This window comes from Cryomorphaceae bacterium 1068, from assembly GCA_027214385.1.
In the GTDB taxonomy this organism is placed as follows: Bacteria; Bacteroidota; Bacteroidia; order Flavobacteriales_D; family Cryomorphaceae; genus JAKVAV01.
Genome location: JAPVXR010000009.1, coordinates 56,761 through 172,103, shown reverse-complemented (window position 1 = coordinate 172,103; position 115,343 = coordinate 56,761). Strand labels below are relative to the sequence as shown.

93 protein-coding genes, 2 tRNA genes and 1 pseudogene (2 of these 96 only partly in view) are annotated in these 115,343 nt (G+C 43.3%); 45 read left to right on the top strand and 51 right to left on the bottom strand.

Annotated features, from left to right (window positions below; genetic code table 11):
* Positions 1 to 3,309: the 3' portion of a choice-of-anchor J domain-containing protein gene (locus tag O3Q51_12420; GenBank protein MCZ4409618.1), read on the top strand. Its footprint begins 750 nt before the window's first position; 3,309 of the gene's 4,059 nt are visible here — the last part of the coding sequence; its start codon lies off the left edge, out of view; the stop codon is at positions 3,307 to 3,309.
* A gap of 554 nt (positions 3,310 to 3,863) precedes the next feature.
* On the opposite strand, the gene O3Q51_12415 is transcribed toward O3Q51_12420, so the two are convergent.
* Together O3Q51_12415 and O3Q51_12410 are read right to left on the bottom strand one after the other, a co-directional pair.
* Positions 3,864 to 3,936 (bottom strand) — tRNA-Lys (locus O3Q51_12415).
* 78 nt (positions 3,937 to 4,014) lie between these two features.
* Positions 4,015 to 5,181, bottom strand: a complete 1,167-nt coding sequence (locus O3Q51_12410) for a hypothetical protein (protein MCZ4409617.1) — start codon at positions 5,179 to 5,181, stop codon at positions 4,015 to 4,017.
* Between the two features lie 42 nt (positions 5,182 to 5,223).
* Here O3Q51_12410 and O3Q51_12405 point away from each other — a divergent pair, with 42 nt between their 5' ends.
* Positions 5,224 to 5,739 (top strand): AAA family ATPase, encoded by a 516-nt coding sequence (locus tag O3Q51_12405; GenBank protein MCZ4409616.1) that lies wholly within the window; start codon positions 5,224 to 5,226, stop codon positions 5,737 to 5,739.
* Here the strand turns inward: O3Q51_12405 and O3Q51_12400 are convergent.
* The gene (locus O3Q51_12400; protein ID MCZ4409615.1) at positions 5,727 to 6,230 is read right to left on the bottom strand and encodes a phosphoribosyltransferase family protein; all 504 of its coding nucleotides are present in this window, start codon (positions 6,228 to 6,230) and stop codon (positions 5,727 to 5,729) included. The two genes, O3Q51_12405 and O3Q51_12400, sit on opposite strands and share 13 nt — an antisense overlap.
* Before the next feature lie 150 nt (positions 6,231 to 6,380).
* Here O3Q51_12400 and O3Q51_12395 point away from each other — a divergent pair, with 150 nt between their 5' ends.
* Entirely contained in the window at positions 6,381 to 6,827 is a 447-nt protein-coding gene (locus O3Q51_12395) for a hypothetical protein (protein ID MCZ4409614.1), read from the top strand.
* Here O3Q51_12395 and O3Q51_12390 read toward each other — a convergent pair.
* Together O3Q51_12390 and rlmD are read right to left on the bottom strand one after the other, a co-directional pair.
* Positions 6,824 to 7,411, bottom strand: coding sequence for a methyltransferase domain-containing protein (locus tag O3Q51_12390; protein MCZ4409613.1), 588 nt, complete (start codon positions 7,409 to 7,411; stop codon positions 6,824 to 6,826). The genes O3Q51_12395 and O3Q51_12390 overlap by 4 nt on opposite strands.
* Entirely contained in the window at positions 7,411 to 8,850 is a 1,440-nt protein-coding gene (rlmD, locus tag O3Q51_12385) for a 23S rRNA (uracil(1939)-C(5))-methyltransferase RlmD (protein MCZ4409612.1), read from the bottom strand. Before rlmD ends, O3Q51_12390 begins: the two co-directional genes overlap by 1 nt.
* A gap of 88 nt (positions 8,851 to 8,938) precedes the next feature.
* On the opposite strand from rlmD, the gene rocD reads away from it, so the two are divergent.
* On the top strand, positions 8,939 to 10,228 hold the full coding sequence (rocD, locus tag O3Q51_12380; GenBank protein ID MCZ4409611.1) for an ornithine--oxo-acid transaminase: 1,290 nt from the start codon (positions 8,939 to 8,941) through the stop codon (positions 10,226 to 10,228).
* 410 nt (positions 10,229 to 10,638) lie between these two features.
* Here rocD and O3Q51_12375 read toward each other — a convergent pair whose 3' ends face one another.
* A complete protein-coding gene (locus O3Q51_12375) occupies positions 10,639 to 13,158 on the bottom strand; it encodes a carboxypeptidase-like regulatory domain-containing protein (protein ID MCZ4409610.1) in 2,520 nt (839 codons plus the stop codon).
* 52 nt (positions 13,159 to 13,210) lie between these two features.
* Positions 13,211 to 13,870, bottom strand: coding sequence for a carboxypeptidase-like regulatory domain-containing protein (locus tag O3Q51_12370; GenBank protein ID MCZ4409609.1), 660 nt, complete (start codon positions 13,868 to 13,870; stop codon positions 13,211 to 13,213).
* Positions 13,871 to 14,050: 180 nt separating this feature from the next.
* On the opposite strand from O3Q51_12370, the gene O3Q51_12365 reads away from it, so the two are divergent.
* Positions 14,051 to 15,127: a T9SS type A sorting domain-containing protein gene (locus tag O3Q51_12365; GenBank protein MCZ4409608.1), complete on the top strand. Its 1,077-nt coding sequence runs from the start codon at positions 14,051 to 14,053 to the stop codon at positions 15,125 to 15,127.
* Here the strand turns inward: O3Q51_12365 and O3Q51_12360 are convergent.
* Positions 15,124 to 17,742 carry a S8 family peptidase gene (locus tag O3Q51_12360; GenBank protein ID MCZ4409607.1) on the bottom strand — a complete coding sequence of 873 codons (2,619 nt, stop codon included), beginning with the start codon at positions 17,740 to 17,742 and terminating at the stop codon, positions 15,124 to 15,126. The two genes, O3Q51_12365 and O3Q51_12360, sit on opposite strands and share 4 nt — an antisense overlap.
* 135 nt (positions 17,743 to 17,877) lie before the next feature.
* Here O3Q51_12360 and O3Q51_12355 point away from each other — a divergent pair, with 135 nt between their 5' ends.
* From O3Q51_12355 to O3Q51_12335, 5 genes are read left to right on the top strand one after another with little or no spacing between them, the layout of a single operon-like run.
* Entirely contained in the window at positions 17,878 to 19,224 is a 1,347-nt protein-coding gene (locus tag O3Q51_12355; GenBank protein ID MCZ4409606.1) for an FAD/NAD(P)-binding oxidoreductase, read from the top strand.
* Positions 19,221 to 20,984, top strand: a complete 1,764-nt coding sequence (locus O3Q51_12350) for a 4Fe-4S binding protein (protein MCZ4409605.1) — start codon at positions 19,221 to 19,223, stop codon at positions 20,982 to 20,984. Before O3Q51_12355 ends, O3Q51_12350 begins: the two co-directional genes overlap by 4 nt.
* 6 nt (positions 20,985 to 20,990) lie before the next feature.
* Entirely contained in the window at positions 20,991 to 21,680 is a 690-nt protein-coding gene (locus O3Q51_12345; protein ID MCZ4409604.1) for a glycosyltransferase family 2 protein, read from the top strand.
* Between the two features lie 37 nt (positions 21,681 to 21,717).
* The gene (locus O3Q51_12340; GenBank protein ID MCZ4409603.1) at positions 21,718 to 23,133 is read left to right on the top strand and encodes a glycosyltransferase family 2 protein; all 1,416 of its coding nucleotides are present in this window, start codon (positions 21,718 to 21,720) and stop codon (positions 23,131 to 23,133) included.
* Positions 23,134 to 24,384 carry a hypothetical protein gene (locus tag O3Q51_12335; GenBank protein MCZ4409602.1) on the top strand — a complete coding sequence of 417 codons (1,251 nt, stop codon included), beginning with the start codon at positions 23,134 to 23,136 and terminating at the stop codon, positions 24,382 to 24,384. It begins immediately after the preceding gene.
* Here O3Q51_12335 and xerD read toward each other — a convergent pair.
* Positions 24,366 to 25,265: a site-specific tyrosine recombinase XerD gene (xerD, locus tag O3Q51_12330; protein MCZ4409601.1), complete on the bottom strand. Its 900-nt coding sequence runs from the start codon at positions 25,263 to 25,265 to the stop codon at positions 24,366 to 24,368. The genes O3Q51_12335 and xerD overlap by 19 nt on opposite strands.
* A 47-nt stretch (positions 25,266 to 25,312) precedes the next feature.
* Here xerD and O3Q51_12325 point away from each other — a divergent pair, with 47 nt between their 5' ends.
* Entirely contained in the window at positions 25,313 to 25,732 is a 420-nt protein-coding gene (locus O3Q51_12325) for a 3-dehydroquinate dehydratase (protein MCZ4409600.1), read from the top strand.
* Here the strand turns inward: O3Q51_12325 and O3Q51_12320 are convergent.
* Positions 25,714 to 26,760, bottom strand: a complete 1,047-nt coding sequence (locus O3Q51_12320; GenBank protein ID MCZ4409599.1) for a glycosyltransferase family 2 protein — start codon at positions 26,758 to 26,760, stop codon at positions 25,714 to 25,716. The two genes, O3Q51_12325 and O3Q51_12320, sit on opposite strands and share 19 nt — an antisense overlap.
* An 18-nt stretch (positions 26,761 to 26,778) precedes the next feature.
* Entirely contained in the window at positions 26,779 to 28,263 is a 1,485-nt protein-coding gene (locus tag O3Q51_12315) for a GWxTD domain-containing protein (protein ID MCZ4409598.1), read from the bottom strand.
* 120 nt (positions 28,264 to 28,383) lie between these two features.
* Here O3Q51_12315 and O3Q51_12310 point away from each other — a divergent pair.
* Together O3Q51_12310 and O3Q51_12305 are read left to right on the top strand one after the other, a co-directional pair.
* A tRNA-Ser gene (locus O3Q51_12310) sits at positions 28,384 to 28,468 on the top strand.
* Between the two features lie 517 nt (positions 28,469 to 28,985).
* On the top strand, positions 28,986 to 29,441 hold the full coding sequence (locus tag O3Q51_12305; protein MCZ4409597.1) for a hypothetical protein: 456 nt from the start codon (positions 28,986 to 28,988) through the stop codon (positions 29,439 to 29,441).
* 28 nt (positions 29,442 to 29,469) lie between these two features.
* Here the strand turns inward: O3Q51_12305 and O3Q51_12300 are convergent, their stop codons facing one another.
* Both O3Q51_12300 and O3Q51_12295 read right to left on the bottom strand, forming a co-directional pair.
* A complete protein-coding gene (locus O3Q51_12300) occupies positions 29,470 to 29,700 on the bottom strand; it encodes a hypothetical protein (protein MCZ4409596.1) in 231 nt (76 codons plus the stop codon).
* A 536-nt stretch (positions 29,701 to 30,236) separates the two neighbouring features.
* Positions 30,237 to 31,487, bottom strand: a complete 1,251-nt coding sequence (locus tag O3Q51_12295; protein ID MCZ4409595.1) for a DNA/RNA non-specific endonuclease — start codon at positions 31,485 to 31,487, stop codon at positions 30,237 to 30,239.
* Positions 31,488 to 31,621: 134 nt separating this feature from the next.
* Here O3Q51_12295 and O3Q51_12290 point away from each other — a divergent pair, with 134 nt between their 5' ends.
* Positions 31,622 to 34,000 (top strand): TonB-dependent receptor, encoded by a 2,379-nt coding sequence (locus O3Q51_12290; protein ID MCZ4409594.1) that lies wholly within the window; start codon positions 31,622 to 31,624, stop codon positions 33,998 to 34,000.
* A gap of 27 nt (positions 34,001 to 34,027) precedes the next feature.
* Here the strand turns inward: O3Q51_12290 and O3Q51_12285 are convergent, their stop codons facing one another.
* From O3Q51_12285 to recR, 17 genes and pseudogenes are all read right to left on the bottom strand, one after another.
* On the bottom strand, positions 34,028 to 35,371 hold the full coding sequence (locus O3Q51_12285; protein ID MCZ4409593.1) for a hypothetical protein: 1,344 nt from the start codon (positions 35,369 to 35,371) through the stop codon (positions 34,028 to 34,030).
* A 57-nt stretch (positions 35,372 to 35,428) separates the two neighbouring features.
* Complete coding sequence (gene pbpC, locus O3Q51_12280; GenBank protein ID MCZ4409592.1) at positions 35,429 to 37,723, bottom strand: penicillin-binding protein 1C; 2,295 nt, start codon at positions 37,721 to 37,723, stop codon at positions 35,429 to 35,431.
* Entirely contained in the window at positions 37,723 to 43,212 is a 5,490-nt protein-coding gene (locus tag O3Q51_12275) for an MG2 domain-containing protein (protein ID MCZ4409591.1), read from the bottom strand. Before O3Q51_12275 ends, pbpC begins: the two co-directional genes overlap by 1 nt.
* 151 nt (positions 43,213 to 43,363) lie before the next feature.
* A complete protein-coding gene (locus O3Q51_12270; GenBank protein MCZ4409590.1) occupies positions 43,364 to 44,122 on the bottom strand; it encodes a sulfite exporter TauE/SafE family protein in 759 nt (252 codons plus the stop codon).
* Between the two features lie 28 nt (positions 44,123 to 44,150).
* Positions 44,151 to 44,519 (bottom strand): HIRAN domain-containing protein, encoded by a 369-nt coding sequence (locus tag O3Q51_12265; GenBank protein MCZ4409589.1) that lies wholly within the window; start codon positions 44,517 to 44,519, stop codon positions 44,151 to 44,153.
* A 50-nt stretch (positions 44,520 to 44,569) separates the two neighbouring features.
* Positions 44,570 to 46,969, bottom strand: coding sequence for a transglycosylase domain-containing protein (locus O3Q51_12260; protein ID MCZ4409588.1), 2,400 nt, complete (start codon positions 46,967 to 46,969; stop codon positions 44,570 to 44,572).
* 6 nt (positions 46,970 to 46,975) lie between these two features.
* Positions 46,976 to 47,161, bottom strand: coding sequence for a LysM domain-containing protein (locus tag O3Q51_12255; GenBank protein ID MCZ4409587.1), 186 nt, complete (start codon positions 47,159 to 47,161; stop codon positions 46,976 to 46,978).
* 63 nt (positions 47,162 to 47,224) lie between these two features.
* Positions 47,225 to 47,599: pseudogene (locus O3Q51_12250) on the bottom strand (M23 family metallopeptidase).
* 381 nt (positions 47,600 to 47,980) lie between these two features.
* Entirely contained in the window at positions 47,981 to 49,216 is a 1,236-nt protein-coding gene (locus O3Q51_12245; GenBank protein ID MCZ4409586.1) for a succinylglutamate desuccinylase/aspartoacylase family protein, read from the bottom strand.
* Positions 49,179 to 51,098, bottom strand: a complete 1,920-nt coding sequence (locus tag O3Q51_12240; GenBank protein ID MCZ4409585.1) for a glutamate-cysteine ligase family protein — start codon at positions 51,096 to 51,098, stop codon at positions 49,179 to 49,181. The genes O3Q51_12245 and O3Q51_12240 overlap by 38 nt, the downstream gene beginning before the upstream one ends.
* Before the next feature lie 85 nt (positions 51,099 to 51,183).
* Positions 51,184 to 51,798, bottom strand: coding sequence for a fumarylacetoacetate hydrolase family protein (locus O3Q51_12235; protein MCZ4409584.1), 615 nt, complete (start codon positions 51,796 to 51,798; stop codon positions 51,184 to 51,186).
* Positions 51,799 to 51,800: 2 nt separating this feature from the next.
* Positions 51,801 to 52,616 carry a 3'-5' exonuclease gene (locus O3Q51_12230; protein MCZ4409583.1) on the bottom strand — a complete coding sequence of 272 codons (816 nt, stop codon included), beginning with the start codon at positions 52,614 to 52,616 and terminating at the stop codon, positions 51,801 to 51,803.
* Positions 52,613 to 54,169: a hypothetical protein gene (locus O3Q51_12225; protein MCZ4409582.1), complete on the bottom strand. Its 1,557-nt coding sequence runs from the start codon at positions 54,167 to 54,169 to the stop codon at positions 52,613 to 52,615. The genes O3Q51_12230 and O3Q51_12225 overlap by 4 nt, the downstream gene beginning before the upstream one ends.
* A 69-nt stretch (positions 54,170 to 54,238) precedes the next feature.
* Positions 54,239 to 56,269: a hypothetical protein gene (locus O3Q51_12220; protein MCZ4409581.1), complete on the bottom strand. Its 2,031-nt coding sequence runs from the start codon at positions 56,267 to 56,269 to the stop codon at positions 54,239 to 54,241.
* Between the two features lie 64 nt (positions 56,270 to 56,333).
* A complete protein-coding gene (locus O3Q51_12215; GenBank protein MCZ4409580.1) occupies positions 56,334 to 57,677 on the bottom strand; it encodes a dihydrolipoamide acetyltransferase family protein in 1,344 nt (447 codons plus the stop codon).
* 66 nt (positions 57,678 to 57,743) lie between these two features.
* Complete coding sequence (locus tag O3Q51_12210) at positions 57,744 to 59,687, bottom strand: glycosyltransferase (protein ID MCZ4409579.1); 1,944 nt, start codon at positions 59,685 to 59,687, stop codon at positions 57,744 to 57,746.
* A gap of 2 nt (positions 59,688 to 59,689) precedes the next feature.
* Entirely contained in the window at positions 59,690 to 60,304 is a 615-nt protein-coding gene (recR, locus tag O3Q51_12205) for a recombination mediator RecR (GenBank protein ID MCZ4409578.1), read from the bottom strand.
* Positions 60,305 to 60,560: 256 nt separating this feature from the next.
* On the opposite strand from recR, the gene O3Q51_12200 reads away from it, so the two are divergent.
* Complete coding sequence (locus O3Q51_12200; protein ID MCZ4409577.1) at positions 60,561 to 60,842, top strand: hypothetical protein; 282 nt, start codon at positions 60,561 to 60,563, stop codon at positions 60,840 to 60,842.
* A 360-nt stretch (positions 60,843 to 61,202) separates the two neighbouring features.
* The gene (locus O3Q51_12195) at positions 61,203 to 61,481 is read left to right on the top strand and encodes a hypothetical protein (GenBank protein ID MCZ4409576.1); all 279 of its coding nucleotides are present in this window, start codon (positions 61,203 to 61,205) and stop codon (positions 61,479 to 61,481) included.
* Between the two features lie 102 nt (positions 61,482 to 61,583).
* On the opposite strand, the gene O3Q51_12190 is transcribed toward O3Q51_12195, so the two are convergent.
* The gene (locus O3Q51_12190; GenBank protein MCZ4409575.1) at positions 61,584 to 62,444 is read right to left on the bottom strand and encodes an MBL fold metallo-hydrolase; all 861 of its coding nucleotides are present in this window, start codon (positions 62,442 to 62,444) and stop codon (positions 61,584 to 61,586) included.
* A gap of 92 nt (positions 62,445 to 62,536) precedes the next feature.
* On the opposite strand from O3Q51_12190, the gene O3Q51_12185 reads away from it, so the two are divergent.
* Entirely contained in the window at positions 62,537 to 63,892 is a 1,356-nt protein-coding gene (locus O3Q51_12185; protein MCZ4409574.1) for a Mur ligase family protein, read from the top strand.
* Here the strand turns inward: O3Q51_12185 and O3Q51_12180 are convergent.
* Together O3Q51_12180 and rho are read right to left on the bottom strand one after the other, a co-directional pair.
* Complete coding sequence (locus O3Q51_12180) at positions 63,885 to 64,367, bottom strand: hypothetical protein (GenBank protein ID MCZ4409573.1); 483 nt, start codon at positions 64,365 to 64,367, stop codon at positions 63,885 to 63,887. The two genes, O3Q51_12185 and O3Q51_12180, sit on opposite strands and share 8 nt — an antisense overlap.
* On the bottom strand, positions 64,367 to 66,127 hold the full coding sequence (gene rho, locus O3Q51_12175) for a transcription termination factor Rho (GenBank protein ID MCZ4409572.1): 1,761 nt from the start codon (positions 66,125 to 66,127) through the stop codon (positions 64,367 to 64,369). Before rho ends, O3Q51_12180 begins: the two co-directional genes overlap by 1 nt.
* 208 nt (positions 66,128 to 66,335) lie before the next feature.
* On the opposite strand from rho, the gene O3Q51_12170 reads away from it, so the two are divergent.
* Positions 66,336 to 66,812 (top strand): DUF4293 domain-containing protein, encoded by a 477-nt coding sequence (locus O3Q51_12170; GenBank protein ID MCZ4409571.1) that lies wholly within the window; start codon positions 66,336 to 66,338, stop codon positions 66,810 to 66,812.
* Here the strand turns inward: O3Q51_12170 and O3Q51_12165 are convergent.
* Entirely contained in the window at positions 66,809 to 67,309 is a 501-nt protein-coding gene (locus tag O3Q51_12165; protein MCZ4409570.1) for a metallophosphoesterase family protein, read from the bottom strand. The two genes, O3Q51_12170 and O3Q51_12165, sit on opposite strands and share 4 nt — an antisense overlap.
* Between O3Q51_12165 and truA the strand changes: the two genes are divergently transcribed.
* The 3 genes from truA (at position 67,308) to O3Q51_12150 (ending at position 73,703) form a co-directional block, all read left to right on the top strand.
* A complete protein-coding gene (gene truA / locus O3Q51_12160; protein MCZ4409569.1) occupies positions 67,308 to 68,063 on the top strand; it encodes a tRNA pseudouridine(38-40) synthase TruA in 756 nt (251 codons plus the stop codon). The two genes, O3Q51_12165 and truA, sit on opposite strands and share 2 nt — an antisense overlap.
* Positions 68,064 to 69,815 carry an ABC transporter ATP-binding protein gene (locus O3Q51_12155; GenBank protein MCZ4409568.1) on the top strand — a complete coding sequence of 584 codons (1,752 nt, stop codon included), beginning with the start codon at positions 68,064 to 68,066 and terminating at the stop codon, positions 69,813 to 69,815.
* Between the two features lie 225 nt (positions 69,816 to 70,040).
* On the top strand, positions 70,041 to 73,703 hold the full coding sequence (locus tag O3Q51_12150; GenBank protein MCZ4409567.1) for a PKD domain-containing protein: 3,663 nt from the start codon (positions 70,041 to 70,043) through the stop codon (positions 73,701 to 73,703).
* Here O3Q51_12150 and uvrA read toward each other — a convergent pair.
* Entirely contained in the window at positions 73,700 to 76,510 is a 2,811-nt protein-coding gene (gene uvrA, locus O3Q51_12145) for an excinuclease ABC subunit UvrA (protein ID MCZ4409566.1), read from the bottom strand. The genes O3Q51_12150 and uvrA overlap by 4 nt on opposite strands.
* 206 nt (positions 76,511 to 76,716) lie before the next feature.
* Between uvrA and O3Q51_12140 the strand changes: the two genes are divergently transcribed.
* Entirely contained in the window at positions 76,717 to 77,301 is a 585-nt protein-coding gene (locus tag O3Q51_12140) for a sigma-70 family RNA polymerase sigma factor (GenBank protein MCZ4409565.1), read from the top strand.
* Positions 77,302 to 77,624: 323 nt separating this feature from the next.
* Positions 77,625 to 77,978, top strand: a complete 354-nt coding sequence (locus O3Q51_12135) for a phage holin family protein (protein ID MCZ4409564.1) — start codon at positions 77,625 to 77,627, stop codon at positions 77,976 to 77,978.
* Here O3Q51_12135 and O3Q51_12130 read toward each other — a convergent pair.
* Entirely contained in the window at positions 77,975 to 78,412 is a 438-nt protein-coding gene (locus O3Q51_12130; protein ID MCZ4409563.1) for a hypothetical protein, read from the bottom strand. The two genes, O3Q51_12135 and O3Q51_12130, sit on opposite strands and share 4 nt — an antisense overlap.
* A 125-nt stretch (positions 78,413 to 78,537) precedes the next feature.
* Here O3Q51_12130 and O3Q51_12125 point away from each other — a divergent pair, with 125 nt between their 5' ends.
* The 5 genes from O3Q51_12125 to O3Q51_12105 all read left to right on the top strand — a co-directional run bounded on the left by O3Q51_12125 (position 78,538) and on the right by O3Q51_12105 (position 82,723).
* Entirely contained in the window at positions 78,538 to 79,077 is a 540-nt protein-coding gene (locus O3Q51_12125; protein ID MCZ4409562.1) for a glutathione peroxidase, read from the top strand.
* A 35-nt stretch (positions 79,078 to 79,112) separates the two neighbouring features.
* Positions 79,113 to 80,690 (top strand): hypothetical protein, encoded by a 1,578-nt coding sequence (locus O3Q51_12120; GenBank protein ID MCZ4409561.1) that lies wholly within the window; start codon positions 79,113 to 79,115, stop codon positions 80,688 to 80,690.
* A 74-nt stretch (positions 80,691 to 80,764) separates the two neighbouring features.
* Entirely contained in the window at positions 80,765 to 81,274 is a 510-nt protein-coding gene (locus O3Q51_12115) for a sigma-70 family RNA polymerase sigma factor (GenBank protein ID MCZ4409560.1), read from the top strand.
* Positions 81,264 to 82,082 carry an anti-sigma factor gene (locus O3Q51_12110; protein MCZ4409559.1) on the top strand — a complete coding sequence of 273 codons (819 nt, stop codon included), beginning with the start codon at positions 81,264 to 81,266 and terminating at the stop codon, positions 82,080 to 82,082. The genes O3Q51_12115 and O3Q51_12110 overlap by 11 nt, the downstream gene beginning before the upstream one ends.
* A 92-nt stretch (positions 82,083 to 82,174) precedes the next feature.
* Complete coding sequence (locus O3Q51_12105; GenBank protein MCZ4409558.1) at positions 82,175 to 82,723, top strand: fasciclin domain-containing protein; 549 nt, start codon at positions 82,175 to 82,177, stop codon at positions 82,721 to 82,723.
* Between the two features lie 80 nt (positions 82,724 to 82,803).
* Here O3Q51_12105 and O3Q51_12100 read toward each other — a convergent pair whose 3' ends face one another.
* Positions 82,804 to 84,216 (bottom strand): MBL fold metallo-hydrolase, encoded by a 1,413-nt coding sequence (locus O3Q51_12100; GenBank protein ID MCZ4409557.1) that lies wholly within the window; start codon positions 84,214 to 84,216, stop codon positions 82,804 to 82,806.
* A gap of 115 nt (positions 84,217 to 84,331) precedes the next feature.
* Between O3Q51_12100 and O3Q51_12095 the strand changes: the two genes are divergently transcribed.
* Positions 84,332 to 84,814, top strand: coding sequence for a hypothetical protein (locus O3Q51_12095; protein MCZ4409556.1), 483 nt, complete (start codon positions 84,332 to 84,334; stop codon positions 84,812 to 84,814).
* A gap of 295 nt (positions 84,815 to 85,109) precedes the next feature.
* Positions 85,110 to 85,742, top strand: a complete 633-nt coding sequence (locus O3Q51_12090; GenBank protein ID MCZ4409555.1) for a 2OG-Fe(II) oxygenase — start codon at positions 85,110 to 85,112, stop codon at positions 85,740 to 85,742.
* A 59-nt stretch (positions 85,743 to 85,801) separates the two neighbouring features.
* Here the strand turns inward: O3Q51_12090 and O3Q51_12085 are convergent, their stop codons facing one another.
* The 3 genes from O3Q51_12085 to O3Q51_12075 form a co-directional block, all read right to left on the bottom strand.
* Positions 85,802 to 86,443 carry a hypothetical protein gene (locus O3Q51_12085; GenBank protein ID MCZ4409554.1) on the bottom strand — a complete coding sequence of 214 codons (642 nt, stop codon included), beginning with the start codon at positions 86,441 to 86,443 and terminating at the stop codon, positions 85,802 to 85,804.
* Positions 86,427 to 86,921, bottom strand: coding sequence for a sigma-70 family RNA polymerase sigma factor (locus tag O3Q51_12080; protein MCZ4409553.1), 495 nt, complete (start codon positions 86,919 to 86,921; stop codon positions 86,427 to 86,429). The genes O3Q51_12085 and O3Q51_12080 overlap by 17 nt, the downstream gene beginning before the upstream one ends.
* Before the next feature lie 210 nt (positions 86,922 to 87,131).
* Entirely contained in the window at positions 87,132 to 88,382 is a 1,251-nt protein-coding gene (locus O3Q51_12075; protein ID MCZ4409552.1) for an aminotransferase class I/II-fold pyridoxal phosphate-dependent enzyme, read from the bottom strand.
* 164 nt (positions 88,383 to 88,546) lie between these two features.
* On the opposite strand from O3Q51_12075, the gene bamD reads away from it, so the two are divergent.
* Genes bamD through O3Q51_12045 form a run of 6 tightly spaced genes read left to right on the top strand, consistent with a single transcriptional unit; the run spans position 88,547 to position 94,354 of the window.
* Positions 88,547 to 89,335 (top strand): outer membrane protein assembly factor BamD, encoded by a 789-nt coding sequence (gene bamD / locus O3Q51_12070; GenBank protein MCZ4409551.1) that lies wholly within the window; start codon positions 88,547 to 88,549, stop codon positions 89,333 to 89,335.
* Positions 89,336 to 89,344: 9 nt separating this feature from the next.
* On the top strand, positions 89,345 to 89,680 hold the full coding sequence (locus tag O3Q51_12065; protein ID MCZ4409550.1) for a DNA-directed RNA polymerase subunit omega: 336 nt from the start codon (positions 89,345 to 89,347) through the stop codon (positions 89,678 to 89,680).
* A gap of 15 nt (positions 89,681 to 89,695) precedes the next feature.
* Positions 89,696 to 90,892 carry a bifunctional phosphopantothenoylcysteine decarboxylase/phosphopantothenate--cysteine ligase CoaBC gene (coaBC, locus tag O3Q51_12060; protein ID MCZ4409549.1) on the top strand — a complete coding sequence of 399 codons (1,197 nt, stop codon included), beginning with the start codon at positions 89,696 to 89,698 and terminating at the stop codon, positions 90,890 to 90,892.
* A complete protein-coding gene (locus tag O3Q51_12055; GenBank protein MCZ4409548.1) occupies positions 90,889 to 91,794 on the top strand; it encodes a DUF4835 family protein in 906 nt (301 codons plus the stop codon). Before coaBC ends, O3Q51_12055 begins: the two co-directional genes overlap by 4 nt.
* A 38-nt stretch (positions 91,795 to 91,832) precedes the next feature.
* Positions 91,833 to 93,485 (top strand): DNA repair protein RecN, encoded by a 1,653-nt coding sequence (gene recN / locus O3Q51_12050; protein MCZ4409547.1) that lies wholly within the window; start codon positions 91,833 to 91,835, stop codon positions 93,483 to 93,485.
* Positions 93,486 to 93,538: 53 nt separating this feature from the next.
* Entirely contained in the window at positions 93,539 to 94,354 is an 816-nt protein-coding gene (locus O3Q51_12045; GenBank protein MCZ4409546.1) for an SDR family oxidoreductase, read from the top strand.
* A gap of 17 nt (positions 94,355 to 94,371) precedes the next feature.
* Here the strand turns inward: O3Q51_12045 and O3Q51_12040 are convergent, their stop codons facing one another.
* On the bottom strand, positions 94,372 to 95,466 hold the full coding sequence (locus O3Q51_12040; GenBank protein ID MCZ4409545.1) for a transporter substrate-binding domain-containing protein: 1,095 nt from the start codon (positions 95,464 to 95,466) through the stop codon (positions 94,372 to 94,374).
* Positions 95,467 to 95,478: 12 nt separating this feature from the next.
* Positions 95,479 to 96,072, bottom strand: a complete 594-nt coding sequence (locus tag O3Q51_12035) for a CoA pyrophosphatase (GenBank protein ID MCZ4409544.1) — start codon at positions 96,070 to 96,072, stop codon at positions 95,479 to 95,481.
* 96 nt (positions 96,073 to 96,168) lie between these two features.
* On the opposite strand from O3Q51_12035, the gene aat reads away from it, so the two are divergent.
* Positions 96,169 to 96,852, top strand: coding sequence for a leucyl/phenylalanyl-tRNA--protein transferase (aat, locus tag O3Q51_12030; GenBank protein MCZ4409543.1), 684 nt, complete (start codon positions 96,169 to 96,171; stop codon positions 96,850 to 96,852).
* Here the strand turns inward: aat and O3Q51_12025 are convergent.
* The 4 genes from O3Q51_12025 to O3Q51_12010 all read right to left on the bottom strand — a co-directional run bounded on the left by O3Q51_12025 (position 96,849) and on the right by O3Q51_12010 (position 100,956).
* A complete protein-coding gene (locus O3Q51_12025) occupies positions 96,849 to 97,292 on the bottom strand; it encodes a response regulator (protein MCZ4409542.1) in 444 nt (147 codons plus the stop codon). The genes aat and O3Q51_12025 overlap by 4 nt on opposite strands.
* A gap of 15 nt (positions 97,293 to 97,307) precedes the next feature.
* Positions 97,308 to 99,209, bottom strand: a complete 1,902-nt coding sequence (locus O3Q51_12020) for an ATP-binding protein (protein ID MCZ4409541.1) — start codon at positions 99,207 to 99,209, stop codon at positions 97,308 to 97,310.
* Between the two features lie 205 nt (positions 99,210 to 99,414).
* Positions 99,415 to 100,137, bottom strand: a complete 723-nt coding sequence (locus O3Q51_12015) for a T9SS type A sorting domain-containing protein (GenBank protein ID MCZ4409540.1) — start codon at positions 100,135 to 100,137, stop codon at positions 99,415 to 99,417.
* 78 nt (positions 100,138 to 100,215) lie between these two features.
* Positions 100,216 to 100,956: a phenylalanine 4-monooxygenase gene (locus tag O3Q51_12010; protein ID MCZ4409539.1), complete on the bottom strand. Its 741-nt coding sequence runs from the start codon at positions 100,954 to 100,956 to the stop codon at positions 100,216 to 100,218.
* Between the two features lie 249 nt (positions 100,957 to 101,205).
* Between O3Q51_12010 and O3Q51_12005 the strand changes: the two genes are divergently transcribed.
* The 7 genes from O3Q51_12005 to O3Q51_11975 all read left to right on the top strand — a co-directional run bounded on the left by O3Q51_12005 (position 101,206) and on the right by O3Q51_11975 (position 111,416).
* A complete protein-coding gene (locus O3Q51_12005; protein ID MCZ4409538.1) occupies positions 101,206 to 102,516 on the top strand; it encodes a T9SS type A sorting domain-containing protein in 1,311 nt (436 codons plus the stop codon).
* 122 nt (positions 102,517 to 102,638) lie between these two features.
* Positions 102,639 to 104,318: a dihydroxy-acid dehydratase gene (ilvD, locus tag O3Q51_12000; GenBank protein ID MCZ4409537.1), complete on the top strand. Its 1,680-nt coding sequence runs from the start codon at positions 102,639 to 102,641 to the stop codon at positions 104,316 to 104,318.
* A gap of 39 nt (positions 104,319 to 104,357) precedes the next feature.
* Positions 104,358 to 106,118, top strand: a complete 1,761-nt coding sequence (gene ilvB / locus O3Q51_11995) for a biosynthetic-type acetolactate synthase large subunit (GenBank protein ID MCZ4409536.1) — start codon at positions 104,358 to 104,360, stop codon at positions 106,116 to 106,118.
* Position 106,119: 1 nt separating this feature from the next.
* A complete protein-coding gene (gene ilvN / locus O3Q51_11990) occupies positions 106,120 to 106,647 on the top strand; it encodes an acetolactate synthase small subunit (protein ID MCZ4409535.1) in 528 nt (175 codons plus the stop codon).
* Between the two features lie 11 nt (positions 106,648 to 106,658).
* Positions 106,659 to 108,140 carry a ketol-acid reductoisomerase gene (gene ilvC / locus O3Q51_11985; protein ID MCZ4409534.1) on the top strand — a complete coding sequence of 494 codons (1,482 nt, stop codon included), beginning with the start codon at positions 106,659 to 106,661 and terminating at the stop codon, positions 108,138 to 108,140.
* Positions 108,141 to 108,220: 80 nt separating this feature from the next.
* Positions 108,221 to 108,871, top strand: coding sequence for a hypothetical protein (locus O3Q51_11980; protein ID MCZ4409533.1), 651 nt, complete (start codon positions 108,221 to 108,223; stop codon positions 108,869 to 108,871).
* 40 nt (positions 108,872 to 108,911) lie between these two features.
* Positions 108,912 to 111,416, top strand: coding sequence for an agmatine deiminase family protein (locus O3Q51_11975; protein ID MCZ4409532.1), 2,505 nt, complete (start codon positions 108,912 to 108,914; stop codon positions 111,414 to 111,416).
* On the opposite strand, the gene O3Q51_11970 is transcribed toward O3Q51_11975, so the two are convergent.
* The gene (locus O3Q51_11970; GenBank protein ID MCZ4409531.1) at positions 111,413 to 112,012 is read right to left on the bottom strand and encodes a CAP domain-containing protein; all 600 of its coding nucleotides are present in this window, start codon (positions 112,010 to 112,012) and stop codon (positions 111,413 to 111,415) included. The genes O3Q51_11975 and O3Q51_11970 overlap by 4 nt on opposite strands.
* A gap of 120 nt (positions 112,013 to 112,132) precedes the next feature.
* On the opposite strand from O3Q51_11970, the gene O3Q51_11965 reads away from it, so the two are divergent.
* Positions 112,133 to 112,771 (top strand): DsbA family protein, encoded by a 639-nt coding sequence (locus O3Q51_11965; protein ID MCZ4409530.1) that lies wholly within the window; start codon positions 112,133 to 112,135, stop codon positions 112,769 to 112,771.
* Positions 112,772 to 112,792: 21 nt separating this feature from the next.
* On the opposite strand, the gene O3Q51_11960 is transcribed toward O3Q51_11965, so the two are convergent.
* The 4 genes in view from O3Q51_11960 to O3Q51_11945 are tightly spaced (at most 56 nt apart) and all read right to left on the bottom strand, a layout consistent with a single transcriptional unit that may run on beyond the window.
* The gene (locus tag O3Q51_11960) at positions 112,793 to 113,806 is read right to left on the bottom strand and encodes a potassium channel family protein (GenBank protein ID MCZ4409529.1); all 1,014 of its coding nucleotides are present in this window, start codon (positions 113,804 to 113,806) and stop codon (positions 112,793 to 112,795) included.
* Between the two features lie 29 nt (positions 113,807 to 113,835).
* Complete coding sequence (locus O3Q51_11955; GenBank protein MCZ4409528.1) at positions 113,836 to 114,387, bottom strand: DUF2911 domain-containing protein; 552 nt, start codon at positions 114,385 to 114,387, stop codon at positions 113,836 to 113,838.
* Positions 114,388 to 114,443: 56 nt separating this feature from the next.
* Positions 114,444 to 114,884 carry a very short patch repair endonuclease gene (locus O3Q51_11950; GenBank protein ID MCZ4409527.1) on the bottom strand — a complete coding sequence of 147 codons (441 nt, stop codon included), beginning with the start codon at positions 114,882 to 114,884 and terminating at the stop codon, positions 114,444 to 114,446.
* Positions 114,885 to 114,895: 11 nt separating this feature from the next.
* A protein-coding gene (locus O3Q51_11945; GenBank protein ID MCZ4409526.1) for a TolC family protein crosses the window boundary here: on the bottom strand, positions 114,896 to 115,343 show its 3' portion. It continues 1,013 nt past the right edge of the window; 448 of the gene's 1,461 nt are visible here — the last part of the coding sequence; the start codon falls outside the window, past its right edge; it ends in the stop codon at positions 114,896 to 114,898.

The following is a 115,343-nucleotide window of genomic DNA, read 5'->3' as shown; positions in this document are numbered from 1 at the left end:
GCTTCTAACAATTATGTTCTTGAATTTAACATGATTGCCAACGGCGACGAGGTACCTGCCAATGATGTGTTTACATCTAACTATGAGATTTCCAATCCCAAAGACCTAAGCGTAGAGCAAGTTAGACCAGAAGGTATCGTTCCGTTTCCGGGAGAGAATGACGTAAGAATTAAGATTACCAATACAGGTGCTAACCTTATTGATACGCTCACCATTGATTGGGCCGTGAATGATGCTTCACAGGCTCCCTTTAGCACGGAAAGCCTTGGGCTACCTGCAGGTCAAAGCACAGAGTTGGTTATAGGCTCTTTTGATTTTCCGCAAGGAGTGAATACCGTTTTTGCTACTGCCAATGCACTTGGCGACATCAACCCGGTAAATGATAGCTACTTAGCCTATGCGGCGGTAGATACCTTGTGGGAGAGCTTCGAAGGCGCCGATTTCCCTCCTCCCGGATGGTCAATAGAGTTTGGGGTGAGAGATAATCTTAACTTCGGTAGCTCGGCTCAAGGGTTTTACTACTACTCAGCACTGCCTGATAGCAATTTCTTCGGTATCGCGACTGATACTTTGTACACACCCTACTTAGATGTTGAAGATGGAGACGTCTTTAAGTTTTTCATAGAAACAGCAGGTTTTCTGGCTACGGACAATTTTTTTGTGGCCAAAGATTTAGATGGAAACGTAACGGTCGTTGACCAGATTGTGATTGATTTCGGCAGTTGGCAGGAGCTGACTTATGATATTTCAGAGTTTGCAGGGATTTATCGTTTCGGTATTGCATCATATGCTGAGGCACCGGGCCAAGCGAAATTTGATCTTTTTACTTCCAGCGCGAGCATTTATGTACCTGAGAATGATCTCGCCATTGCTGAAGGTGACATTTATTTTCTCGCCAGACAAAACCAAGATGAATCGTTTCAGTGCACGGTTAGGAATACGGGATCTACCCTCGTTATTGGAAGCCAATACACCGTTAATCTTGTCGATAGTGAGGGTTTGGTTGTAGGTTCACAGCCCGGCACCATTCTTTCGCCATTTCAGGAAGAAGTTTTTACGTTGACGGCCAATTTTGAAAACATTGGTCAGAATAGGCTTCACTTTGAGATTGATTTTGAAGCTGATGACAGACTAGATAATAATTCTTCAAGAGCAAGAGATGTGTATGTGGTTCCGAATACGGTGGAGTTAAACACCATCGGCGAGTTTGATTTGGCTGCTCTCAATTTCCCATTTAATGCGAATGGAAGCACTTTTACCCTTGGCGAAGACGATATTTCTCAGTCCATGTTTTACGCTGAAGAGTTTGCCAACTCAGGTGATGTATATGGAATGATTTATCCTTACCATAACTTATTGGGAACGGAGGAGCCTAAGCTTTTGCCTCTCCAGGTATGGGTAAAACAAAGTGAGTTGGAAGATCTTTCAGAGGGCTTCATCCCGACTTCGGAAATGACTTTAGTATTTAGCGATACGGTGGAGATACTTCCAGGAATGGAAGAATTGTATATTCCTTTTGATATGCCGATTGCCTACAACGGGATTGAGAATCTGGTTATTCAACATTACCAATTCGATCCGGAATGGCCACCCGCCATTTTAAGATTTGAAATGGAACTTGTTCCCAACGGTCCAATAAGAACATTGAGCGCATTTGACGTCTTCGGTCTTGACCCCAATGAGGAGATTGAGTTTTACAATGAGTTTACTGACCATAATGTTGTAACATTTGTAATAGATCCAACTGTGGAATTCAGTGTCGTTTCAGGTACGGTTTCTGATTTTGATAGTCAGCCTATTGAAGGAGTGGAAATTAGTATTACGGGTTCTTCCCTCATTGCCATAACAGACGCTTCGGGTTTTTATGAATTTCCCGAATTACCCTATGGCGAGTATGAACTCACAGCCGAAATTCTTGGTTACGACGAAGAGGTTGTCAACATCGACGTCAATCAGCCTGAAATAACGCAGGACTTCACTCTTGAAGAGCTTATAGAAGTAGAAGTTACAGGAGTGGTTTTCGGTAGTAATGCTCCGGCAATCGGTATTGAAAATGTTACGATTTCTCTCGGTGGATACACTAGCTCAGAATCAACGAGTGGGGGAGACGGTTCGTTCAACCTGCCAAACGTTTTCAGTAACTCAGACTATGAAGTTACTTTTAGCTTTTACGGCTATGAGTCTCAAACGGTGACGTTTACTACAGGAAATGAGCCTATTGATTTAGGAGAAATCATTTTGACCCAATTGTGGATTAGTCCATACAATGTAGTTGTAAACGAAGGATTCGAGACGAATGAAGTGATCTGGGAAAACCCCCAGGAAAGCGATGTATTCCTGATCAGAAATGACTTGGAAACCTGCTCTTTCAGTTATACTAACGAGCCGAATGAAAACGTTTGGCTAGGAAATATCTTTGAAATAGATGAATTGACTACCATTACTGATGTAGAGTTTAGAACAGACATCTATGAGAATGCTACCAGTTTGGTGACCTTGGATCTGTTTGATGCTGATGGCGAAGTTATTGCGACCTCAGAGCCATTCCTGATTTTTGCTGATTCTGTTCATGTCATAGATATGCCTAATGTGGTAGTCGATGATGATGTGTTTGCGGCTATTCATTGGCAAAACAATCCCCTAAGTACAAATGCACTTTGTATTGATTTTTCAGAGCCTGATATCGCAAATACCGCTGCGATTAAATATCCCGGGCAGGATTTTGTCTTGCTATCTGAGTTCTTCGGAGAAGGAGCGCCTAACTTTTCTTTCTTGGTAAGGCTAAACACACTGAACGACGGTGATAACCCTTCGAATGGTGAGGTGCTGTCATACAATGTCTACCGCGGATTGCAATCAGAGTTTCCTGATATTACAAACTGGGTTCAACTGAATGACGTGCCATTGACGGAATTGAGTCTGGAAGACGGAAATTGGGAAGGATTTGACCCAAGTGAAGTGTATCGCTACGCTGTGGAGACCATTTATTCTGAAGGCTTATCCGAAGTCACCTTTTCCAATACGGTCAATGGTATTGCATTGAGCACTTCAGATTTGGAGTCTAGCATATCTCTGTCTGTTTTCCCTAATCCTACTCAAGATTTCGTTCGTATATCGTTCGGTTCTGACATGGTTGGAATGGGAAGTCTTACGGTTATGGACATAGAAGGAAGAGTCATTAATCAGAATATTCAGATACCGGCAGGAGAGATCATTGAATTGGGATTGGGAGATTATGCCTCGGGCATATATTTCTTGAACTTCAATTTTGAAGGATTCAGAATGACTAAGAAACTAGTCGTAGAGTAATAGTCGTGTTTTTCGCTCTTAACAGAGCCATACAAAGCCGAGCAATAGCTCGGCTTTTTGTTTTGGAATAATTCCTTCATGAATTACTTCTAGAGCCATAAACGACACTTCAAGGCCATAATTAAGAAAGGGCAGGATCAGACTTTGCCAAGGCTGTAGCCTTCGCGGTTGAAAAGCCGAACAACCATCTTGTTTTCAGTCGGCCTGTCTTAATACTAAAAGAGCCCTGATCAAAGTCAGGGCTTTTTCTGTTATTCCACTGGGGCTTCCCGATACTTCCTCACGCTATTCATTCCCTACATCGGGATAAACTTTTCATGCTGAGCGGAGCCAAAGTGCTCGCCCCGGGATGTCTTAACAAGTCAATCTGTCGCAATACTCAATACCAAATACTGAATACTAAAAAACCCGAGCATTAGCTCGGGTTTTTCTTGTGATCCCGCTGGGGCTCCCCTCGACTGCGCTCGGGATAAACTTCTCGCCCCTGCTACTTTTCGTTACTCACAAAACTTTCATGTATAAAAAAACCTGCTCTAAAAGAACAGGTTTTCTTGTGATCCCGCTGGGGCTCGAACCCAGGACCCACGCCTTAAAAGGGCGTTGCTCTACCAACTGAGCTACGGAATCTTTTGCTAAAAGCGGGTGCAAATATAAGTGCTTACTTTTAACTCACAAAGCTCTTTTTGAACTTCATTTTGTGGGTATCTATTCTACGATAGGACAGCGCTCAAATTCTGCCTCACGATCAAATAGATAGCGGTATGTTTTCATCTCTCGATATCGCGTTGCATTGAGGTTTTCTGCCACTTTTAGCATCTTAGGATTAAAGTCGCCGATCCACTGCATCACTATCTTATCGTAAAGTTGATTATCGGTGAGATACTTCCCTGACCAATGAATCATAGCACTTTCTGCGCCCTTTCCATGCCATTCGCGAACCACGCCAAACACAATACCTACCATCGTGGTGGGCGTTCCCTTCCACTTGTGGTATAAAAACTTTAATTTTCCGAAAAGGTTTAGATTTCCATTGACGTAACGGAAGATCTCATTAAGCTCGGGCAGATTAATGAAGAACGCAATGGGCTCTTTCTCTTTATCGAAAGTGAATATCAAAATTCGCTTGTCCATCACGGGCTTCATGGATTTCATGATTTTGAGCGCCTGCTTTCTCTCCATCATCTTGAAGTTGTCGTGACCACCCCAAGCTCCATTGTAGACTTTCAAGAAATTATCGGCGATTTCTTCCAAAGACATGCCTACTGCGTTCTTTACGGTGATTTGTTCCCTCTCCATCAAGCGTTCCAGTTTTCTCACGAAAACATCCTCTACCGGCTGGTAGACAGGCCGAGTGTACAAGTATTGATTGAAGTAAGTTCGGAAGCCATAGTTTTCGAATAGTTCGGGATAGTAAGCAGGGTTGTAGTTCATGGCGTAGCTATTCATATCGGTGAAGTTCATGGTGAGGCAGCCCCAAAACTGATTGCGTTCACCAAAATTTACCGGGCCATCCATCGCCTCCATGCCTTGCTCTGCCAGCCAAGTTTTCCCCGAATTAAAAATGAAATTTGCTACTTCTTGGTCATTGATTGACTCAAAAAAACCAACACCTCCCGTAGGTTGCTTTTCAGTGAAGGCCGTTTTTGGGTTGACAAAAGCTGCAAGCCTTCCGATTTTTTGTCCGTCCTCATTGTAAAAAACCCACCGAATGGCTTTTCCGTCCTTGAGTAGCTTATTTTTTTCAGGATCGAAAATCTTTTCGATATCCTGTCGGATATGGGCAATGTAGTTTGAATCATTCGCGTAGATGATATCGGGGACGCGATGAAACTCATCGACCATTTTCTTATTTTCTACGGATACGGCTCGCATAGTCGGGAAATTTCTGCGAAATTAGCTTTAAGAAATCAAAGCATGAAAAAGGTTTTTCTAATCGGCTATATGGGAGTTGGTAAAACCACACTTGGCAAGCGTATCGCTAATTCAATGCGCCTGCCGTTTTACGATTTAGACAAGGAGATTGTAAGGATGGATTCCCGCCTGATCAAAGAAATATTCGTTCAAAGCGGGGAATTGCACTTTCGTGAAGTGGAGACTCGAATTTTAAAGGATTTCTGCAATAGAAAAGAATCTTTCGTTTTATCGACTGGGGGAGGAGCTGCTACTTCCATCGGAAATATGGAAAGCATGAAAGATTCAGGAGTCGTAGTATGGTTGGATATGTCTGTCGATAAAATTCTCAGCCGACTTGCTCAGGGTGAGGATCGTCCTTTATTGGAAGGTTTCCCTGAGGAAAAACGACAGGATTTTATTAAGACGCATCTCGCCGAAAGGGTGCCGCATTACAGAAAAGCACATATTCGCTTTGACTCAACCAATGTGAACGCTGAAAAGCTCGAACACTTGGTGAAAGAGATTCACTCCAAATAGACCTTGTCGTTTCCTTCTTGAAATTCTACCGCAATGTGGTCTTGAAGAGTAGTACTCAATGTGAGTCCTACAAAGTCGGCTTTTATAGGGAAGAGTCTGTGGCGACGGTCAACGAGCACTACAGTAGTAAGCTTCTTTACATTGTAATCCAATACGTGTCTCGCCGCGTATATGAGTGTTCGGCCCGAGTTGAGTACATCGTCAATCAAAATCACTGACTTACCGTTCAAGACGGAAGCATCCTCATTCCAAGTCGGTTCTTCTTTGGGATTTTCTTTATTGATGCTCAACGTAACAAGGTTGATTTTAAACCCTGAGATATCTTTGAGTATCGGAATAATGCGCTCAGCCAAAAAAACTCCTTTTTTTTCAATGGCCACAATGGTCAATTCCTCCTCGCGGTAGTTGAACTCATAGATCTGATAGGCGATCCGTCGCAACTTTTGGAGAATTCTGATATGATCGAGTACTAAGGTCTTCTCTTGTGGCATTTTCAAACTTTGTTCAAAAATAGTTTTTCGGAGCAATTGTATTTAGACAAATGTATAAAGTATTCCATGCGGCATTTGAGTCAAATTCCAATTGCCTTTTTTCGAGTCCTTTCTTAATACTTCGTACTTTCGTCTTAATACCTACTCAAAATGAAACAACTTACCATCCTTCTCACTATTCTCGTCTTTATTTGGTCTTGTTCTGAGGTATCCGAGGAAACAGCCCAAGCACCTGTGGAGCAGGTAGCAATTATGACACCTGAATTCAGCGAGCTGGCTAATTTGATGAAGCAGATTCACAAAGACGCAAAAAACTGGCGAAAACAAATCGTCAATGGCGAAATGGTAATTGATTCCGTTTCTATTTATGACGCATTGATAGAATCAACCCCAACAAAGCCTGAAGTAAAAGGCCCTGTATTCGAAGGAATGGCGGCAAACTACCAATCTCAATTGGATGCTTTTCTCGCTGCAGAAGACATCGATATAGCAAAGTCAGCTTACAACAATTTAGTAGGTGCTTGTATTTCTTGCCACCAATCGTATTGCCCGGGTCCAGTGAAGACGATTAAGAAGCTTTACGTTCCCGAGTCTTAATTCGGCTTTTTCAATTGAATAAAAAACTCTCTCTCTTTCCTTGGAGCAATGGAGTTTCTGGCTGCCTCAAACGTTTTGATTTCAAAGATGTCTTCGAAATAGGTGAGGTACTCTTCCTTCGTACCACCGAATGGTGGATGATCGGCAAAAAGGATATCGTCAAAAAGAACGCCTGCTAGAGTTCCGCCCGGTACGAGTAGTTCGCTCATCTTTTTGGCGTAAGCCGAACGCAATGATGGATCGAGGGCACAAAAAAAGGTTTGTTCCAAAATCAAGTCATACGTTCCGTCCAATGAGAAGAAATCTCCGAGAATCATCTGGCTCTCGGGAAATTCGGGAAAGCGTTTTTTGAAGCTTTCAAAGGCCCCGTGGGCCAGGTCAATCACGAAGGTGTTCTTGTATCCTGCTTTATAAAGCTCTTCCGCTTCGTAGCCGTTCCCACAACCAGGAATAAGAATGTGGATGTTTTTGTCATCGTAGCCTTTGGCAAATTCCGTGAGGGCAGGGGAGGCATAACCAATGTCCCATCCCGTTTGCCCTTCTTCCCAGCGCTCTTGCCAGTAATTTTCGTCCCAGTTGTTCATCAATCCGTCTTTTTAAACAGAGCAACTGCTTCAACATGTCCCGTATGCGGAAACTGGTCGACCAAGGCAAATTTCTTCAAGTGGTAGTTCGAAGATTGCAGCGTTTCGGTATCACGAGCCAGCGTCGCGGGATTGCAAGAGATGTACACAATGGTATTGGCATCGAGTTCAATCGTTCTCTTCAGTGCTTTGGGCGCTATTCCTCCGCGTGGCGGGTCGAGAATCACTGCATCAATTTTTCCGCGATACTCGGGGTGGTGGAGCAAGAATTTGCCTACATCTGCAGCTTTAAAGTCCACGTTGGAAACGCCGTTTTCGACAGCGGATCGCTTGGCGTCTTCAATCGCCTTTTCGACAATGTCTACTCCCAAAATCTTCGCTTCCGCGAGTTTTGATCCGACCAGTTGCCCGATCGTTCCCGTTCCACAGAACAAGTCGAGGATTAATCCCTTTCCCTCTGATTCTTCGGATAGATAGTCTATAGCTTTGGCGTAAAGCCGTTCTGCCGAGCGCGGATTGGTTTGGAAGAAGCTCTCCATCTGGATTTTAAACTTCAATCCGCTCAACTCTTCTTCAATGTAGTCTCTGCCGAAGATCAGTTTGCTTTCGCCTTCCAAAGGCTGCACCCGATCGCCGATATCGTCGTTGACGGTATGTAAGAATCCTTGGATACGGTCACCCAATAAATCCTTGAGGAATGTGCTGAATTTATCGAGGTCAAATGTTTCTAAACCTTTGGAGGAAGTCACCAAGTTCAGTAAAAGTCCTTGATCCGTATGACTTTTCCGCACTGTAAGGAATCGAAAGAAGCCCTCTTTCCTCGGGTGGTGCCAAGGCGGAAGACCAGTGTCTTCGCAGTATTGACGAATCTTTTTCAGCGAGTTTTCGAACTCCTCGTCGAAGAGTCCGCTGTCTTTGTCCAAGTTCTCAGCCATCCACCAGGTGCCGCGGTGCTTGAACCCAAGGGCAAAGTCGTCCACATCTGTTTTCTCTCTCAGGTCGAAGCGAATCGCTGCGAAGCTATACTCCATCTTATTTCGGTAATGCCAATGAAGAGGAGAGGAGATAAACTCGTCGAAGAGGTCTTGGGTATTTTCCACCTTCCCGATTCGCTGCAGCAGATCGATGGATGTTTCTTTTTTTGTATTCTCTTGAATTTCGATGGGTAAGGTGGCGAAAGGAGCTCCCGAGATCGCTTGGTAGGGAATCTCGATTTCAGCTGGTGATCGCTCCAAAATTTCCATGAGACTGGTTTCCAAATGGCGCTTTCGAACCTTAACGATTCTGCACTTTACTTTTTGGCCGGTTATTGCGTTCGGTACAAAGGCAACGATGTCGCCTTTTTCCGTTTCTATCTTCGCTATTCCTCGACCGCCGAAGGCCATCTTGGTGATGGTGACCTCAATGTCGTCACCTCTTCTGAAGGGGTATGCTTTCATTTCGTGGGCAAATGAACGGATTATTTGGCGGATTTGTCTTTTTAATTGACCTTTGCGAAATCAACTTGAACACTTAAAAACAGCGGATATGCAAACGGTAGACAACAAAACAAAAAGCCAAGTTTCCATCGACATGGAAAACAAGTATGGAGCCCATAACTACCATCCGTTGCCCGTTGTTTTGGAAAGTGGAGAAGGTGTTTTCCTTACGGACGTCGAAGGAAAGAAATACTACGACTTTTTATCTGCTTATTCGGCAGTGAATCAAGGCCACTGCCATCCGCACATTATCGGAGCATTAAAAGAACAGGCTGAGAAGTTGACCCTCACATCTCGTGCTTTTCATAGTGACAAGTTGGGAGAGTACGCCAAATATGTGACGGAATATTTCGGTTTCGAAAAAGTACTTCCGATGAACTCGGGTGCTGAGGCAGTAGAGACAGCTATTAAGCTTGCACGGAAGTGGGCGCATGAGGTGAAAAACCTCGATGAGAATACTGCCAAGATCATCGTTTGCGATGGAAACTTCCACGGAAGAACGACAACAATTATATCTTTTAGTAATGATCCCGTGGCTAGAGGAAACTTTGGACCTTTTGTAGTTGAAGGCTTTATCAACGTTCCTTACAACGATATTGATGCGCTTGAAGAAGCACTTAAAGACGATAAGAACATCGCAGGATTCTTGGTAGAGCCAATTCAAGGTGAAGCAGGAGTTTTCACTCCTGATCATGACTACCTCATGAAGGCAGCTGAGCTTTGCCGCGACCACAATGTGCTCTTCATTGCTGATGAAGTTCAAACGGGTATTGCCCGTACAGGTAGCCTTTTGGCCGTTTGTGGAAACTGCACTTGCCAAGGAAATTGTGAGCGTCAACCTGAGACCTTCGTTCGTCCTGATATTCTTATTTTGGGTAAAGCCCTCTCGGGTGGAGTATATCCCGTTTCGGCTGTTTTGGCAAATGATGATATCATGCATGTATTCACACCTGGTTCTCATGGATCTACTTATGGTGGAAACCCTCTTTCTTGCGCCGTAGCTATCGCTGCACTTGAAGTGGTAGATGATGAGCGACTCGCTCAAAATGCCCGCCGATTGGGTGAAATCTTCCGCAAAGAAATGGCCAAGCTTGCCAATGAGTCTGACTTGATCAACTCCGTAAGGGGAAAGGGACTGCTTAATGCTGTTTTAGTAAATGACACTGAAGACAGTGATACTGCTTGGCGTATATGCCTCGGCTTAGCTGAAAACGGCTTGTTGGCAAAACCAACCCACGGAAACATCATTCGTTTTGCTCCACCGCTCGTTATGACCGAAGAGCAATTAATGGATTGTGTGGGGATTATTCGAAAGACAGTCCTGGAGTTTGTGAAGTAGTTTTTAGCTTCAAGCTGAAGGCTGAAAGTTCTTGACTCGTTGCCCCGTGTTTTTTTGAGACAAGCTCAGGCAATCAACTAGTTACTGCTAAGGAAGCAAATATTCTGATCATAAATTTCCCTCGATGTTAAGGCTTCTGCCTGAATCTCTGGTTTATAAGGACCCAAATACTGAACTAAAAAATCTTGTACCGAGAACTAACTTTTAAGGCGTGCTATTTTTTCTGTGAGAACATTTAGTTCGATAAAGCTCAGAGGAGATCACAGAGAGAAAAGCCAGTCAATAAGCAAATCAAACTTCGATGATCTTTGAGTTTTCTAAAGTTTGTTTTGAGGAGGTTTTTGTGACATAGCTTGCAACCAGAGCTGCGAATGACGAACTACTAGTTACGAAAAACGAGCTACGCACTACTAAAAAGAAAACGCCAACTTCAAATTGACCCGTCTTTGAGTCAGGAAGTTCGGCACTCCATATTGCCTTCCGCTCGATTCTTGAATCCAGCTATAACTGATGGTATTGTTAATACCCAGCAGGTTCCATACTTCAAGTGATACCACGGCACTCTTGAAATTCTTGAACAACCCTTTGCTTGGGTCTTTGGGCATCAAGTCTTTTGAGAAACCAATGTCTACACGGCGGTAAGCTCGGTAGCGCTCAGTGTCTTTGTAGCGCTCATTGTCGGGCGGCCCGAAGGGAAGTCCCGAACCGAAGAGAACGCTCAAGTGAACTTTAAAGCTTGGAATACTCGGCATCTCATCTTGAAAAAACATGCTGAAGAATACCAACTGATCAGTAGGGCGGGGGATATAACCCGGAAATCTAGTAATGGTATCAACGGGAATATCGTTCTCTGTAAAGCCAGGTGAGATGATCTCACCGTCGCTGTTGTAAATTTCGTAGTAGAAATCGTTGAGTAAGTCTTCTTCCGTGCGCAAGAAACTCAAACTAGCCCAAGACTCTATTCCAGGGATAAATTCTCCGTGAATCTTCGTATCCAAACCTACAGCATATCCCACAGCATCGTTTGTTCCGTAATAGCGTAGCCTGATGTTGTCAATTTCGTAAGGAACCAAGAAGTCGTAATCCTTGAAATAGGCTTCTGCGATGAACTTAAACGGTCGATTCCAGAGCTGGAAGTTAACATCCGCTCCGAGGACATAGTGGATGGCGCGCTGAGCGCGAATGTCCGGGTTAAGCGTTCCGTCCAACTCTCGCAACTCTCGATAGAAAGCTGGCTGATAGTAGTATCCATAACTGAACCTGAAAACCACATCACGCGTCAGGGTCGTGCTGTCGTTGATTTGCTTGTTCCATTTTGGCTTCCAAGCTATTGTACCACGTGGACTAAATACTGTTTCGTTATTAAAGTCCCAGTAATTCACTCTCACCCCCGCAGTGGCTGTCAATTGACTTTCGTTATCAAGCAACCAATCCCAGCTGTTTTGAACGTATCCCATCAATCGATTGGAAGTGATCTGACTGTTTCCTTTAATTACATCGTTAAGCACAATCTGATTGGTCGGGTTAATGGGAGTGGAGTATCCCGAAGAGTCGATGTAGCTCCATTCGCTCAGCCTGTCGCTGATATCTTCTCCACGCCAAGTGAATCCCCATTGCAGGTATTTGTTTTCTATGGTTTTAAAACCTCGATGCTGGAAGCTGTATACCTTTGCGTCCAGTCGGTTTCGAGCGTGTTCGAGGTAAGAGCCGATTCCGCGGTTCCTTACTACATCGCCAAATTCATCGTCGCCTAAGTCTCTTTCCAATTCATCCAAGAAGTATTGACCTAAAATATCGAAGGTCTCATTCTCAAAAGTTCGAAAAGCTGATGCAGTGAATTTTAAACGAGTCGAATTATCGGGTTTGTACTCTGTAGAAAGCGCTCCGAAGAACGTTTCGAACGAAGTGACCTCTTGTCCCTCGAAGAATACGGTGAACCGCAAGGCTTCATTGAAACTACCGAACTGAGTTTCTCTGGTAGAGGGAACAAATTTGAAATTGTTATTAGAGTAGTTTCCTAAGAATTGGACTTCCCATTTTTCATTGAGATCGTAAGTCCAGTAGGTTTGTATGTCGGTAAAGTCGGGTTGATAATCACCTTGAGTGTCGAGACTTCCCAAAACGTATTGATTCGTATAATAGCGTATACCTGACACTTGGGTGAAGCGGCTATCTTTTGACGAGCTTTCCAGTGAAAGCGAACCTCCGAGTAAACTGGCACTAGCGCTTCCTCCAAAACGTTTTGGTTTTTTGTACTGTATATCAAGTACGGAACTCATCTTGTCGCCATAGCGAGCATCAAATCCTCCGGCGCTGAAATTGATCGTTCCCACCATGTCGGGATTGGGAAAACTCAAACCTTCTTGCTCTCCTGATCGCGCTAAGAAGGGACGGTAGACTTCAATGTCGTTCACATAAACCAGATTTTCGGCGTAGCTTCCGCCACGAACGCTATAGTTTGAGCTGAGCTCATTGTTCATGCGCACACCAAGTTGAGACGTCAAGACACTCTCAATTCCTTGTTGAACTGTCGGGGAAATCTTTATGTCTTTTATGGGAACCCTGTCCATAGGCGAAGTCCGAGTGCGGTCATCGATGATTACGACACCTTCTATCTCTCGGTATTCCAGCCTGAAGTTTATGAGGAGCGTTTGTCCCGCAGTCAGGTCGAGTGTTTCTTCTTTACCTAAAAAAGAAGTGTGCGTTGTTTCGAGCAAAATCCCTTCTCCGGGCTCCAGTTCGATTTTGAATCTTCCATATCGATCGGTGAAAGTTCCTTCGCCTTGACTACGCACATAGACATTGGCAAATTCAATGGCATTGCCTTCTCTATCTGTTATTTTTCCTTTTACCGTCGCTTTCTCCTGCGCCGAGGAGGCTAGGGTAAAAAGACAGAGTAAGATGGTTCCTATAAGAAATCGGGTATTCAAAGCCGTAAATAGATTCAATCAATTCGCAAACATAACTGAATTGATCGAAGTTTTATTGCCCTCCGCGTTTTCTGTCTGAACTAAAGTCGCCGCGTTTCCATGCTTTGACAAATTGTGCCCAAGCAACGGGATTCAAAACGTTAATGGGCGGCGCTTGACCTGCGTAGTAGATTTGCTGCTGATACTGCTGCATACTGTACTTAAATGTCTCGCCACCGCTAGGCATGGCAGCATCCATTCGAGCTATCATATCGGCTTGATAAAGATTGCGTTGAGCACGGTCAAAATCGGTTTCTGGAATTTCCATAGCCAGAAAGGCTTGTTTGAACTGCTCTCTGGTTGGCCATGGATAAATCACTGTCTCCCTCAGTGTAATCGTATCTTTGTCGAGGATTTGGATCAATGAATACCTGTTGATAGTTAAGGTGTCGGGAATAATAAACCGACGTCGTTCGTAACCGATGGATGAGAATAGAATCGAATCTCCTTTTTGTGCAACGAAAGAAAAGTACCCGTAATAATCAGTCATGGTTCCCTTGTCCGTATTTTCAATAAGGACATTGGTAAATGGTACAGGGCTCAAGCTGTCTCCAGTGATGACAACTCCCGAAAACTGAATTAGGTCGTCATCTCCACCTTGGGCAAACAGAGAAGTGGTGCCCGTGAGGATTGATAGAATCAAAAAGACTAGAATCAGATGACTTTTATGCATATGCATCAAAAATAACGGTTTTTACTGCGACTTAGTTGAAAAGAAGGACATTTAACGGATATTCTCAAAATCCCATCCGTGCAATAAGCACACCAACTATGCATTGACGAGTTGATGAGATGTTCTGTTGGCGATTTAGCTCAATTCGCAGTATTTTAGGCGTCAGTTAAAATATAAGCTATGAGATCATTCTACTCAATTATTCTTTTCTTCTCTTTATCAGCTGGTCTTGTAGCCCAACCGATAATAGATCAGAGCAATTTCATCTCCGTTGGAGATGTTTTTGAATACACACAGATTCTGGATTTAACTCCCGATCAGATCGATGTCTTGCCTGAGGGAGGAGAAGATCTCACTTGGGACTTTAGTACCCTTCCACCTGTTGGTATTGAACTCACAGATTCTTATTACCCATTAGATTCAACGCCTGAACTGTTTGGGCTCTTCTTTGGTAATCCGTTTTTGGCTGGTCAGAATCTCTCGACATTTGCCTTAGAATTGGCAGTTCTTGTTTTTGAGCTGCCATTACCTTTGGAGGTGGAAGAGGCTTATCAATTCTATCGTTCTGACGCCGAAGGCTACTTTATAACGGGTAATGCAGCCGAAGTAGAGGGGCTGCCGCTTATTTCGGCTTATGATACCCTCGATAGAGTGTTCAGCTTTCCTTTGTCGTTTGGAGATATGGACACCAACTCGTTCTATTTCTTCACTGATGTTCCGAGTATTGGTGCAGTAGGTCAGTCGGGTTTGCGCTCAACCAATGCAGATGCCTGGGGTGAGTTGATTCTTCCGGGATCTTCATATAACTGTTTGCGAGTCAGAACGGAGCTTGATGTTACTGACACCATCTATATTGCGTTTACGGAAACAGGGACACAAATCGAAAGACCACAGCAGATCAATTACACTTGGATCTCCCCTGAAGTAGGTGGGATAGTGGCGGAGGCTATCGTTCTTCAAGACGCCCTTGTTTCTTTTCGCTATTTGACCAATGAGACTGCTCTCAGCTCAACGGAGATCACCGACGCTGATTTCAAGATATACCCTAATCCGGGTTCGACGACAATGGAAATTTCGGTTCCATCTGGATTTGAAGGTCATTTCAGAATTTTGGATCTTACGGGCAGAGAGGTAAAGGGAGGTCGATTGGCCTCATCCAATTCTGTAGATATAGCGACTCTTCCAGAAGGGATTTACCTCGTAAGCGTATATAATGCCAAAACCGTTTTAACCAAGCGCTTGGTCGTGAGTCGTTAGTTTACGATGAGCTTCTGTGACGATCTGTTTTCACTAACGGAAACCTCAACGATGTAAGCGCCCTTGCTCAGATTGAGGTTCTCGATCAGCGCACCGCTTTCCAGGTTTTGTTTAAAACTAATCACCCTTCCTGATAGATCGTAGATTCGTACATCGGCCCTTTCTGTTTCATTCCATTCCAGCCTGAACCCTGCGTTTGTCGGATTAGGGTAGATTCGAGCTTCTAGACTTGGTGCTGCATTGGAAGTGCTCAAGTTTACACCCATTCTGACATTGTCTATCAGGAGGTTATTTCCTCTGCGGTTTAGTGTAACGAAGCTGAAGAAGAATGGATCAGTATTCTCCAGACCCATATCCAGGTTAACCGTTCGCCATTCATCAGCCGAATCAGGTAATGCATCTTGCTCTGAATCATCATTTGTCCAGAGTTCAGTACCACCCAATCGAAGCAATTCTTCGCTCATGTACTCGTCGCCGCAAGTACGGTTAATGAAGACCACAAGTGTATCCATTGTAAAGGATTGGCTACTTCGTTTTCTGTAGTAGTAATCAAAGGCCATAGAATTGGTCGTTTCAGGTCGATTTTCGATCAATGGGGTGATGAGGTGGTCGTCTTGACTCAAGACGGTCAGGTATTCAGGATGGTTCATATGTGCAGCCAGTCCTTCTGTTCCATCTATTTGGAGGACGCGTAGTGTGTCCCAAGTAATGGATGCATCGGGATTGTATATCGTCCAAACTTCCGAATCAATACCGTTGCTAAAGTCATCCGCAAAGGCTCCTTCTACTTCCCAGTCGTATTTAGGTATTTCTGTAAAACGGTGGATCCCGTGGTTGTTGAGTACATCGTATTCTCCCTCAATCGGTACAATTCGCACATGCAGCTCTTTAAACCCAACGCCTTCGTAAGTAATTTCGGGTAGTTCTATTTCTACTATCTCACCAGGCTCAAGCGAAGTTTCTGTGGCAAAAGGCACTTCAGCAGTCTCACCAATGACGGAAACGAATAGATCAAAGCCATTTATGGTTTCGTTGCCGTTGTTGCGCACTTCTATTACAGGAGTTACACCTGCGCTTGCATCTGAGCAAATGATGTCATCAGATGGGCTTACTATTCTGACCAGTTCAATATCAGTGCTCAAAACAGCAGGTGGAGTGGGAGTGTGACTTTCCGATAAAAGATCATAAGCAGCCTTTACATTGACGAAGCCCATACCGTAAGTATTGTCTTCTCCTTCTTCACCAAGATCGATAGCGCTATTGTAAATCGCCAAGAGAATCTCCTCACCGGTCAAATCAGGGAAAGCTTCACGTAAAAGCAGCACGGCACCACTCACATGTGGAGCAGCCATCGAAGTTCCGCTAAAGAAGTCATACTCTCCGTTTTCGATGGAAGAACGCACGTTTACCCCTGGCGCAGATACTTCAGGTTTTATCAAAAGACTTCCTTCTCCTCCGCAAAAACTCGGTCCGCGGCTGGAAAAGCTGGCAATCGGAAAGCTTCCTCCCGATGACGTGGCACCTACGGTAAAAGAATTCACCAAACCGATATTTGTATTGTGAGGGACACTCATTGTCATATCGCCCGGTCCTTCATTTCCTGCTGAGAAAACATTGGCAATACCTGCTGCTTCCACCGCCGTGAACACGGGCACGACAAATTCAGGACACGGAGCTTCATCTAAGTCTGGACCAAAGCCCCAGGAGTTATTGATCACATCAGGAATGTCGTTGGTTGTTTCAGGATCGCCATCAGGGTCTATTGACCATTCGTAGCCAAACATGAAATCGGTTAGCGGTTTAACGTCCGCTAAGTTGGACACTACAGGATCGGTTGCGATGTAGTAAGCACGTGGAGCCATGCCAATGGTGTCGCTGGTAGCCGTATCGAGTCCAAGCATTGTGCCTGTAACGTGGGTACCATGACTGCTGGATTTATCAACCGGCAATGGGCTGTCGTAGCCATACCAAGTGCTCAGCAATGGCATTCTATTGGCAAGAAATCTTTTTTGATGGCTCGGGTGATCATCCCAAACTCCTGTATCGTATGTCATTGCTATTCGGCCGTGACCGGTATACCCCAAAGCCCACATCTCTGGTGCGCCGATAGCTTCTAATCCGGGCTCAATTCCTCCGACACTCTTTTCGTCTCCTTCACCTTTTATCTCTTTAGGAATGTACCCAAAGGCATTTCTATTCAAATACATGTAAGCGATATCATCTCTGTTAGATAAAGCTTCAACCAACTCCGGCTCTGCTTTTAAGGCAATGGAGTTTGAAACCCAGAAGGTTTTGACATCAGCGAATTCCAATCCGGAGTTATGTATGAAACTCAGGATGATGGGTTGTGTGGCTGCTGCTTTTTCTTTGAGTGCTTGCTCTACCAGTGGTGCTCTGTCTTTTGCGGGCAGCTTCTTCTTATTGAAATCTTCCTTTAATGTCAAGAGGTCGACTTCATCTTCCAGCATGATGGCGATGGAGATCAATTGATTCGATCCAACTTCATCCAGTACCTCAATCAGCGGCTGGTCGAGAAAGGCGTGTTGAGCATTTATGCCGATATGGACAGTAAGCAGGGCGAATGTGAGAATGGCAGCACGTAAAGTCTTCATCATATTTTTGAATTTCGAACCCCCGAATATAGCCAAAACTTGATGATCAGGGTGTTCCAAATATTTTAGCTTCTTGGACTCTGCGAATGTCGTTGCACCGACAGCCGCTCTTCAAATTAATATGTTTTCTTTGGGGTAATGTCAACCAACCGTAAAGTGGTCATCATCGGAAATGGCATATCGGGAATCTCTACGGCCCGACATCTCCGAAAGAATGACTCAGAAGTGGAAATCACTGTGATTTCTGCTGAATCGAAGCACTTTTTCTCGAGAACGGCTTTAATGTATGTCTACATGGGGCATATGAAGTTTAACAACATCAAGCCTTATGAAGACTGGTTTTGGGAAAAGAACCGCATCGACTTGGTCTTTGATTTTGTCAATGAAGTTGATGCAAGTCAAAGGCTTCTCACAATGAAGTCGGGAGCGACCATTTCATATGATGAGCTCGTAATTGCCACTGGTTCGAGGCCGCGATTTTTTGGCTGGCCAGGGCAGGACTTAGATGGAGTGCAGGGACTAGTTAGTCTCCAAGACTTAGAAAATCTGGAGAAACGAACACCGCCACCTCTCGAAGGAAATAAGAGAGGAATGAAAGCGGTGATAGCCGGTGGAGGTCTGATCGGGGTGGAGATGGCAGAAATGCTCCTCACTAGAAATATTTCTGTTACCATGTTGGTAAGAGAAAAGGTTTTCTGGGGTGGAATTCTTACCAAGAATGAAGGAGAACGAATCAGTAAGCACCTTTTAGACCACGGAGTGGATTTGCATCATGGCGCTGAGATTGATACGATCAATGGTCCGAGTGGAAAGGTTGAATCTGTTACTACGAAGTCAGGAGATGAGCTAAAATGTGAGTTGGTCGGTATTACGACTGGTGTGACCCCGAATATTGAATTCCTGAGTAATACGGGTATAGAAATCGATCGAGCTATTTTGGTCAATGAAAACCTTGAAACCAGCTTAGACTCTATATACGCTGTGGGTGATTGTGCTCAGATTCGCAACCCACGTTCTGGTCGCCGTGGCTTGGAGCCGGTGTGGTATGTAGGCCGTATGATGGGCGAGGTACTCGGGCAGCGGCTGGCAGGGAAGAACACTTCTTACCATCCCGGACCATGGTTCAACTCGGCCAAGTTCTTCGATATCGAGTACCAAGTATATGGTAACCCTAAGCCTAAGCCCGATGATAATCAGGCCCACTTCTTTTGGGAAGGCGGTCACAACAAGTTTATTACAGTGGCTTACCATCCCGTAACAAAGCAGTTTCAAGGAATCAACTCATTTGGTATTCGGCTCCGCCACGAGTACTTCGATAAAGTTCTCAGAGAAGGCCGCGGAGTAGGAGAGGTGATTGCGCATATCGATAAGGCCAATTTTGATCCTGAGTTCTATAAGAAGTGGCCAAAGGTTTTTAAGGCGGCTTTCGAAATAGAAGCGGGTATAGCGCTGCCCAAATCACTACTTAAAAAATTGATGTCATGAGGAGAGAGAAGATTTTAAAGTCGATTGGGATGGCTCTCTTCACGTTGAGTGCATTTTTGTTTATTGGGTTGTCATTTTTGGTTGATATAAACTTTAATGACAGTAGTTTATCGTGTTTAATTGATTCAAAGAATAAAGAGCTTGCTAATAGTATTAGCACACTTGATCCCGCGCCTCCCGTGTTAATGGTTTCTTCCTTGAGTAATGCATTTGATGAGTATGCACAAAATGTTGTTAATCAGAATGGAATAAATAAATCAAGTGTCGCAAAAATTGAGCAAAAACTAGAGTCTGATCCCTCAAAATACAATGAGACCTTTATTGAAGAGAATTTCGATGACGAATTTGTTCAAGAGCGCTTAAAAGAGAATACAGGTTGGATGATCGGAAGGAGTTGGGAGAGCTATGCCGATTTTGAGAAAAACTTGAAAGAGAAAGTGACGGAAGTCAATCGATCTGTGGTGAATGAATATGGAATTAGTTCAGATCAGGCCACTTATCTATTGCCTCAGATTATGCAAGAAGGCTCTCCTGAATGGTTGAAGACAGGCCTGATGGCTTGGTTTATCTTCGGCCTCGGTGTTTTGGGTGGGTTCCTTTACGCACTTCCATTGGCATACAAACACAAGGGAATTCACAACGATCACGTTTTTCACAATAAGTCGCAAACACGTCACTACCCCGCAATCATTGTATTCATCTGCTTAGTAGTCTTTTACATCGTTCTTTATCAATTGCCCGCTTACCTCGCCAATCAGGTGGTGCTCCTAAAGCCTTTGGCAGAAAAGCTGGCAGGTACTGCGTCCGATCGCTGGTTCTTGTATGGTTTCCTCTATACAATCGCCATGACTACAATGGGCTTTAAGATGATGCTTAAGTATAGAGGTAATCAATATCAGCAAGTTAGGACGCTTTCGGTTCTCTTTTTTCAAATCGCTTTTGCCTTCACACTTCCGCAAATATTGACCAGTTTTCAGCTTCCTGCCTATGATTTTAAAAGCGCTTGGCCGTTGGAATACACCTTCTTTTTCGACTATCGAGTAGATCAATACCTTAGTGAAGGAACCCTGGGAATCTTCTTGTTTGGTTGGGGTATAGCGCTCTTTGCAATCGGAGTTCCGCTCTTCACTTATTTCTTTGGAAAGCGCTGGTATTGCTCTTGGGTCTGTGGTTGCGGCGGTTTGGCCGAGACTGTCGGAGATCCTTATCGCCATTTGAGTGATAAGCGCCTCGGGGCTTGGAAAATAGAAAGAGTCCTGGTTCATTCGGTTCTTGTTTTTGCAGTCTTTATGACGGTTTGGGTGGCCTACACCACCTTTTCAGGAACATCGGTGCTTCTGGGAATTAACTCCTATGATGTGCGAAGCGTTTATGGTTTTTCGATAGGTTTTGTTTTTGCGGGTGCTGTTGGTACGGGTTTCTATCCCGTAATGGGGAATAGAGTGTGGTGTCGATTTGGTTGCCCTCTTGCAGCTTATCTGGGCCTGGTCCAAAGATTTAAGTCTCGCTTCAGGATCACGACCAACGGAGGGCAATGCATCTCGTGCGGAAACTGTAGCACCTATTGTGAGATGGGGATTGATGTCCGCTGGTACGCTCAGCGTGGTCAGAATATCGTGCGATCCAGTTGTGTAGGATGTGGTGTCTGCAGCGCTGTTTGTCCTCGTGGAGTTTTGAAGCTGGAGAACAAAGATGAAGAGGGTCGAATCAATGATAACCCCATTTTAATTGGCCGTGAAGGCGTATCATTGAATCTTTAAGTTGATTTGAAGAAAATAATAGATGTGATTATTCCTGCTTTTAATGAGGAGGAATCAATAGGTTTAGTCTTGAACGACATCCCTAAGGGTTTGGTCAGGCAAGTGGTGGTAGCCAATAATAACAGCACCGATCATACTTCGGTGAAAGCTACAGAGGCTGGAGCTGTGGTGGTGGACCAGCCCGAGCAAGGCTATGGGGCAGCTTGCCTCCGAGCAATAGAGCATTCGCTAAAAACCAGTCCTCCACCTGATGTCTTGGTTTTTCTGGATGCTGATTATTCAGATCATCCCGAGGAGATGCCACTTTTGCTTGAACCCATTTTAAGTGGAAAAGCTGAACTGGTGATTGGGAGCAGGTCCAGCGGTGTGCGGGAAAAAGGATCGATGATGCCTCAACAGGTCTTTGGAAATTGGTTGGCGACTTTTTTGATGAAAATCATGTACGGTTCTAAATTTACCGATTTGGGGCCGTTCAGGGCAATAACCCGTAGAGCGTATGAGGAGATCGGAATGGTGGATCGAAATTTTGGGTGGACCGTTGAAATGCAAGTGAAAGCCTTAAAAAAGAAGATCGCCCATACTGAAATTCCTGTTACTTATCGCAGGCGAAAAGGGGTGTCGAAAGTTTCCGGTACCGTGAAAGGAAGTATTTTAGCGGGCTATAAGATCATTTATACCATTTTTAAGTATGCCTGATTGGGGTTGGTTTGTTATCGTAATATATGGTGTAGGGATGTTTTTCATCTTTGCATACAGCCTGGTCCAGCTGTCACTTCTGTTGAATTACCGCAAGAAGAGCAAAGAGGGGATTGTCAAGGAATGGGAAGGGGACTGGCCTGCGGTGCTGGTGCAGTTACCGGTTTTTAACGAGAGATATGTCGTGGAGCGACTTATCGACGCTACATGTCAATTGGATTACCCTAAGGATAAATTATTCATTCAGCTTCTGGATGATAGTACGGACGAGTCGTTTGAAATCGCCTCGACCGTAGTGAATGCGAGAAGGGGAGAAGGGACTAACATAGAGCAGGTCAAGCGCCCTGAGCGAAAAGGGTTTAAAGCAGGGGCTTTGCAATATGGACTTGATCAAACGAGTGCAGAGTTTATCGCGATCTTCGATGCAGACTTCGTTCCTGAAAAAGACTTTCTGCACAAGGCAATTCCACAATTTGTTGATGAAAACATTGGGATGGTTCAGTCCCGTTGGGGGCATCTCAACAGAGATTACAGTCTTCTGACTCGTGTTCAGGCTTTTGCCCTAGATGCGCATTTTACGGTAGAGCAGTCCGGAAGAAATATTGGGAATCACTTCATCAACTTCAATGGGACGGCAGGTATTTGGCGTCGTAAGTGCATTTTGGATGCGGGTGGCTGGAGCGCCGATACACTCACGGAGGATCTGGACCTGAGTTACCGAGCACAGCTCAAGGGTTGGAAGTTTAAGTTTATCGAGAATGTAGTTTCTCCAGCGGAATTGCCCGCCGAGATGAATGCCTTAAAAAACCAGCAATACCGCTGGAATAAAGGAGCAGCTGAGTGCGCTAAGAAGCATGTTGGCAATGTTTTTCGATCAAAATCGCTATCAGGAGCCACAAAGATTCACGCCTTTTTCCATTTACTAAATTCTTCCATATTCATCTGGATTGTGATATGCGCGATTGCTTCATTGCCATTGATACTATTGAAAAATGAAGTGGTCGGTTATGAGCTGCTTTTTGCATCTGGTGGAGTATTGTTGTTCAGCTTTTTTGTGTTGGCCTTTTTCTACTATACCGCATTTGTGAAGCTCAAGACGGCTCCCAAAAGAACTTTCATCTGGCTTTATCCAGCCTTTCTCAGCCTTTCTATGGGTATGAGCTTGCACAATGCCAGAGCGGTTATTTTGGGCTATATCGGAAAGAAAACTCCATTTGTCCGCACCCCCAAATGGAATCTGGTTGGGCAGAAGGGAAGTTTTAAGCAGAAGAAGTATATCGACCGAAAGATTCCTTTCATCTCATGGGTTGAGGGTTTGTTGGGGGTCTATTTCCTTTTGGCCTTAGGGGTAGGGATCAAACTCGGTGAGTGGGGATTTATTCCGCTGCATCTCATGTTGGTTTTCGGCTTCTTTGCTGTTTTCCACTATTCCGTAAAACACGCTCGTCAGTAAATGCCTGGGAAGACGGCATACCTTGGGCTTGCTGCAATCTATCTATTTGCTTTTATTTTTGTCTCTTTTACTCCAAGGCAAGAGTTTGAGCTCCTTCTAATTGGGGTTTTTATTGCTTTCTCAGTTTGGTATGTTTTTCTAACGAGCCAGCCTAAGCTGTCATTCCTGCTTCTTCTTGCTTTGTTGGCTCGCCTGGTCTTTGTAATGCAGCTTCCGTTGCTTAGTGATGATTTCTATCGATTTATTTGGGATGGGGAGCTTATGCTGGAAGGGGTGAACCCAATTGGGAAAATTCCCACAGAGATCGATGTTGATCTTCGAAACAGCGGGAGGTTGCTGGATCAAATGAATTCCCGCGATTATCCTTCCGTGTACCCGCCGCTGCATCAGCTTGGAATGGCTTTCGGAGCCATATTTGAAGCTTTTTTAAATCAAGTCAATGGAATGCGCTTCTTTATCATCTTTTGCGAAGCTATTGGGTTAATTTATTTCCAGAGGTACTCAAAGGAGTTTTTTAGTTTGTATGTCCTTTATCTTCTCAATCCTTTGGTGATCGTAGAGGGAGTTGGAAACGTTCATTTTGAAGCAGCTCTGTTGCCATTTCTGGCAATAGCCATTGATCAAGCCAGGTTGCATAGGGGGAACGTGGCCGCTGTCTCGCTTGGCTTTGCCATACTTTTAAAGCTAAACCCTCTGATACTTGCCCCTGCTTTTTTTAAAGAGAAAAAGGGGTGGCAGATTGTCGGTCTTACCGTATTGGTAGTCACTATTGGATTTGTTCCTTTTGTGGGTGGTGTGATCAGGTCCTTCTCAGGAATTGACTTATTCTTCAGGAGTTTTGAGTTTAATGCTTCCATCTACTATACCTTCTCAGAAATAGGGGGAGCTATTCTTGGGTACAATCCAGTTTCCATACTTGGCCCCGCTCTAGGTGTCGCCAGTGCCATTTTAATGCTCGCAGTCGGATTCAGTCAGGCTAAATTGAAAGAGAAAGCCTTGTTGGTCTATCTGATTTTCCTACTTTTCTCAAGTACGGTTCATCCATGGTACATCATTCCGGTAGTTTATTTATCACTCTTAACTGATCGTAAGGCCATCTTAATTTGGTCATTTACAGCATTCTTTTCCTACTCTCATTATCTTGGTGAATTGGAGCCTAAATACGAATGGTTACTAGTTGAGTACGTGTTGTTACTTGTAGCGATGATTTATGAATACCGTAGGCATCCCATTCAGTTATTTCGGGGGTGATAAAGCAGGACGGTATCGCGCAAATAAGTCCGATCTAAGTGGGTGTATATCTCAGTAGTAGTGATGCTCTCGTGCCCAAGCATTTCTTGAACGGCTCTTAAGTCCGCTCCATTTTCTACGAGATGAGTCGCGAAACTGTGACGAAAGGTGTGTGGACTGATGTTTTTATCGATTCCAGCTTTCAATGCTGAATCTTTAACGATAGTGAAAACACTGACTCTGCTCAGTCCTGATCCACGCCTATTTAGGAAGAGCGTGTCAGAGTGAGCTTTCACAATCTCAATGTGGTTGCGGACTTCGTCGCGGTAAATGGCGATGAACTTTAGTGCCTCTTTGCCAATAGGTACAAGTCTTTCCTTGTTTCCTTTTCCAATCACTCTGAGAAACCCTTCATCGGGATAGATCCCCGAAAGCTTCAAATTCACTAATTCGCTGACGCGTAGTCCTGACGCGTAGAGTGTCTCTAGCATCGCGCGGTTTCTGGTACCTTGCGGGTCGCTAAGGTCAATGGCTTCAAGAATTCGGTTGATCTCCTCTCGACTCAAAGTGTCGGGTAGTTTTTGAGGTAATCGAGGAGTTTCGAGTAATTCGGCAGGATTGTCTTCACGCAGATCTTCCATGATGAGGTAGCGAAAAAAAGCCTTTACCCCCGAAATCAGCCGAGCACGGCTCCTCGGGTTTGGGGTGATTTTAGCTGAGTGATGAACAAATTCGACTAATTCGGGGTAGCCGACGGATAAAGCATTGACCGTTCTGTCTTCGGTGAAGTAGTCTCTTAACCTCGCCACATCGTGGTTATAAGCCTCAATACTATTCTTGCTCAGGCCTTTTTCAAGCCTCAGATATGCTTCAAATCCTTTTGATAGGGAATACCAATCCATGATCGTTCGAACTTCCGTAAATTTGGTTCAATTCAAACGACAATAGATTGAAAAGAATTTTAATTATCAACGGTCCCAATTTGAATCTCTTGGGAAAACGTGAGCCTGTGCTTTACGGATCAGTCTCATTTGAAGAGTTTCTCAAGGTTTTACGGTCAGAATGTCATGGAGTTGAAATCGATTACATTCAAGAAAACGGTGAGGAAGAATTGATTGGTGCCATCCAAAAAGGGGATGGATATGATGCCGTGGTCCTAAATCCTGCTGCTTATTCACATACCTCCATTGCTGTTGGAGATGCCGTTGCCGCTGTTGAATCACCTGTTATTGAGGTTCATATTTCAAATATTTTCGCCAGAGATCCCAAACGTCATCATTCATATGTGAGTAAGTACGCCGCAGCTGTAGTGGTGGGAGCTGGTTTGGATGGATATCGAATGGCTATTGGTCAGGCGTTGCGATTCTGACGAACGAATAAGTTTGTCGCCAATGAGCCAAAAACCTTTTTCTTGTCTTTAAAATAGTCTTGAACTATGCTGCCTTTGTATAAGCCTGTCCGATTAATATCGTGAGACTTTTCACGCCAATATTTTCTCTCTTTTAACAGTCGGCTTAAGTTCGAATAGAAGAAACTGTGCGCTCTTAACACGGCAAAGCTATGTTTGGGCCCTGAAGTGATGAGCATGTATCCTGCCGCTGCGCCATCAAAAATCATCCGTTTCAGAAGCTTTTGAAAAAGTGAACCCTTGTAGTCGTTCTTTACGATAATACTCAGGTTGTTCCTGAAATTTAGATAGGTTTTTCTCGGATTTGTTGATGATAGGGTGCCACCACCAAGATGGTAGACCGTTGATTGCGGAAAGCAATAAATACGGTGACCTTGATTTTTAAGGCGCCAACAGAGATCGATTTCCTCCATATGAGCAAACAGTGTTTCATCAAAACCTTCGGCTTCGTGAAAAGATTCGGATCGGATAAGAATGCAGGCTCCTGAAGCCCAAAAAACTTCCCGTTCATCATCATGCTGTCCTATGTCCCTTTCTGTATTATCAAAGATGCGTCCTCGGCAAAAGGGATAGCCATTTTTATCTAGGAATCCACCTGAAGCTCCTGCATATTCAAAATACTTGCGATTCTCTACGGCCCTTATTTTAGGCTGACAGGCGGTAACCTCAGGCCTGTCCTTCATTTCGGTCAACAGTGGATGTAGCCATCCGCTTGTGACTTCTACATCACTGTTAAGTAACACATATATGTCAGCGCTTACTTGTTTTAGCGCTTCATTGTAGCCTCCTGCAAAGCCATAATTCGTTGGTAATTGAATGAGTTGTATGGTGGGGTATTCTGAACGAAGAAAATCAGCGGAACCGTCAGTACTGGCATTGTCGGCTACGACTATCTCAACATCCTTGGGGTTGTGCTCAACCACAGAAGGCAAAAAACGGCGAAGATGGGCCTCGCCGTTGTAATTCAAAATAACAATTGCTGTTTTCAAGGACTTAGATCCACAAATCTAACGCGGATTATCGAAAAAGTCGTCTACTCGACCACCAAAATGATCGCGGCCCGTTTGATCATCGATGTTGTTCATCGGAGTGTTTCGCTGTTCGAGGAGCAATCGCCATTGAGGATTGTTGATCTCTCCTCGAATTCCTTCGGCATGCAAAAGCTGATAATCCACTCCCATAAGTGTAGGGTCGTAAAAAACAAATCGAACATTATTATACTGACCTGTCTTGTAATACCTCCAAATCTGGTAAGGGTAGGAGGAGGGTTCGTTAGCTCGATCAGTTAAGTCGTTAGGCGGTCCATATTGCAAATAAACGCGTCCACGATCTGTTTCAAACCCTTGCTTGTTCTTGGTGCCAAACTCTTCATTTACAAAGTCAACTTTCTCCTTATACATGAGCCAGGCGGTTTCTCCCTCTCCTGGATTGCGGCTTTCCCAGAAAGCGTACATAAAACTGCGTAAGTATTTGAGCTCACTCTTTTCGAATTCTCTGAAGCTGTTGGAGAGCATGGCTTTCTCTTGTCCTGTGGCTATGGGCCTCACAGAATGCACATAGTCATATATGGAGGCTTTTGTTTCAAACTTGGAAACCCATGTAGCATCTATGTCTTCGCTTTCCATTAGGCTCAATACATCAACGGCTTGTTTCTTATCCCTTTTGATTTGGTGTTCCACTTTTGCAAAAAGTTCGTTTTCTCTGGTTCTGGCCTCAAGGATGATTAAGTATTCTCCTTGGTTTACGTTCTCAAGTAGAAGGGTTGTGAGGATAGGTATGACCGAACCTGAGTTGCGCCGCATGTATTTTCTAGTACTCTCAATAGGTTTTAAGCTATCTGCGTCAGCTATATAGGCAGTCAACAGAAACATTTCTTCCTTTTCAAATTCTTCGTCTGTGCCATAAAGCTCGGTGTATACCACCACCTCTTTCATTTCAGGCTTGAGAATGGAATCCGAAACCATCGGGAGTAAGTCATATCCTGATTTGGAAAGAAGGCCTGGTTCACTGGTTTTCTTATAGGCCGAAACGAGCTCAATGTCAGAAAAGAAGGTTCCAACCGGTACCATTGGAACATCCAAGCTTATACTTGCTTTTGTAACAGCTGATTCTTCTACGGCATTGAGGTCTTTTAATTCAACCTCAACCTCATACTCGCCTGAAGGTATTGCGAAGCGCTGCACATCAATGAAGTCTACAATATTCCCTTGAGACATGATTGGCGTCTTCAGGTTTTTTTTGTCATAGGTAATAATCTGTCCATCCTTTTTGAAAATTATTGTCAATTCGACTTCTCCTTGAAAAGCATCTTCTTCTTCCTCAATTTTCAAAAGAGTGATGGATTTTCCATAAATGTCAAAGTATGTTTCAACAACAGGTCCTTTGCCAGGCACATAGAAAGTCTTGTGATTAAACACGGCATATGGGACCGAAATAGCTTGAATAGAAAAAAAGATTAGTGGAATTACAAAAAGTTTTAGGACTCCTTTCATGTGTGTTGTTGATTGTAACTCGTGAAGTTACGAAAATGTGTAGGAGATGTCTGCGTAAAATATCTTGATAAATTGACATCTCATCCTTGCTTGATTTAACAAAAGAATTACTTTTGCCGCGGAGAATTGGCAGAGTGGTCGATTGCACTGGTCTTGAAAACCAGCGTACCGCAAGGTACCGGGGGTTCGAATCCCTCATTCTCCGCATCGACAAAAAACCCTCACTGACAGCGTCAGTGAGGGTTTTTTTATTCACAGCCACTTGAGCTCGCTCGTAAGTGGCGGTGAATAAAAAACCAAACTTCGCGGCACGCGACGTGGGTTAGAGGTGATGCTGGCCCTCCGCCTAAGGCGTAGTCACTCCGACGTCAAGAGGAGTGAATCCCTTCATGCGTAATGTTTAAAACGAGTAATGCTAGCAGCCACTCGACCCTCCTCGAAAGTGCTTGTGAAAAAAAGCTAAAGTCTTTATTGCGAGGAGGAGCTTCATGTTTATATAGGAGTTCCCCTCTTCCCGAAATACCTCCGACTATATGAGGAGTAAGTCTCATTATCTGATTGAACTCAAAAAGACTCGAAAGACTAATAAAATATCTCATCCTATTTTTTCTTTTTAAGCGGTCTTTTCAGAAGATGGTATTATTGACATAATAATCAGTAACTTAACCAATCAATCCTTTTTTGCGTATATGACAATTGGGTAAAATCCATTATCAACTGCAATGACTCAAACTTCTACAGCATCCAAAACGGCAATACAGACGTCAATTTCCTCTGCGCAAGCATTCATAAATACTTTGGTAGCTGTTTCATTTAGCGATGGAGATGTCTCAGCTCTTGCTCTGGCATTGATAAATCAGAAGTTGGCTTGCAAAGATTTTCTACTTGATCAAAACTTGCCATACGGTCTGAGAAAAGCCGTTGACTTATCCAAGGAACTTGGCCCTGAGGGTGCTATTCTTGCCAGTGCTACGAGTGTAAGCAAAGATGTGACGCTATGTTGCTTCGCCAATGCAGTACACTTGTCTTTTCTGATTACCGGGATAGATTCAGAAAAAGGAAAGCTTATCAATTGTCTCATGGAGGCATGGACGATAGACTATGAAAGTTATCGTATGATCTTGGAAACGATTAAACTAATGGACGGCAAAGATTTTAAAATTGCCATTAAGTTCTAAACACTGTTAGTGTTCTTTTTTTTGAAGGTCAGACCAGGTATACTCCGTAATCCTTAACGCTTACATTGTACCCCATTTCTTCCAAGCTTTGCTTAAGCTCCGCTCCCAATTCTCGGTGAGCATCCAAAACAAAATAGAAATTGTCATTTTCGTCATCTCTATTTGCCTTGCCGATATTCTCAAAGAGTGTCATAACGTCTTCTGTCGCTTGACGCATTGAAGTGTTAGTGGGCGGAGTATGAAATATCAGGTGAATCATAAGTTTCTTTTAGGCGGTTTAAACACTACCACAGCTCACTTACTATAAAACTCAGGAAAATAGGAATATGTTGTTTCAAACAAGATGAATCTCTCTAGAATCTTGTCTGAGAGTGTGCATCATCATTTTATCATTACTCATTTCCGAAAAAACCTTCCGGAGATCTGCAAGAGTCAAATTGGAGCAGAATGTGATGGTCAGATGAGGCGAAATCCTATTGGACTTTGTTCTAATCTGCCAAACTTTATCTCCTGCGCTTTCAAAGAATGCTCTGGCTTCTGCCAGTGATTTGGAACGAACTCGGAAGTTGGCCATAATTTTCAGTGTAGTAGTGGATGGTAAGGGCAAATTAGTTCATTTCAATCGGTAAGTCAAGTTTGATTTTTTCTCAGGAAAAACCACATGATCATACGTGGACAGCCATAAACTGTTTACAAGACGGGAGCTACACTATGCGGTTGTTGTTTCAAGGATAGAAATTTTCAAGAAAGAAAGAAAAGCCTTGCATTCAAAAGGCCCTCATGGAATGTATTCAGCTAAAAACCTTCACCAGGAAATACAACTTGCTTTTCATTGATCAAGTTCATTTGCATTACACCGTCACGTCTGGTTACTTCTCCTTTTACGCAGACTTTTTTTCCCATAAATTCATTTTCAGGTGCGTAGCTGAAGTTGGCTTGATTTCTTGTCCAAATGGTGAGTGTAAATACTGTATTTGGAAATTTCTTATCCAGGTTTACAAAGACGTTGTTGTTTTTAGACTTGAAGGTGCTCACGACAGTTCCGCATACCTCCACTTTCTTTTTGGTGTCGATAAACTCATAAGCCTGTAGAGTATTGTATCGACCTTTCCCGAGCTTATTTGGTGGAATCACCGCTACATCACCTCTTTGCTCTGAAGGAAGCCAAGCTATGTAGTCTGAGTTATTCTCCATTTCTTCCTCCACTTCATCGGGAAGACCGCTAAAGAAGTTTAATCCCGTCGTTTCTTCTATTTCATTAATGCTTAAGGCATATGCTTCTATCGGTTTTTCGCAGGCTTCATTTGGCATGAGGAAGCCGATAGTTTTGCCATTTTTCATATCAAGAGCCACTTTGTAATGGTGTGTGGGCAGGCTCATCCCGTTTACACTGCGTTCAACTTTTGGCAGGTGCTCATTTAAAACGGGGCCGGTAACAATGTAGAGATCTACCTTATTTTCGATAGCATAGTCGCGAATGTATGATTCTAGTTGGGCCCAAGCGCCACGATTGAAATCTGGATGTTGCGGCGTCATATTGGAGTAGAAGTAAGATTCTGATAAGGCTTGCTGATTCCAGCGAAAATCAGCAGAAGGAGCCAAGTGGCCGCGATCGAAACCGTAGCCATCATAATCCCACTCACCATCAGCCTTTTTTGTTTTCAAAAAGTAGTCAGCCTCTTCAGATGAGCCCGTGCTAACCATCTCATCAATTCTGAAGTCATTGGTTCTTGTTGTTCTTCCATCCGCTACATCATCGAGAATGATATGAGCCACCCAACTTGCCATTTCGTGCTCTTCAGAGTAGCTCAAAGCAAATGCGTTGTGTACGACTAATTCTCCGTCCTCACTTGGCCAGCCCATCGCTTCCAGTTTTTCGGTGATGTCGAGCAACTTCAATGAGTCGACTTTTGCTCTAAGCTCTGTAATCTCAGCTTGTTTATTCGAAATTGAAGATTCAAAATATTTAATTTTTTCTTCAATTCCTTCTTGCGCAAATGGTGATAGCCAGAGTATTAGGCTAGTCAGCATTAGGAATATCTTCATGGTCCAAAGATAATTCTAACGAGTCTTGCTGATTCTGCTGTCGCAATAAGTTATCAATAGTGAGAGTAACATTGTTTGTTTATTATTCGAGTTAGAGTAATCTAACAATTATATTTGCATCCTCTAAAGATCGTATGCGGGCAATTCTCTTCTTTGTAAACACTTGTTTGACCTCCTTATCGCTTTTTGCACATGGTGGCTCTATTTCAGGTGTAGTCTCAGATAGTAATGGGCCATTGGCATTTGCCACTGTCGGTATTTCAGCTTTGAATGCTGGAGCAGTTACAGATGTTCAAGGGAAATTTACTATCGATCATCTCGAAGTTGGTTCATACCAGCTTGTGGCCAGAGCCATGGGGTATACCTCCAAGGCGATAGAAGTTGTGATTGAAGAGGGGAAGGAGTTGAAGCTTGAAATGATTCTGGTGAAAAGCGACGTCAACTTGGATCAAGTAGTGGTTACTGGAACCGGTTCGGAGATTCCTCTGTTTGAAGCTCCCATAATTGTGAGTCGAATAGGCCAAAAAGCTTTTGACAATACGCAGTCTTTAACTCTCGCTGAGGGACTGTCATTCTCACCAGGGCTTAGGCTGGAGAACAACTGCCAGAACTGTGGTTTTACCCAACTACGCATGAATGGGTTAGATGGAGCTTATTCCCAAATCCTGATCAATAGCCGCCCAATCTTCTCTGCATTGATGGGGGTTTATGGTTTAGATCTGATTCCTGCCAATATGATTGATCGAGTAGAAGTGGTGCGTGGAGGTGGTTCTGCGCTTTATGGCGGAAACGCGATAGCGGGAACGGTGAATATCATCACAAAGGATCCACTAGACAATTCTTTTCAAGTGGGATTAAACCAGGCTTTGATAAATGGCGAGGCCTCCGACAGAAGCCTGACATTGAATGGATCCATTGTGAGCGACGATTTAAAAATGGGTCTCAATCTATATGGCTTTGACCGCAGTCGCGACCACTGGGACGCCAACGGTGATGGCTTTTCTGAAATCACCTTATTGGAAAATTCGACCTTTGGTTTTGATGCTTTTTTTAAGCCAGGTCAAAATAGTCGATTGGATGTCAATGCCTTTGCCATCAGTGAATATAGAAGAGGTGGAAATAAGTTTGATCTTGAGCCGCATCAAACCGATATTACAGAAGAGATTGACCATCGAATTTTAGGTGGTGCGCTCTCTTATGAGCTCTTCTTTGACAACTATCGTCAAAAAATAGCTCTCTACTCCTCCGTTCAAACTACCGATCGGGATAGCTATTATGGTGGCGGTGGAAGGGTATTGACCTTTGGCGATAGCCTCACCGAAGCTGATGTTCTAGCCATTAATGCGTATGGTACTTCAGAAGATTTATCAGCAGTAGGAGGCGCACGTTACACCTCTGAGATCAGTTCTCAGCTAGACTTGTTTGCCGGAACCGAATTTCAATACAACTCAGTTTCTGACCGTATGCCAGGCTATGGTCGTTCTATCGTTCAGGAGGTTGGTGTATGGGGTTCGTTTGCCCAATTTGAGTATAAACCAATTGAAAGGTTGAGTATTCTTGCCGGTGGTCGATATGACTTGGTAAGTATCAATGGCGATTACAATTTTGGAGATGAAGATTTTGTGAATGATCAAACTTTGGGCGTGTTTGTCCCTCGCGTCTCGTTGATGTACGATCTTTCTGAGAATTTGAAATTCCGAGGTTCGTACGCTCAAGGCTATCGAGCGCCACAGGCTTTTGACGAAGACTTGCATATCGAGACAGTGGGAGGAGCAGCCGTGTTTACTCAGTTGGATCCTGAGCTGACATCTGAGCGTTCGAATAGTTTTACCGCTTCTTTAAACCACACAAAAACAACGGAGAATTTTCAAACGAGCTTTGTGATAGAGGGATTTCTAACTGATTTAATCGATCCTTTTATTACCACAAATCAAATGGAACTACCCAGTGGTGTGGCCGTTGTCACAAAAAGAAATGGATCAGGAGCACGAGTATCAGGAGTGAATCTTGAAGCCAACGCAGCGATTCAAGAAAAATGGCTGATCAATGGCGGATTAACCATCCAATCTGCTCAATACGATGAGGAGGAAGTCATCTGGTCTCCTGACGCGGTGACAGATGCCAATGCCGATAGCATCGTATCGACAGATCAAATGCTTAGAACGCCGGATATTTACGGATATCTTTCGCTGACTTATCGGCCTACCAAAAGTTGGTCCTTCACGTATTCAGGTGTCTACACGGGTTCGATGGAAATCGCACATGTGATAGATCCCGATACCGAATACACCATTATCGAAGAGACTCTGCAGTTTTTTGAAAGCAATATCAAAGCAGGATACACACTGCAAGCAGGTAGTAAATCACGGATCGAAATTTTTGCGGGTGTCCAGAATATATTTAACGCCTACCAAAACGATTTTGACATTGGCGTCAATCGAGATGCAGGATACATCTACGGACCAAATCGACCGAGGACGATTTTCTTTGGGGTGAAGTGGGGGATGGAGTAGTTTTTTTTGGCGAACAGCTAACAGGTTTCAAATCATAAAATGCACCTGCATTAGGTACATTCCCTTGAGGAGCTCTTGTTCACCAATGGCATTTGGCCCTGTGGTGCCTCGATAAACAGGCCGCGTTTGGTATTCGAAGGTGAGCTTGACATTGTGCCCATGAATGAAGTAGGTGAGACCTGCATCAAATCGCTGGAGATCATCTCCCAAACCTTCAAAATCATGGAAAGTATATGTCCCGAAAGGCATGAGTTTTCCGCGTTCTCCGAGCGTGATGGGTAGTAGGTATCCAAATTGGGTATGTATAATCTGCCCCGTTCCTATGGTAAATTGGCTCAAGCCGCCACCTTGGGGGTAATCTGTCGCAAACTCAGGCGCAAGCTGATGTCCATCTACTCCACTGGTACTCCTTAGGAAATTTGGCCCCATGTCGTAATTGTAATAAACGGCATAGAGGTTAATCAAACTACCGTCTGTCAAGGGGTAGTCGATCATCACATCAACTCCGAGTTGCAATCGTTCCTGCACTTGCCGATTGAGATTATCGTCCAAATACGCAATGGAATTGGGGTGGTAATGAAATCCAGCGCCAAGAGTGATGATCTTTTTCGCACCTAATCTCGTCATGTGGTAAAAAGGAAACCAGCTTTCTTCCGTATCAAGAAAACTCCAAGTGAAATATCCGCTTAAGCTGAAGGACTCGCTGCCGTATTCGCCTGCAGTGTTGATAATCGAATCATTTTCAATTACGCTGAAATTGTCAAAGTAGAATGGCTTCCCGAAGTTCATGCGGTAGCCCAGCTTACCAACCTGGCCTGTTACCCAAGTTCCGATAATCCTTGCGGCAAGGTCAGTTCGGCCAATGTTCGGATAGTTGAATGTGGGATGGTCGTGCACATAGTTAAATTGAAAAGAAACATTCGTATAGCGCGAAATCCCCATCCAATTGCTCAATCCTGCACCAACACGAACTTTTTTTCCATTGAGTGCATACATCACATTCAAGTCGTGGAAGAAAATACTCTCACCGCCGCCGTCAAATCGCTCGGAATTAGAGCCGAATTGGGTGTAAAAAAAGACTTTATCGTCAAGTAGGGTATAGATTCGAAGTCGGTTTCGGCGCATCACCATATCAGAAAACCAATCGATTGGTTCACCATTAAATCCTAGTGTTCCCGGATTGGTGCGGGCATGCCTCGCCCAGAATTGCATTGCGTATTTAAATCCGATCTTAGATTTACCGTCAGGACTGAGGTTAAAAGTGATCCCTGTATTAAACAAGCTGTCAATGACATTGGTCTTTTGTGGAGCTTGCGAGTACCCAACTAAGAGTAAAGCAAAGAATATAAAAGAAAGCACTACCGATCTCATGGGGCAAATTTGGTTTGCAAGCAGTCGCGAACCTATGACTTTTCTCAGTAATTGAAATTAATCTACACGAATTCTGGTTTTGAATTCACTTCCCGAATTACCTAGTAGGGTAATGGAGTGCACTCCTTTGTCAATATCAATTTCCAAATGATGAATTCCATTGGTTGAGCCGCAGTATTTATCATCTAAGTGCCAAAAGAGCGTGGCAGAAGGATCTGTGCAAGCTGCTTTGAAAACGATTCTCTCCTTGGTGCCTGTGAACTCTCGGGGTAAAAAGATGGTCGATTTAGAAGAGGGATATATCAATCGAATCTTTTGACTGCCCGTGGCATTCAGGCAAGACGGATCATACTCGGGGATTTTTTGATACCCCGGGTTTTTCTTAGTGTAAAACCACTCTTCCAATGGTGGAAGAGCGAACCGCTTTTCTGATACCATCAAATGGGATGGGTAACACTGAGCAGTAACTCGTTTTGTCATTGATTCATTGAGGTAAATAGATTCGCAGTACGTGCAAAGCTCGTTGTCTGTGCACTCCAGCGGTATCGCGGCGCTATTGTAGGTACCACAATTCTTGCTCGCACGCATACCGCTGTGCGTGCATACGTTTTCAGCCGTTAGACCAGAGTGGGGCTCTTCAAACCAATTGCCTGTGGGTAAAAAGTTAAACACATCAAACAAAACGGGCGCAGCAGCATTGAGGCCCGTAAGCCCGGGACGGCCTTCACCACTAGCATTTCCAATCCAAACACCAACGGTGAAATCAGGGTTTGTGCCCACAGCCCAAGCATCTCTGAATCCATAACTCGTGCCCGTTTTCCAAGCCAATTGCGACGTACTTCCGAAGGCTTCCCAAGCAGAGCGCTCTTCGGGTCGGGTGACTTCTTTCAGCGCTTCCAGTGTAAACCACGATGCCACGTCATTTATGGGAACAGCAATTTCTTCTGCTACTCTCTCAGACTTATAACTGATTTGATCCGTTTGTCCATTCGAACAGCTCACAGCTAGCAGCCGGTAGGCTTGGACGAGATCCCATAGTTTGATTTCTGCTCCACCCAGAATTAGTGATAGACCATAATTCTCAGCACTTCTATTCACCGAAGTGAAGCCCCATTCCTGTAAGTCTGATTGGAAAAAATCTACTCCATATTCATCCAGCATTCGCACAGCAGGAATATTGAGTGATCTCGAAAGGGCCTCATTGGCTTTGACCGCTCCCGAAAAGGATTCGTCAAAATTTTTGGGTGCAAAATCTCTGTATTGAGTTGGAATGTCAGGAATCAACTGTTGAGGCAGAATGGTACCTTCATTCAAAAGACCCGCATAGAGAAAGGGCTTGAGAATTGAGCCCGAACTACGAGGAGTTTGAATCATATCGTTCGCATCTTCATTGCTCTGCCAGTCGCCTTGAGCATTACCAATGTAAGCCAAAACATCACCTGAATAGTTGTTTACAACCAAAATAGCCCCGTTCTGAATATTGTTTTGTCGAAGGATTTTTAATCTGTTATTCAGTGCCTTATTGCATCTTACTTGAAGCTCAGTGTTAATTGTTGTTTTGACTTTACTCCCTTTTTGGTTTTTTTCAATTAGACTCGTCAAGTGAAAGGCTCCTTGAGGCAATCTGCGTGGAGCATCAGGCAATGGTTCCAAAAGGGAGAGCTCGTAAGTGGCCTCATCTATTATCCCATTTTCGTTTAGCTTTTGAAGCAGAAAGTTTCTTTTAGCCAGAAAAACTTTAGGTGATCTACCCGGAAATATTAGCCCGGGAGCATTGGGTAGCACAGCGAGGGCCGCTGCTTCGGCCCATGTAAGTTGATAGGCAGATTTTTGATAGTACCGCCAAGAAGCTGCATCCAGACCCACTACGTTTCCGCCAAAAGGAGCATTGGAGGCGTAAAGATTCAAAATCTCACTTTTCGAATAGCGCCATTCCGCCCGAGTGGCCCGAGCGATTTCTATCATTTTACGGAAGTAAGTCCTTGGCTGATTTTTTCCCGCCATGCGCATCACTTGCATGGTTATGGTACTTGCACCACTCACTACCTCGCCTTCGCTCAGGTTTTGTTTTAGAGCACGAAGGATGGCCTTGATGCTAATACCCCAGTGTTTATCAAATCCTTCGTCTTCGTAGGTAAGCAGGGCGGTTTTAAATCTACCGGGAACCGAATCTCCCAAAGGAAAACGCCACTGACCATCTTCAGCTATTCTAGCTCCTAAGAGTTGATCGTTTTTGTCAAAAAGGACTGTGGAAGTAGGTGAATCGAAAAGAGTAGGAGGTAGGCAAAACATCCACCATGTGCATAATACAGCGATGAAGATCAGACCTATGACTCGTTTCTTTTTCGACATTATTTTACTTCAATCCACTTTCCGGGCTCTACTGAGATAATTGATTCGTCGTACATGGCGTTGCACACGATCGCGGGCAGGTAAAATCTTCCCGAATACGATGCATTAATCCTGGCGTAGAGTCGTATTTTCTGATTGGACTGTAGATCGAAGTAGGTCATCACCTTGTCGTCTCTGATATCCTGATATTCGGGCTCAATACTGGATGCATCAGTCATTCCGGACATTCTGGAGTTTAAGATTTCCCATCCCGAAGGAACACTGTGAATCAAAGCCATTTCACTCAGAAGTCGGCTCTTAGGATTTGTGATGACAATCTCCACGATGATATCTGTCCCTTTTTTCAAAGAGCTTTCGTCGATCGGATCAAAATTGGCATCGAGGTAATTGACCTCCATCAGCAAATTTGAGTTTTGCTTTTTCTCCATTCCTTCTGCCGGCCTGCCCGAAGTGATAAGGGTCGCGTAAAGCGTTTGCTCCGACTGATTCTGAATGGTAACCGGCTTATTCTTGTCTTTTTCTCCGAAATGAGCAGAGTGAACGGGTTTACCTGTTTGAATGGTCTCTGACTTTCCGTCAATATTCAGATCGAATTTCAACCCGTCATCCTTGTACTCGCCCAAATAATCTGCAAGTGCGAGAAGGGTCATAGCGGTAGTTTGAGTGCTGTAAAAGCTTTCTGAACCTAATTTCTTTGCGAGCTGCCTCGCGACCACAGCGGCATCTGTAGCTTGGTTAAGCTTATGAAGTGCCATCAAAACAAATGCCTCATCGCGGGTGGAACTTCCGTAACTGTATCCCAATTCAGTATAGTCGTCTATATTCTTGGGTAAAGCCTGAATGAGCGCCAAGGCCTCTTTGGAGCGGCCTGCATTGGCATAGGCCAAGCTGAGAATCCACTTGGATGAATTGCCCAGATTTGATCGCTCTCTCAGCGTATTCATGGCACCGAAATCTGGCTCATTGGCTAGAGCCAGGGTGAGTAAGCGGTAGGCTTGGCTGCGCTGAGAATAGGAGCGAGAGGTGTAGCTTGTTGAAACCCATGCACCTGCTTGTCGCTTTTGGTAGTTGATCCAATCTCTTTTCATTCCTGCAGGCAATGCATACCCTGCTTCTTCGGCCGCCAGCATAAAATGTCCTGCATAGGTTGTACCCCAGTCATTGCCATAGCTCAGCCCCGGCCAATAAGAAAAGCCTCCTCCATTTATTTGAAAATTCCTCAATTGATGTAGGACATAGTCTACATTTTCCGTGATTTCGGCTTGCTGGCTTGAATTGAGCGAAACGAATTTCCCTAAGTACAGCTGGGGAAAGGCCTTGGAAGTGAGCTGCTCCACACAGCCATGAGGATACCCCATCAGATAGCCGAGCCGTTTCTCAAGCTTTATCGAAGGCAATTTTGACACTTCTATCGTTGCCTCGTTGGTGCCTTCCAAACCGAAATAGGCTATCTTTTGAGACCATTCCCCGTTGGGAGCGATCACTGTATCTTTTACCGTGGAGTAAATAGGATTCGGAGATCTCAACTGCACTTCAGTTTCGTAGCTTGCTTTTTTATTTCCTGCCGAGGCGAGAATGGAAATCTCTGCTACACCTTCTGATTCAATTGTTTTCAATTCGAAATAGACCATCTGCTCACCTGGCTCATCAAAGTGAACGGTCTGTTTCACATCACTTTGGGCCATAAGGTACTCGTTTGACTTCAGTGTTACGGTTACGTCTTTCACCCCATCTTCCATGGCAAAAACGTTGACCGGAACGGACACCGTTTCGCCCGGTCCCAACACTCGTGGCAAGGTTCCCAAAACCATTAACTCGCTCTTCACAGGCACGGTTTCTTCTACTTTGCCAAAAGCATCTCCATTTCCGGCAACGACCATTACCCTTACCGATCCCACATAGTTTGGCATGTCGATGATGTGCTCCTGCGATTTTCCTTCTTTCAACTCAAACGGGCCTAAGTGATGCACGACTGGTTTGAATCTTCTGGCTTTTTGTTTCGAAGGATCAGCCGCCTCATCGTCTCCACCGATGCTGAGAATACCCGAGTTTACTGTTCCAATTGAACCAACTACATGATCGTAGTAATCCCAGGTGCGCACGCCTAAGGCTTCATGCGCGTAGAAATAGCGGTGTGGATCGGGAGTTTTGAAATTGGTGAGATCCAGCAACCCTTCGTCCACGACGGCTAAAGTGTATGTCATGGCGCTTCCAGTATTTTCCGAAACTTCTACGGAAAAAGACTGTTCCGGACGGATCACTTTTGGCAGTTTCAATTCAGGACTCAGAATAGTCTCAGGGTCTTCAACAGTAATCGGAATGACTCCAAACATCCTGATCGGTCGATCGTTAATCGTCTGATCATGCGGCTGCACAAGAGAGATATGCACGTATGCGTTAGGTGCCATTTCTCCCGTTACGGGAATTTCTACTTTGGTCTCGCCCTCAGTTGTTTCTACCCATCTTTTCACAAGAACGGAAGTTCCGTTTTCAATAGTCACCAGGGCCCTGCCTTCTTTTGGAGATGGAAAACTAATCTTGATCACATCGCCGGGGTTGTACGTTTCCTTGTCGCTGCTAAAGCCTAGTATCGATGCAGCTTCGCCTTCGGTGCGGTTGGTCCGCATCCAATACGGCCAATCAAAGAACACGAATTGTGCTGCCGAATGACCACTTTCTTTGTCTTCGACACGAATCAAATAGCGACCCCAGTTTTCCTTGTCCATGTTTACTTTGATGCTCCCTCGACCGTTCACCAATGTCACGGTTTCTTCGCGGTGTTTCCTGAAGCTACCGGTATTCAGATAGTTGTATTGATTTCCTGAGTATCGGTCAAACCACCACCTGCGGTCCACTCGGTAGATGGTGACCTGAACGTCTTTGTTCGCCAATACTATTCCCGATTCCTGTGCGGCGGCCAATTCGATTAGGTGGTCCTTTTCTGTTTCCAAAGCTCCTCCCCATAATTCGCCTTCGGGCACTTTAAGCCCCGCATAGGAGGAGTAGGGGCTAACGGTAGCGTTGTAATAATCCACGCTAAAACCTCCGCCGGGCTCATATACTTTTGTCTCGAAGTAGGCCTTGAGTTTTCCCGATGCTTTGTTTCCACGATCGGCCATCGAAATGGTCAAAGACTTTTTACCATCATCGTCCAAAGTGCCTTCAAACACCTTTTCGCTGTTTCTTGAAACGTTTGATTCCAATAGATTGTCGAAGTGAAATCCACGAAACTTATCGAATGATGTTTTGGTTGAGCTTAGCCTCATGCTCACATCGGCTTTCAGTCCTGTGGCAACAACACCGTGAAGCCAAGCCGCAGAAAGAGTGGCTTTAAGGTATTGACTCGTCGAATTGGATTGATCTACTTCCAAATCGATTTTCAAGCGATTGGGTTTGATCGTTTCAATGGGAATGCGCTTTTCAAAATCTTGGTTGCCGACGGACACTTTAAGGCGATAGTCGCCTGTGGGGTCATCAGGTGCGGTAGCTGTAGAGAAATCATAAAACCCATTTAAGCCACTGCTGCTTATTTGCATGTCTGCCAATTGCCCACGCGAATTGAACAACTGCATTTTTACTGGATGGTTTTCAGGCAATTTTCCTGCTTCATCGCGCAGAATGAAATTAAGGTGAAGCGAATCACCCGGACGCCAAACGCCTCTTTCGCCATAGATGAATCCTTTCAAGCCATCGTTAATAGTTTTACCTTGTACATCAAACTTGGAGAGTGATAGGGAGCTCCCGTCATTTACTTTTAGAATGGTTTGGTCGTTAACTGTTTTTACCAAAACTGCAAACGGAGTTCGAGAACACTCTACAGTTGCAAAACCTTCACTGTCCGTATTGCCATTGGCCACCAATTGTTGTTGGAAGTCGTATACCTCTAAAGTCGCTCCGCTGACTGCCTTGGCCGATTTGATATCGCTTACGGCCAGATGCAATAGGCCATCTCCGCCTTTTTTAGCAATTACCCCCAAATTAGTCGCCATGACTACTTTGCCTGCTTTTGTTCGGTATCGGTTGTAATATGCTTGATTGCAAGGATTGTCACGTTGGTCCCAATCGTAGCGGTAATAGCGCCAATACTCTTCCTCCAAGTCCTCAGAATCCTCTAGCCAGCCATCCTGGAATACAACCGTACTTTCGTCGGGTTCGATACAATCCAAAGCTGCATAGTCTTTCTTGAACCTAACCTCTACCTCGTACAGGGCAGATTTGTCTTTATTGATAATTTCACTCAAGTCGACATGGTATCTGTTCCATTCATAAATCTTGTCAGCACCAACTTTTCTAAGGTCCAAGTGCTTTTTGTAAACCGTTCGGCCGACTGAGTAAAGCGACCTGTTTCCCCCTTGATCATTGGATTGCAAGTATTGAAGCACATTGTTGCTAAAAACCTTTGTGATGTAAATGTCAACCGAGTTGAGCGATACTGCTTCAAAAGGAAAAATGAGTCCCTCGCTTTGGGTTGGAACAACAAATTTGTTTCCCACCATGCGAACTGCAGGGTTCTCGGGATCAAAGACCATAGTCTTGGTAAAGTTCTTCCCCATTTGTCGACCCGCAGTATTCTTGACCTGCCCCGCTACGGTAAGCAGCTTTTCACCTTGAAGCCCTTTCTTTAAAATGACACTTACTTTATTGCCGTTTTGCTTAAAGTTAAGTGCTGAATCATCAGTGCCTTCTAGGGTTATAGAGCCTGTGAGTTCCTGCGTTTCGAGCGGATCAGAGAAGTAAATATTGATCATTTCTTCGGCTCCTTTCACATATTCAGCACTCATTACGCTAAAGTCATTTATGGAAGGAATGATCAGTTTCGCATCTTTTTTATCCTGCGGTTCAAAAACGTCGCCGCTTACTGAGATCGACACGTCTGAAGACTCTTCCATTCTTTGTACGCCCGTGATGGAGAATTTAAATCTTCTGAGATCAACTTGACTTATTTCCAGTGGCTTCTTAGTATCGCCTTGACGTGCATTGAGTGCTTCTTGAAGTTCGGTGATCGTGCAATTGTCTGCGGTTCTTATTGTGCCTGAGACCGCTACTTTAGAGATATCGGTGGGAGACTCTAATTCATATCCATCGAAGTAGATACTCAGGTTTTGGTCGATGGTTTGAAATTGAAACAAAAAAACCCCCAGGTCTTTTGATTCCGCAAAGAGTTCGGGAAGATTAAGTCTCACTGTATAATCTGTACCGCCTTGTAGTTTTTGGCCGGGTTCAAACACCAACCGTTGATTGTCAATGAAAACGATGTTTCCACTTATTTGAGGCTCGAACTCTAGTATGCCTTCGGGTAAGGTGTTTCCTTCTTCATAAGGCTTCGCCAATTCGATGACAATCGGTTCATCTACTGAAATAACGCCTGAGGTATATCCTTGAATATACTCTCCGAAGGCGGGATCGATTTTTATCTTTTCGGGTTTTTCTTCGCAAGAAGATAAGATCAAGATAAGGGCTGAGAAGCAAAATAAAAGAAGGCGAAACATCGTCAGTGAATTAGGTTTAATACTAGCACGAATATAGGCGGCTTACCCCTCAGAGCAAAGAAGTGGTTACTCTTCAATATCAACAGAATTCACAATGTTTTCAGTATTCAAATTGAACTGATTGTGAAACTTTAGCAGTTATGGGGTAGGGTTAGAAAATATCAAAAAGAGAAAATAGTGAAAGTGCCACTGCCACCAATAGAGCGTAGTATGCATAGGTGTTAATGTTGGGGAATTTCACCGCATATCTGGCGGTAATCCACCCTCCTGCCAATTGGCCTATGCCAATGGTGGAGCCATAAAGCCAGTGCACTTTTCCGTCAAAAGCGAAAAATATGATGGCTGGAATGGTGTAGATGCCAATGGCCAGTACCTTGATTACGTTTGCCTTGAGCAAGGGCATACGACCGCCAATTACGGCAATAGCCAAGAAGAAGATGCCCATTCCCATTTGGATAAAGCCGCCATAAATGCCCAAGCAGAAATAAGACAAGTCCAGCAGCGGTCGAGGCCAAGTGGGCTTAGACTCGTCTGGGTAAATCCATCGTTTTGGTTTAATGAGCAATACGAAGAATAATGCGACGACCATGTACTTGAAGACATCCATGAATTGGTCATTGCTGATATTCAACGCTAGCGCAATACCGATGGAAGCGCCGACTACCATTAAAATAAGTGGTCGAGCTTGCTCCTTTAATGTGAGAATCTTCGCTTTTTGGAAAGTGACCGAAGAGGAAACGGTTTGAAGAGCTACGCCGATTCTATTGGTGCCATTAGCCACTCCACCGGGTAGTCCGAGCAATTCTGTTAGAATAGCCAGTGTGATAACTGAGCCGCTTCCCGCTAGAGTATTGATGATACCGGCGATGAAGCCACCACCGATTGATATGGCGATTTCTATAGGTTCCAAACTGCGGCGAAAGTAAGCAATCCTCCCGCTACATGCTCACAAAGGCCTCGGCCGAAAGAGCTTCATATACTTCGTTCTTATCGGGATGAATGGAGACCACCCGAGCCTTTACCCTTACATCTCTATCCATCAGATTGGCGATAGCCTTATTTTCGGGAAACGGCCAGTAGCCAAGCTTTCGACCGCAAAAATAAACTGCGACTGCAAATCGATCGTATTTGTTATTGGGTTCTCGTTTCAACGTAAGTGGATCGCCATTGGAAATGGATCGATATGCCAAGTGATAATCGTAGTAGGCTAAGCCACTTAAATAAGTACGGTCGAGGTAGAAGGGTTCTGAGAAATAACGGATGGGCAGCTGAGGTACTGCTTGATTTGAAGATGTTGTTGCGATCATACCTTTGTTTTTATTCAAAGGAACATTCGCAGAACGTAACGTATTTACGTTTACTTTTTCTTCTTGCTGAGTTTGTCCAAAAGCCGATTCATCCAGCCTTTTTTCTCTTCTTTTTCCTCGTACTCTTCCTGAAGTTCTTCCTGACGAGCTTGTTGGCGAAGTTCACGTCTTTCCTGTCGAGATTCTTTGTCAAACAAGTCTTCAAGAAAGTGTTCAGTCCGATTTTCGACATAGATAGGACAGAGCATATCCAGAAGAACATCTGCATCCGTATCAGGGAATCGTGTTCCCACGAGCGGCTTAGTGGTTTTTACAGACTCAGAAGATTTGATAAACTCGCCAACAATGGGTAGGGCGGTAGCAGCTCCCTGGCCTAGCCTTGTCGATCGAAAGCGAACCAATGGTGATTGACCACCCACCCAAGCTCCGCAAACCATATTGGGAGTGATTGACATAAACCACCCGTCGGCGTTGTTCTGCGTTGTTCCTGTTTTTCCTCCGATATCCGTTTTTATTTCGTAGACGGATCGAAGAGAGCGAGCTGTTCCGCTGTCTACCACCAATTCGAGCATTTCCCGCATAGTAGCCGCCACATCGTAATCCAAGGCTTTTTCACCCTTTTTCGGCTTGGATTGAAAAAGCGTCTTCCCATCAGCCGTTTCAATCTTCAAAATGAAATTGGGTTCGGATAAGATTCCTTCATTCGCAAAAGCGCTGTATGCGGGAACCATCTCCAAAAGGGATAAATCGGCTACACCCAAGGCAATGGAAGGGCCATCGGGCAAGTCTGATCTGATTCCGAGTCGCTGTGCCAAATTCCGAGCGGCATCAGGACCAATTTCGGCGATGAGCCTAGCGACGATAGTATTCACAGATTTTGCCAAACCACCTTTTACCGTGTAGAACCCGCCCTCTGGTCCGCCTGAGTTTTGCGGACTCCAATCATCGTAGTTGCTAAAGATGATTGGTTCATTTTCGAAATAATCGCAAGGTCTGATACCTGCTTCAAGCGCAGCAGCATAGACAAACGGTTTGAAGGTAGAGCCCACTTGGCGGTGGCTTGTGATATGATCGTAAGGAAAATGCCCGAAATCTATTCCGCCTACATATGCCAGGATATCTCCAGTTTTGGCGTTCATGGCCATGAAGCCTGCTTGAAGAATCATCTGGTGGTAAGCGATGGAGTCGAGCGGGCTCATTGTTTTTGATTGATATCCATCGAAGGTGAAAACGTTGAGACGAGTCGGAGTCGAGAATATTTCTTTGATTTCTTTTTCCGCAAGGCCGGCATTAGACAGTCTTTTGTATCGTATGGATTTTTTGGCCTCGTTCCAAAGGAAGCTTTCGTCATTTCCCCAGGGTTTTTTCCCTTTCCAGTGCGTGTCAAAATCAGCTTGAATCCTCCGCATCTGTTTTTTCACCGCTACCTCGGCATTGGCTTGAAGTCGAGAATCAATCGAAAGACTAATTTTCAGCCCATCGCTGTAGAGATTGTAAGGCTTGCCATCTCCGCGATCGGTGCTCTCTAAGACTTTGGTGATTTTTGGTTTTAGAAAATCTCGCAGATATGGAGCCGGGCCGTATTGACCTTCGAGTTTTTGATAATCTAATTTTATAGGCTCGGCCTGAAGCTGAATGAGCTCGTCGGGTGGGAGAGAACCTTCGCGCACCATCAGCGCGAGTACAACGTTTCGTCGTTCTTTTGAAGCTTCGGGGTATAATCGAGGGTTATACGATGTATTGGCCTTGAGCATCCCTATCAGAGTGGCAGCTTCTGTGAGTTCAAGTTCATCGGGAGTTTTATCGAAATACCGCTGAGCGGCTGCTTTAATGCCGTAAACGTTCTCGCCAAAACTCACTGTATTGAGATAGAGGGTAATGATTTCCTCTTTCGAATAGATGTCCTCGAGCTTAAGCGCTGTGATGTTTTCCTTGAGTTTGTTCACAGGCATTGAAAGGGCTCCGTGATCTGCTCGTCCAAATAGGTTTTTGATCAGCTGTTGTGAAATGGTGCTACCGCCACCACCCGACCTATCTCCCAAGATGATGGTTTTAATAACAACCCTCGGAATGCTGTAAAAGTCTATTCCTTCGTGCTCAAAGAACCGACTATCTTCAGTAGCAACAAGTGCGTCAATTGCGTTTTGAGGAATTTCCCCAAAGCTAATACTTGAACGATTTTTAATGAAGTACTTTCCGAGCAGCTCGCCATCGGACGAATAAATTTCACTGGCATTTTCTTGTTTGATTCCCGTGAGGTCAGCCTTGGAAGGTAACGGCCCAAACAACCCGATGTAAACGGCACCGAAAAGTAAAAAGAGCAGAAGCAGCACTCCAAAAAATGCGAAAAGGCTGAATTTGATAATTCGCCTTTTCCAATTGGATTTACTTTTCGACTTTTTCTTTTTGGTTGGTGATTTTCGTGGCTTAGGTGTGGATTTCTTGGCCAAGGTCTATCAATTATAGCGGAGCGTTCTACCTATGCGCAAGGTAGTAGTACTCCTAATTCCATTGAGTCTGCAAATATTTCTCACAGAAGTACCATATCTTCTGGCTATTCCTGAAAGGGTGTCACCGCTGCGTATCTTATGGTATTTGCGTTTTCGTACTTCTACCAGATACTCGAAATGCTCTTGATTCAAGGAAAGTGTATCGTGACATAGGTAACCTGTTTCCCATTCTATCAAAGCGTTGGGGTCGATAGGTTCTCCTTTGTAGCGTGCTTCAAAATGCAGATGGCTTCCTGTACTCCTTCCAGTACTTCCACCAAGGCCGACAACATCTCCTGCTTCAACTTTATCCCCTTCTTTCACCTCGAGTTTCGAGAGGTGAGCGTAAAGGGTTTCTAGTCCATTTGGGTGTCGTACTACTACTACTTTTCCATAGTCGCCGTCGTACTGAGCTATTCGCACCACGCCTTCAAAGGCAGATTTTACTTCTTCGCCTCGATAGAGCTTGATGTCTACACCGTAGTGGTAGCGGTATCGTCGATAACCGAAATCACTTGTTTTTCTACCTGTGTAAGGCGAAACAAAGTCGCAACTATCAGGAGCTAAAACAAGTACAACAGTGTCCTTCATGAATCTCAAGTCATCCTTGTAAGGATGTACACGCTCCGTATTCCAAGAGCAATACGTATCATAAGAGGGAATATAAAGAAGTGAGTCGTTGATATTCCAACTTTCAACTTCCTCACTCGAAGATGATGGCATTTTGCCATCTCTGTAAATATTGAATGTAGTAGTACTCTCGGCGATAGGGCTTTGAGCAACTCCTGCAGTTGTCAGAAGAAGTAATGTGATGACGGAAAACAGTGGTTTCATGGGGATAAAAATATTCAGGCGCTAGTAGCAAAAAGAGAGCCAAATAAAAAGATGCTCACATACAGGTTTTCATTGCAGTTGAAAATCAACGGAACTCTTTGACTTTTGTTATTGCAATACGTTAAAAAGAAGGAATTGTTACCTCTGTTTTTTGCCGTTCCAAGGACCTCTCAGATCAAATTTTCGACGGATGAAAAGTGTCAAATGACCTTGCTTCTTTTTGCGTCGGTATCCCATTAAGTGGAGAATTTCCACACTGTACCATTTGGCTACTTGTCGGTTTACCACCATAACGTGGTCACTACCCATAAAACGACGGACACCCGGCAGATAGCCAAGTATCCGATAAAGATTTAACCTGCGAAAAACATAAGAAACAGAAAGCCAAAACCGCGCAATTATTCGAATGATGAAGAATCCATCTTCCCCTTTTTCTTGATAAAGCGGCATGAAAATCTGCGCATTTTCATTGGCTTTGAGTTTGTGCCCGTTTAGTGTAGCTAAAGGTTCGCCTTTCTTTATTTTTTGAAAATTGTTAAAACCACTCACCATCTTGAAGCTGTCGCCTGGATGTATGGCTTGGCGCATTCTGATCTCATACACCTTCTTGTTTCCTTCCGTAGCATGATAGAGTTGGTGGTAGTATTTTCGGTACTTGGGTACTTCCCTTTTCTTCATCAATCCACCATTAACCAATGAAAGCCAAATCATCGCCTCATGGTTTCTCACAGATTCAGGGTCGGTGTGTTGGCCGCCTTCAAAGGCAAGAGAAGGGTATCCCAAGTCATTTACGTAACTCAGGAGTGGTTCGTCCAAGTGTTCTTCGATACCTATCACAACCGGTACCGGCATTTTTCTGATGAACTGACGGTTCATCAAGGTATCACTCATGAAAATAAACGGCTCAGACTTCACTGAAGTTGTGTGTAAGTCGACGAAATAGAACTTCTGATTGCTTTCTTTCAAGAGTCCATCCAGGTATGCCCAAAGCTCGATTTGCTCCTCTACCTCATTGATCATCTCATCAGGATGATAGTCGCGTTTTCGCGCCCTCTCGACCTTATCGGCTTGCCATATGCGGTTGAGGTCATTGACTATGAATCGTTCTCCACGTTCCAGAGCAGTTAGGTTTCCTACTAGTGCATATACATTCCCGGAAATGAGTGGCTTGAGTTGGTGCAGTTGCTCCATTACATGGTGAAGTGCCAAAACTCCGGTTGGCTCGTTGCCATGCATACCACCGATGAAAACGATATTAGGCCCGGGCTTATCGCCCTTGATAGCTGCAATTTCGCGCTGAATATTTACAGAGCGGCCTTCTATAAAATCGAATAACTTAATCTCTTTCGGCTTCAATAGTTTGTAGTTCTTCAAAAAGGTATTCGGCCATGTAAACGAAATCAAACTCTGTCAAAATTCCAATGAGCTTTTTCTCCTTCACTACGGGGAGACAGCCTAAATTGCTCCTGCGCATAATTTTCAGTGCTTCGACCACTTCAGTCTGTGCGGTTACAGTAATCGGATTTTTAATCATCATATGATCCACAGTAATCGTTTCGTCTTCAGCATGTTTGCAATAATACTTGATAATGTCTCCGGCTGAAATTATTCCGACTACTTCACCCTCCTCATTCTCAACGGGAACATGGTGAATTTTTCGCCAATTCATTACGTTGGAGACCAGTTCAACTAGGTCATCTTCTTGAACGGTGTAGAGCTCTTTGCTCATCACTTGGTGGACATATCGATACTTGCTAGCCCACGACCCGCTTTCTTGCTTCGTAGGATAATCCCATTCATGAACCGGCAAGCCGCTGTATTGACGTTTGAGCATTCCCGAAGTTACAGCTACAACAGCTTCTTCGATGTTTGCGTCCTTTCTGAGTTTATTGAATGATTGTACCAACCAGATTGAACCTGTTTGGTGCTTTTTCACCCTTGCTTCGATGACATCAATGTACCGAGATATGTCCTCCTCATTGATTTTCATTTTCTGCAACCCTTTACGGCTCATGGGAATCAGCTGCTCCAGCAAAAGGCTTTCGGCAGTGTGTACTTTTCCATCGGTCCATCTGAACTGGGCTGATAGTCCCATTTGGGCAGCTTTATGAAAGTTGAGCTTGGCGTTATCAAAGTCAAGTTGTTCTGAAATTTGACCAATATCATCCGGCATTCCTTCCATCAACCCGAGCCAAAAAGCTGTATTGGCTATTTCGTCAATAATGGTCGGGCCTGCAGGAATATACCTGTTTTCTATTCTAAGGTGGGGCTTACCATCGGTAATACCGTAGCAGGGACGATTCCATTTGTAGATGGTGCCGTTGTGTAGAGAGAGAGCTTTCAGTTTTGGAATTTTACCTGACTTCAGTACGTGCATGGCATCTTCTTGTATATCGCTTGCGAGCAATAGCCGGTAATAAGAAACGTCGTATTGAAATATCTCGGTTACACTCTCCTTGAGCCAATCCGTGCCGAAGTCTACGCGGCTTTTTTGCTCACGATCCGGGTTTCGCTGATTTTTTAGATCTACCGTTTGTTCGAAAACAGCAATGCGTGTTTCATCCCAAAGTCTTTTTCCAAAAAGGAGAGGAGAGTTGGTAGAAGCAGCCAGAACAGGACCTGCAATAGCTTGGGCCCAATTGTACTTATCTACAAATTCGTCGGGGTTTATTTGCAGATGGATTTGGAAGCTCGTGTTGCAAGCTTCGAAAAGCATGGTGTTGTGCTTCGTGATTAACTCGTCAGTGGCTTTGATGTGAAATTCGAAATCACCGCCACGGTGTTTAATCATAGCATCATTCAGTGCTCTATAGCGCTCGTAAGGAGTGATATTTCTAAATTCGAGATCATCTTTAAGAATGGTGGGCAGAATACCTGTTAATAAAACCCTGGCTCCTCTTGCTTTTGCCTTTTCATCGGCGTGTTCCAGAAGTCCCCTTAGGTCACTTTCCAATTGGCTCAAGGCTCCTCCTGTGAAAACGAGAGGGTCCAAGTTAGCCTCTAGGTTGAACTTGGCAAGTTCTGTAGTGAAATGGTCATCGTTCAGATCCTCGAGAACCTCTAGGCCTATAATTGATGGCCTTAAATTTTTGTCGACAAAGCAAAATTCTTGTTCTGCGCCGATTCTGGTTATACCCGATTCGAACATTCCACGTTCGAGCATCGTCTCCAATGCGAGCATATCTTTCAAGATGGCAGAAACAAACTTCTTTCTTTGATCTTTTGTTTCAACCACATACACATTCAATTCACCCATAAATTGCCAAGATTGGTTAAGGCCTTGGTAAGAGCCGATAAGCCCATGAAATTGCGGAATTTCCTTGAATAAAACAACTAGAGTTTTATTTCACTTCCAAGTGCAGCAACTTTTCCCCTTCGAGAAATCCTTCTAGGACATCTCCTTTAATTACGGCACCTACTCCTTTAGGGGTTCCGGTGAAAATCAGGTCACCGATTTTTAAAGTAAAAAATTTGGATACTTCCGATACCAAAGCGTCAAACGGAAATAGCATCAGCGACGAATTTCCTACTTGAACGGTTTCACCATTTTTCTTTAGTTCAAAATGGATATTGGTTGAATCGGGCAGGTCTTTCAGTTTTACGAATTTCTTTCCAAGGGGGGCGGAGTGGTCAAAAGCTTTGGCTCTTTCCCAGGGTAGACCTTTCTCTTTGCATTTTTGCTGAGTGTCTCGTGCGGTGAAGTCTATTCCCAAGCCAACTTCATCATAATATTTATGAGCGAACACTGCATTAATATGCTTTCCTACTTTCTTAATCCGCAGCACCAATTCCAATTCAAAATTTAAATCGTTGGTGTGCTCAGGATAAATGAAGGGATGATTTTTTGGTAAAAGTGCAGTGTCAGGCTTACAAAAAATGACAGGTTCAGATGGGATTTCATTCTTCAGCTCTAGTGCATGGTCTGCGTAGTTTCTTCCAATACAGATAATCTTCATGCTTACATTTTTTCTCTTATCGACTTCAGAACCTTCTTCGTATATAATGGGAAATCGCCGTTCATCATCCAGCCATAATAGCCTGGCTCTGATTGCAATACTTCAGTGACGGGTTTTCCTTTGTGTTTACCGAAGTTGAAGCACTCAACGTTGTCATCGTTGTAAACAAATCGCCCTAAGAAATCTACATTCCTGTGCCGTTGAGACACGGTGTGAAGCTTATCCATATCATTTACGATGGGAACTGTCTTGTTGCCGTCGCGGTCTTCATATTCCGCTTCTTTGTATTTTTCTATCTGAGCTAGAAAAACTTCATATGTTGCTTCGACATCTGCCATGGCTTCATGGGCATTATTCAGATCCTTACCCGTGTAAAACTTATATCCGGCCTTCAGCGTGCGTTGCTCCATTAAGTGGAAGATGTTTTGTACATCGATTAAGTTTCGATCTTCAATGCTGAAGTCAATACCGCATCTCAAGAATTCCTCAGCCAGAATGGGTACATCAAACTTGTTGGAATTGAAACCTGCCAAATCACAGTCAAAGAGAAACTTGAATATTTTGTCTGCTACATCCGAAAAGCTCGGAGCATCCTTCACATCTTCATCGTAAATGCCGTGGATCATCGATGTTTCGATAGGAATAGGCATTTGTGGATTGATCAGAAATCTTTCGTTTTCAGTACTTGGTCTTTTCTCGATTCTCCCGTCGGGAAAGACTTTGAGTATAGCGATTTCTACTATTCTATCTGAAGCCACATTAACCCCCGTTGTTTCAAGGTCAAAAAAGGCGAGAGGTTTTTTCAGATTTAAATTCATTCTGTTTCAGTCAATTTAATGAGCTTGACATTGGCGTCTTGCTTTGTGTGGTAATTGTTCACCACCAATTTTTCCGTATAAGGCAAGAAACCTTCTGCATCTACATAGAGGAAGTATTTTCCCGGGTAGAGTGCCAAGATGTATCTTCCGGAAATTTTATTTGGCATGTACTTGCCCACTACTTCATCCAAATCATTTTTGATCACGATTTCAGGGGCTGCGCCTTCAATGGTCGCAGAAGCCGGTATGTTGATGAGAAATATGGCTGGGTCATCCGTCGCCATTTTATTGAATCTCACTTCGTAAATATCTAATTGAGTATTTGAACCTGGCTCCATCCGAGTTACATAAGCCGTTTCACCATCTTGAGTGTAGGAAATGGTTTTATTGTCAAATGGCGAGTTCAAGGGGTAACCCAGATTTTGGGGCTTTGACCAAACCTTGTTCTGAACGTCCCAGGTGGAAAAAAACAGATCGTAGCCTCCCATACCCGGATGGCCGTCACTACTAAAGTACATGGTCAGCCCATCTCCCGAGAGGGTAGGGAAGTCCTCGTTGAGCGGTGTATTAATTTCCTCACCAAGATTTTCCGGTTCACCCCAATTTCCACTTGGCAATTTCTTTACCATGTAAATGTCGAGTTCGCCAAACCCTCCATCCCTTTCGGAGCTGAACAGCATAATCTTACCGTCTTTTGATACTGAACAGGCAGATTCCACGCTTCCCGAGTTAACCTGTTCACCTAAGTTTTTGGGTTTGCTAAATCGTCCTACTTCTTTGGTGGATAAGAAAATATCGCCATAATTATCCACGTGATCGATGTAGAAAAAGATGCTATCACCGGAATCTGTAATACCTACGACTTGCTCATCGTAAGGAGTATTTATAGGACTTGGTAATACTTCAGCTTCAGCCCATCCTGTTTCAGTTCGTTCGCTTACAAATATGTCAGAAGGAAAGTATCCGTCAAACTCAGGTTTTGCTCCTGGTTTTAGTTTTCGTCTTGAGGTGAAGTAAAGGGTTTTTCCATCTTTAGTAACGAATGGGTGATAATCGGGATAAATGGAGTTCACATTCTCGCTCAGGCGACTGAAATTTACATCAACAGGGTATTTTAAAAGATCCTGCGCTGCAATACAGTCATCTTTCATTTTATAGAATTCGGAGCGCTTCTTCTTTTTCACTCCGCCTGCTTCTTCAAACTTATTGAGATAGAATAGAGCTTGATCGAAGTCGAGATGATAGGTGCTGGCTTTGGCAATGTCGAGGTATAGACTTTTATCGAATTTATCATAGCTCTCGGCCTGAAGCAAATAGTCCAGTGCCAACAGAGGGTCGATGTATGTTTTAAGATAGCTTTTACCCAAACGTTCGTTGTACATAGGATTGTCAGGTTCCCTGTCAATCAACTTGGAATATTGTTCCACAGCCACCAAATAATTTCCTTCATTGAATGCGGCATTGGCAACGTCATGATTTTGAGACCAAGCAGAACTTCTAAACGCAAAGAGGAATAATGTAAATAGTAATAAGAGGCGGATTGGTGCTGTCAATATGTAGAATTTACATCTCTCAATTCAGGTACATTCACTTCAATTGAGCTTTTTGATTTAAAGTATAGATCATTTGGCAGTTACTTCCACGTATTGGAATTTGCGGTATGTGTCTTCATTCTCCAAGAAGTCTCCTTTGTAGGTAGGTCCTTGAACCTTTCCTTCTACAGTCTTGAAAACGATTACATCAGGATCAATTTCCAACTCTTTGGCCACATTGAGTATTCTTTCCTTTGCATTGCTGGCTCTCAGATCGGCTAATACTTTGTTCCTTCCAAAAGTCTTGGTTGGAACTTGGGAAGCACTACCCACAATTGTAATTTCTACCGTACCATTCTTTGCAGCTTTCAATTTTAGTTGCTTCATGAAATTTTTGAAAATTTCTTCCTCCATCGCAACCTCATTCGCATTATAGCCAAAGAATTTCTTGAAAGTGGCAGGTTCATTGTCCTCTGTTGTCGTAGAAACGAATATTGATTTTCCATCGCTTCCCACAAGAACAGGATTGAGTAGCAGAATTTTCTCTATTTCTCTGTAAGCGCTCTCGCAATCAACACTGAAGGAGTCCGTTCCAGCGGTATTACCATCTATGAAATATTCAACATCATAATCGAAACAGGGTGGTAGTATGGCGATGAAATTACCGTCTCGCTCACGAGGCGTATAAAAAGACGTCTCCATTGTTTGTTTATTCGTAACAGCTACTGAAATATCTTTTGGGAGCTTTTCGCCCGGAGCAGGAATAATCACTCCTTTTAATAGCGCCAACCTAACCTCTTGTGGTTCGGGTAGGTCCAGCAGATAAATATCTTTTTCTCCATAGCCTTCTTTACGAAAAGAAGAGAAGTACGCTCTTTTTCCATCTGCACTGGTCACGAAAAACACATCGTCATCGGTTGTATTAATGGGATAACCAATATTTTTTGGAGTGCCCCAGTTTCCTTCAGTATCTTTTGTAGTGCTGAACACATCAAAGCCTCCAATACTATTGTGACCTTGAGAACTGAAGTAGAGTGTGTTCTCATCAGGCGAAATGAACACAGCATCTTCTTCGTACTGGGTGTTAAGAATGGCTCCCATGTTGTATGCCTCTCCCCATGTGCCGTCGGGCAATTTTTTTGATCGCCAGATATCTCTACCTCCCAATCCACCTTTTCGATTGCTGACAAAATAAACGGTACTTCCATCAGCCGTAGCGGCAAGATGTGTTTCCCATGCGCTTGAATTAATGGGGGCAGGTAACTTTATAGGGCTGGTCCAGGTTTCTCCGACCAGAGTGCTTTCATAAATAGAGCCTCCATCTTCATCCCGATAGATATAAAGAGTCTGGCCATTTGGCGAAACATTCATCGTGGCAGTGTGAATGTCCGAGTTGATATTCAAGAGTTCAGGCTCTTGCCAGTTTCCTCTCCTATCTTTGTAAGAGACGTAAATGTCATCATAATACCCCCCTGTATTTCGATCTAGAATATTAATGTTGCTGCTATCAGCCCGAAGTCTCCTTGAAGTGTAAAAGATTGAATTTTCATCAATTGAAATGACCGGACTGTAATCAGGGTAAGGAGTATTTATGGTGTCACCAAGGTTTTGAATATTGAAAGCTACCGGATTGGCGGTGATCTCTTTAGCATTTTCAACTTGCTGGATTCCCAGTATGGCATCATCAAAAAGAAAATGCTTAGCTGGAGCAATTTTGGTGAATTTCTCGTAATAAAGCTCTGCCTCATCCAAGTTGTAGTTGAGGTGGTGGGCTTTTCCAAGATAGAAATAGAGGGTAATCGGCGATTTTTTCTCCTGCGGGCTGATCGGATCATATTTCCCATCAGTTCCTATTCCTTCAGCGAGCTTTAAGTAAGGAAGCGCTCCTGCTTGCTGATTAAATGATTGTAAATGTGCCAGACCTGCACGGTATTGAAGGTTTCCATTTTCTGGAAAATCAGAAGCGAGAGATGTCCAGACATCAAAAGCCTGACGCTTCTCACCTTCAGCCTCGAGGCGAATGGCTTCTTCAAAACGCTGATTGTATGACAAGCTTTGAGCAGAAGCCGTAGCGCAGAATAAACCTAAAAAGAAAGTGCTCAGAAGTAGAGTTCTATTCATCCAACAGGGGAAATAATCGTTCCAAAGCTAATATAAACCGTTAGGATGACTTATAGAAACTTTATCAAATTTCCCTATTGATATCAAAACTCTCTAAAAGATCGGCCACTTTGCGCACAAAACTGCCTCCTAATGCTCCATCAATGATGCGATGGTCGTAAGCGTGCGAAAGGAACATCATGTGTCTGATGCCAATAAAATCACCTTCCGGAGTTTCAATAACCGCGGGCTTTTTTCGAATAGCTCCAACGGCCATGATAGCCGCTTGGGGCTGATTTATGATCGGTGTGCCCATTACATTTCCAAAGGTTCCCACATTTGTGAGCGTGTAAGTTCCACCTTGAATCTCCTCCGGAAGCAACTTATTTACTCTCGCCCTTGCGGCCAAGTCATTAACTTTCTTTGTTATTCCGAGTAGATTTAACTGATCAGCATCGTGAATAACGGGTACAATCAAATTACCGGAAGGAAGGGCTGCAGCCATACCAATGTTGATATGCTTCCGCTTAATGATGTTTTCACCATCAGTACTCACATTGACTCCGCGCATCTCCTTGATTGTTTGAGCAATGGCTTCGATGAAAATAGGAGTGAAGGTGAGTTTTTCCCCTTCACGCTCTAAGAATTTGTTCTTCCACTTGTTTCTCCACATTACTATGTTCGTCACATCGGCTTCTACATAAGAGGTAACATGAGGTGAAACGTGCTTAGATGTGACCATGTGTTCGGAAATGATTTTCCTCATTCGATCCATTTCAACGATCTCGTCATCAGGACCAACCTTAATGTTCGGAGCCTTTATGGAGATTCCTCCTGTCGATGCTGCGGCTTGCTTAGGCGGAGACTTCGCTTCTGCTTTTGCCTCCACAAGAGCTGTAGTTTCTCTGTTTGGAATATAGTTTAAGATGTCCTTCTTGGTAACTCTGCCTTCAGCACCGCTACCTTCCAATTGCTCCAGTTCTTTAATGGAGACTCCTTCTTTTTCAGCGATATTTCTAACCAAAGGCGAATAGAATCGACCTGATGGTCCTGTCTTTGAAATTTTTTCGCTGCTTCCTGCCTCTGCAAGGACAGGTTCGTTCTGTACTTTTTCTGTTCCATTAGAAGCTGGTACGGCCTTAGGTTTGCTTTCTGCTGCGGGAGCAGGTGTTGCCGTACCTCCATCACCATCTGTTGAAAATATGGCGATTGGTTTACCCACTTCTACCACATCACCTTCTTCGCAAAGCTTCTTTACCAAAACTCCATCCTCAGGAGCAGGGACTTCACTATCTACCTTATCGGTGGCTATTTCTACCAGAGGCTCATCGGCCTCTACAGAATCGCCTTCTTCCAAGACCCATTTGATGATTGTGGCTTCGGCTACGCTTTCTCCCATTTTGGGAAGTAAGACTTCAAATTGTGGCATAAATTTCAGTTCTATTGTGGTGGCGCAAAATTAGCGGAAAATTCCCAATACACAATTTGATTGGGGCTAGGCATCAGTTCTGCCTAATTGACTGAAACCTGATGATATAATGGCCAAATCCTTTCTTAAACCGTACTCTCTGGCATAGATAGCATTGAGCTTTTTCGCCGTCTCTTCAGGCGATTTTAGAAATCGGATTCTGTCCATTGGGTTGAGCACTCCTATTTTGATCTTCGGTAAATCCGGCTGGCTGGTTTTAGTTTTTGCATAGCCAACCCATGATTTTCTGCCGCTGAGCACTGAAAGTACATTTCTTAAAAAGCCGAATTTTTCTTGAACGCCCCAAACCAAAATGGGGTAGAAAAATAGAAAGGCCAACGCTAAAACAAAGTCTAAAGACCTCTTTCTGCGCTTATTCGAGGCTTTATTGACAGCGTTTAAGTCCATCAAGAATACGTTTCCACCTCTCTCTATCGAGTTGCTGCCAATGATGAAAGCACTTTCCGGTGGAGCGATTTTAAACTGCAACCCCTTTGATTCGGTATTCGCCATTAGGCCAATAATTTTTTGAGAAGCAACATCCAGTCCGCTGAAAATGACTGTTTGTAGTTTGTAAATAGAAACGATTTCTGCCAGCCTATCTGCATGAGCTTCTTCTCCTCTTTTATCCTTTTCGGGAGAGATTCGAAGCGGCTTGATACCCCGAAATCCTGATTCGGTCAGTAGTTTTTCTATTCGTTCAAACTCCGTTTCGCTTGCGATCACTCCGATTTTCCCTTCGCGCAGTTGCGCCTCGCTTGGTGATATGGCATTGAGTAGATTACGACTCAAAAGGAAATAAACAGTTGTAGTGAGTGTGCCTAGAAGGATCAACGCCCTCGAGAAGCGAAGGCTCTCAGGAAGCAGAGCGTAAATCATCAAGATGATGAGTGTGCCGATGGCAATTCCACGTAAGTTTTTAAAATTGGAATATGGCCTGTCATATCCTCCATTCAGGTAGCTGCTGATCAACCAAATACCCGTGTAAGCAGCAAAGGCGGCGAGGAGCAACTCGGTTTGGTAAGTAATTCCCGAAACGGATACATACCAAGTTTTTAGCAAAAGCAAAAGCGAGAAAACTATGGCAAAATCAGCGAGATAGATAAAGGTCTTGGAAATGAACCGTTGTAATAGGGCCAGCCCCGCTCTGATGTAGATAGCCAGATTGATAAAGAAGCCAAAAGTTTTCGCATTTCTTTTGGAGAAATGCTTCTTGGCAAAAATCACCATAGCTCTGTAAAACACGAACACGTAGTTTACACTACTCTTTTTTGTGCTTTCTCCTTTGTAGTGAATGATCCGAGCGTCGTGGAAGTAGAAATTCTTGTAACCTCCTAAAATAATTCGGTATGAAAGGTCGATGTCTTCACCATACATGAAGAAATCCTCGTCAAGTAATCCTACTTTATCCAATACTGATTTTCTCATAAGCATAAATGCTCCCGAGAGCACCTCAATGCTGTGGGTCGCTTCTTTGCTCAAATAACCGAGGTGGTATTTCCCAAAAGTTTTCGATTTTGGAAAAAGTGCACTAAGACCAAATATTTTATAGAATGCAACGGATGGAGTAGGTAGGCCTCTTTTGCTTTCGGGTAGAAATCGTCCTTTGCCGTCAATCATTTTCACACCAAGGCCACCTGCATCGGGATGCTCATTCATGAATGCCACCGTTTTAGCGAAAGTATCCTCTTCAACCAAGGTGTCAGGATTTAAAAGAAGTACGTATTCTCCATTGCTCTCGCGAATCGCTTGGTTATTGGCTTTGCTAAAACCTACATTGTCTTTGTTTGCAATAAGTTTTACCGTAGGAAATTTTTGTCTGACCAGAGCTACTGATCCATCGACAGAATTGTTGTCGACTACAATTACCTCACAGCTTAGTCTCTCTGAAGCTTTGAGTGCGCTGTGCAGGCACTGCTCCAAGAAGTAAGACACATTATAGCTGACTATTACGACCGTAAGATCTACCATACTTATTGCAGGCTTTTATCATATGGGGTCCGCTGAACGATAGACCTTCCTAAGGTCACCTCATCCGTGTACTGGAGTTCATCACCTACAGGTACTCCCCTGGAAAGGGTTGAAGTAACTAGATGATCGTTTTTCTCAAGCTTTTTGTAAACGTAATAGGATGTGGTGTCTCCTTCCATTGTGGCGGAAAGAGCTAATATGAGTTCTTTTACCTCTTCGTGATCCACTCGTTCCAATAAGGTCCCCACATTCAGATCAGAAGGGCCGATGCCGTCCATAGGCGAAATCTTTCCACCTAAAACGTGATAAAGGCCTTTGTACTGGTGAGTGGCCTCTATGGCTATTACATCTCTTATATCTTCTACTACACAAATGATGGATTGATCCCTGCTCGGGTTACTGCAAATATTGCAGATATCTGTATCAGACAGATTATGGCAGCTCTTGCATGGCTTCACATGGTCTTTTAAATCCTGAATAGATCTAATAAAACGAGCGATGTCTTCATCAGACCTTCCTGCAAGGTCCAAGACGTAACGCAAGGCAGTGCGTTTTCCTACACCTTGCAGCGAAGCAATCTCGTTCACGGCATTCTCGATGTACTTTGAAGAAATCATGGCACAAAACTACCATTTACATCTACGCTTAAAATGATTTTGTTAAAGAGTGCCTATGATCTTGGTAATAAATCTGTTAAAGCGATACGATTCGTGTTAATCAAAGTTAAAGAAACCAAAATCGAAAATCACCGAGTAACAAATCCGGTAGCTTAGTCGTCAGACATACAAACAAACAATAGGCACCAATAGCTCAAACTAAGCTGGAGGATTTTTAAAAGGTTAAACATTAAACAAACTAAACAAACAGGCTATTATGAAAACCATTAATCAAGTATTACTCGTCCTACTTTTTGTTGCATTCTCTTCAGTGGGTTTTGCACAGTCAAGCACAACTTTGCCGGAAAGCACGGTAAAAGTTAATAATGACACCAGATTCAAGTATGATGAACCTGAGGAAGATGAAGACGAAGATGACGGAGAGTCTACAGACATTGCTGAAGAAATTCGATACTTCAAAACGACTAAAAGACCACTTAACCCTAGTACGGCGAAAATTTATACTGGTGACTCTATGTGGATGCCAAATCGTGACTAGAACCAACTGCCTTGTTGTTCTCTGATTTTCATAGGCTTTAATTCTGAGGCAACATTTTTTAAATCCCGCATGGTGGTGCGGGATTTTTCTTTGTCTTAAAGTCTGGTTTGATTTAAAATCTTCATTCTTTTTTTTAATGCTGACTGAAAAAAATAATTTTCATTTGGGTACTGCTGTTTAAGTCAATTTTTAAACCTGATCTCTTTTTCTCTGATTATAAGGAAGAAAGAAGGGTTGGTCCTGACGAGTGTACTATTTTTTTGAGCCTTGATTTGCCCCGTATCTGTAAATCTATTGAAACCTGAAGACTGATATTACAGTATCACCGTTCGAATCAATAAATTCAAATTATTTATGAAGATGATTAACCGAATACTATCAGTTTTCGTTTTTGCCGCGCTCTCTTCGACGGTTTATGGTCAATCCAGATCTCCTTTACCAACAGGAAGTCAATATGACGTAGAGGTCATCAAATCTGAAATCATGGAGATTGAAGAAGATGAGAAGGAAGAAGAACAAGAAAATGCTGTTCGTAATGATGATCAACAGCAGGATCTAAATTACAGTTCTATCACGATTCCAAGGAGCCCTGTGAGAATGCACTCAGTAAATTCTACTTACACCTACAATTTCGATTAAACGACTACGTAGTATTTCTACTAGAATCACTCTTCAGAACTGAAAGTGATTACAATAAAGAAGATTCCACAATGATTTGTGGGATCTTTTTTTTGTCTCTTTCTAAGTGAAAATCTCGCTAAATCTAAATGACTCTTTCAGGCGTATGCCTTTTTCCGTGTTTTGAACTAAAATACACTCGTTGTCAATGTCGTGCTCCAGAAAGATTATTTGCTCCTTAGCGGCAGCATCATCCAGGAATATCTTTTTGTCTTTTAGCGTTTCTAATGGCCGTACGTCGTATCCCATTATATACGGCATAGGAACATGAGCCGCTGAAGGCAGTAAATCTGCAGCATAGATCAAGGTCTTTCCCTCGTACTCGATGTATGGTATCATTTGACTTTCTGTGTGCCCATCTGCAAAGAAGAGACGGAATCCCGGAAACAATTCTTCCTTACTCCACCTCTCATTTCTCGTCACGAATTTGAGCTGACCAGCTTCTTGGATGGGAAGTATATTTTCTTTCAGGAAGGAAGCTTTCTCTCGATCATTCGGATTTATGGCCCAGTCCCAATGTTCCTGACACGACCAATAGGTAGCATTTGGAAAAGTGGGGTAGTATCGCTCTTTCGATCGATCCAGAGAAACAGCACCACCGCAGTGATCAAAATGTAAATGTGTTAGGACAACATCAGTAATATCTTCTTTGGAATATCCTTTGTTCTCAACCGATTTCAAGAGCGAATCCTCACCAAACAAGTAATAGTATCCAAAGAATTTTTCACTCTGTTTGTCACCCATTCCCGTATCGATCAATACCAGCCTGTCACCGTAATCGACGAGAAGACAGCGCATGGACCAACTGCACATATTGTTTTCATCAGGCGTTTTGAATCGAGACCATAGTGATTTTGGAACTACTCCGAACATAGCTCCTCCATCCAGCTTGAAGTTGCCCGTTTCTATAGTATGTATTTGCATAAATCTTGCTTTGAAGCGAATGTAACAATACGCTGTGTAAAAGAGCGCAAATGAATTATAGAGACTTGCCTTAAAACAGGTAAGTTCAAGTCATGAAAATTCACTTCATAGCCATTGGTGGAAGCGCAATGCACAATCTTGCAATTGCCTTGAAAAGAAAAGGTTTTGACATTAGCGGAAGCGATGATGAAATTTTTGAACCTTCAAAATCCAGACTCAAAAAGGAAGGGATTCTTCCAAAAGAACTTGGTTGGAATGCCGACAATATTCGAGAAGATTTGGATGCTGTAGTGCTGGGAATGCATGCCAGAGCTGACAATCCTGAATTGACTAGAGCCAAAGATTTGGGAATAAGACTATACTCTTACCCCGAATACATCTACGAGCAAACCAAAAACAAGACTCGGGTAGTCATTGGCGGAAGCCATGGCAAAACAACTATCACCGGGATTTTACTACATGTTATGAATCGACTGGGAAAAAACGTCGATTATATGGTAGGCGCTCAGTTAGAGGGAATGGATTGTATGGTGAAGCTTACAGATAAGGCTGATGTGGTCATTTTAGAAGGGGATGAGTACTTGTCATCACCCATTGACAGAAGGCCTAAGTTCCATCTCTATAAACCTCATATAGCTATTCTCACAGGAGTAGCTTGGGATCACATCAATGTGTTCCCGACCTTTGGAAATTACGTGGAGCAATTTTCCACTTTCGTTGATTTGATAGTTAAGAATGGTACGCTAATCTATTTCGAAGAAGATGCCGAGCTCCGCAATATGGCGAATCGGAGAGGTGATTTAACTGTTGTTCCTTATGGGCAATTGAATAGCGAAATAAGAAATGGTCAGACGATTATTCATTTTGAAGGAGAGGAATTTCAATCGGAATTATTCGGTGCTCACAATATGGCCAATCTTCGCGGTGCTATGGAAATATGCCGAGCACTTCAAATTCAACCAAGAGACTTTTTAAACGCGATCAAAGACTTCACCGGTGCTTCCAAAAGGCTTGAAAAAGTAGGTGAAACTGAATCATCGCTTTTTTACAAAGACTTTGCACACGCGCCAAGCAAACTGCGGGCGACGACCTCAGCCTTAAAAGAACAATTTCCCAATAGGAAACTGATTGCTTGTATGGAACTGCACACTTTCAGCAGTCTGAACAAAAAGTTTTTGCCTCAATATGCAGGTACAATGGCTAAGGCCGATCGCGCTTTGATCTACTTCAGCCCTGAGGTGGTGGAGCATAAGCGATTGGAATCTTTGAGCGAGAAAGACGTCATCACGGCTTTTGGTGGAACCAATGTTGAAATATTTACAAAGTCTAAGGCATTGCTAGCTGAGCTTCGGTCGATCAATTGGAAGAATAAAAACCTCTTGATGATGAGCTCAGGGAATTTTGACGGTATTGACTTTAAAGAAGTAGCGAAGGAGCTTTTTACTTAATCACCAGTCGCTTTATAGCGGAGAAGAGAACGGAATAGAAAACGCCCATCACCATAAAGAACAGAATAGCCAGAATGGAGAAGTTTCTCAGTGAAAAGAACTGCTCTACACCACGCCTCATATCTTCCTCGGGCAAACCAGGATTGGCGGCCAGCTCTCTCGCGACAATCATATCCCTCATATTTGGAAAATAATTGGTATCCGCAAAAGCGTAGAAGGCGTAGATGAAAATTGACATCGCGACCGCAAAAATCACATTCAGACGCAAAGCATTGAGAGCATCATCTTTAAATGATTTCTTCTCAACTCTAGGCCAAATGGCGTAGATCGTCAAGCCAGGAAAAGCCGCTAAGAGTAGAAAAAGGAAGATTTCTTCCTGATACGGAAAATCGGCATTGATGAAAAAAAGAACGAGTCGCAGAGCCATAAAGCCCAATGCGACTCGCACAGAAATATTCACACTCGGATGAGTCATTATCCGTTCATTGAGATCAAGAATTCCTCGTTAGAACGAGTCTGTTCTACGCGTCCTTTGATAAACTCCATAGCCTCTATAGGATTCATATCTGCTATGTGCTTGCGAAGAATCCAGATGCGCTGAAGGATATCTTTTGAAAGAAGTAGATCTTCCTTTCGAGTTCCTGACGCCAAGATGTCGATGGCAGGGTAAATTCTTCTGTTCGAAATTTTTCTTTCGAGTTGAAGCTCCATGTTACCTGTGCCCTTGAATTCTTCGAAGATCACCTCATCCATTTTCGAACCGGTATCGGTCAATGCGGTAGCAAGTATGGATAGTGAACCTCCGTTTTCAATGTTTCGTGCCGCACCAAAAAAGCGTTTAGGCTTTTGTAATGCATTAGCATCAACCCCTCCTGAAAGTACTTTTCCGGACGCAGGTGAAACAGTATTGTATGCTCTTGCCAAACGCGTAATCGAGTCTAGAAGAATGCAGACATCATGGCCACATTCGACCATTCGCTTGGCTTTTTCCAAAACGATGTTGGCGATCTTAACGTGTTGAGATGCCGGTTCATCAAAGGTTGATGCGACTACCTCAGCATTTACCGAGCGCTTCATGTCCGTTACTTCTTCCGGCCGTTCATCGATAAGCAATATGATCAGATATACTTCGGGGTGATTGGCAGCAATGCCATTGGCAACATCCTTGAGTAAAGTTGTTTTTCCCGTTTTTGGTTGAGACACAATCAACCCACGTTGGCCTTTCCCGATAGGGGCAAAAAGATCCATGATACGCGTGCTGACATTTTTATTGTCACCCGCCAAGTTGAACTTTTCCTGAGGGAAAAGAGGAGTGAGGTATTTAAAAGGAACACGATCTCTTACAAAATCGGGATCTCTTCCGTTAATTTCATCAACCTGGATCAGCGGAAAATACTTCTCACCTTCCTTTGGGGGACGAACTTGACCAACTACGGTATCACCCGTTTTGAGGCCAAACAATTTTATCTGCGACTGAGAAACATACACGTCATCAGGCGAATTCAAGTAATTGTAATCAGAGGATCTCAAAAAGCCATAACCATCAGGCATCGCTTCGAGTACACCTTCTGTTTGAACGAGTCCATCAAAGTTGTAGTAATCTTCTCGCTTCTGTTGTTCTTGTCTCGGCTGATTCCTTTGTGGTCTTGGATTGGGACGGTGTGGTGTATTCTTATCGTCTTCTCCACGTGTTCGCTCGTTTCTGTCAGAAGATCGTCTTCGATCGTTTGACCCATTTCGGTCGTCTTTTCTGTTCCGATCATTGTTTCTTCTGTCACTCGGACCTTTGCGCTCCTCGCTGTCTTTGCGATTATCCGAGGCATCTTTGTTGTTCGAATTATCTGCTTTTGCATCATCGCCTTCAGACCTTCGTTTGGGTGCAGGTCTTGGTTTGCGCTCTGGTCTCGGTCTTCGCTCTTCCTTCTTTTCAGAATCGTTTGAGGAGAAAAGATCTTTGTCCTCTTTTGTTTTTTCTTCAGAAGACTTTGACTCGGGAGCCTTTGCTTCCTTGGCTGTCACTTTTACCTCTCTCGGCTTGCGCGGAGGTCTGGATTCTTTCTTCTCTTCAGTTGCTGCTGCCGGCTGCTTCTTTGGAGGGTTGATTGCTTGCTCATCTAATATTCGGTAGATGAGATCCTGCTTCTTAAGAGATTCTGTTCTTTTGACGTTCAGCTCTTTAGCAATAGCTCTAAGATCGGCTACTTTTTTGCCGTTTAATTCAATGATGTCGTACATCGACTAAGAAATTATTTAAAGATGTTGTGTTCAAGTAGTATTGAAGGTAGTGCGAGAGAAGAAATCTATCGGCTCACTGATGATGCAATGATACAACAATTCGTGTCAAAGCTGGTTCGAAGCTAAAAAAAATATCACAATTAGAAGTTGAAAAGCCCGCCTATTTTATGTCATATATTTGCCTCGAAACTATTTCAAAGTATTCAATATGATTCAGCGCGCGCAGTCTATATATCTTTTCTTAGCCTCTACAGCGGGCTTACTCACCTTCTTTTTACCGTTTGCACATTACCTCCAAGGTGATGTGAAGTTGGCCGAATACGCTGTTTTTGGCGTGTTCAATGTGCAAAGCGATTTGGTGGAGATGGCGGGCCCCTTTCTTTTTCCTACTTGGATAATGAGTCTGTTCGTCACTATGCTTCCCGCCATAGCGATCTTTTTGTACAAAAAGAGACCCGTTCAGTTGAGGGTGACAAGGCTGGGCTTCCTGATGAATCTCGGTTTTATCGTTTACCTCTTTTTTGCCATTGATAGTATTCACAGCATGTTATATGGAGATGAAGTATCTATTCTGTACCATGTAGGGTTTTACTTGCCTGTGATCGCCATCACCTTTCTGTTCTTGGCCATTCGAGGAATCAAAAAAGACGAAGCCCTGGTAAAATCTCTTGATAGAATTCGCTAAGAGCCTCTTTTTCCTAGTTCAACTATTTCGGGGTTCAAAATTTTTCCGTGATCGATACTGAAGCGAATCAATGTGCGAATTTTGTGAAAGCCATGCTTTCCTGCAGCTCCTGGATTAAAATGGATTAAACCTGAATTGGGATCGCGCTTGATCAATAGAATATGCGAGTGTCCACAAACGAAGATATTGGGATTGAACGCACTTATTTCTGCTTTTACCCTTCTGGGGTATCTGCCTGGCCTTCCGGCAATGTGTGTGATCAAGCACCTGACTCCTTCAGTTTCAAAGGCATTGTTTAAGGGATAGGTCGCTCTTAAAGTGGTGTCGTCAATATTTCCGTAAACCGCTCGAACTTCGGCCAATTGGTGAAGAGGTTCCATTACTTCATGGGAGCCAATATCGCCTGCGTGCCAGATCTCATCGCAGTCTTTTAAGTGATGCAAAATTCGATCGTCCATGTATCCGTGTGTATCTGATAAGAGTCCGATTCGTTTCATGTACTTTTGCGAAAAAATTGAGTTGACACGTTACTTCTTAAAACTGGCTTACGATGGCACCAACTATTCAGGTTGGCAAATTCAGCCGAAAGTTACGACGGTTCAAGGAACCTTGGAAAAGGCCCTCAGAATCTTGGTAAAAGACTTTAGAGCATTGATAGGGTGTGGACGCACGGATACGGGAGTACATGCCTCTGAGTATTTCGCTCATTTTGACACGGAACTACCATTGCACTCGGAGTTTCTCTATAAGATTAATGCGATTCTACCCAAAGATATTGCAGTCTATGAATGCAAGGAAGTTGATTCCCAGCTACACGCGCGATTTTCTGCCGATTACCGTGAGTACAAGTATTTCATGCACTTCAAGAAGATTCCATTTAAGAATGCTTATTCCGTGTACCATGTCAAAGAGCTCGATCCGGATTTACTCAATCAAGCTTCTAAACTACTCTTAGGTGAACACGATTTCACCAGCTTTAGCAAAAGCAATACACAGGTGAAAACAAACATATGCCATGTTCATACTGCTTTTTGGGAACCAATTGATGATGGCCTTGTTCTTACCATCGGTGCCAATCGTTTTTTGAGAAATATGGTTCGGGCAATTGTAGGAACCTTACTTCCCATAGGAGAAGGACTGGAAGTACCGGATAAAATTTTGAAAGTATTGGAAAAAAAAGATCGTTCTTCGGCTGGTAAATCAGCTCATCCACAAGGGCTATTTCTTAATCATATAAACTACCCTGATTAAATGGCGCAAGTAACGGGCAAGGCGTTTGACACGAAATTATTTTCCAGAGTGATGGTTTATGCCAAGCCATACATGGGCGTGCTCTATCAAGCGCTACTGCTCACCATTTTACTGGCTGTTGTGGGTGTTTTGCGTCCATACCTCATTGGTAAAGCAGTGGATGAGTATGTTGTGGCAGGCGATTCAAACGGTCTTCTGGTACTCACGCTTATCATAGTAGGAGTGCTGTTTGTAGAAGCATTTATGCAATTCTATCAAACTTACTATAGCAATTGGCTGGGGCAATCGGTTACTATCGATCTTCGCTCAAAGGTGTTTACCCACATCACTTCTTTTAAGCTGAAGTATTTTGACAAAACGGCCATCGGAACGCTGGTAACCAGATGCATCAGCGATATTGAGACAATCGCTCAAATCTTTTCACAAGGTCTCCTCTCTATCATGGGTGAGCTTCTTAAACTCATCGCAGTTATAGGTTTTATGTTCTTCGTCTCCTGGAAATTAACGCTTTACAGTTTGGCGCCAATTCCATTCTTGATCGTTGCCATGATCGTTTTTAAGAATGCTATCAAGCGAGCATTTCAGGAGGTGAGAACGCAGGTATCTAAACTCAATGCCTTTGTGCAAGAGCACATCACGGGTATGGTGATCGTTCAAGTATTCAATAGGGAAGAAAGGGAAAAAGAAAAGTTTAGAGAAATTAATGATGCGCACAAAAAGGCACACATCAGAAGCGTTTGGGCTTATTCGGTTTTCTTTCCCGTGGTCGAAATTCTATCGGCCGTTTCCTTGGCATTCTTGGTTTGGTGGGGAGTTGGCGGAGTCTTGGAAGGAGAAGTCACCCAGGGAGACTTGGTCATGTTTATACTTCTCATCTATATGCTTTTTCGGCCTATTCGCCAATTGGCAGATCGGTTTAATGTTCTACAAATGGGGATGGTAGGCTCAGAACGAGTGTTTAAAGTTCTGGATACCAATGAGGAGATTCAAGATGCGGGTACGCTTGACTCGGGAATTAAGGGCAATATTAAATTCGAGAATGTCTGGTTTGCTTACAACGATGAAGAGTGGGTGCTAAAAGATATTTCCTTTGAAGCGAAAGAGGGTGAAACGGTAGCTTTCGTAGGTGCTACAGGAGCAGGAAAGTCTTCAATTGTCAATCTTGTAAATCGGTTTTACGAGTTTCAAAAAGGAGAAATAAAAATTGATCGAATTCCGATTCGTGATTTTAATTTGGATTACCTCCGAAATGAGATTGCCGTGGTTCTTCAGGATGTTTTCTTGTTTTCTACTTCCATAGCTGAGAACATTACCCTTCAAAATGACAGGATTAAAATTGATGACGTCAAAAAGGCAGCTGAAGCTGTTGGAGCCAGTCAATTTATCGAAAGACTTCCCGGCGGATACGACTACGACGTAAAGGAAAGAGGTGGTATGCTTAGTGTTGGTCAGCGTCAGCTTATTAGCTTTATTCGCGCTTATGTTTACAATCCGAAAGTTTTAATCCTCGACGAGGCAACTTCATCGGTAGATACGGAGTCAGAATTAATGATACAGCGTGCTATTGATAAGCTAACTGCTAATAGGACCAGTATCATCATTGCTCACCGGTTGAGCACCATTCAAAAAGCCGATAGAATTATCGTTTTAGAAAAAGGTGAAATCGTGGAGCAAGGAAATCATCAACAACTCTTGGAGGCTGATGGGCATTACAAGAGGCTATTTGATTTACAGTTTAAAGAAGAAACCTAAACCTTAAACACCACATTCGCCGTGAGAAGTATATTGAGCCTGTTGATCCTATGTTTTCTTTCCTATTCTCAAATTGCTTTATCTCAGCAACCATCTCTTACACCGCATTCTCATGAAAGTATTGCCTTTCGTCCAAACCAAGGACAATTTGAAGGTGATTTCTCTCATGTAATTTACACACCTAGATACGCGGTATTCTTAAAGCCTGAAGGTTTTACAGTAGGAATGTCCCCCATTGAAGCCCTCAAGGCACATCACGATTCGGCCCACGCCTACAGTGGTGAAACACCTTCTGTGCCGCTATTTGGTTTTTCTTGGAAATTCATTGGCCATAATATGGCTGCTGCGGCCAATGGAGAAGGCCAAACAGGACCACTCAGAAATTACTTTTTTGGATCTCCCGATCAATGGGTTTCAGGGGTAAAAGATGTGAAGCAAGTACGGAAAACCGAAGTTTATCCCGGTATTGATGTTCTTTACAAGCTGCATCCTAGAAATCAATTGGAGTACGACTTTATCGTTGCTCCTAATGCTGACCCATCACTCATAAAATGGGAATGGTCAGGAATTGAAGCTAAAATAGCAGGAGATGAGCTAGTTTTTGAGACTCCTTATGGATGGGTAAAGGAAATTATCCCTGAGGCGTATCAAATCATTTCAGGTAAGAAGGTTCCGGTTGAAGTTTCATTTCAGAAGTTGGATCGAGGTTTTGGGTTTTCCGTGGCTGAGTATGATGAAAACTTCACATTGGTTATAGACCCTTTATTGGTAGGAGCAACGCTCACCGGGTCGACAGGCGATAATAATTACGGTCATGGAGCTGCCTATGACCAGGAAGGCAATATTTTCAGTTTTGGAATCGGTTTTGGTCCGGGGCTGCCCACCAGTGATGGTGCTCTACAAGAAAGTTTTGAGGGAGGTGGCGGCGGAGTAAACGCAGTGATCAATAAATTTACCCCAGATGCTTCGGAGCAAATCTACGCAACTTATCTCGGTGGTGGCGGAACTTATCCACATTCTGCTTCAGCAAATCTTTCTGGTGAGTTGGTCGTATTTGGAACTACTGGAGACCAGAATTTCCCAACTACTCCTGGAGCTTTTCAAGAAGAATCAGCTGGGGGAACAGATATCTTTATTTCAAGACTTTCAGATGATGGTACAGAACTCATAGCCTCGACCTATTTGGGTGGAGAAGGACTAGATGGAAACAATCCAATATTTCTTTTCGGATATGACGGTCTAAGAGGCGAAGTCAGTCTAGACTCTGAAGGCAATGTCTACCTTGCCTCTGCAACCCAGTCCGATGATTTCCCCGTTACATCGGGAGCTTTTTCAACCACTCTAGATGGCACAGCGGATGGAGTTTGCGCCAAACTTAGTTCAGATCTTACCGTGTTATTCTGGAGTACTTTTATTGGTGGTAGCGAAAGTGACGCTCTATTAAACGTTAGAATTGCCGAAAACGGAAATGTTGTCTTTTCCGGTGCTACGGGAAGTTCTGATTATCCCACAACTGCTGGAGTTTATCAAGAAGGCGAACCTGGTGATGCTACAGATGTCGATGCTATCCTCGGCACTTTGTCGCCCGACGGAAGTGATTTGATTTACTCGACTTATGTGGGCACTTCCCAAGGAGAACAGGGTTATTTCATGGATTTAGACAACGACAATAACGTTTGGATTTACGGTCGCACTCAGGCGGGAGACGAATGGCCAATAACAGACGGCGTGTTCACCACTGATTTTAAGGAATTATTTATCACCAAGTTTAATCCTCAATTATCGGAGGTTCTTGCGAGCACGGCAATAGGTGCTGAAGGTATTTTTGGAGGTGGTGGTGGCGGCGCACCCGTTGCCTTCCTAATTGATCGTTGTGACAGGGTATACATTTCGGCTTTTCAGGCTGCAGCTGATTTGCCTTTGACTGATGATGCTTTATTTGACAATGGAAGTTTTTATTTGGCTGCTTTTATCGATGATTTAGACAGCCTTGCATATGCTACGTACTACAGTGGTGCCCATGTAGACGGCGGAACTAGTCGCTTCGACAAGTCGGGTATTGTTTATCAAGGTGTCTGCTCGAGTTCTGCTGGTATTGCCACTACTGATGGGGCTTATGCTGAAGATCAGTTCACTTCATGGGATATAGGCGTCTTCAAAATTGACTTTGAGTTAAGCGGAGTCAATGCCGCGTTCAATGCGCCTTCTGAGTTAGATGGATGTGCTCCACACGAAATCTCTTTCTCGAATTTTTCAATAGGTGACACTTTTGAGTGGGACTTTGGGGATGGTACAGGTAGTACCGAGTTTGAGCCCGTACATATATTTGAAGAACCGGGAACTTACACGGTATCGATGATTGCCAGTGACTCCTTGAGTTGTAACCTGGCTGATACGGTGAGCTTGAATATCGACATATTCGCTCCCGAAGACTTCCAACCAACATTCGATACATCCATCGATTGTGAAACAGGTGAGGTCACCATGTTTAACACTACGGGTGGAAATGATTTCCTCGATTTCTTCTGGATTATCAATGGAGATACGCTTTACACGTCTTACAATGCATCTCATCAATTTGCTAATCTGGACCTAACCAATACAGTTGCCCTGTATGCAGTCGATGAAGGATGTGAGCTTGACGAAACGGTTGTTGAGGAGATCACAAATTTGGCAGATGTCACCGCTGAGATTGGCAACACATTCGATACAGAATGTGGTCTATCCATTGAGTTGTTAAATGCTTCTGCAAATGCCACAGAGTTTTTATGGGCTTTCGGTGATGGAGAAACCTCTGCTATCTTCAGTCCAACTCATGTATATGATGATTATGGGACTTATACCATTACGTTGACTGCGATTAACCCTTCGACCTGTAATGTTCAGGACGAAGCTTCTATTACCATCGAATTCATTGAACCACCTGCCATCGATGGAACGATGACTCTAAACCAAACGGGAGTATGCGGGGAGTTAATTTTAGAAGGTGAGCTCGACAACACGGCTGGCATGGCTAGCTATACTTGGTTTGTTTCTGGAGATGAGGTAGGTACGGAGACTTCTTTCGTATTTGATGCTGATTTCTCAGGGCTTTATACTGTTGAAGCAGAAATTATTCCTATTGGATGTAATAACCCTTTCACTATCAGTGACACCATTACACTGGTGAGTGAATTACCATTGGACTTTGGACCGGACAGAGATATTTGTCACAATGCTACCTCCGTTACACTCGAGAATGAATACGATCTGGCTGAAGCTTCATACTTGTGGCAACCCACGGGTGCTACATCTCCTGATCTTGTCGTAACTGAGCCAGGTGTCTATGTCGTGCAAGTCCAGACTGGCCTTTGTTCCGATTCCAGAAGCATTGAGATTGGATTAGGTGTTGAGGAAACTACCTCATTTGAAACTGAAATTTGCGAAGGTGTTGGAGAGAGAATTACTGTTGCCGTGAATCACCAGGAGTTCTTCTGGGAGAATGGTTTGACGGGTAATTCGATTGTAGTCACTCGAGGTGGCATGTACAATTACATGTATATCGATAATGGAGGCTGCGAGCAAATAGGACAATACGTTGTGGAAGGTCTTGAGCCAGAGCCTATTGTGTACATTCCGAATACATTCTCACCAAACGGTGATGGAATAAACGATCTATTTAAGATTTCTACTTCGGATAGTGAATTGGATGACTACTTGTTTTCTGTGTACAATCGTTGGGGAGAATTAATGTTTGAAACGACAGACCCGTCACAAGGTTGGAATGGTGCTGCGAATGGATCTGACTATTTCGTTCCACCGGGAGTTTATCCTTACTATGTGAAGTACAGCGGTATCTGCCAAAGTGAAACACTGGAAGAAAAGGGATTCGTTACGTTGATTCGTTAGGAAAACTTTGGAGAGAGATACTTTGCCGTCAAAGATCCTTTTTGACTTGCCAGTTCTTCAGGCCTTCCGGCGAAAACTACTTGGCCACCTGCATCTCCTCCTTCCGGGCCCATGTCTATGATCCAATCGGCGCACTTCAGTACGTCCGTGTTGTGCTCGATTACAAATACGCTGTTTCCTCGGTGAATCAGCTCGTTGAAGCTATCTAACAATTTTGCTACATCATGAAAATGTAGCCCCGTCGTGGGCTCATCGAAGATGAAGAGGGTGTGCGGCTCTGAGTCTCCTTTGGCCAAAAAGGCGGCCAATTTTGTTCGTTGTGCTTCACCACCACTTAATGTGTTGGAAGACTGTCCCAACTGAACATAGCCCAACCCAACTTTTTCGAGCGGGATTAACTTAGAGACTATTTTTTTTGCAGCAGCACTTTTGGTGTCCTCTTGAAAGAATTCGATGGACTCAGCAACGGTCATCGCCAGAATTTCAGCGATATTTTTATCACGGTATTTTATCTCAAGGGTTTCGTCTTTAAATCGAGTGCCATTGCAGCTTTCGCAAGTCAGATAGATATCTGCCATAAACTGCATTTCTATTTTCACAACACCTTCTCCCTCACAAGTTTCACAGCGGCCGCCTTTCACGTTAAAGCTAAAGACACCAGGCTTGTAGTTTCTGAGCTTCGCCAATTTTTGCGATGCATAGAGCTGACGAATATCATCGAATGCCTTTACATATGTCACAGGATTAGACCGAGAGCTTTTTCCAATGGGATTTTGATCAATGAATTCAATCGCTTTGATCATCTTCAAGTCTCCTTCCAAATCATCAAAGTCGCCCATTTTCTGCCCATATTCTCCGAGATGTTTCTGCAGAGCAGGGTAGAGGACCGAATTGACCAGGGTAGACTTACCACTCCCGCTTACACCAGAGACTGCCACCAGACATTCAAGTGGAAACTGTACATCTATATCTTTTAGATTGTTCTGTCGAGCTCCATTGATGGAGATAGAGTTTTTCCACTTTCTTGCTTTCTTTGGGAGAGCAATTTCTTTTCGTCCCGTCAGGTAATCTGCCGTCAAGGAGTTTTGCGCTATCAATAATTCCTCGTGGTTTCCCTGAAAGACCAACTCTCCTCCGTGAGTTCCCGCCTCGGGTCCCATGTCTACAATTTGGTCTGCCGCCTTCATGATCTCTTCGTCGTGCTCTACTACGATTACAGTATTTCCAAGGCGCTGTAGCGAACGCAATACTTCGATCAATCGATTGGTATCATGGGGGTGAAGGCCGATACTTGGTTCATCGAGAATATACATGCTTCCTACCAAACTGCTTCCCAGAGAAGTGGCCAACTTAATTCGTTGAGATTCTCCGCCCGATAAGGTATTGGAAAGTCGATTTAATGTGAGGTATCCCAATCCTACATCGCAGAGGTACTGCAATCGATTGGTTACTTCCGTAAGAATGCGCTTAGAAATGTGGCGATCATTTTCAGAAAGGCCAAGTTTCTGAAATGCTGCGACACTTTTGCCAACAGGCATTGCCAAAATATCTACAATAGAATGACCGCTTATCTTTACATAAGTTGCATCTTTTCTCAATCTCGATCCTTTACAATCAGGGCAAGTCGTCTTACCGCGATACCTACTGAGCATTACGCGGTACTGAATTTTATAAGACTTAGATTCTAAGTACTTGAAGAACTCGTTAAGGCCTGCAAAATATTTGTTTCCTGTCCAGAGTAGTTCTACTTCCTCATCGGTGAGCTTGTTAAATGGCCGGTGTACGGGGAAATCAAACTTATCAGCATTGTAAATCAACTCATCCTTCCAAGTGCTAAGCTTTTCACCTCGCCAAGGCACTATAGCATCTTCGAATATGCTGAGAGCCCGATTTGGCACAACGGCATCGGGATCAATCCCAATTACGCTTCCAAATCCCTCGCAAACTTTACAGGCTCCCACTGGATTATTAAAGCTAAAGAAGTGTTCAGAAGGAATTTCAAAAGTCATCCCGTCTCGTTCGAAGCGGTTTGTAAAGGTATGACTGCCCTTTTTTCTTCCATCCAGAACCTCAAGGTCGCATTCTCCCTGGCCTTCAAAAAAGGCTGTTTCAACAGAATCTGCAACACGTGCATCGTTTTCTTCATCGTCTTGTTTATGGACTACGCGGTCAAGGACGATTAGCACTTTTGAATTTTTTTTGGCTTCGGCCTCTTCCAGCCTTACCACCGTATTGTCGATTTTCACTCTAGCAAACCCTTGTTGCTTGAGAATGTCAAACTCTTGCTCCCAAGTTCTACCTTTTTTTGGAAGGATTGGAGCCATTACCATGCATTTTGTACCTTCTTCAATAGAATGGAAGAAGTCCATTACATCGCTTACCGTTTCCCGTTTCACTTCTTCTCCTGAAATGGGGCTAATGGTTTTACCGATTCGAGCGAACAGTAGCTTTAGGTAATCGTAAATCTCAGTTGAGGTGCCTACCGTTGAACGCGCGTTACGCGTGGTGACTTTCTGTTCTATGGCAATAGCCGGAGAAATTCCATCGATTGACTCCACTTCGGGCTTATCCATTTTACCCATAAATTGTCTGGCATAGGAGGATAGGCTTTCAACATATCGTCGTTGTCCTTCTGCATAGAGTGTATCGAAAGCCAAGGAAGACTTCCCTGAACCTGACAGACCCGTAATTACTATAAATTTCCCTCTTGGCAAGGCGATGGTGACGCCTTTAAGATTGTGAGTACGAGCTTTTTTAATGATGATGTGTGTCTTGGAATCGACGCTTTTAGCCGTTTGTGTACTCATATAGGATCACAGGAGATTAACATTTTTTGGAGGGACAAATTTATCACATATTTGCCTGCAACGAGGAATTAACATATCTTAGTCTCCAGTTGTTCGTATAAAAGTGCGGACATTTTTTTTGAAAACAACACAAAACTCTTTTAGCCTATAGCATACATCTACTCCTGAATTTTCAAATCACTACTACTAATTAAAAAGGAGAAAGTATGCATTCTAACTCGGCTACGGACCAGGAATTGGTTCGACTATATTTAGAAGGAAATGAATCTGCATTTGAGGCTTTGTTGTCAAGACACAAAGACCGAATATACACGCAGGTTTATATGTTGGTGAGAGACGAAGAGCTCGCAAACGACATTTTTCAAGAAACATTTGTAAAGGTCATTCGCACCCTTAAGTTGGGACGATACAATGAAGAAGGTAAGTTTCTTCCTTGGGTCATGCGAATAGCTCATAACCTCTCAATCGATCACTTTAGAAGGTCAAAGAAAATGCCTTTCGTGAGAGAAAATGATGATTATGATCCATTTGCAGCAATTCCTCGCGATGAGAAGAACGTGGAAGATCAATGGATTGATGATGTCATTAACGAAGATGTTAGAAAACTGGTAGAAGAGCTACCTGAAGAGCAGCGAGAAGTGGTGATGATGCGTCACTACGGAGGTATGAGCTTCAAGGAAATTGCCGAAAGAAGCAATGTAAGTATCAACACCTCATTGGGAAGAATGCGCTATGCACTCATCAATATGAGGAAGATGATAGAGAAGCACGATATCAAGCTCACAAAATAATTTTCGATGGTTGGATAATAATCAGAGTTGGAAGGTCGTTTTAGTTCCATAAAAACAAAAAGCGCCTATGCCAAATTTTACTTCTGATTTTTTATTTGATTCAAACAAACAAAAGGCTAGCCGCCGTTTTTCATCTCATAGAGGTGAAGAGGTGAGAAGCCCGAAAAAGCAAACCATCGCAAATTTGATAGCTTTCTCCAATGCTCTGGAAGTTAAAAATGGAAGGAGCGGCCCTGTAGAGATGGTGCTGAATTGAAATAAAAACACGATTTATCGATAAGCGACATACTCAAAGTGTGTCGCTTTTTCTATTTTCGGTCTTTATGAATATGATCATTAAATTACTGCTTAATGCACTTTTGGTTTTTGCCCTTGCTTGGGCTTTGCCAGGGGTTCAGGTTGAGGATTTTTGGACAGCCCTTGTTGTGGCCGTTATTATTGGGTTTCTCAATATTTTCGTCAAACCTATACTCGTTGTCATAACGATTCCGGTGACGATTCTCACATTGGGTTTGTTTCTTTTGATAATTAATGCCGTAGTCATACAAATGGCAGCTTGGCTAGTCGATGATTTTTATGTAACCAACTTTTGGTGGGCATTGCTATTCAGTCTCATTTTGAGTGTGATGAATTCAGCTTTTGAGAAATCAGCAAGAGCCGAGAAAGACGAGTTCTAGTTTACAAGAACGTTTGCAGCCCAAGTCGCCATGAGCAAATCAGGTTTGGTTTTGGCTTTATATCCCATGCTTTGTGCGTAACCTACAGCAGCTTGAAAAACTTTATTGGATGGAAACTCAGGATCGGAGTTGAGGTCTAGGTCTATTTGTTCTATCGGTACATCGCATTCAAACTTTAAATAGCCCGCTACATCAATACTGCGCTGCAGCTCTCCCCATAATCTTGTCCACATATCCTTTACCACTGGAGTGGCTTCTCGGTGATAGATGACATGCGCTCCGTTGTTTTCAAAACGAAAGACTACCGTTGTAGCATATAGAGTCTTCTTAGAATAATTTTGACTATCGCTTCCCACATATATTTTCACACCGGGATTCTTGGACAGCATTTCCTGAGCATAGCTGCCTAGCTCCACTCTAGTGTGACTTCCCATCTTTTTAAATGTTCGATCCATCCCTTTTTGCCTTCAATTTACACTTGTAATCTTCAAATCAAGCTCAGTTTGGTAAACAATTATCCACAACAAGAGTTTTTCTATCAGTCTTACAAAACCATATGATGCAAAAAATTACCTTGATTCTAGCTCTCTTTTACACACTTACAATTTCTGCTCAAAACACGACAAATATGACGATCTATGATTTTTCAGTTCCTGCCCTAGAAGGTGGATCTATTGATTTTAAGGACTTTAAAGGAAAGAAAATCCTTATTGTTAATACGGCATCGGAATGCGGATATACACCTCAATACAAGCAGCTCGAAGAGTTGAATAAAGAGATGGGCGATAATGTAGTAATCGTTGGTTTTCCCGCCAATAATTTTGGAGGACAGGAGCCCGGGTCAAATGAGCAAATTGCAGCTTTCTGTGAGAAAAATTACGGTGTGTCGTTCCCGATGGCAGCTAAAGTCAGTGTGAAAGGTGCTGATCAACACGAGCTTTTCAAATGGCTGACTGCATTAGAAAACGAAGATTTCACAGGTGATATCAATTGGAACTTTGAGAAGTTTCTGATTGATGAAGAAGGAAATTTGATCCATCGCTACCGATCTGGTGCATCACCATTGGATGAGGCTATTTTGAGCGCACTGGAAGACTGATCCAAAATAGTATTTTTGGGCGTTTATCGGCGCTCATGAATTCCAGACTACTCCAAAGCGACAATTTCTACTACGGCTTATTTGCCGTGCTCCTTGTTCCGGCTTTGCTTATCAATCTGGGTGTTCACCACATTTTCATCCATACCGATGAGAGCCTTCGAGCCCTGATCGCACTAGAGATGCTATTTAATGAAGAGTTCATCGCACCAACTGTAAATGGACTTTTTTATTACAATAAACCGCCCCTTTACAACTGGATTATTGCCGGATCTTACAGGCTCTTCGGTGAACCGTCGCTGTTTGCTTTGCGCTTTCCTGTATCTGTTGCCATTTTCATTTATGGCTTTCTAATTGTTCGACTGATTGGGAAAGCTACCAGCAGAAGGGTAGGGTGGTTAGTGGCTATTATGACCATCACCAGCGGGCGTATTCTTTTTTACGATAGCTTTTTAGGTTTAATTGACATCGCCTTTTCGGCTGTGATCTTCACCAACTTTATGCTCTTTTATCACTTCGGAAGGCAGAAAAGATATTTTGCTCTTTTTGCCATTACTTATTTCCTGAGTGCCATAGCTTACTTGATGAAGGGGCTTCCACCAATAGTCTTTCAAGGATTCACCATCATAGCTTTTGCCATCTACATCAAGGACTGGAAAATTCTCTTCCATCGAATGCACTTTCTTGGAGCTCTCTTCTTTATCATTCCGGTTGGACTATACTACATGGCCTATATACAGGTGAATTCTCAATCGCTTCTTGATCTTTTTGAGACCCTTTGGACAGAGTCGAGTAAAAGAACCGTAACCGACCATGGCATTGGAGATACATTAAAAGCCCTTTATGAGTTCCCGCTCGAAAATCTCTACCATTTTGCACCGTGGACCATTTTCGTTGTTTTCCTTTTTAGGAAAGGAGCTGCAAGGTCTCTGTGGCGTGATCAATGCGGGCGATTTGTCATCTTGGTATTCGGCTTGAATATTATCGTTTATTGGACATCTCCCGGTGTCCACCCTCGCTACCTCTTCATGTTCTTACCGCTACTTTTTGTTTTGCTGGTTAAAGCAGAGGAGGATGCTTCACAACGTTCTATCTCAGTAGTTCAATTGATTTTAATGGCCATCATGATTCTGGGTGCTCTTGCTCCATGGTTTGCGATTGGTCAAATCACTGAGCTCGGTGTAAATGGAACAATTGTGAAATTGGCTATCCTAAGCCTTTCCATGGCGATTATAGCTCTGGTGTTTTATCGGCAGAAGCAAAGAAGATGGATCATTTTAGGAATCTTTCTTCTCGTTGTCCGGATTGGTTTTGATTGGTTTGTTTTGCCGAATCGCGATGCTAAAGGTGCTACATATGCGGAAGCGGCTTTGGAAGTGGCCAGAATCACCGAAGGAAAGCCCCTCTATATAACAGGGCTAAACTACGTGCACAGCGCAACTTCTTTTATGATTGAAAGAGAGAGAGGTGAGGTTCTGGAGCTGCGCTCAGAAACCGAATCTGGCTCTTATTATCTGGTCCGAGAAGGATTTCAAATGGAGAATGCGGATTCGCTTCTTGCTTTTGGTACCAGAGGCACTGACCTAAAGCTAATTCTTTATCGCAAGAATGACTAGAATTAATAACTGCCTCAAAACTTTATTTTAAGTTTGAGCATTATTAGATCGTGGCTCCCGTAGAGAAAGAAATATTGAGATTATTTGAAGAAGGTGATGTGAAAGCCATGAATCTTCTTTATGACCATTATTCTGATGCTTTGTATGGTGTTGTGCTGCGAATGGTCGGAGACGAGGCTCTTGCATCGGATGTTTTGCAGGAATCTTTCGTTAAGATTTGGAAAAATTCACGCTCCTATGATCCTTCGAAGGGTCGATTGTTTACATGGCTTTTGAGAATTGTAAAGAACAAAGCGATCGATAGCATCCGCAAAACGGGGCGTAAAGCTGAAATCCAAACAGAACTTAAGATCGTATATAAAGATGATGCGTCGGATTCAACAGATCCTACCCTCGAACATGATTTAAACACGGTTTTATCTAATTTAGATCAAGATCAAAGAGAACTAATAGAGCATTCATACATCTTAGGCTACAGCCATCCCGAAATAGCAGAAAAGTTTGATATGCCATTAGGTACAGTCAAAACGCGAATAAGAAACGCGATGAAGGAGCTACGGTCAATATTTGGAAATGGACGTTAAGGCATACATAGAATCAGGTATTTTGGAGCAGTTTGCTCTCGGAGACGTATCCGAACAAGAACGTCAAGAGATCGAGTGTTTGTCAAAAATTTACCCCGAAATCAAAGCCGCTCTTGAAGGAGCCGAGCTTGATTTGGAGATGCTTGCACAAGCAGGAGCTGTAAAGGCCCCTTCAGGAATTAAGGCTAGTATCATGGCCGAGTTGTCGAATCACGACCAACTACCTCCAAGTGCGGAAGAAAAATCTACTCGCGTTGAAGAAGAGGTAGTTGCAGTTCCGTTCAAATCTTCCTCAACTTGGCCTGTAGTATGGGCCGCCGCCGCTTCCATCACTTTACTTTTGGCCTTTTGGCAATTTGTAGAACGTGGAAATGCTGAAACTGAATTGGCTGCAGCCAAAGAGGAACAAGAACAACTCTTGGCCAATAACGAGTACTTGAGAGGAGAAGTTGAATACTTGAGTGAAGATGTTCAAGATACTTTTGACCCCAGTTTTAAAAAAATAGTACTTGAGTCTACAAAAGTTGAAGGATCTACCGGAGTCTCTGTGCTCTGGCAAAAAGAATCGGGTAAGGTCAAGATTAATTTGGCATCACTTCCCGAGCTACCTACTGATAAGCAATACCAACTATGGGTATTAAAAGACGGTGTGCCTTCTGATATGGGAGTGCTTCCAAAAGACTTCCAAGATGTTTATCTGGCCGATTCACAAACCAATGACGGTGATGCTTTTGCCATTACTATTGAACCACTGGGTGGATTGGAAAATCCTACCTTGGATCAACTCGTGTATCTGGGAACTGTCTAGTTCAATCACAGACGAACTTCACTTTATTTATTGAAACTGAAATCTGATCTTCTTTTTGAGGCGTAACTATTACAAATCAAAAAATAGGAATCATGAAAAAGTTAGCATTAGTATTCGCATTTGCAGCATTTGCTGTAACAGTATTTTCTCAGAAAGAAGCAGTAATGGTAGGAGGCGAAGCCATGTATCCAAAAAAGGATATCGTTTCAAATGCCGTTAAGTCAGCCGATCATACCACTTTGGTAGCAGCCGTTAAGGCAGCGGATTTGGTTGAGACATTACAGAGTGAAGGGCCATTTACGGTTTTGGCTCCCGTAAACGACGCATTTGAAAATTTGCCTGAAGGAACCGTGGCTAGTCTGCTCAAGCCCGAGGCTAAGTCAAAGCTTACTGCGGTTTTGACTTACCATGTTTTGGCAGGAAATTACGGTTTTGACGACATCGCCGCAGCAATTAGAAAAGGTGGAGGTAAAGCGACTATGAAAACGGTTCAAGGAGCAACATTGACCTTCACTATGAATGGGAAGCACAACATCGTAGTAATGGACGGAGCAGGAAATACGGCTAATATCACCACATACGATGTGAACCAGAGTAATGGTGTAATTCACGTTATCGACACAGTCTTATTGCCATCTTAATTTCCAATGTTTGCAATTACTATTGGACAATAAAAAAGGGCTACCGATGAGGTAGCCCTTTTTTTTTCCTAGTACTCATGCTAGAGCAAAGTACTCGGGCAAACATAGTCTGTTTTCGGAACTTTCGTTTCAGCGATTTCCTTAAAGCCTCCGCGGATGTCCACAAAATTGTCCCAGCCTCTTTGCTTGAGGATTGACGCCGCAATCATACTGCGGTAACCACCTGCACAATGCACCATAAATGGTTTGTCTTTTGGGAATTCAGCTAAGTGATCGTTGATTTGGTTCAACGGGACATTTACGGCATCTACTACGTGTTCTGAGTCGAATTCACTCTTTTTTCGAACGTCAAACACCAGCGGTTTCTCGTCATATTTAGCTGCAAACTCCTCAGGAGAAAGTCGCTTCACGCTGTCTACTTCTTTTCCCGAAGCTTTCCAAGCGTCGAATCCACCTTCCAAGAAACCGATGGTGTGGTCATATCCTACACGAGAAAGTCGAATCATCGCTTCTTCCTGTTCTCCTTTATCGGTAACCAAAAGAATCTCTTGTTTGATGTCCCTGATCATTTCACCAACCCACATCGCAAAGTTTCCTTCCAAGCCGATATTGATACTATTGGGGATGAATCCTTTTGCAAAATCTTCGGCATCACGCGTGTCCAATATCAGCGCTCTGGTTTCATTGGCTACAAACTCGAATGCCTCCGGCGTTAGGGGCTTACTAGCTCTTTCGATTACTGTATCGAGGGCTTCGTACCCTTGAATGTTCATCAAAACATTTTTAGGGAAGTAGGCCGGGGGAGCTGTCAGTCCTTCCAAGAGGACGTCAATAAACTCGTCTTTGCTCAATTCAGGATTGAGGGCATAGTTGGTTTTCTTTTGATTTCCCAAGGTATCGGTAGTCTCCTTGCTCATTTTCTTTCCGCAAGCACTTCCTGCACCATGGTTCGGGTATACAATGAGATCATCGCTCAAAGGCATAATCTTGTTTCGCAACGAATCATAGAGATGAGCAGCAAGCTTTTTCTCTGTGAGATCGGCAATCACATGCTGCGCCAAGTCAGGACGACCAACATCGCCAATGAACAAGGTGTCTCCGGTGATGATTCCGTGTTCTTTTCCATCTTCGTCGATCAAGAGATATGTTGTCGATTCCATTGTGTGTCCCGGAGTGTGGATAACTCTTACGGTTGCACCACCGACTTTAAATTCTTGATTGTCCTCAGCTACCAAAGCTTCAAAACCAGGTTTGGCAGTGGGGCCATAAACGATCTTAGCTCCTGTTTTTGCAGCTAAGTCTAAGTGACCACTGACAAAGTCTGCGTGGAAGTGCGTTTCAAAAACATACTTGATTTTCGCTTTGCTTTTCTCGGCGCGATCGATGTAGGGTTGTACTTCTCGTAATGGGTCAAAAATGGCCGCTTCGCCATTGCTTTCTATATAGTAAGCTGCGTGAGCGATGCATCCGGTATAAATCTGTTCTATTTTCATATTGAATTACTTTTTACTGGTTGATGATCACAAAGGTAACAGATGGCCTTTGGATAAAATGCGACTTGGGTTACATTCCAGGGTAATACACCTTTTGTCTACCTTTCGTTTTGAAATGAAGAACAGGAGAGCTTCAATCAAAAATGAACAACAGCTTCAGAGAGGGTTTTTAGCGGCACTTTTAATCAGTCTTGCCATGATTTTTTTTTCCTGTTCCGGACCGAAAGAAATGCTCGAAGGTGATCAACACTTGAGAAGTTTATTGGGTCAGGCAAATGACGGAAGGATAAAATCTACCATTCTGTCTGTATCGGATTCTTCAATTCAGATTATGTACGTTAACACAAGTGCAGATTCCGTCGGTGTTAGAACATATAAAGACCTTGCTTTCTTCAAAAGTTGTTTGTCAGATTCTTTATTGTTTCAGCCAGAAAAAAAAGTTTCAGGTAAAGGCTTTATAATGGTCGGAGGTTTTGGTTATCGTCGGATGTATAAAGAGTCGGCGGAGACTGGTTTTCCCAAGTTCAACTTGATTGCTCCCGGTGATTCATTGAAGGTAACAGCGTCATTAAAAGAAAGGATTGACAGTAAGACTTAAGCGGTTTGAACTTTCAATTCGTTCAGATTTCGAGCTTTGAAGACAAGCGTGTAAGCAAAGAGCTATTTGATAAAGTAGAAAGACTCATATTTATTGAAGATAAATTAGTTTCTGAATGTTATCGATTTCAATTGGACTGAGCTCTATGGGTTCATAGTAGAAAGATCATTCTGTTCAGAAGAGTACATCCATTTTCAGCTGAAAATGATTCTTTTTTGTTTGGCGAGAATCACTGAAAAGTAGTGAGTTATTGAGACCTTCTTTTCTCTACCTTCACCCAATGATTCTTTGATATTTGAAAGATCTACAATTGGATCCCTGGGAGACCAGGGCCGATCATTTGGCCGAAAACGACTGGGTGATCCTCGATGACTTCTTGCCAACCGAAGTCTTAACGATTTCGCGTAATTTCTTGAAAAAGAAATTAGAACTGGACGAGTTTAAACAAGCCGGCATCGGTGCGTTGAACGAATTTCGAATAGAAAAAGGGATCAGGAGTGATGAGATCTTTTGGCTCGAGCGAGAGCGCGACAGTGAGCTTCACGGATTTTTTACTCAGGTAGACGAAGCCATTGCACATCTGAATCGACTTTGCTTTTTAAGTATTTCAGGCAGTGAGTTTCATTTGGCTCACTACCCTGAAGGTTCCTTCTATAAGCGACACCTTGATCAATTCGACTCTCGCAGCAATCGACTGATATCCATGATTTGTTACCTCAACGAATATTGGAAGCCAGAGCATGGGGGAGAGCTGCGGCTCTATGCCAAAGATGGGACTCACCAAGACGTAGCACCCTTACCAGGCAGAATGATTCTCTTTAAAAGTGATGCCGTACCACATGAAGTCTTGTCATCTAAAGCGTCAAGGTATAGCATTACCGGCTGGCTGCTTCATCAGCCTCCCGGATTGGGCTACTTGCTGGGGTGATACTTGCAACTGAGGATTCACAAAGTCTCTGGTTTTATGCGGAGTGAAATTTAGCTGTGCTATCCCTCTTTCCTCAATTCATCCATTTCAGTCATTGCTTCATCCAGCTTCTTCAAGATTCCTCCATAAATAAACTTCACGTCTTCGCGGTGGATGGTCTTTGCAAAAAACGCCATGGTTAAGGCGGCGATGATCATTGTAACAGTGGTAGGGACGTGCATTCCAAAAATGAGATTATCTGAACTTTCAGCCACTTTTTGACGCATTTCACCAAAAATATCGGAGAACCATATTCCGAAGTAAAAGCACAGAATCAGCGCGGGATAAACAACGCGATACATTTTTCCATAGCGTTCAATGGATTGGTTTAACCAGTCCTGAAAAGACTTCAGGTAACTGTAGCTGTTTTGACCTTTGTCGACTTTGGCTAGCGCGTCCATTTCAAACTTTGCGGTGTAAGCAATGTACATCAGCATGATTGACACTATGGCTCCTGCTAGAAGTGCACCCGCCATGAAAGAAGTGAGAAGAATGATGACCGCAGCAATGATAATGGCCCAAATATTCTTTCGAAACATTCGCATGAACTTATCAATAATGTGAACCGACTTCCGATTGTACAAGTCATTAACCTTAGGTGCTACCAAGGCTTCTCCTTTGAGGAAGCCCTCTTTCCAAATGTTCTCAATTGATTTTTCCATCTAATAATATTTTAAGTCGTTCTTTTATTCTGGTTATGCGCACCCCTATATTGTTGGCATTAGTACCAATGATTTCTGATATTTCTTGGTAAGACTTTTCTTCCAAATAGAGAAGGATTACAGCCCGATCTACTTCAGATAGTTGTCTGATTGCTGTATAGAGCATTGCCAGAGATTCGTCTGAAAAGTCTGTTTGGCTTTCATCAGGAATATCTACTGGTTCATGATCAGATGAGAAGTGCTGCTTTTTCTTTTTAGACTTCTTCAACAATGTGAGGCAAACGTTTAAAGTGAGGCGGTAAATCCAGGTAGACCATTCAGACTGTCCCTTAAAATTGTCTTTACTTCTCCAGATTTGTAGGCAAACTTCTTGGTAGTAGTCTTCGAAATCTGCCTCAGTATCGGTGTACGCCCTGCAGATCTTGATGATGATTCCTGCGTGAGGCAAAATGGATAAAATGTAAAAATCACTACTCAATTTCTGGCTTTTGATCGGTTAGTGGCAGATTTTAGGAATCCTTACAGGAAGGTCTTGATTTTTGGAAGATTTTTTGAAGAACTAATGCTAGGCGGTTATCAATGAGCCATTAATTTATGAACAAATGACTTATTGGGTGAATCTCTAACCCAAAATCAAAAAAGCCACTCCTTTTCAGAAGCGGCTTTCCATTTTTCAATATGTAAAAACTTATCGCCAGTCGACGATCTCGGCAGCGGCTTCGTATTCGCCCGCTTCGAGTTTCACTTTTATTTTCTTAAATGTTTCGATCGTGTACTCCACGTCTTCCAGCTTATGAACTGCAGTAGGAATCAAGCGCAGCATAATCACTTCTTTCGGCACTACGGGGTAAACCACGATAGAACAGAAGATATTGTGATTCTCACGCAGGTCCATCGTAAGGTTAGTTGCTTCTCCTAAAGTTCCTTTAAGGAATACAGGAGTTACAGGACTATTGGTTACACCCAAATTAAATCCTGCATTACGCAATCCGGTTTGCAGGGCAGTAGCGATTTTCCAAAGATTTTCTTTATGCTCAGGTTCGGTGCGCATCATCTCCAATCGCTTGAGCGCTCCAACCACAATTGGCATCGGAAGCGACTTGGCGAAAGTCTGTGAACGCATATTGTACTTCAAGTACTCGATTACTTGCTCATCACCTGCAACGAATGCTCCGATGGTAGCCATAGCTTTCGCAAAAGTTCCGAAGTAAATGTCAATTTCTGCTTGCACACCCTGATAATCTCCTGCACCTCTTCCGTTTTCACCGATGGTACCAAAACCATGGGCATCATCTACGAATAGACGGAATTTGTACTGCTCCTTGTAAGCAACGATTTCTTTGAGCTTTCCTTGGTCTCCTGCCATTCCGAATACACCTTCAGTTACAACTAGGATTCCTCCTCCTGTTTTTTCCGTCCAGTTCGCAGCTCTTTCAAGTTGCTTTTCGAAACTCTCCATGTCGTTGTGCTTGTAAACAAAGCGTTTTCCTTGGTGAAGGCGAACACCGTCTACCATGCACGCATGTGACTCAGAGTCGTAAACGATTACATCATTACGATCTACCAAGGCTTCAATTGCCGACTGGCAACCTTGATATCCGTAGTTGAGCAAGAAAGCATCATCTTTTTGCATGAAGTCGGCCAACTGCTCTTCGAGCTCTTCGTGCTTTGACGTGTGGCCGGACATCATTCGGGCACCCATCGGATAACCCATTCCCCATTCGGCGGCAGCATCAGCGTCTACCTTGCGAACTGCGGGGTGATTCGAAAGGCCCAGATAGTTATTGATACTCCATACCAAAACTTCTTTCCCTCGAAATTGCATCTTTCGATCAATCTCACCTTCCAACTTTGGGAATGTGAAATATCCATGGCTCTCTTTGGCGTGGCGGCCTAAAGGACCTCTGTTGTTCTTGATTTTGTCAAATATGTCTTGCATAAAAATATGAGTGACAGTTATTTCAAGCGGCGAAAATACCGCTTAATTAACTCATGGCAAAATATCCTTAAAATAACTGCAAACAACCTTTCGTTGTTAACTCATCCTAAATGTCTTTTCAATCTTAAAATAGAAAGTATCTTTGCGCGATGATTTTGCGAAACGTGAGATTCATATTCATACTTCTGGTAGTCCTTGTTAGTTCTTGTTCTGAGTACGCGAAAGTTACTAAGAGCACGGATGTGGAATACAAGTACACAAAGGCTGTGGAGTATTATGAAAAAGGGCAATACAGCAAAGCCCTTTCACTCTTTGATGAATTGGGGACGCTTTTTCGTGGGTCAGATCGAAGTCAAGAGATCCATTATTACATAGCAAATTCACATTTTGCGTTAGAAGATTACTACTTCGCGGCTTATTACTACAAGAATTTTACAAAGACCTATCCTCGAAGTTCCAGAGCGGAAGAGGCCTTATTTAAGTCGGCTTATTGCAGCTATCTCAATTCGCCTGTTTCCAATTTGGATCAAACGGATACCGAACTGGCGATAGATGAGTTCCAGTTATTTCTGAATCGCTACCCCGAGTCAGAGCTGAAAGATAGCACCAACACTATGATCGATGAGTTGAGGTTAAAGCTTGAGTTGAAAGCTTTTGACAACTCAAAGCTCTATTACCTCACAGAAGACTATAAGTCGGCTACGGTAGCGTTGCAGAACATGCTTGTGGATTTCCCAGATAGCCCTCACAGAGAAGAAATTGAATTTTTAGTTGTGAAAAGCTCTTATTTACTGGCAATTAATAGCATTGCTTCAAAGAAAGAAGAGCGATTGAACGCTACCATCGAACATTATCATAAATTTGTGGACACTTTTCAGGACAGCGATTACGTAAAAAAGGCAGAAGACTATTATGCTGATGCCCTTCGCGAACTGGATAAAATGAAGTTTTAAACCCGGGATATGAATTTCAAAAATACGAATGCAGCGCGTACAACTATTACGCGCGACGTGCACAACCTCGAAAAACAAACCAACAATATCTACGAAGCTATTGTGGTTATGTCGAAGCGTGCCAACCAAATCAGCAGTGAGATGAAAGAAGAGCTCAATGCTAAATTGCAAGAATTTGCTACCAGCCAAGACAATTTGGAGGAGGTATTTGAAAACCGAGAGCAAATCGAAATTTCAAAATTTTACGAGCGTCTTCCTAAGCCCCAATCGATTTCCATTCAAGAGCTTTTGGATGATAAAATCTACTTCCGTCGTCACGAAGAAGAGGAAGAAGGAAACGCGTAATTCTTTTCTGGTGCCATGCTTCGAGGTAAGCGTATTCTATTAGGCGTTACGGGAAGCATAGCCGCATATAAGTCAGCTTTTTTAGTCAGAGAGTTTATAAAGGCGGGTGCAGAAGTTCAGGTAGTCCTAACGGATGCTGCGAGTTCTTTTGTTACGCCTTTAACCCTAGGCACCCTGAGTAAACGTCCTGTCCTTAACAATTTTGTTAAAGAGCCGCTTCACGCCGGTGTTTGGAACAACCACGTTGAACTCGGACTTTGGGCCGACCTCATGGTGGTAGCACCCGCCTCTGCCAATACTTTGGCCAAAATGGCTCACGGAGAGGCTGACAACCTATTACTCACAACCTACTTAAGTGCCAAATGTACTGTCTATTTTGCTCCTGCCATGGATCTCGATATGCATGCCCATGGAGCGAACAAATCCAATATTGATACACTCGTAGAACGAGGAAATATTCATATTCCTTCCGGGAGCGGAGAACTGGCAAGTGGATTGAAAGGGCAAGGTAGAATGGCCGAGCCCGAAGAAATCAGAGCCTTTATTGAGCAAGACCTGAAAGGAAAAGCTCCTCTTTTTGGGAAAGAGGTTTTAATCACGGCCGGACCTACCCAAGAACCTATCGATCCTGTGCGCTACATAGGCAACCGAAGTACGGGTAAGATGGGCTATGCCATAGCTGAAGCTGCTTTGGCGATGGGGGCAGAAGTAAATCTTGTTTCAGGCCCTGTAAGTCTTGATCCTCCAAAAGGAGTGAATCTCATTCGTGTGCAAACCGCTCAAGAAATGTTTGAGGCCACAACGCCACTTTTTGAGTCATGTGATGTTGCGATACTTTCTGCAGCCGTGGCGGACTATCGATCTAGAGCAGTCGCAGATCATAAATTGAAGAAGTCTGCTGATCTATTGACCATTGACCTAGAGCCAACTCCTGATATTCTCAAAACCCTTGGAGATAAGAAGTCGAGTCAAGTCTTAGTAGGTTTTGCTTTGGAGACCAATGATGCTCTGGCAAATGCAAAAGGGAAGTTGGAGCACAAGAAATGCGATTTGATCGTGCTCAATACCCTGGCTGATGAAAAAGCAGGTTTTGGCTTTGATACGAATAAGGTTACTTTCGTGTCAGGCAATAAAATTGAAGAATCGGAGTTAAAATCGAAGCGAGAAATTGCCGTTGACCTCCTTCACTTTATCAAGGAACATTTTTTATGAGAAAATTACTACTCATCCTTTCCGTGCTTGGTGTCTTTACTTTGAATTCTAAGGCTCAAGAGCTCAATTGTCAAGTGGATGTTATCTACCCGCAAATTCAAGGTGTGAACCCCGCCATTTTTGAGCAAATGGAAAGCGACATTTTCGAGTTTATGAATAATCGGAAATGGACCAATGATAAGTTTTCGATTGAGGAAAGAATCGAATGCAGCATTGTCTTAAATATTACCGAGGCCAGAGCGAGTTCAAACACTTATCGTGCAGAATTGCAGGTTATTTCTACACGTCCCGTATACGGCACAGATTACCACACACCCATACTGAATGTGAGAGATGTCAACCTCACTTTTGACTATTTTCAAAACACTCAGTACAACTTCAATCCTGATCAGTTTCGGAATAATTTGGTGTCTACACTGGCATTCTACGCGTATATGATCATTGGTTTTGATTACGATACTTTCTCCGAAAAAGGAGGCACCCCTTACTATCAACAAGCACAGCGTATCGTTCAAAGTGCCCAAGTTTCAAACTTTGAAGGCTGGAAGGCATTTGAAGGAGATAAGAACAGGTATTGGTTGGTAGAAGATATTCTTCACAGAACCTTTGAGCCCATGCGCGAGACACTGTATACTTATCACAGACAAGGTCTGGACTTAATGAGTGAAAAGATGCGTCCTGCGCGGCAAACCATTATGAATAGTCTCAAGAATTTTGAGCAGGTGCACCGGGTTAAGCCGCTGGCATACAATACTCAGCAATTCTTCTTGGCGAAAAGTGACGAGATCGTGAATCTATTCACAGAAGCCGATCCGCCTGAACGCAACCAAGTTTACGAAGTCGTTTCGAAAGTGGACCCAGGAAATCTTGCCAAATATGACAAGATGCAAAAGGGTAAATAACCTGATTGCTGTTTTCTTTTCCGACGTATCTTTAGTCCATGCTTACACATCTTTCCATCCGGCATTATGCGCTGATTGATCATCTGGAGATTGATCTTTCTGATGGTCTCAATATCATCACCGGAGAAACGGGTAGCGGAAAATCCATCATTCTAGGTGCACTCAGTTTGATTCTGGGTGAGCGCGCTGAGAAACGCGTGGTGAAGGAGGGGCAAAAGAAATGCATCGTAGAAGGAGCGTTTGCGCTCGATGCAGAAAAGTGGAAAGTCATTTTCGATGAAAACGACCTTGATTTTGAAGTAACTTCGATTTTGCGAAGAGAAGTTCTCGCCTCAGGAAAAAGTCGCGCCTTCATCAATGATACTCCCGTTAATTTGAAACTGCTGCGTGAGATTGCCCTCGAACTGGTTGATATTCATTCTCAACATCAGACTATCCAGCTTAACAATCCCGATTTCCAGCTTGAAGTAATCGATGCTTTTGCCAAGGCAGGCCGGGAGAAAAAGAACTACCTCAAAGCTTTCAATTCTTATGCGACCGCTCAAAAGAAGCTGAAAGAACTGGAGGAAAATCTGGCCCAAGACAGACGGGAGATGGATTTCGTCACCTTTCAACTCAAAGAATTTGATGAAATTAATTTGGATCAAATTGAAGAGGAGGAGTTAGAAGAAGAGTACCATATGCTTTCTAATAGCGAAGAAATCGCTCAAAAGCTTCATGGTGCTGTAGATGTACTGATTGAAGGTGAAAGCCCGATTCTTTCCAGCTTGAAGGAGCTTGGTGCATTGATGAATGATATCTCCGAATATTCCCAGGTATATAAGGACTTGAATGATCGAATCAGGAGCGCCATCATCGAATTGGACGATATCGCTTCCGAAACTCAAGATGCGGCTGGTGATATTGAGATGAACCCAGAACGTTTGGCACAATTGGACGAAATCAGATCCGTCATTTTTAGGCTTGAACAGAAGCACATGGTTCAGGGAGTTTCCTCGCTCAAAGCTAGGCGAGATGAACTAGCTCAGCGCATTTCCGGGAGTGAGCAACTCGAAGAAGCAATCGAGTTACTGAAAAAAGATGTGAAACACGGACTTGAATTGGTTAGCAAGGCAGGAGAGGATCTCAGTAAAAGGCGAAATACAAATTCTTCAAAGTTCACCAACTCATTGGAAGAGCTACTCGGACTGCTCAATATGAAGAAAGCTTCATTTGAGCTGAATTTTGATAAGATGGATAATCCTTCGCCAAATGGTTTTGATCGCTTGGAAATGCGCTTTAGCGCCAATCCGGGTCGAAAGCCTGAGCCATTGAAAAATGTGGCGTCGGGTGGAGAGCTATCGAGATTGATGCTTTCTATTAAGAAGCTGTCTGCTTCTCGCGGCCGCACGATTATCTTAGATGAGATTGATACAGGAGTTTCTGGAGAGGTGGCTCACTCAATGGGGAAAATCATGAGAGATATGGGCGTCAATCAGCAAGTAATCAGCATTACTCATTTACCTCAAATTGCTTCCAAGGGTAAGACTCATTTCAAAGTTTTTAAAGAGGAATCAGATAACCATACTAAAACGCGAATTGAAAAATTGGACGAGAAAGAGAGGGTAGTAGAAATCGCCCAAATGCTTAGTGGAGCAGAAACTACGGCTGCCGCCATGGATAATGCTAGAGATTTATTACTGGCTAACTGAACCCTGCTCCCTTTTTCTATATTTGTCGCCTTAATCACTAAGAAGTCACAATCATGGCCAATAACCTACTCAAAGGAAAAAAAGGAATCATCTTCGGAGCCCTCAACGATATGTCTATCGCTTGGAAAGTGGCAGAGCAAGCATACGAACAAGGAGCAGAATTTGTCTTAACCAATGCACCGATCGCATTGCGAATGGGAGAAATCAACACTTTAGCTGAAAAGTGTGGTAATGCACCCGTAATTCCTGCTGATGCCACCAGCAATGAGGATTTGGCGAACCTTTTTGATAAAGCCACTGAGCATTTTGGCGGAAAGGTAGATTTTGTGCTTCACTCCATTGGAATGTCTCCAAATGTGAGAAAAGGCAAGCATTACACCGAAACCAATTACGACTTTTACCACAAAACGCTCGACATCTCAGCAATGAGTTTGCACAGAGTCTTGAAGACGGCCTATGAAAAAGATGCCATCAATAACTGGGGCTCAGTAGTAGCGCTTTCTTATATCGCAGCACAGCGTGTATTCCCTGATTACAATGACATGGCTGATGCTAAGGCATTGCTGGAAAGCATCACCAGAAGCTTCGGGTATCACTACGGAGTGAAAAAGAAGGTGCGCATCAACACTATTTCGCAATCTCCTACAGTAACTACAGCAGGTAGCGGTGTAAAGGGTTTTGACGAGTTTGTGGCTTACGCCGAAAGCATGAGCCCTCTGGGAAATGCTAGTTCAGAGGATTGTGCGAACTACGTGATCAGCCTATTTAGCGACTTTACAAAGTACGTGACTATGCAGAACCTCTTTCACGATGGAGGTTTTAGCTTTACCGGAGTATCGGAAGATGTGATTGGTCGCTTCGCGAAATAATTAGAAAGCATACTAAGCTACTCCAACTCGAACGACGCCAATTCTGTTTTCCATTCCAACGTTTCAATGCGCTGAATGATAGCAAGGTTGAGTGCCTTTCTGGCTTGACCCAGAGGCAAGGCATATGCGTAGTATTGGGTTAAAAACCTTGCAGGGGCAACGTCTATTTCGTTATGGAGTTTATTTTGATTGATCTTATACCTGAGCAAAGGCTCGTCATATACGAATGCATCGGCATTACCTGAAGATAGCATCTCCAGAGCTTTATCAACAGATACGACTTCATTTGAAGCAATCATTTTAGAGTTCAAAAATGTATGTGACGTAGATCCGCTTATAGCTACGACTCGTGCGTCCTCCAAATCATCTAGATTACTAATATCCAGAGAAAGCTGACCTACTGTGAGCGAAGACGCTATGGAAGCCGTGAACCCACTAATGATAATAATTGCGGTGAACATCCAGATCAACCCAACAATTCGGCCACCAGTGCTTTTTGGGGACTTATCTCCGTAGCCTACCGTGGTCATAGTAACGGCGCTCCACCAGAAAGAATCCCATAGTCCTTTTGCGTCTCTGCTAAATTCTTCTTCGTTATGCTTGCGCTCGAATATCCATGCGAAAAACCCAAAGATTAAAATGACAAAGGCCAAAAGCGCTATCGCGGTCCAGAATTTCCAAGAGAAAATGTTTTGAAGCAATCGCATGATCGGTCCCTGTTGCTCTTTCTTAACTGCGATGGCTAGGTTTGTAATGAAAAATGGTTGGGTGAACTCCATGTTCGTTAACCGTTCGGGGGTGACGGTTAGAGGGTTGATTGAAATATCTACCTCATTATTCTGAACGGCCTCGAGCAAGTCGGTCAAGTTGTCGAAGGTGCGGTACTCATAATTCACATTTAGATCAGAAGCTACGCGTTCCCAAAGAAAAATACTGAGTCCTTCATATTGCGCCTCTCCTGCCGATTCAATAATAAACGGTTCACTGATCTTGATACCGACTTTAACGACCCTGTCGTATGAAAATTTGGGATATGTATCAAGGTTCGTAGTTTGGCCGTAACTGGCAATTGTAGCAGTAAGTAGTAGCAGAAAAGATAATAGTATACGCATCTTAACGGAGATTTATTCGGTCAATATTTCAGCGAGCTCTTTAAGCATCATTGCTGTGGCTCCCCATACAGTATGTCCCAAAATATCAAAATATTTGACTTCAAGTTCGGAGTTGGTCACCTGCACGAATATGGGTTTTTGCTTTATAGAACTTTCTTCTAAAATGATGTGAAGCGGAGCTTCGATAATCTCAGCTACCTCCAATGGATCGCGTTTGAAGTTGGGTCTTTTTTGCGAATACCCGACGAAAGGAGCAACCAGAAATCGACTAGGGGGTATATACACTTTGGAAAGTGGTCCTACCACAGTAACCTCTTCGGGCCGGATATTCATCTCCTCGTGTGCTTCTCTGAGAGCCGTTTGGATCAAATCTTTGTCAATCTGTTCGCGTTTACCCCCGGGGAAGCTCACCTGTCCACTATGGGTGCCTTCATAAGTGTTTCGCAACATCAGAGCTACGTGAGGTATGTTATCTACAGGATAGATAAGGGCCAGCACTGCTCCATGCCTCGCTTCGGGGTCTACCTTTTCGACATCAATGGCACTGGGTCTGATGTAATTGATCATCTTGCTATGAGCATCCCAGCCCGGAAGAGGTTTCTCCATGGCTGTTTGAATCCTTAAAATAAGTTCATCCACGAGGATAAAATTACTTCTTTAAACCGTTCCCTTAGTTCGTTTAGTGAATTCTATATTTGCCCTATGCCCGTATATGGTTTAGATTCTGAGTACTTGTTCTTCCCCAACCCCGAAGATGCCAATGAAGATGGCCTTCTAGCCGTAGGAGGACTTCTCCGAGAAGATTGGATCCTAAGCGCATACGAAAGGGGGATTTTCCCATGGTTTAACGAAAGAGACCCGGTTTTGTGGTGGAGCGTTGACCCGCGAAGTGTTCTCTTCTTTGATCATTTGCGTGTTCAAAAGAGCATGCGTCCTTACCTCAACTCTGATGAATATATCTTTACTCTGGACACGGCCTTTGAACAAGTGATGAAATCATGTGCCAATGCCCCAGGAAGGGGTAAATCCCGCACTTGGATAAGTGAAGAGATGATGAATGTCTATACCTCCTTACATCAAATGGGTGTAGCTCATAGTGCTGAAGTATGGCGTGACGGAGAACTGGTTGGTGGGCTATACGGAGTGAGCCTTGGACGTGCCTTTTTTGGCGAAAGCATGTTTAGCATTGAAAAGAATATGTCCAAATTGGCCTTTATTAGATTTTGCAGGCTTTTGGAAGAGCGCGATTTTGATTTTGTGGATTGTCAAGTGCCAACTTCACATCTGGAGAGCTTAGGAGCAGAGAATATTTCGAGAACCGAATACCTCCGATTGCTTCGTAAGGCTTTGGAAGCGCCGACTCAGACAGGAAGGTGGACGGTCTAATAAATTTCAGAGATTTTTTTCATGGTCTTGAGCTGTTCTGAAGTTATAGGTTTAGAAAAAAAGCTCTTAACCGATTCGTAGGTATTGGCACGATCAAAATCTGCTTGATTGATAGTCGAGGATAGGATACACACGGGAACTTTTTGAGCTCCGTTTTCACAAATCTTTACGTATTCATCCAAAAAGTCCCATCCGTCCATAACGGGCATATTCAAATCCAGAACTATTAAATCAGGCATTTCTCCCAGATTATTTATTGTCCCTTTAAGATAACTTATAGCTTCAGAACCATTTCTTGATTCATTGACTATCATAATTTCTTCTAATTTTTCGATCTGTTTTCGAAAAATAAAGAGAAAAGTAGAATCGTCATCAATTACCATTATTCTCATAGTTCTGTAGCTTTCTTGTTCTTTACGACGTTTTTTTCCTGTTTCCATTTTATCGAATAGGCTCTATTTTTTTGCTAAAAATATGGTGAAACAAGTTCCTAGGTTGGGTTCACTTTCCACAGAAATAGTGCTTCCCAAAGCATTTAGTTGTCTTTTCACCAAATACAATCCTACTCCTCGGCCGTCGGGATTGCTGTGGAAGCGCTTGTACATCCCAAAAAGGTTCTTTCCATGTTTGTCTAAATCAATTCCCAGTCCGTTGTCCTTAAAAATAAGCCTTACATGCTCGTTCATTTTGGATGCGTGGATATCAATAATCGGATCAACTTCATTCTTTCGGTATTTTAAGGCATTGGAGATTAGATTTAAGAAGAGATTCTCAATGTGAGCTTTCTCGTAATGGATGGTCTCCAACTCGAAGTTTGTTTGAATTTTAAAATTGGCCTCTCTGATCGATTCACTGAGTTGATGTTTTACTCCGTCTACGATATCATTCAGATTTATGGTTTTGAATTCAACAGTGTCTTTTGCTCGAACACGCAAAACTTGATGCATTTCTTCCAGTGTCAAATTCAGTTGGATAACTGTTTTCGAAAACTTATCGAGAATAATTTCATTTGTAGAATCGTTAGGGTTAGTGTAGTTGAAATGCTCCAGAAGTCCAATTAGGTTAGTCACGGGAGCCCTCAAATTGTGGCTGGCAAGATGAGCGAATTCATTGAGCTCCTCGGTCTTTTTCTCTAGCGTTGCGATCACTTCTTCGAGCTGAACGCGAGACTGAATCGTTTCAGTAATGTCGAGTGCAATACCCAGGGTGAAATAACCTTTTTCATCCTTGAGAACACACGTATTAATTGCTAAGTAGCTCAGATTGCCCTTTTTTGTTCTAATCTCCAATTGATAGGATTTAGGAGAATTATCACCGCGTGTTCTGGCTTGCATGGCAAGGAGAGCTCTCTGATCGGCTTCAAATATCAGTTTCTGAGTGTCGAAATCAGGCGACCTGAGTTCTTCCAAGGAATAGCCGGTCATTGCACAAAACTGATCATTCGCATAATCAAAAACTTCATCGCGAAGGATGTAAAGTCCTCCAAAGGCATTTTCTACGAAGCTTCTGTATTTGACCTCAGTGTATTTTGACTCTTCAAGGGTGCGTGAGTGCTGAATCCTCGAAGAGGCTATGGATGCTATAGCCTCAAGGATTTTTGCATCATCACCGGTGAAGTAATTCTTTTCGGGATGTTCGGAATCTATGACTCCAATCACTTCGTCATCAGCTATTAGTGGAACCGCTATTTCTGAAAACCTTTGTTCATCATCTAGCACATAACGACTATCCTGAGAGACATCATCGATGATAACCGTTCTTTTTTCAGTTGCTGCCAAGCCTACAATGCCCTCTCCGAAATTGAGACTGATGGGATCCTTCACAGAATTTCTCAAGGATTTGGGACTCTTTGGTCCATGAGCAGCTCTTTGCTCAAGTGAGCCATTTTTACGATTTACAATGTAGACCACACAATCAACTAATGAGAGTTTTGCGATGGCTTCACTAGCAATTGTCCGTGCTACATCGTCTTCTGTTTGCGCATCGAGCAGAGCAGTTGCAAAATCGCTGATGATCGATAGATGAGTTTGGAGCTTTACTTCCTCAGAGATGTCTTTTCCAAAAACATCCACCAAGTTCTCGTTTTTCCTAGGGCAGAAGGTGAAGCTGAAATGGCAATTTTCTACAGAAGAAGTGCTTTTTTGAACTGTTTTGCTTTTGATAGCCTTTATGGCGGATTCGATAAACCCTTGCGGGTAAACCGTATACTCTGGCTCACTTCCGCAGAGTTCCAGAACATTCAGTGCGGCGGCGTTAGAGTAAGTCAAATCTCCATTGCCATCGATAGTAAATACAGGGTTTGGATTACGATCGGGATATAAATTCAACTCTTTCGCCATCTCAGTTCGCGTATTCACGTTGTTAGCTAAACGGGTTTTATGCGCTAATTTGATTTCTAAAGCTAAGCCTCCTCTGACTTTCTTTTACGTGCAATTTATTAATCAAACCATCGCAATACCTAAATTTTAGATAGAGCCATCCAATAGCCTGACGAACGAAATATTCATCACTACGAAAACAAAATAAATTCAGAATTTATGATCGGAAGAGTTTAGGTCAGACTCAATTTTTGAAAATAAACTTAGTACTCAATTGAAGCCCTTCAGAATAAAAGCTGGAGATGTAGACTCCCTCGCTAGGTGCAAAATCTAATATTGATTGCTCCGTTTCTGAATTTAGAATGGTTGAAAATACTTCCTGACCTACGATATTGAATATTCTTAATTCACCCGAAAGGGTTGCAGGCTTTTTAACGACAAGTCCTGTGTTTCTTTGATATACTTGAAAATCTCCATCATCAATGGCATTATCAGTATTAGTAGTTCCTAAACCCAAGGCTGTTGTTGATGCAGTTGAGAAACTAGATCCTTGGTAAACAATTTCACGAGTAGATGGATGTATGACATAGTACCTCGGAGTACCTCCTACAAACCAAAACTCATCTACATCAGCAAATGAAAAAATAGTCTCTCCCCAAGAGTGAGTGCTGTTCCATTCTGCGACATTTCCACAAGTAGGAGTGGAAGAAGGATTTAGAAAAGTCATAGCCCCCCAAATCTCGACAATACCTTCATTGGCATCTGCAAATTCTTTCACATCGTCTGCTTGACTAATGCAAATAGAGCAGTCAAATCCTTTTGAAGCAACGATTAATGGTAAACCTTCATCTCCGACTTGATAGATACTGCGCATGTTTCCGTCGCAATTGGTTTCTGTTCTGTCGTCAACTTGTGCGGTAGCAACTGCTGAAAGGGCAATCAAAATCAGGGTAAAGAAGTGTTTCATTTTAAGCATTTTGAATAAATGTAATAGGTTTGTTTAGCTTCCCTGTAGAAACTACTACAGCCCCGTTCTTTTTGTCGTTTAGGCGACTGGGTTTTGAATGGGCGTCTCAACTTTTGACTGCACATATTCTTCAATTTTATCTAAACTTTGAAACAATTGATCAAAGCTTTCAATGACAAAATACTTGTCCTGAATTTTCATATTGTCGTAGTCTTGCTCGAGTACAGCTGCTACGTCAAACTCGAGATGTTCAGGTTCGTCTGAAAGACTGAATTTTGTTTCTCCATGGGAGGAAAGTATTCCCGCGCCGTATATTTTGAGGGAGCCATTTTCTCTGATTAAGCCAAACTCTATGGTAAACCAATACATTCTTCCAAGCATCTCAATTGCCTTAGAGTCATCAATATATTTCATTGCGATCTCCGCCAGTCCTTTGAAGAATGCGCAGAAAGTAGGATTACTCAAAAGTGGTACATGACCGAAAACATCATGAAACATATCAGGTTCGTCCAGGTAGTCGAGTTGTGACATTTTTCGGAGCCAAGTCGTTGCGCTGAAGGTCTGATTTGACAAGAGAGGAAAGAACTCTTCATTGGGAATAATATTCGGTACTACTTTCAGCTGCCAGCCCGATTCTTCTTTCAGAATGGCATTTACCTCTTGGAAGTCGGGAATTTTATCACTCTTGAATTTGACCACATCTACTGCTTCCAAATACGATTGAGAGGCCAGCTCAGGTAGAATCTCCATTTGCCTCTCAAAGAGGGTTTCCCATACCTTAAAATCTTCTGCCGTGTACTTCCTGTAATTCTGATTCATCAATTTTTGGATATAAAAAAACCCGACTCAAATAGAATCGGATCGAATAAGTTATTTTGACACACTTACTGCATAAACCCGATAGGGAGCGGGCTGTAATAATACGTCGGGCTCAAAATCATGTGTTAAATCTATTACCTTTTACTCAATATTCAAGGTTTCGTTTCAGGAAAGGCTCATTTTTACATGTTAGCTTTTGTTGCTGAGAAAAGAAACACTTGATTTGTCAATGCCGAAAACTTTTCAATTATGAAACGACCATTGATACTTTTTGCTTTAATGCCTTTATTGGGTTTTTCCCAAGGTGGGTGGGACTGGGATGTCCTACCGTCAATGCCTGAACCCGTTTCCAATAATTCAGTTGTTGAAGCTTTCGCAGGAGATACGCTTTGTGTATACAGCTTTACAGGAATTTCAGAAGGGTTGGAGCCAGAAGACATTCATCTGAAATCTTGGCGTTACAACTACATTTTAGATGAATGGACACAACTTCCCGATGTGGATGACTTTCAAGGAAAGATAGCTGCAGGAGCATCTACTGTGAATAATATCATTTATCTGATCGGAGGGTATCACGTTTTTCCAAATTTCAGCGAGCAGACTTCTGAAAAGGTTCATCGCTTTGATGCCGATGCCAATGTTTGGTTAGAGGATGGGGCTGATATTCCTGTTCCGGTTGACGATCATGTTCAAGCAGTTTGGCGTGATAGCCTTATCTACGTGATTACAGGCTGGAGCCAAAACACAAATGTGAATGATGTTCAGATCTATGATCCTACCAATGACACATGGACTGCTGCAACCTCCACACCAAACTCAAATACTTTTGAGGCCTTTGGAGCTTCAGGAACTATTATCGGAGATACGATTTATTACTACGGAGGAACAAAGATTTCGGGATTCAACTTCATTGCGTCCAATGAGTTCAGGAAAGGTATTATCAATCCTGAGGACCCTACGGATATACTTTGGTCTTTGGAGCCTGATATAAATCTGCCTGACGGCTACCGTATGGCTTGCACTTCTTTCGGAGACGAAGTGATTTGGATAGGAGGTGCAGAGACAGCTTATAATTTCGATGGACTGGCATACTCCGGAGGTGCTGTGGTTCAACCGCACCAAGAAATCAGAACTTACGATGCTATTGCAAATACTTGGGCAATTTTCGAGAACTCACCATTCGCTATTATGGACTTAAGGGGAATCGCTAGAGTGTCGGATGACGAGTGGATCATAGCCGGTGGAATGACCACAAATGCTCAAGTGACGGGTGCCGTTTACAGAATTCACAGAGCTACTGTCGATACAGAGAATCAAGGTATTCCGGGATTGAAAGTATACAGCAGTGCAGATCGACTTACCATTGAAGCTTTGCCTGAAGGGAGTTACCAAATGAATCTATTTGATATCTCGGGCCGACTCGTTTTGAACAGAATCCTCTTAGGTGGAAGCCATTCCATTTCAATGTCGTCTCTGCCCCACGGGATTTATTTACTTGCTATACAGCAAGCTGAAGGTAGAGGGGGAAGTTTTGCTAATTTTAAAATATCCACATTCTGATGTGGTATTTTCTTGATAAGCTTGATTTGATTTAAGATATTCGAACTATTATTGCCATCACTGATATCTTTGCATATAAGAGTTCTGAAAGTTGAAATAATTACAGTGAAGTAAAGTACCGCATGAAAGAATTGAATAAATACAGTAAAACTGTTACTCAGGACCCTACTCAGCCCGCGGCGCAAGCCATGCTTCACGCCATTGGATTAACGAGGGAAGACTTGAAGAAGCCGATGATCGGTATAGCCAGCACAGGTTATGAAGGCAATCCATGTAATATGCATTTGAATGACTTAGCGAAATTGGTAAAGCAAGGAACGCTGAATGAAGACACTACAGGGCTTATTTTCAATACAATCGGAGTGAGTGACGGGATTTCTATGGGAACACCGGGAATGCGATATTCTTTGCCGTCAAGAGATGTTATCGCCGATTCGATGGAGACCGTTGTTCAAGCAATGAGCTATGACGGACTGATTACCGTTGTTGGTTGCGATAAGAATATGCCTGGTGCTTTATTAGCTATGATTCGTTTAAATCGTCCGAGTATTTTGGTCTATGGCGGCACGATAGACTCAGGCTCATATAAAGGAAAGAAACTGGATGTGGTATCTGCATTTGAGGCATGGGGTAGCAAAGTAGCTGGAACCATGACCGAGAAAGAATTTCAATGCATTGTTGAAAAAGCTTGTCCCGGAGCAGGAGCTTGCGGCGGGATGTACACCGCAAATACGATGGCCTCTGCTATTGAAGCTTTGGGAATGGCCCTGCCTTACAATTCTTCTAATCCTGCACTGAGCGAGGAAAAAAGAGAAGAGTCTATAAGAGCAGGTGAAGCCATGCGATTATTGCTGGAGATAGACATTAAACCACTCGATATCATCACTCGAAAATCTTTGGAGAATGCTATTAGATTGGTGACTATTTTGGGAGGTTCTACCAATGCAGTGCTTCACTTTTTAGCGATAGCTCGCTCCGCGCAAATTGAATTTACACTCAAAGATTTTCAAGATGTGAGTGACAGTACACCGTTTTTGGCAGACTTAAAGCCAAGTGGAAAATATTTAATGGAGGATGTTCATGCCGTTGGAGGAATTCCTGCCGTACTGAAGTACCTACTGGGAAAAGGGTTGCTACATGGAGATTGTCTGACAGTTACCGGAAAGACCTTGGCGGAAAATTTATCTGAGGTACCTGATTTGGAAGAAGGACAAGATGTGATTAAGCCCATCGAAAAGCCCATCAAAATTTCCGGTCACCTACAAATGCTTTATGGAAATTTAGCTCTGAAAGGAAGTGTTGCAAAAATTACCGGAAAAGAAGGACTTAGCTTTAGAGGAAAGGCTAAAGTATTTGAAGGAGAATATGATGCCAATGAAGGAATTCGTGCAGGAAAGGTTGAAAAAGGAGACGTTGTCGTGATTCGTTATGAAGGTCCTAAGGGTGGTCCGGGTATGCCGGAAATGCTTAAGCCCACTGCGGCTATTATGGGTGCCGGCCTGGGAAAAGAAGTAGCATTGATTACCGATGGCCGTTTTTCGGGTGGCACGCACGGCTTTGTAGTCGGACATATTACTCCTGAAGCCCAAGAAGGAGGTGCCATAGCTTTGGTGAAAGATGGAGATATTATTTCATTAGACGCAAATAGCAATACCATAAACTTAGAGGTGTCAGAGGAAGAACTCGAAGAAAGAAGGAAAAAATGGGTTGCCCCCAAACTCAAGTTTGATCGTGGAGTGCTATATAAATACGCCAGAACAGTCTCCTCGGCGTCAGAGGGTTGCGTTACAGATGAATTTTAACTAATATCGATTATTAGTACTAACCAAAAGTTGGAAGTGATGAAGAAGGAAGCTTCACAAACGGAAATAGAGGAAGTGACTCTATCCGAAAATCAGCAAGAGCCGAAAGCAACGGTTCGAATTTCAGGAAGCGAGGCCATTGTGCGTTGTTTGATCGAAGAGGGAGTTGACATTTTATACGGCTACCCCGGAGGGGCGATTATGCCTGTCTATGACGAATTGTACAAGTACCAGGGAAAGATTCATCACGTCTTGACTCGACATGAACAAGGTGCTACTCATGCGGCTCAAGGCTATGCCCGAATCTCGGGGAAGGTAGGTGTAGCGATGGCTACCTCAGGTCCCGGAGCAACCAACTTGATTACAGGCATTGCGGATGCGCAAATTGACTCTACTCCAATGGTCTGTATTACAGGTCAAGTAGCATCACACCTCTTGGGAAGCGATGCTTTTCAAGAAACGGACATCGTCGGAATTTCTACACCTGTGACGAAATGGAATCATCAAGTCACCAAGGCATCCGAAATCCCGGAGGTCCTGGCAAAAGCCTTTTATATCGCTAAAAGCGGCCGGCCCGGGCCTGTGCTGGTTGATATTACGAAAGATGCTCAGTTTGAGGAATTCGATTTTTCTTACGAGAAATGCAAAGGCGTAAGAAGCTACACACCCATACCTGCATCAGATGATGAAGCCATAGCCAAAGCAGCAAAGCTGATTAATGGAGCTAAAAAGCCACTGATAGTTTGGGGACAAGGCGTAATCCTTAGTAAAGCAGAAAAAGAACTTATAGAGGTAGTCGAGAAAGCAGGGATACCTGCAGCGTGGACAATTCTCGGCGCATCGGCGCTTCCCACTTCTCACCCATTGAATGTAGGAATGGTGGGGATGCATGGCAATTACGGTCCTAACGTATTGACAAATGAGTGTGATGTGCTCATTGCGATCGGAATGCGGTTCGATGACCGCGTGACAGGAAATCTGAACTCTTATGCCAAACAAGCCAAAGTAATCCACTTTGAAATTGACCCTGCAGAGGTTGATAAGAATGTCAAAACGGATGTCGCCGTGGTTGGTGATGCAAAGGAGTCATTAACAAAGCTCATTCCTTTGCTCGAAAAGAATGAGCACTTGGAGTGGCATCAAAAGTTCAAAGATCTATACGCCATCGAATATGAGAAGGTAATCAGTTCTGACCTCAACCCGACCAAGGAAGGCCTCACAATGGGAGAGGTTCTCAAAGAGATAAATAGTTGCTCAAATGGCGATGCTGCTATAGTAAGCGATGTGGGGCAACACCAGATGATTGCCTGTCGATACGCTGAGTTCACCACGACCAAAAGCAACATTACCTCTGGTGGTTTAGGAACGATGGGATTTGCTTTACCTGCGGCTATCGGGGCTAAAATGGCCGCGCCTGATCGAGAGGTCGTGGCCATCATAGGCGATGGTGGTTATCAAATGACCATACAAGAGCTAGGTACCATTTTTCAGCAGAAAACCGCGGTAAAGATTGTGGTCTTGAACAACGAATTTTTGGGAATGGTACGCCAATGGCAGCAGCTGTTTTTCGATAAGCGCTATGGTTCTACAGAAATGACCAATCCTGATTTTGTGACCATTGCCAAAGGCTACGCTATAGAAGCAAAACGAGTAAAAAAACGTGCAGATCTTAAAGCTGCTGTAGCAGAAATGATGGCGAGTAAAGACGCTTATTTCCTGGAAGTTTGTGTGGAAAAAGAAGACAACGTTTTTCCGATGATTCCAACAGGAGCTTCTGTCTCTGAAATCAGACTCGATTAAAATGGAAGAAACAATATTATATACGGTTTCGGTTTACACCGAAAACAACATCGGTTTACTCAATCGGATTTCAGCGATTTTTCAGCGCCGACACATCAATATTGAGAGCATCAACTCATCGATTTCTGAAATACCAAACGTATCACGTTTTACCATTGTGGTCAAGATGAGTGAAACTCAGATGAAGAAAATCATCGGGCAAATCACCAAGCAAGTTGAAGTGATTAAAGCCGTCTACCATACTGATGATGAGATTATCTATCAGGAGTCGTGCATCTTCAAGATAAAATCTGACCTGCTTTTTGAGGATCGGCAAATCCAAAACATTGTAAAAGAAAGCAATTCTCGAATTGTTACCGTCAACAGGGAGTTCTTTGTAGTCGAAAAATCAGGTAGGAAGGAAGAAATTGATCGACTCTTCGAAGAGTTCAGTACTTATGGTATTATGCAGTTTTCCCGATCAGGACGCATTGCCGTGTCAAAAGAAAAAATGAACATAACTCAAATGCTCGAAGCATTTAACAAATAAACCACATCTCCATGTCAAACTACTTCAATACTCTGTCTCTCCGACAGCAACTAAATCAATTAGGCAAATGTCGATTTATGGACGCTTCAGAATTTGAGGATGGCGTTAAAGCCTTGCTCGGGAAGAAGATCGTGATCATAGGTTGTGGTGCACAGGGCCTCAATCAGGGTTTGAATATGCGCGATTCGGGATTGGATATCTCTTATGCATTGCGTCAGGCAGCCATTGATGAGAAACGTGCATCCTTTAAGAATGCCACTAGTAATGGGTTTACAGTTGGAACATACCAAGATTTGGTTCCAACTGCAGATTTGGTTCTCAACCTTACACCTGATAAGCAGCACACCGATGTTATCAAGGCGGTAATGCCTTTAATGAAGAATGGAGCTACTTTGTCGTATTCACATGGTTTCAATATTGTTGAAGAGGGGATGAAAATCAGAGAAGATATTACGGTTATCATGGTCGCGCCAAAATGTCCCGGTACCGAAGTAAGAGAAGAGTACAAAAGAGGGTTTGGGGTTCCGACTTTGATCGCTGTTCATCCTGAGAACGATCCAGAAGGAAAAGGCTGGGATCAGTCGAAGGCCTATGCTGTAGCTACGGGCGGTGACCGCGCGGGTGTATTGGAGTCATCTTTTGTTGCTGAAGTAAAGAGCGATTTAATGGGTGAGCAAACCATTCTTTGTGGTGTACTTCAAACAGGCTCTATACTTGCATTCAATAAAATGGTGGAGAAAGGCGTTGATGCGAATTACGCCGCAAAGCTGATTCAATATGGATGGGAAACGATAACAGAGGCTCTTAAGCAAGGAGGCATTACCAATATGATGGATCGCCTCTCCAATCCTGCGAAAATTAAAGCACATCAACTTTCAGAAGAATTAAAGGAAATACTTAAGCCATTGTTTGAAAAGCATATGGACGATATCATCTCGGGTCACTTTTCTGCCACAATGATGGCCGACTGGGCAAATGATGACGCTGATTTATTGCGCTGGCGGGCTGAAACCGGGGAAACCGCTTTTGAGAAAACTCCGCTCACCAATGATGCCATTCCCGAGCAGGAATATTTTGATCATGGAGTTCTTATGGTGGCATTCGTAAAGTCTGGTGTGGAATTGGCGTTTGAAACGATGGTTAGCACCGGTATCATTGAGGAATCAGCGTATTACGAATCTTTACATGAATTGCCGTTAATAGCCAATACCATCGCGAGAAAGAAGCTTTATGAAATGAACAGAGTCATCTCAGATACTGCCGAATATGGTTGTTATTTATTTGATCACGCCTGCAAGCCATTGTTGGTTGACTTCATGAAATCGATTGAAGTTGAAGTGATTGGTCAGTCTTTTTCAGACTCAAATGCAGCAGACAATGTTGAGCTTATACGTGTGAACGCTGCCATCCGAAACCATCCCATTGAAGCTATTGGTAAAGATTTGAGAAGTGCTATGACCGCCATGAAGAAAATTAAAACCGATCTCGGATAGTTCGATTTCTAAACATTTGTTTTATTCGCGCATCTTTTTTCCGATTATCGATAAGTGGAATAAATATATTTTGGAGAGAATTGAAGTACCCAACTGAACTTACAGGTCAAGAAATAGGTGGGATTTATATCCATGAGCCGGGAGCATTGGTTTCAAATATTGCCATTGCGCTCACATGTTTCACGATTGCGATACTCTCTCGAAATGTAAAAAAAAGAGAGTCTAGATTCTGGGTTCTTTTTATCATCTGTTTAGGAGTGGCAGCAACTGGCGGAGTTCTTAGTCATGGGTTTCCTACATATTTAACCCCGGAGGAGTACTTTGCCGTTTGGTGGGTGAAAAACGACTTTGTGCTGCTCGCAAACCTGTTTTCTTCTTTGGCTGTTTTTTCTCTAACGGACTTTCCTATTCGAAAGTTGACCTACATTCTGGTAGCGAAATTTGTTCTTGCTGCTTTCTTGTTGTTTGTCGCATTCGATTTTCTTCCGGCTGTCGTTGACTTGGCAATTACTTACATCGCTATTCTCGTCATCACTTGGAATAAGACAGATAGAGTAGGAGTGAAGTACCTCAAACAATCTTTCCTGATTGCTCTGGTTTCGGGATTCTTCTACTTGTTTCCCTTTAGTCTGCTCGATGGGTGGTTTACCAATAAAGACGCTGTTCATGTATTTGCTATCGTTAGCCTTATCTTGGTTTTGAAGGGGGGAAAGGAGATAGAATCTTATTGATTTTTAGGCTATTTTTACCATCCAATCAATTTTATATAAGATGAATGTATTCAAGACTTTCGTAGCCTTAGCTACCTTATTGTTGTCAATGAACGCTATGGCTCAGGAAGAGCTTCTGCCCAAATACCCCACCGCTGCTGAGCGCTCCTACATAGAAGCAAAGGCTCAAGCATTGATGTCGAAAAATAAACCCAAAAGACCAGGTAGTGGTAACGAAGCTAAAGCTGGACCCGATAGCTGCGAAGATATTTGCGGAGAGCAGGCTGATTCAGGATGTTGGTGTGATGACCAATGTCAAGGTTATGGAGATTGCTGCGACGATTACGAGGAGTTTTGCCTAAACCAAAACTTTACGCCTACACCTGAGGATCTTTATGTCCCCGGAGAATTTGATGAGTCACAAGCAGTGCTTTTAAGATGGACTGGTAACGGTTCGAGTAACTCATTTAAGAGGCTTTATGCGGAACTCATAGATGCTATCCAGCAGGAGCTTCCCGTATGGATAATGATCAATAACGGATCAGATAGTACGGGAGTAATCAGCAATTTGGCTACTTATGGAGTTACACTTTCCAACTACGAGTTTTTGGTCGTTCCTACCAATTCTATTTGGACGAGAGATTACGGCCCGTGGGGATTCTATTATACCGATCAGGATAGTTTGTCAATGATTGATATGCAGTACTACTCTTCTCGTCCGCTTGATAATGCGGTTCCCGCTTTTATAGCCAACTACATGGGTTTGGATCATTATACCTCTGAAATAAGACACGAAGGTGGAAATCTTATGGTCGACGGATTTGGTCATGCTTTTCATACCACTTCTTTGTTCCAGAATAATGCAGCCATTTTAGGATGGTCTACGCAAACTACGCGTCAAGCACACCAGGATCTTTTTAGGACCACTGATGTCACTGAGCCTACTCGCCTAGATTGTGATGGAGGAACAGGACATATTGATATGTGGTCTAAGTTGGTAGATGAGGAAACATTGTTCGTGTCTGAATATCCTTCTGTCGTTACAGCACAGGACAAAACAATCATCGAAAATAATGTTGATCTATATGAAGGGGAAACCTCAGTTTATGGGTCACCATTTAACATTGTTCGCATACCCATGCCACTAGCTGACAATGGGAGTTATTACACGAGCTGTAATCAAATTGACAACGATGCGCGCGGGTTTGTGAACGGACTTTTCGTGAACAAGACTTTGATCATCCCGATTTATTCAAACGAGAATAGTCCTACTGCAAATCAAGAGTATGACGAAGCAGCTTTGGATTTGATCAGAGAATCCCTTCCCGGATACAATGTTGTTGGGATTGATTCTCGAGCTTTGACGCCACTTGGAGGTGCCATACACTGCATTACGATGCAGATCCCTGCTGACAATCCGATTCGGTTTTTCCATCCTAAAGTGGCAGGATTACAGAGTGCCAGAGCCAACTACCATATCTTGTCAGAAATAAGAAATCGAAGTGGAATAGCCAATGCCTCTTGCTTCTGGAAAATTAAAGGCGAGTCGACTTGGAATGAGATTGGACTAACTGATAGCTCTGGATTTTACGTTGGTAATATTTCGAATCCCGGTTTTACTGTTTCAGATACTATCGTTTATTACTTGGATGCTACCTCAAACAATGGCAAGAATGCCACTAAACCAATTGTGGCTCCTGACGGATACTATTCGTTTTTCTTTGATGAGAACTTCGGTGGTGGAGGTGATTGCTCCATTCCTCAAGGGCTTTTCACTTCAAACATCACCAATAATAGTGCAAGGTTGAATTGGACTCCTGTTCCTTCAGCTCTAAGCTACACGATCACGGGTGGAGTCATAGGCGGAGGCACAACGACCATCACAGTCAATGCTCCGGCTAATTTCAGACAGGTGAACAATATCCTCCAGCCAGGAACGACTTACGAGTGGAGGATAAGCGCCAATTGCGATGGAGAGAGTTCGGAGGATTCTGCCCCTGTTCAGTTTACTACGAATTGCGGTGCGCCGCAGAATCTTTCTACTTCGAACATCACCGATAACTCAGCAACCTTTGAGTGGGAAGCTGTGCCGGGTGCATTTGGTTACCAAATACGCGGAGGAATAGTAGGAAGTGGAATGGCTAGTGTAAATGTTGGAGCTTCGGCAACTTCATTTAATACTCCGTCAACGTTGCAATCAGGTGTAAATTACCAATGGAAAATTCGGGCATACTGCAATTCTACCTTGAGTCAAACTTCACCTTGGAGTGAAGATGAGTTTTTCACGACTGCTGCTGGTTTAGCGCCCATTGAAGCCAGTGAAATAGAAGCAAGAGTTTTTCCTAACCCAAATACAGGTAGCTTCCGCTTGGTAGTGGAGAATGCAAATTCAGGAGCACAAGTGATTATCTATGATCTTATGGGGAGAGTCGTTCTTTCTACCCGTCTTGAAGGTGTTCAAGAAAGCATGGGAGTGATGGAATTCTCAGGAATTTCTGAAGGTGTTTATCTATTGAAAATCGAAGAAAACGGAAAAAGCGAAGTCGTAAAAGTCTTTGTACGCTAGTTTGAACAAAATTGGGGTGGGGGAGCACTATCCTTCTCCACCCCAAACCAAACTGAAGCATAGTTTCCGCTGATGGCGATTCCAATCGCATTCCACTCTACCTTAGAAAAAGAAATTTCATTCAGTATGACATTGCTGTGGCCGGGACTGTCAAGCCACATCCGCAAAGCTGTTTCATGATCTATTTCTTGTGATGGATCTTCACCTGCTTGCCAAAATGCGACAATTTCGTAGCCATCTCCTTCGTAATCGGTAATTTCTGAAGGCTTTTTCCACATACATTCTGGATTGGAGTGGTTTGATTGGTAGCAACAAGCCTTCCATGTACCCTGGTTTGACCAGGAGTGTGGGTTGCAGCGCTTATCATCAAAGGGCTCGTTTTCAGAAAGATCTGCTACGTGCATCTTCGCTACAATCGTAAGACTTTGAGAAAGAGAAATATTTGGCAGTCCCTTTTCATTTCTTACTTCATTGATCTGTCTATACAGAGATTTTTCATTCGTCGAAAGGCATATTTCTTTTTGGGAAGTTACTGAGCTCCCTGAATCAACTGGAGGAAATCCGAAAAGCAAAAAAGTGATGAGGGTATAAATCATCGCAAAAGTTTAGTTACCAACGCGTAATGATCGAGATATATTTTCTCTTAAAAGTCGGTATTGGATTTCCGTTTTCAATCGTTGTACATTTGATAATGTCGTCTTTTTCAATTTATAATAATGCGGGTAATTTACGTCTTTGATGCACTCTGTGGTTGGTGTTACGGATTCAGTAGCGTGATGAATAAGCTTCATGACGAGTTCAAGTCTGTGCTTCCATTCGACGTAATCTCGGGCGGCATGGTACTCGGCAATCAGGCAGGTCCGATTGGGGAAGTAGCATCTTATATTTCGGAGGCTTACAAGATTGTTGAAGAGAAGACAGGTGTGAGGTTTGGGAATGATTTCCTAGAAGGAACAATGAAAAATGGAGAAGTTATTTTTGACTCATTTCCACCTGCAAAAGCCCTGCGAATTTTCAAGGAGTTCAAACCTGAGAAATTAGTAGAATTTGCTTCTGATCTTCAATCAGGTATTTATTACAACGGAATAGCACCTGGTGATTATGACTACTTTTCTCAGTTGGCCGAAAAATACGGGGTCTCATGCAACGATTTTAAAATCCTTTGGAACTCTACCGATTACGATGTTAGAACACGAGAAGAGTTTCTTTTTACCAGTCAGCTGGATGTGTCGGGTTACCCAACCGTTTTTTTCGAATCAGAAAATAAATACCACAAGCTCTGTAGTGGATATACACCGCACTTAATCTTAAGAGATCGATTGGATCATATGCTACGATTGACTGAATCCAAGTAAGTAAATAGTTTTAACCATTAACTAACTACTCATCTTTTCCTTTATAGCGGCTATTTCATCGGGCTTCCCGAAGAAGAAAACCTGGCTTTTTGATGGTACCTCAAAACTATCAGGAGGGTTCATTACATATTCAAAATCTGCCGACATCGTTCCGACAACTTTGCACTTTGTGTTTAGTGCTTCCAGTATTCCGCCAATGGTCTTAACATCCGTCTTGCAGGGTAATTCAGATAGTTTATACTCAGTTAGGTAAGCATCACCTCCGTCACGAAGGGAAACTGTATCGATAAAACGGTTAACGTTGTGATTAATGATGAATCCTGCCATTCTAGCTCCACCTACTTTGTCGGGCATAATAACCACATTGGCCCCGGCAATTTTCAGCTTTGAATCTGAAGAATCCAAAGTACATCGGCTGACTATTCGCATATTTTTGTTCAATTCTCGAGCTGACAAAACCACGAAAACATTATCGGTATCCTTTGGCAAAGCGGTGATCAAGGCGGAAGCTTTATCAATCCCCGCATTAACTAAAATTTCTTCTTCAGTGGCATCGCCCTCTATATATAACAAGCCTTTGTCGTTCAACTCATTTGCAATATCTTCTTTCTTATCAATGACGACGACCTCTTGATTATGAGCAATGAGATTTTCCAGTGCCTCAATTCCGTTGCGCCCAGCTCCGCAAAGCACCACATGACCTTCTAAATTATTAATCCGACTGTCCATTTTGTACTTTTTATAATAGCGTTGAAAAGTTCCTGTAATGATGTATTTCGAAACGGATGATACCGTAAAAGCAAACGTTCCGAAGCTGACTAAAATTAGAAATATAGTAAAGAATCTGCCCGTATCTGTTAGTTGCCTTACCTCCTTAAAGCCTACTGTTGAAACTGTAATCACTGTCATATAAAGAGCCTCCGAAAAGGAGTAGTCCTCTATAAACATAAATCCAACCACGCCCAACACGATAATACCAAAAATGATTGCCAAGGCGAAATAAAGTTCCTTCAGGTATTTAAAACTCGTCAGCATTATAGTTAGGGATTACCGCGTAGAAACTCTTAATCGGTTAATTGTAGAGGTACATCCACTCGAGTGAAATCCCAGCTGAACATCAAGGCAGGAGGTGTTCCTTCAATTTCAATCGTAAACTGTTCGATTACCTTAAAATTTCTTTGAACGGGCACTTGTATATTCAATACGTCAAACTCAGGGTTGCGAGTTGCAACACTATTAAAATCTACTCCCCAACCATATTCACCTTCGTTAAAAATTACTTCCCAACTCTTAGCGTTTGGGATGGTCCAAAGAGTGTATTCCCCTTTTGGCAAAGTTTTGCCATCGATGACCAAGTCTGTCTCGGTTTTGAATGTTGTGGCTTCGTTTGCTCCTGTTCGCCAAACTTCTCCGTAAGGAACGAGTCCTCCGAAAATATCGCGTTCTTTCTTGAACGGTCGAGAGTAAACAATCTCTACATCCATTCCATTATCCTCATACTTCAATGTGGTCTCCGGACTGTGTTTTTTGGTATTGCTTTTCATAACTTGAAAACCAATCACCCCAATACCAATTAAGACAAGAATTATTATTGCAATCCATTTAAGAAAACGCATCGTTTTGTTTTTTTATCAAATATAGACGAATACCTGAATCACAAGTACAATGGTGACTACTGTTTCTGAAGAGAAAGCTGCTGAGTCAGTCCGTTTAAGGTGATCTCTGCTTTTTCATTTGTCTTTAGCCCACAGGTCCATACTACAAAAACAGTCCATCCCATCTGCTCTAATTTGATGCTGTTTTCAGTATCTCTTAGCCGATTGCCTAGCAATTTTTCTTTCCAGAAGTTTGATCGTGTATCAGGAATTCTAAAAAATTTACAGTCCTTGTGAGCATGCCAAAAACACCCGTGCACAAATACAATGGATTTGTAAGCAGGTAGAATAATATCCGGTTTTCCCGGTAATTTCTTCCCCTTGTATTTCCCGTGAAGGGTATAGCGAAACCCTGCCGCATGAAGGTATTTCCTAACTTGAACTTCCGGCTTCGTATTCTTGCCCTTCACCCGACTCATATTGTACGAGCGAACAGATGGTTCGTGTACGTCAGCCATGATGCCGTTCTTTAATCTTCTTCTTCGGGTTTGTAAAGCAGATCTTTTGCTGCAAAGTCATAGAGAGTTAGTCTGCGCAGGTCGAAGTAAGCAATCCAGAAGTCTCTAAGTGCAGTCACATAGGACCTTTTTGCCGCATCCTTCTCTGAAAGGGCGATGTTGAGGTTTGTAATATCAACTTTTCCTGTTAGGTATCGATTTTGTGCCACATTGTAGCGCTCGGCGGCTACTTCGTCAGATTTCTTCGATATGACTAGTTGCTGGCGAAGCACATCAAATCTACGAACGAGAGTTATTATCTCCTGTTCGAAATTCTGAATATCTTGATCGATCACGAAATTGGACAAATCGCGATTTGCCAATGCCGTCTGCATTCTCGCTTTGTTTCGCCCCCAGTCTAATATCGGAATGATCAGACCTACATCAAATCTTTGCTGATCGTTGGGATCTTGGTAAGCT

What these genes read in the sequence shown, in the direction of transcription:
- O3Q51_12410 (MCZ4409617.1), bottom strand. Translation starts at nt 5,181, where the DNA reads ATGCGAGCCGTATCCGTAGAAAATAAGAAAATGGTCGATGAGTTTCAT.
- O3Q51_12405 (MCZ4409616.1), top strand. Translation starts at nt 5,224, where the DNA reads ATGAAAAAGGTTTTTCTAATCGGCTATATGGGAGTTGGTAAAACCACA.
- O3Q51_12400 (MCZ4409615.1), bottom strand. Translation starts at nt 6,230, where the DNA reads ATGCCACAAGAGAAGACCTTAGTACTCGATCATATCAGAATTCTCCAA.
- O3Q51_12395 (MCZ4409614.1), top strand. Translation starts at nt 6,381, where the DNA reads ATGAAACAACTTACCATCCTTCTCACTATTCTCGTCTTTATTTGGTCT.
- O3Q51_12390 (MCZ4409613.1), bottom strand. Translation starts at nt 7,411, where the DNA reads ATGAACAACTGGGACGAAAATTACTGGCAAGAGCGCTGGGAAGAAGGG.
- rlmD (MCZ4409612.1), bottom strand. Translation starts at nt 8,850, where the DNA reads ATGAAAGCATACCCCTTCAGAAGAGGTGACGACATTGAGGTCACCATC.
- rocD (MCZ4409611.1), top strand. Translation starts at nt 8,939, where the DNA reads ATGCAAACGGTAGACAACAAAACAAAAAGCCAAGTTTCCATCGACATG.
- O3Q51_12370 (MCZ4409609.1), bottom strand. Translation starts at nt 13,870, where the DNA reads ATGCATAAAAGTCATCTGATTCTAGTCTTTTTGATTCTATCAATCCTC.
- O3Q51_12365 (MCZ4409608.1), top strand. Translation starts at nt 14,051, where the DNA reads ATGAGATCATTCTACTCAATTATTCTTTTCTTCTCTTTATCAGCTGGT.
- O3Q51_12360 (MCZ4409607.1), bottom strand. Translation starts at nt 17,742, where the DNA reads ATGATGAAGACTTTACGTGCTGCCATTCTCACATTCGCCCTGCTTACT.
- O3Q51_12355 (MCZ4409606.1), top strand. Translation starts at nt 17,878, where the DNA reads ATGTCAACCAACCGTAAAGTGGTCATCATCGGAAATGGCATATCGGGA.
- O3Q51_12350 (MCZ4409605.1), top strand. Translation starts at nt 19,221, where the DNA reads ATGAGGAGAGAGAAGATTTTAAAGTCGATTGGGATGGCTCTCTTCACG.
- O3Q51_12340 (MCZ4409603.1), top strand. Translation starts at nt 21,718, where the DNA reads ATGTTTTTCATCTTTGCATACAGCCTGGTCCAGCTGTCACTTCTGTTG.
- O3Q51_12335 (MCZ4409602.1), top strand. Translation starts at nt 23,134, where the DNA reads ATGCCTGGGAAGACGGCATACCTTGGGCTTGCTGCAATCTATCTATTT.
- xerD (MCZ4409601.1), bottom strand. Translation starts at nt 25,265, where the DNA reads ATGGATTGGTATTCCCTATCAAAAGGATTTGAAGCATATCTGAGGCTT.
- O3Q51_12315 (MCZ4409598.1), bottom strand. Translation starts at nt 28,263, where the DNA reads ATGAAAGGAGTCCTAAAACTTTTTGTAATTCCACTAATCTTTTTTTCT.
- O3Q51_12305 (MCZ4409597.1), top strand. Translation starts at nt 28,986, where the DNA reads ATGACTCAAACTTCTACAGCATCCAAAACGGCAATACAGACGTCAATT.
- O3Q51_12300 (MCZ4409596.1), bottom strand. Translation starts at nt 29,700, where the DNA reads ATGATTCACCTGATATTTCATACTCCGCCCACTAACACTTCAATGCGT.
- O3Q51_12295 (MCZ4409595.1), bottom strand. Translation starts at nt 31,487, where the DNA reads ATGAAGATATTCCTAATGCTGACTAGCCTAATACTCTGGCTATCACCA.
- O3Q51_12290 (MCZ4409594.1), top strand. Translation starts at nt 31,622, where the DNA reads ATGCGGGCAATTCTCTTCTTTGTAAACACTTGTTTGACCTCCTTATCG.
- O3Q51_12285 (MCZ4409593.1), bottom strand. Translation starts at nt 35,371, where the DNA reads ATGAGATCGGTAGTGCTTTCTTTTATATTCTTTGCTTTACTCTTAGTT.
- pbpC (MCZ4409592.1), bottom strand. Translation starts at nt 37,723, where the DNA reads ATGTCGAAAAAGAAACGAGTCATAGGTCTGATCTTCATCGCTGTATTA.
- O3Q51_12275 (MCZ4409591.1), bottom strand. Translation starts at nt 43,212, where the DNA reads ATGTTTCGCCTTCTTTTATTTTGCTTCTCAGCCCTTATCTTGATCTTA.
- O3Q51_12265 (MCZ4409589.1), bottom strand. Translation starts at nt 44,519, where the DNA reads ATGATCGCAACAACATCTTCAAATCAAGCAGTACCTCAGCTGCCCATC.
- O3Q51_12240 (MCZ4409585.1), bottom strand. Translation starts at nt 51,098, where the DNA reads ATGGGTGAATTGAATGTGTATGTGGTTGAAACAAAAGATCAAAGAAAG.
- O3Q51_12235 (MCZ4409584.1), bottom strand. Translation starts at nt 51,798, where the DNA reads ATGAAGATTATCTGTATTGGAAGAAACTACGCAGACCATGCACTAGAG.
- O3Q51_12230 (MCZ4409583.1), bottom strand. Translation starts at nt 52,616, where the DNA reads ATGAATTTAAATCTGAAAAAACCTCTCGCCTTTTTTGACCTTGAAACA.
- O3Q51_12220 (MCZ4409581.1), bottom strand. Translation starts at nt 56,269, where the DNA reads ATGAATAGAACTCTACTTCTGAGCACTTTCTTTTTAGGTTTATTCTGC.
- O3Q51_12215 (MCZ4409580.1), bottom strand. Translation starts at nt 57,677, where the DNA reads ATGCCACAATTTGAAGTCTTACTTCCCAAAATGGGAGAAAGCGTAGCC.
- O3Q51_12210 (MCZ4409579.1), bottom strand. Translation starts at nt 59,687, where the DNA reads ATGGTAGATCTTACGGTCGTAATAGTCAGCTATAATGTGTCTTACTTC.
- recR (MCZ4409578.1), bottom strand. Translation starts at nt 60,304, where the DNA reads ATGATTTCTTCAAAGTACATCGAGAATGCCGTGAACGAGATTGCTTCG.
- O3Q51_12200 (MCZ4409577.1), top strand. Translation starts at nt 60,561, where the DNA reads ATGAAAACCATTAATCAAGTATTACTCGTCCTACTTTTTGTTGCATTC.
- O3Q51_12195 (MCZ4409576.1), top strand. Translation starts at nt 61,203, where the DNA reads ATGATTAACCGAATACTATCAGTTTTCGTTTTTGCCGCGCTCTCTTCG.
- O3Q51_12190 (MCZ4409575.1), bottom strand. Translation starts at nt 62,444, where the DNA reads ATGCAAATACATACTATAGAAACGGGCAACTTCAAGCTGGATGGAGGA.
- O3Q51_12185 (MCZ4409574.1), top strand. Translation starts at nt 62,537, where the DNA reads ATGAAAATTCACTTCATAGCCATTGGTGGAAGCGCAATGCACAATCTT.
- O3Q51_12180 (MCZ4409573.1), bottom strand. Translation starts at nt 64,367, where the DNA reads ATGACTCATCCGAGTGTGAATATTTCTGTGCGAGTCGCATTGGGCTTT.
- rho (MCZ4409572.1), bottom strand. Translation starts at nt 66,127, where the DNA reads ATGTACGACATCATTGAATTAAACGGCAAAAAAGTAGCCGATCTTAGA.
- O3Q51_12170 (MCZ4409571.1), top strand. Translation starts at nt 66,336, where the DNA reads ATGATTCAGCGCGCGCAGTCTATATATCTTTTCTTAGCCTCTACAGCG.
- truA (MCZ4409569.1), top strand. Translation starts at nt 67,308, where the DNA reads ATGTACTTTTGCGAAAAAATTGAGTTGACACGTTACTTCTTAAAACTG.
- O3Q51_12165 (MCZ4409570.1), bottom strand. Translation starts at nt 67,309, where the DNA reads ATGAAACGAATCGGACTCTTATCAGATACACACGGATACATGGACGAT.
- O3Q51_12155 (MCZ4409568.1), top strand. Translation starts at nt 68,064, where the DNA reads ATGGCGCAAGTAACGGGCAAGGCGTTTGACACGAAATTATTTTCCAGA.
- O3Q51_12150 (MCZ4409567.1), top strand. Translation starts at nt 70,041, where the DNA reads ATGTCCCCCATTGAAGCCCTCAAGGCACATCACGATTCGGCCCACGCC.
- uvrA (MCZ4409566.1), bottom strand. Translation starts at nt 76,510, where the DNA reads ATGAGTACACAAACGGCTAAAAGCGTCGATTCCAAGACACACATCATC.
- O3Q51_12140 (MCZ4409565.1), top strand. Translation starts at nt 76,717, where the DNA reads ATGCATTCTAACTCGGCTACGGACCAGGAATTGGTTCGACTATATTTA.
- O3Q51_12135 (MCZ4409564.1), top strand. Translation starts at nt 77,625, where the DNA reads ATGAATATGATCATTAAATTACTGCTTAATGCACTTTTGGTTTTTGCC.
- O3Q51_12130 (MCZ4409563.1), bottom strand. Translation starts at nt 78,412, where the DNA reads ATGGGAAGTCACACTAGAGTGGAGCTAGGCAGCTATGCTCAGGAAATG.
- O3Q51_12125 (MCZ4409562.1), top strand. Translation starts at nt 78,538, where the DNA reads ATGCAAAAAATTACCTTGATTCTAGCTCTCTTTTACACACTTACAATT.
- O3Q51_12120 (MCZ4409561.1), top strand. Translation starts at nt 79,113, where the DNA reads ATGAATTCCAGACTACTCCAAAGCGACAATTTCTACTACGGCTTATTT.
- O3Q51_12110 (MCZ4409559.1), top strand. Translation starts at nt 81,264, where the DNA reads ATGGACGTTAAGGCATACATAGAATCAGGTATTTTGGAGCAGTTTGCT.
- O3Q51_12105 (MCZ4409558.1), top strand. Translation starts at nt 82,175, where the DNA reads ATGAAAAAGTTAGCATTAGTATTCGCATTTGCAGCATTTGCTGTAACA.
- O3Q51_12100 (MCZ4409557.1), bottom strand. Translation starts at nt 84,216, where the DNA reads ATGAAAATAGAACAGATTTATACCGGATGCATCGCTCACGCAGCTTAC.
- O3Q51_12095 (MCZ4409556.1), top strand. Translation starts at nt 84,332, where the DNA reads ATGAAGAACAGGAGAGCTTCAATCAAAAATGAACAACAGCTTCAGAGA.
- O3Q51_12085 (MCZ4409554.1), bottom strand. Translation starts at nt 86,443, where the DNA reads ATGGAAAAATCAATTGAGAACATTTGGAAAGAGGGCTTCCTCAAAGGA.
- O3Q51_12075 (MCZ4409552.1), bottom strand. Translation starts at nt 88,382, where the DNA reads ATGCAAGACATATTTGACAAAATCAAGAACAACAGAGGTCCTTTAGGC.
- O3Q51_12065 (MCZ4409550.1), top strand. Translation starts at nt 89,345, where the DNA reads ATGAATTTCAAAAATACGAATGCAGCGCGTACAACTATTACGCGCGAC.
- coaBC (MCZ4409549.1), top strand. Translation starts at nt 89,696, where the DNA reads ATGCTTCGAGGTAAGCGTATTCTATTAGGCGTTACGGGAAGCATAGCC.
- O3Q51_12055 (MCZ4409548.1), top strand. Translation starts at nt 90,889, where the DNA reads ATGAGAAAATTACTACTCATCCTTTCCGTGCTTGGTGTCTTTACTTTG.
- recN (MCZ4409547.1), top strand. Translation starts at nt 91,833, where the DNA reads ATGCTTACACATCTTTCCATCCGGCATTATGCGCTGATTGATCATCTG.
- O3Q51_12045 (MCZ4409546.1), top strand. Translation starts at nt 93,539, where the DNA reads ATGGCCAATAACCTACTCAAAGGAAAAAAAGGAATCATCTTCGGAGCC.
- O3Q51_12040 (MCZ4409545.1), bottom strand. Translation starts at nt 95,466, where the DNA reads ATGCGTATACTATTATCTTTTCTGCTACTACTTACTGCTACAATTGCC.
- O3Q51_12035 (MCZ4409544.1), bottom strand. Translation starts at nt 96,072, where the DNA reads ATGGAGAAACCTCTTCCGGGCTGGGATGCTCATAGCAAGATGATCAAT.
- aat (MCZ4409543.1), top strand. Translation starts at nt 96,169, where the DNA reads ATGCCCGTATATGGTTTAGATTCTGAGTACTTGTTCTTCCCCAACCCC.
- O3Q51_12025 (MCZ4409542.1), bottom strand. Translation starts at nt 97,292, where the DNA reads ATGGAAACAGGAAAAAAACGTCGTAAAGAACAAGAAAGCTACAGAACT.
- O3Q51_12015 (MCZ4409540.1), bottom strand. Translation starts at nt 100,137, where the DNA reads ATGAAACACTTCTTTACCCTGATTTTGATTGCCCTTTCAGCAGTTGCT.
- O3Q51_12010 (MCZ4409539.1), bottom strand. Translation starts at nt 100,956, where the DNA reads ATGAATCAGAATTACAGGAAGTACACGGCAGAAGATTTTAAGGTATGG.
- O3Q51_12005 (MCZ4409538.1), top strand. Translation starts at nt 101,206, where the DNA reads ATGAAACGACCATTGATACTTTTTGCTTTAATGCCTTTATTGGGTTTT.
- ilvD (MCZ4409537.1), top strand. Translation starts at nt 102,639, where the DNA reads ATGAAAGAATTGAATAAATACAGTAAAACTGTTACTCAGGACCCTACT.
- ilvB (MCZ4409536.1), top strand. Translation starts at nt 104,358, where the DNA reads ATGAAGAAGGAAGCTTCACAAACGGAAATAGAGGAAGTGACTCTATCC.
- ilvN (MCZ4409535.1), top strand. Translation starts at nt 106,120, where the DNA reads ATGGAAGAAACAATATTATATACGGTTTCGGTTTACACCGAAAACAAC.
- ilvC (MCZ4409534.1), top strand. Translation starts at nt 106,659, where the DNA reads ATGTCAAACTACTTCAATACTCTGTCTCTCCGACAGCAACTAAATCAA.
- O3Q51_11975 (MCZ4409532.1), top strand. Translation starts at nt 108,912, where the DNA reads ATGAATGTATTCAAGACTTTCGTAGCCTTAGCTACCTTATTGTTGTCA.
- O3Q51_11970 (MCZ4409531.1), bottom strand. Translation starts at nt 112,012, where the DNA reads ATGATTTATACCCTCATCACTTTTTTGCTTTTCGGATTTCCTCCAGTT.
- O3Q51_11965 (MCZ4409530.1), top strand. Translation starts at nt 112,133, where the DNA reads ATGCGGGTAATTTACGTCTTTGATGCACTCTGTGGTTGGTGTTACGGA.
- O3Q51_11960 (MCZ4409529.1), bottom strand. Translation starts at nt 113,806, where the DNA reads ATGCTGACGAGTTTTAAATACCTGAAGGAACTTTATTTCGCCTTGGCA.
- O3Q51_11955 (MCZ4409528.1), bottom strand. Translation starts at nt 114,387, where the DNA reads ATGCGTTTTCTTAAATGGATTGCAATAATAATTCTTGTCTTAATTGGT.
- O3Q51_11950 (MCZ4409527.1), bottom strand. Translation starts at nt 114,884, where the DNA reads ATGGCTGACGTACACGAACCATCTGTTCGCTCGTACAATATGAGTCGG.